The 115,343-nt window shown below is 69.0% G+C and carries 87 protein-coding genes and 11 pseudogenes (1 of these 98 running past the window's edge); 50 read left to right on the forward strand and 48 right to left on the reverse strand.

What is annotated here, in order from left to right; genetic code table 11:
- Nucleotides 1-127: 127 nt before the first annotated feature.
- The 6 genes from ACIP94_RS30355 to ACIP94_RS30380 form a co-directional block, all read right to left on the reverse strand.
- The gene (locus ACIP94_RS30355; RefSeq protein WP_402432659.1) at nucleotides 128-349 is read right to left on the reverse strand and encodes a hypothetical protein; all 222 of its coding nucleotides are present in this window, start codon (nucleotides 347-349) and stop codon (nucleotides 128-130) included.
- A 93-nt stretch (nucleotides 350-442) separates the two neighbouring features.
- Nucleotides 443-619, reverse strand: coding sequence for a hypothetical protein (locus ACIP94_RS30360; RefSeq protein WP_402432662.1), 177 nt, complete (start codon nucleotides 617-619; stop codon nucleotides 443-445).
- Between the two features lie 4 nt (nucleotides 620-623).
- Nucleotides 624-818, reverse strand: coding sequence for a hypothetical protein (locus ACIP94_RS30365; protein ID WP_402432665.1), 195 nt, complete (start codon nucleotides 816-818; stop codon nucleotides 624-626).
- Between the two features lie 471 nt (nucleotides 819-1,289).
- Nucleotides 1,290-1,412 (reverse strand): hypothetical protein, encoded by a 123-nt coding sequence (locus ACIP94_RS30370; RefSeq protein WP_402432668.1) that lies wholly within the window; start codon nucleotides 1,410-1,412, stop codon nucleotides 1,290-1,292.
- A 67-nt stretch (nucleotides 1,413-1,479) separates the two neighbouring features.
- Nucleotides 1,480-1,680, reverse strand: coding sequence for a hypothetical protein (locus ACIP94_RS30375; protein WP_402432671.1), 201 nt, complete (start codon nucleotides 1,678-1,680; stop codon nucleotides 1,480-1,482).
- Nucleotides 1,681-2,281: 601 nt separating this feature from the next.
- Nucleotides 2,282-3,520: a methyltransferase domain-containing protein gene (locus tag ACIP94_RS30380; RefSeq protein WP_402432674.1), complete on the reverse strand. Its 1,239-nt coding sequence runs from the start codon at nucleotides 3,518-3,520 to the stop codon at nucleotides 2,282-2,284.
- On the opposite strand from ACIP94_RS30380, the gene ACIP94_RS30385 reads away from it, so the two are divergent.
- On the forward strand, nucleotides 3,512-3,928 hold the full coding sequence (locus ACIP94_RS30385; RefSeq protein WP_402432677.1) for an ArsR/SmtB family transcription factor: 417 nt from the start codon (nucleotides 3,512-3,514) through the stop codon (nucleotides 3,926-3,928). The two genes, ACIP94_RS30380 and ACIP94_RS30385, sit on opposite strands and share 9 nt — an antisense overlap.
- Nucleotides 3,929-4,312: 384 nt before the next feature.
- Nucleotides 4,313-7,564, forward strand: coding sequence for a choice-of-anchor D domain-containing protein (locus ACIP94_RS30390; protein ID WP_402432680.1), 3,252 nt, complete (start codon nucleotides 4,313-4,315; stop codon nucleotides 7,562-7,564).
- Nucleotides 7,565-7,793: 229 nt separating this feature from the next.
- Here ACIP94_RS30390 and ACIP94_RS30395 read toward each other — a convergent pair whose 3' ends face one another.
- The 4 genes from ACIP94_RS30395 to ACIP94_RS30410 form a co-directional block, all read right to left on the reverse strand.
- Nucleotides 7,794-8,330, reverse strand: coding sequence for a hypothetical protein (locus ACIP94_RS30395; RefSeq protein ID WP_402432683.1), 537 nt, complete (start codon nucleotides 8,328-8,330; stop codon nucleotides 7,794-7,796).
- A 269-nt stretch (nucleotides 8,331-8,599) separates the two neighbouring features.
- Entirely contained in the window at nucleotides 8,600-9,445 is an 846-nt protein-coding gene (locus tag ACIP94_RS30400; protein ID WP_402432686.1) for a hypothetical protein, read from the reverse strand.
- Nucleotides 9,446-9,834: 389 nt separating this feature from the next.
- The gene (locus ACIP94_RS30405) at nucleotides 9,835-9,990 is read right to left on the reverse strand and encodes a hypothetical protein (RefSeq protein WP_402432689.1); all 156 of its coding nucleotides are present in this window, start codon (nucleotides 9,988-9,990) and stop codon (nucleotides 9,835-9,837) included.
- Between the two features lie 380 nt (nucleotides 9,991-10,370).
- Complete coding sequence (locus ACIP94_RS30410; protein ID WP_402432692.1) at nucleotides 10,371-10,844, reverse strand: TetR family transcriptional regulator; 474 nt, start codon at nucleotides 10,842-10,844, stop codon at nucleotides 10,371-10,373.
- A 422-nt stretch (nucleotides 10,845-11,266) separates the two neighbouring features.
- Here ACIP94_RS30410 and ACIP94_RS30415 point away from each other — a divergent pair, with 422 nt between their 5' ends.
- From ACIP94_RS30415 to ACIP94_RS30430, 4 genes and pseudogenes are all read left to right on the forward strand, one after another.
- Nucleotides 11,267-12,004, forward strand: coding sequence for a flavodoxin family protein (locus ACIP94_RS30415; RefSeq protein ID WP_402432695.1), 738 nt, complete (start codon nucleotides 11,267-11,269; stop codon nucleotides 12,002-12,004).
- 216 nt (nucleotides 12,005-12,220) lie between these two features.
- Nucleotides 12,221-13,657 carry a PLP-dependent aminotransferase family protein gene (locus ACIP94_RS30420; protein ID WP_402432698.1) on the forward strand — a complete coding sequence of 479 codons (1,437 nt, stop codon included), beginning with the start codon at nucleotides 12,221-12,223 and terminating at the stop codon, nucleotides 13,655-13,657.
- 61 nt (nucleotides 13,658-13,718) lie between these two features.
- A pseudogene (locus ACIP94_RS30425) lies at nucleotides 13,719-13,981 on the forward strand (IS630 family transposase); the annotation flags it as partial.
- Nucleotides 13,982-14,092: 111 nt separating this feature from the next.
- Complete coding sequence (locus ACIP94_RS30430) at nucleotides 14,093-14,362, forward strand: SpoIIE family protein phosphatase (protein WP_402432893.1); 270 nt, start codon at nucleotides 14,093-14,095, stop codon at nucleotides 14,360-14,362.
- A 405-nt stretch (nucleotides 14,363-14,767) separates the two neighbouring features.
- Here the strand turns inward: ACIP94_RS30430 and ACIP94_RS30435 are convergent, their stop codons facing one another.
- Nucleotides 14,768-16,153 carry a PLP-dependent aminotransferase family protein gene (locus ACIP94_RS30435; protein ID WP_402432896.1) on the reverse strand — a complete coding sequence of 462 codons (1,386 nt, stop codon included), beginning with the start codon at nucleotides 16,151-16,153 and terminating at the stop codon, nucleotides 14,768-14,770.
- A 325-nt stretch (nucleotides 16,154-16,478) separates the two neighbouring features.
- Between ACIP94_RS30435 and ACIP94_RS30440 the strand changes: the two genes are divergently transcribed.
- From ACIP94_RS30440 to ACIP94_RS30455, 4 genes and pseudogenes are all read left to right on the forward strand, one after another.
- Nucleotides 16,479-16,820, forward strand: a complete 342-nt coding sequence (locus ACIP94_RS30440) for a hypothetical protein (protein WP_402432701.1) — start codon at nucleotides 16,479-16,481, stop codon at nucleotides 16,818-16,820.
- Between the two features lie 60 nt (nucleotides 16,821-16,880).
- Nucleotides 16,881-17,006, forward strand: coding sequence for a hypothetical protein (locus ACIP94_RS30445; protein ID WP_402432703.1), 126 nt, complete (start codon nucleotides 16,881-16,883; stop codon nucleotides 17,004-17,006).
- A gap of 191 nt (nucleotides 17,007-17,197) precedes the next feature.
- Nucleotides 17,198-19,162, forward strand: a complete 1,965-nt coding sequence (locus tag ACIP94_RS30450; RefSeq protein WP_402432706.1) for a SpoIIE family protein phosphatase — start codon at nucleotides 17,198-17,200, stop codon at nucleotides 19,160-19,162.
- Nucleotides 19,163-19,168: 6 nt separating this feature from the next.
- Nucleotides 19,169-19,666 (forward strand): annotated as a pseudogene (locus ACIP94_RS30455) (TetR family transcriptional regulator C-terminal domain-containing protein); the annotation flags it as partial.
- Between the two features lie 140 nt (nucleotides 19,667-19,806).
- Here ACIP94_RS30455 and ACIP94_RS30460 read toward each other — a convergent pair.
- Nucleotides 19,807-19,917, reverse strand: a pseudogene (locus tag ACIP94_RS30460) (IS5/IS1182 family transposase); the annotation flags it as partial.
- A gap of 472 nt (nucleotides 19,918-20,389) precedes the next feature.
- On the opposite strand from ACIP94_RS30460, the gene ACIP94_RS30465 reads away from it, so the two are divergent.
- The 3 genes from ACIP94_RS30465 (at nucleotide 20,390) to ACIP94_RS30475 (ending at nucleotide 25,178) form a co-directional block, all read left to right on the forward strand.
- A complete protein-coding gene (locus ACIP94_RS30465) occupies nucleotides 20,390-22,297 on the forward strand; it encodes a BTAD domain-containing putative transcriptional regulator (protein WP_402432709.1) in 1,908 nt (635 codons plus the stop codon).
- A gap of 934 nt (nucleotides 22,298-23,231) precedes the next feature.
- A complete protein-coding gene (locus ACIP94_RS30470) occupies nucleotides 23,232-23,813 on the forward strand; it encodes a sigma-70 family RNA polymerase sigma factor (protein WP_402432712.1) in 582 nt (193 codons plus the stop codon).
- 744 nt (nucleotides 23,814-24,557) lie between these two features.
- Nucleotides 24,558-25,178, forward strand: coding sequence for an RraA family protein (locus ACIP94_RS30475; protein WP_402432715.1), 621 nt, complete (start codon nucleotides 24,558-24,560; stop codon nucleotides 25,176-25,178).
- Between the two features lie 336 nt (nucleotides 25,179-25,514).
- Here ACIP94_RS30475 and ACIP94_RS30480 read toward each other — a convergent pair whose 3' ends face one another.
- Genes ACIP94_RS30480 through ACIP94_RS30490 form a run of 3 tightly spaced genes read right to left on the reverse strand, consistent with a single transcriptional unit; the run spans nucleotide 25,515 to nucleotide 27,152 of the window.
- Complete coding sequence (locus tag ACIP94_RS30480; protein ID WP_402432718.1) at nucleotides 25,515-25,826, reverse strand: DUF6510 family protein; 312 nt, start codon at nucleotides 25,824-25,826, stop codon at nucleotides 25,515-25,517.
- Between the two features lie 13 nt (nucleotides 25,827-25,839).
- A complete protein-coding gene (locus ACIP94_RS30485) occupies nucleotides 25,840-26,583 on the reverse strand; it encodes a ferredoxin reductase (protein ID WP_402432721.1) in 744 nt (247 codons plus the stop codon).
- The gene (locus ACIP94_RS30490) at nucleotides 26,553-27,152 is read right to left on the reverse strand and encodes a sulfite oxidase-like oxidoreductase (RefSeq protein WP_402432724.1); all 600 of its coding nucleotides are present in this window, start codon (nucleotides 27,150-27,152) and stop codon (nucleotides 26,553-26,555) included. The genes ACIP94_RS30485 and ACIP94_RS30490 overlap by 31 nt, the downstream gene beginning before the upstream one ends.
- A gap of 576 nt (nucleotides 27,153-27,728) precedes the next feature.
- On the opposite strand from ACIP94_RS30490, the pseudogene ACIP94_RS30495 reads away from it, so the two are divergent.
- Nucleotides 27,729-27,871, forward strand: a pseudogene (locus tag ACIP94_RS30495) (IS481 family transposase); the annotation flags it as partial.
- A 17-nt stretch (nucleotides 27,872-27,888) separates the two neighbouring features.
- Here the strand turns inward: ACIP94_RS30495 and ACIP94_RS30500 are convergent.
- Nucleotides 27,889-28,566, reverse strand: a complete 678-nt coding sequence (locus ACIP94_RS30500) for a TetR/AcrR family transcriptional regulator (protein ID WP_402432727.1) — start codon at nucleotides 28,564-28,566, stop codon at nucleotides 27,889-27,891.
- 1,132 nt (nucleotides 28,567-29,698) lie between these two features.
- Between ACIP94_RS30500 and ACIP94_RS30505 the strand changes: the two genes are divergently transcribed.
- The 3 genes from ACIP94_RS30505 to ACIP94_RS30515 all read left to right on the forward strand — a co-directional run bounded on the left by ACIP94_RS30505 (nucleotide 29,699) and on the right by ACIP94_RS30515 (nucleotide 32,111).
- Entirely contained in the window at nucleotides 29,699-30,346 is a 648-nt protein-coding gene (locus ACIP94_RS30505) for a nitroreductase family protein (RefSeq protein ID WP_402432730.1), read from the forward strand.
- A 163-nt stretch (nucleotides 30,347-30,509) separates the two neighbouring features.
- On the forward strand, nucleotides 30,510-30,893 hold the full coding sequence (locus ACIP94_RS30510; protein WP_402432733.1) for an MmcQ/YjbR family DNA-binding protein: 384 nt from the start codon (nucleotides 30,510-30,512) through the stop codon (nucleotides 30,891-30,893).
- Between the two features lie 300 nt (nucleotides 30,894-31,193).
- On the forward strand, nucleotides 31,194-32,111 hold the full coding sequence (locus ACIP94_RS30515) for an NADP-dependent oxidoreductase (RefSeq protein WP_402432736.1): 918 nt from the start codon (nucleotides 31,194-31,196) through the stop codon (nucleotides 32,109-32,111).
- Nucleotides 32,112-32,478: 367 nt separating this feature from the next.
- Here ACIP94_RS30515 and ACIP94_RS30520 read toward each other — a convergent pair whose 3' ends face one another.
- The gene (locus tag ACIP94_RS30520; protein WP_402432899.1) at nucleotides 32,479-32,715 is read right to left on the reverse strand and encodes a hypothetical protein; all 237 of its coding nucleotides are present in this window, start codon (nucleotides 32,713-32,715) and stop codon (nucleotides 32,479-32,481) included.
- On the opposite strand from ACIP94_RS30520, the gene ACIP94_RS30525 reads away from it, so the two are divergent.
- Entirely contained in the window at nucleotides 32,639-32,815 is a 177-nt protein-coding gene (locus ACIP94_RS30525) for a hypothetical protein (protein WP_402432921.1), read from the forward strand. The two genes, ACIP94_RS30520 and ACIP94_RS30525, sit on opposite strands and share 77 nt — an antisense overlap.
- Nucleotides 32,816-33,176: 361 nt before the next feature.
- Here ACIP94_RS30525 and ACIP94_RS30530 read toward each other — a convergent pair whose 3' ends face one another.
- From ACIP94_RS30530 to ACIP94_RS30540, 3 genes are all read right to left on the reverse strand, one after another.
- Nucleotides 33,177-33,755: a hypothetical protein gene (locus ACIP94_RS30530; protein WP_402432738.1), complete on the reverse strand. Its 579-nt coding sequence runs from the start codon at nucleotides 33,753-33,755 to the stop codon at nucleotides 33,177-33,179.
- A gap of 50 nt (nucleotides 33,756-33,805) precedes the next feature.
- Nucleotides 33,806-34,054, reverse strand: coding sequence for a hypothetical protein (locus ACIP94_RS30535; RefSeq protein WP_402432741.1), 249 nt, complete (start codon nucleotides 34,052-34,054; stop codon nucleotides 33,806-33,808).
- 395 nt (nucleotides 34,055-34,449) lie between these two features.
- Nucleotides 34,450-35,724, reverse strand: a complete 1,275-nt coding sequence (locus tag ACIP94_RS30540; protein ID WP_402432744.1) for an MFS transporter — start codon at nucleotides 35,722-35,724, stop codon at nucleotides 34,450-34,452.
- Between the two features lie 1,067 nt (nucleotides 35,725-36,791).
- Between ACIP94_RS30540 and ACIP94_RS30545 the strand changes: the two genes are divergently transcribed.
- The 3 genes and pseudogenes from ACIP94_RS30545 (at nucleotide 36,792) to ACIP94_RS30555 (ending at nucleotide 39,936) form a co-directional block, all read left to right on the forward strand.
- Complete coding sequence (locus ACIP94_RS30545) at nucleotides 36,792-37,268, forward strand: GNAT family N-acetyltransferase (protein ID WP_402432746.1); 477 nt, start codon at nucleotides 36,792-36,794, stop codon at nucleotides 37,266-37,268.
- Between the two features lie 238 nt (nucleotides 37,269-37,506).
- Entirely contained in the window at nucleotides 37,507-38,451 is a 945-nt protein-coding gene (locus ACIP94_RS30550) for an NADP-dependent oxidoreductase (protein ID WP_402432749.1), read from the forward strand.
- Nucleotides 38,452-39,098: 647 nt separating this feature from the next.
- Nucleotides 39,099-39,936: pseudogene (locus ACIP94_RS30555) on the forward strand (IS5 family transposase).
- 24 nt (nucleotides 39,937-39,960) lie between these two features.
- Here ACIP94_RS30555 and ACIP94_RS30560 read toward each other — a convergent pair.
- The 3 genes from ACIP94_RS30560 to ACIP94_RS30570 form a co-directional block, all read right to left on the reverse strand.
- A complete protein-coding gene (locus ACIP94_RS30560; RefSeq protein WP_402432752.1) occupies nucleotides 39,961-42,426 on the reverse strand; it encodes a SpoIIE family protein phosphatase in 2,466 nt (821 codons plus the stop codon).
- A 321-nt stretch (nucleotides 42,427-42,747) separates the two neighbouring features.
- Complete coding sequence (locus ACIP94_RS30565) at nucleotides 42,748-42,951, reverse strand: hypothetical protein (RefSeq protein ID WP_402432755.1); 204 nt, start codon at nucleotides 42,949-42,951, stop codon at nucleotides 42,748-42,750.
- Between the two features lie 83 nt (nucleotides 42,952-43,034).
- Entirely contained in the window at nucleotides 43,035-43,688 is a 654-nt protein-coding gene (locus tag ACIP94_RS30570) for a TetR/AcrR family transcriptional regulator (protein ID WP_402432758.1), read from the reverse strand.
- Between the two features lie 143 nt (nucleotides 43,689-43,831).
- On the opposite strand from ACIP94_RS30570, the gene ACIP94_RS30575 reads away from it, so the two are divergent.
- The 6 genes and pseudogenes from ACIP94_RS30575 to ACIP94_RS30600 all read left to right on the forward strand — a co-directional run.
- Entirely contained in the window at nucleotides 43,832-44,380 is a 549-nt protein-coding gene (locus tag ACIP94_RS30575; protein WP_402432761.1) for a carboxymuconolactone decarboxylase family protein, read from the forward strand.
- Between the two features lie 24 nt (nucleotides 44,381-44,404).
- Nucleotides 44,405-45,364 (forward strand): NADP-dependent oxidoreductase, encoded by a 960-nt coding sequence (locus ACIP94_RS30580; RefSeq protein ID WP_402432764.1) that lies wholly within the window; start codon nucleotides 44,405-44,407, stop codon nucleotides 45,362-45,364.
- A gap of 413 nt (nucleotides 45,365-45,777) precedes the next feature.
- Nucleotides 45,778-46,221: a pyridoxamine 5'-phosphate oxidase family protein gene (locus tag ACIP94_RS30585; protein WP_402432767.1), complete on the forward strand. Its 444-nt coding sequence runs from the start codon at nucleotides 45,778-45,780 to the stop codon at nucleotides 46,219-46,221.
- Nucleotides 46,222-46,472: 251 nt separating this feature from the next.
- Complete coding sequence (locus tag ACIP94_RS30590; RefSeq protein ID WP_402432770.1) at nucleotides 46,473-46,643, forward strand: hypothetical protein; 171 nt, start codon at nucleotides 46,473-46,475, stop codon at nucleotides 46,641-46,643.
- Complete coding sequence (locus ACIP94_RS30595) at nucleotides 46,643-46,843, forward strand: hypothetical protein (RefSeq protein ID WP_402432773.1); 201 nt, start codon at nucleotides 46,643-46,645, stop codon at nucleotides 46,841-46,843. Before ACIP94_RS30590 ends, ACIP94_RS30595 begins: the two co-directional genes overlap by 1 nt.
- A gap of 261 nt (nucleotides 46,844-47,104) precedes the next feature.
- Nucleotides 47,105-47,476: pseudogene (locus ACIP94_RS30600) on the forward strand (pyridine nucleotide-disulfide oxidoreductase); the annotation flags it as partial.
- 69 nt (nucleotides 47,477-47,545) lie between these two features.
- Here ACIP94_RS30600 and ACIP94_RS30605 read toward each other — a convergent pair.
- On the reverse strand, nucleotides 47,546-48,367 hold the full coding sequence (locus ACIP94_RS30605; RefSeq protein WP_402432775.1) for a hypothetical protein: 822 nt from the start codon (nucleotides 48,365-48,367) through the stop codon (nucleotides 47,546-47,548).
- Nucleotides 48,368-49,748: 1,381 nt separating this feature from the next.
- Between ACIP94_RS30605 and ACIP94_RS30610 the strand changes: the two genes are divergently transcribed.
- The 4 genes from ACIP94_RS30610 to ACIP94_RS30625 all read left to right on the forward strand — a co-directional run bounded on the left by ACIP94_RS30610 (nucleotide 49,749) and on the right by ACIP94_RS30625 (nucleotide 52,041).
- Nucleotides 49,749-50,288, forward strand: a complete 540-nt coding sequence (locus tag ACIP94_RS30610) for a hypothetical protein (protein WP_402432778.1) — start codon at nucleotides 49,749-49,751, stop codon at nucleotides 50,286-50,288.
- A 318-nt stretch (nucleotides 50,289-50,606) separates the two neighbouring features.
- Nucleotides 50,607-51,089: a hypothetical protein gene (locus tag ACIP94_RS30615; protein ID WP_402432781.1), complete on the forward strand. Its 483-nt coding sequence runs from the start codon at nucleotides 50,607-50,609 to the stop codon at nucleotides 51,087-51,089.
- Between the two features lie 26 nt (nucleotides 51,090-51,115).
- Nucleotides 51,116-51,763: a hypothetical protein gene (locus ACIP94_RS30620; RefSeq protein WP_402432784.1), complete on the forward strand. Its 648-nt coding sequence runs from the start codon at nucleotides 51,116-51,118 to the stop codon at nucleotides 51,761-51,763.
- A 38-nt stretch (nucleotides 51,764-51,801) separates the two neighbouring features.
- Nucleotides 51,802-52,041 (forward strand): hypothetical protein, encoded by a 240-nt coding sequence (locus tag ACIP94_RS30625; protein WP_402432787.1) that lies wholly within the window; start codon nucleotides 51,802-51,804, stop codon nucleotides 52,039-52,041.
- Between the two features lie 170 nt (nucleotides 52,042-52,211).
- On the opposite strand, the gene ACIP94_RS30630 is transcribed toward ACIP94_RS30625, so the two are convergent.
- Nucleotides 52,212-52,970, reverse strand: a complete 759-nt coding sequence (locus ACIP94_RS30630; RefSeq protein WP_402432902.1) for a response regulator — start codon at nucleotides 52,968-52,970, stop codon at nucleotides 52,212-52,214.
- 41 nt (nucleotides 52,971-53,011) lie between these two features.
- Nucleotides 53,012-53,893: a sensor histidine kinase gene (locus tag ACIP94_RS30635; protein ID WP_402432789.1), complete on the reverse strand. Its 882-nt coding sequence runs from the start codon at nucleotides 53,891-53,893 to the stop codon at nucleotides 53,012-53,014.
- A 129-nt stretch (nucleotides 53,894-54,022) separates the two neighbouring features.
- Here ACIP94_RS30635 and ACIP94_RS30640 point away from each other — a divergent pair, with 129 nt between their 5' ends.
- Nucleotides 54,023-54,766 (forward strand): ABC transporter ATP-binding protein, encoded by a 744-nt coding sequence (locus ACIP94_RS30640; protein ID WP_402432792.1) that lies wholly within the window; start codon nucleotides 54,023-54,025, stop codon nucleotides 54,764-54,766.
- On the forward strand, nucleotides 54,763-57,108 hold the full coding sequence (locus ACIP94_RS30645; RefSeq protein ID WP_402432794.1) for an FtsX-like permease family protein: 2,346 nt from the start codon (nucleotides 54,763-54,765) through the stop codon (nucleotides 57,106-57,108). The genes ACIP94_RS30640 and ACIP94_RS30645 overlap by 4 nt, the downstream gene beginning before the upstream one ends.
- Nucleotides 57,109-57,735: 627 nt before the next feature.
- On the opposite strand, the gene ACIP94_RS30650 is transcribed toward ACIP94_RS30645, so the two are convergent.
- Both ACIP94_RS30650 and ACIP94_RS30655 read right to left on the reverse strand, forming a co-directional pair.
- Nucleotides 57,736-58,392, reverse strand: coding sequence for a hypothetical protein (locus ACIP94_RS30650; RefSeq protein WP_402432797.1), 657 nt, complete (start codon nucleotides 58,390-58,392; stop codon nucleotides 57,736-57,738).
- On the reverse strand, nucleotides 58,389-58,586 hold the full coding sequence (locus ACIP94_RS30655) for a hypothetical protein (RefSeq protein ID WP_402432800.1): 198 nt from the start codon (nucleotides 58,584-58,586) through the stop codon (nucleotides 58,389-58,391). The genes ACIP94_RS30650 and ACIP94_RS30655 overlap by 4 nt, the downstream gene beginning before the upstream one ends.
- Before the next feature lie 74 nt (nucleotides 58,587-58,660).
- Between ACIP94_RS30655 and ACIP94_RS30660 the strand changes: the two genes are divergently transcribed.
- The 4 genes from ACIP94_RS30660 to ACIP94_RS30675 all read left to right on the forward strand — a co-directional run bounded on the left by ACIP94_RS30660 (nucleotide 58,661) and on the right by ACIP94_RS30675 (nucleotide 64,381).
- Nucleotides 58,661-62,848: a tetratricopeptide repeat protein gene (locus tag ACIP94_RS30660; RefSeq protein WP_402432803.1), complete on the forward strand. Its 4,188-nt coding sequence runs from the start codon at nucleotides 58,661-58,663 to the stop codon at nucleotides 62,846-62,848.
- Nucleotides 62,849-63,223: 375 nt separating this feature from the next.
- Nucleotides 63,224-63,400 (forward strand): hypothetical protein, encoded by a 177-nt coding sequence (locus ACIP94_RS30665; RefSeq protein ID WP_402432806.1) that lies wholly within the window; start codon nucleotides 63,224-63,226, stop codon nucleotides 63,398-63,400.
- Entirely contained in the window at nucleotides 63,397-64,056 is a 660-nt protein-coding gene (locus tag ACIP94_RS30670; protein WP_402432808.1) for a hypothetical protein, read from the forward strand. Before ACIP94_RS30665 ends, ACIP94_RS30670 begins: the two co-directional genes overlap by 4 nt.
- Nucleotides 64,057-64,210: 154 nt before the next feature.
- Nucleotides 64,211-64,381, forward strand: coding sequence for a hypothetical protein (locus tag ACIP94_RS30675; protein ID WP_055705189.1), 171 nt, complete (start codon nucleotides 64,211-64,213; stop codon nucleotides 64,379-64,381).
- Between the two features lie 104 nt (nucleotides 64,382-64,485).
- Here the strand turns inward: ACIP94_RS30675 and ACIP94_RS30680 are convergent, their stop codons facing one another.
- The 3 genes and pseudogenes from ACIP94_RS30680 to ACIP94_RS30690 all read right to left on the reverse strand — a co-directional run bounded on the left by ACIP94_RS30680 (nucleotide 64,486) and on the right by ACIP94_RS30690 (nucleotide 66,966).
- Nucleotides 64,486-65,646, reverse strand: a complete 1,161-nt coding sequence (locus ACIP94_RS30680) for a transposase (RefSeq protein WP_402432905.1) — start codon at nucleotides 65,644-65,646, stop codon at nucleotides 64,486-64,488.
- A gap of 441 nt (nucleotides 65,647-66,087) precedes the next feature.
- Nucleotides 66,088-66,721, reverse strand: a pseudogene (locus tag ACIP94_RS30685) (GAF and ANTAR domain-containing protein).
- The gene (locus ACIP94_RS30690; protein ID WP_402432924.1) at nucleotides 66,700-66,966 is read right to left on the reverse strand and encodes a hypothetical protein; all 267 of its coding nucleotides are present in this window, start codon (nucleotides 66,964-66,966) and stop codon (nucleotides 66,700-66,702) included. The pseudogene ACIP94_RS30685 and the gene ACIP94_RS30690 overlap by 22 nt, the downstream one beginning before the upstream one ends.
- Between ACIP94_RS30690 and ACIP94_RS30695 the strand changes: the two genes are divergently transcribed.
- The 5 genes and pseudogenes from ACIP94_RS30695 to ACIP94_RS30715 all read left to right on the forward strand — a co-directional run bounded on the left by ACIP94_RS30695 (nucleotide 66,869) and on the right by ACIP94_RS30715 (nucleotide 69,659).
- Nucleotides 66,869-67,204, forward strand: a complete 336-nt coding sequence (locus ACIP94_RS30695; RefSeq protein ID WP_402432908.1) for a DDE-type integrase/transposase/recombinase — start codon at nucleotides 66,869-66,871, stop codon at nucleotides 67,202-67,204. The two genes, ACIP94_RS30690 and ACIP94_RS30695, sit on opposite strands and share 98 nt — an antisense overlap.
- Nucleotides 67,195-67,491, forward strand: coding sequence for an RRQRL motif-containing zinc-binding protein (locus ACIP94_RS30700; RefSeq protein ID WP_402432813.1), 297 nt, complete (start codon nucleotides 67,195-67,197; stop codon nucleotides 67,489-67,491). Before ACIP94_RS30695 ends, ACIP94_RS30700 begins: the two co-directional genes overlap by 10 nt.
- Nucleotides 67,488-67,583, forward strand: a pseudogene (locus ACIP94_RS30705) (IS5/IS1182 family transposase); the annotation flags it as partial. The gene ACIP94_RS30700 and the pseudogene ACIP94_RS30705, both read left to right, overlap by 4 nt.
- Before the next feature lie 432 nt (nucleotides 67,584-68,015).
- Nucleotides 68,016-68,681, forward strand: coding sequence for a DUF4097 family beta strand repeat-containing protein (locus ACIP94_RS30710; protein WP_402432816.1), 666 nt, complete (start codon nucleotides 68,016-68,018; stop codon nucleotides 68,679-68,681).
- A gap of 159 nt (nucleotides 68,682-68,840) precedes the next feature.
- The gene (locus ACIP94_RS30715) at nucleotides 68,841-69,659 is read left to right on the forward strand and encodes an alpha/beta fold hydrolase (protein ID WP_402432819.1); all 819 of its coding nucleotides are present in this window, start codon (nucleotides 68,841-68,843) and stop codon (nucleotides 69,657-69,659) included.
- A gap of 300 nt (nucleotides 69,660-69,959) precedes the next feature.
- Here ACIP94_RS30715 and ACIP94_RS30720 read toward each other — a convergent pair whose 3' ends face one another.
- A complete protein-coding gene (locus tag ACIP94_RS30720; RefSeq protein ID WP_402432821.1) occupies nucleotides 69,960-70,580 on the reverse strand; it encodes a LysE family translocator in 621 nt (206 codons plus the stop codon).
- A 67-nt stretch (nucleotides 70,581-70,647) separates the two neighbouring features.
- Nucleotides 70,648-71,097 carry a serine/threonine-protein kinase gene (locus ACIP94_RS30725; protein ID WP_402432824.1) on the reverse strand — a complete coding sequence of 150 codons (450 nt, stop codon included), beginning with the start codon at nucleotides 71,095-71,097 and terminating at the stop codon, nucleotides 70,648-70,650.
- Nucleotides 71,098-71,258: 161 nt separating this feature from the next.
- Here ACIP94_RS30725 and ACIP94_RS30730 point away from each other — a divergent pair, with 161 nt between their 5' ends.
- The 3 genes from ACIP94_RS30730 to ACIP94_RS30740 all read left to right on the forward strand — a co-directional run bounded on the left by ACIP94_RS30730 (nucleotide 71,259) and on the right by ACIP94_RS30740 (nucleotide 73,474).
- Nucleotides 71,259-71,612 carry a hypothetical protein gene (locus ACIP94_RS30730; RefSeq protein WP_402432827.1) on the forward strand — a complete coding sequence of 118 codons (354 nt, stop codon included), beginning with the start codon at nucleotides 71,259-71,261 and terminating at the stop codon, nucleotides 71,610-71,612.
- A 613-nt stretch (nucleotides 71,613-72,225) separates the two neighbouring features.
- A complete protein-coding gene (locus ACIP94_RS30735) occupies nucleotides 72,226-72,843 on the forward strand; it encodes a hypothetical protein (protein ID WP_402432830.1) in 618 nt (205 codons plus the stop codon).
- A 109-nt stretch (nucleotides 72,844-72,952) separates the two neighbouring features.
- Nucleotides 72,953-73,474, forward strand: a complete 522-nt coding sequence (locus ACIP94_RS30740) for a hypothetical protein (RefSeq protein WP_402432833.1) — start codon at nucleotides 72,953-72,955, stop codon at nucleotides 73,472-73,474.
- 397 nt (nucleotides 73,475-73,871) lie between these two features.
- Here ACIP94_RS30740 and ACIP94_RS30745 read toward each other — a convergent pair whose 3' ends face one another.
- The 6 genes from ACIP94_RS30745 to ACIP94_RS30770 all read right to left on the reverse strand — a co-directional run bounded on the left by ACIP94_RS30745 (nucleotide 73,872) and on the right by ACIP94_RS30770 (nucleotide 80,862).
- The gene (locus ACIP94_RS30745; protein WP_402432836.1) at nucleotides 73,872-74,351 is read right to left on the reverse strand and encodes an ATP-binding protein; all 480 of its coding nucleotides are present in this window, start codon (nucleotides 74,349-74,351) and stop codon (nucleotides 73,872-73,874) included.
- 334 nt (nucleotides 74,352-74,685) lie between these two features.
- Nucleotides 74,686-75,576, reverse strand: coding sequence for a carbohydrate ABC transporter permease (locus tag ACIP94_RS30750; RefSeq protein ID WP_402432839.1), 891 nt, complete (start codon nucleotides 75,574-75,576; stop codon nucleotides 74,686-74,688).
- Complete coding sequence (locus ACIP94_RS30755; protein ID WP_402432842.1) at nucleotides 75,573-76,445, reverse strand: carbohydrate ABC transporter permease; 873 nt, start codon at nucleotides 76,443-76,445, stop codon at nucleotides 75,573-75,575. The genes ACIP94_RS30750 and ACIP94_RS30755 overlap by 4 nt, the downstream gene beginning before the upstream one ends.
- Before the next feature lie 78 nt (nucleotides 76,446-76,523).
- Entirely contained in the window at nucleotides 76,524-77,795 is a 1,272-nt protein-coding gene (locus ACIP94_RS30760) for an ABC transporter substrate-binding protein (RefSeq protein WP_402432845.1), read from the reverse strand.
- Between the two features lie 76 nt (nucleotides 77,796-77,871).
- Nucleotides 77,872-79,743: a glycoside hydrolase family 2 protein gene (locus ACIP94_RS30765; protein WP_402432910.1), complete on the reverse strand. Its 1,872-nt coding sequence runs from the start codon at nucleotides 79,741-79,743 to the stop codon at nucleotides 77,872-77,874.
- A gap of 84 nt (nucleotides 79,744-79,827) precedes the next feature.
- Nucleotides 79,828-80,862, reverse strand: a complete 1,035-nt coding sequence (locus ACIP94_RS30770) for a LacI family DNA-binding transcriptional regulator (RefSeq protein ID WP_402432848.1) — start codon at nucleotides 80,860-80,862, stop codon at nucleotides 79,828-79,830.
- Between the two features lie 301 nt (nucleotides 80,863-81,163).
- Here ACIP94_RS30770 and ACIP94_RS30775 point away from each other — a divergent pair, with 301 nt between their 5' ends.
- A complete protein-coding gene (locus ACIP94_RS30775; RefSeq protein WP_402432851.1) occupies nucleotides 81,164-83,323 on the forward strand; it encodes a ricin-type beta-trefoil lectin domain protein in 2,160 nt (719 codons plus the stop codon).
- On the opposite strand, the pseudogene ACIP94_RS30780 reads toward ACIP94_RS30775, so the two are convergent.
- From ACIP94_RS30780 to ACIP94_RS30805, 6 genes and pseudogenes are all read right to left on the reverse strand, one after another.
- Nucleotides 83,278-83,730 (reverse strand): annotated as a pseudogene (locus ACIP94_RS30780) (MBL fold metallo-hydrolase); the annotation flags it as partial. The gene ACIP94_RS30775 and the pseudogene ACIP94_RS30780 sit on opposite strands and share 46 nt — an antisense overlap.
- 188 nt (nucleotides 83,731-83,918) lie before the next feature.
- Nucleotides 83,919-84,806 carry a 4Fe-4S domain-containing protein gene (locus ACIP94_RS30785; RefSeq protein ID WP_402432913.1) on the reverse strand — a complete coding sequence of 296 codons (888 nt, stop codon included), beginning with the start codon at nucleotides 84,804-84,806 and terminating at the stop codon, nucleotides 83,919-83,921.
- A 314-nt stretch (nucleotides 84,807-85,120) separates the two neighbouring features.
- Nucleotides 85,121-85,609: pseudogene (locus tag ACIP94_RS30790) on the reverse strand (IS5 family transposase); the annotation flags it as partial.
- Entirely contained in the window at nucleotides 85,579-86,844 is a 1,266-nt protein-coding gene (locus ACIP94_RS30795) for an IS110 family transposase (RefSeq protein ID WP_402432916.1), read from the reverse strand. The gene ACIP94_RS30795 and the pseudogene ACIP94_RS30790, both read right to left, overlap by 31 nt.
- A 486-nt stretch (nucleotides 86,845-87,330) precedes the next feature.
- Nucleotides 87,331-87,689, reverse strand: a pseudogene (locus ACIP94_RS30800) (transposase); the annotation flags it as partial.
- 274 nt (nucleotides 87,690-87,963) lie between these two features.
- Entirely contained in the window at nucleotides 87,964-91,533 is a 3,570-nt protein-coding gene (locus ACIP94_RS30805; protein WP_402432854.1) for a BTAD domain-containing putative transcriptional regulator, read from the reverse strand.
- Nucleotides 91,534-92,835: 1,302 nt separating this feature from the next.
- Here ACIP94_RS30805 and ACIP94_RS30810 point away from each other — a divergent pair.
- Together ACIP94_RS30810 and ACIP94_RS30815 are read left to right on the forward strand one after the other, a co-directional pair.
- Complete coding sequence (locus tag ACIP94_RS30810; RefSeq protein ID WP_402432858.1) at nucleotides 92,836-94,488, forward strand: GMC oxidoreductase; 1,653 nt, start codon at nucleotides 92,836-92,838, stop codon at nucleotides 94,486-94,488.
- Complete coding sequence (locus tag ACIP94_RS30815) at nucleotides 94,481-95,173, forward strand: PAS domain S-box protein (protein WP_402432861.1); 693 nt, start codon at nucleotides 94,481-94,483, stop codon at nucleotides 95,171-95,173. Before ACIP94_RS30810 ends, ACIP94_RS30815 begins: the two co-directional genes overlap by 8 nt.
- Nucleotides 95,174-95,254: 81 nt before the next feature.
- Here the strand turns inward: ACIP94_RS30815 and ACIP94_RS30820 are convergent, their stop codons facing one another.
- Nucleotides 95,255-95,962: a LuxR C-terminal-related transcriptional regulator gene (locus tag ACIP94_RS30820; RefSeq protein ID WP_402432863.1), complete on the reverse strand. Its 708-nt coding sequence runs from the start codon at nucleotides 95,960-95,962 to the stop codon at nucleotides 95,255-95,257.
- Nucleotides 95,963-96,289: 327 nt separating this feature from the next.
- Between ACIP94_RS30820 and ACIP94_RS30825 the strand changes: the two genes are divergently transcribed.
- Nucleotides 96,290-97,450, forward strand: coding sequence for a cytochrome P450 (locus ACIP94_RS30825; RefSeq protein WP_402432866.1), 1,161 nt, complete (start codon nucleotides 96,290-96,292; stop codon nucleotides 97,448-97,450).
- Here ACIP94_RS30825 and ACIP94_RS30830 read toward each other — a convergent pair.
- Together ACIP94_RS30830 and ACIP94_RS30835 are read right to left on the reverse strand one after the other, a co-directional pair.
- Nucleotides 97,440-99,362 carry an ABC transporter ATP-binding protein gene (locus ACIP94_RS30830; RefSeq protein WP_402432869.1) on the reverse strand — a complete coding sequence of 641 codons (1,923 nt, stop codon included), beginning with the start codon at nucleotides 99,360-99,362 and terminating at the stop codon, nucleotides 97,440-97,442. The two genes, ACIP94_RS30825 and ACIP94_RS30830, sit on opposite strands and share 11 nt — an antisense overlap.
- Nucleotides 99,359-101,095: an ABC transporter ATP-binding protein gene (locus ACIP94_RS30835; protein ID WP_402432872.1), complete on the reverse strand. Its 1,737-nt coding sequence runs from the start codon at nucleotides 101,093-101,095 to the stop codon at nucleotides 99,359-99,361. The genes ACIP94_RS30830 and ACIP94_RS30835 overlap by 4 nt, the downstream gene beginning before the upstream one ends.
- 184 nt (nucleotides 101,096-101,279) lie before the next feature.
- Here ACIP94_RS30835 and ACIP94_RS30840 point away from each other — a divergent pair, with 184 nt between their 5' ends.
- A protein-coding gene (locus ACIP94_RS30840) for a type I polyketide synthase (protein ID WP_402432875.1) crosses the window boundary here: on the forward strand, nucleotides 101,280-115,343 show its 5' portion. Its footprint extends 13,635 nt past the window's final position; only the first 14,064 of its 27,699 coding nucleotides appear in the window; the start codon lies at nucleotides 101,280-101,282; its stop codon lies beyond the right edge, outside the window.

Genomic DNA, 115,343 nt, shown 5'->3' on the forward strand with positions numbered 1-115,343 from the left:
GGCTGTGGGCCCCACCGAGGGAATCGGTGGGGCCCACAGCCGCGGGTAACGACTGCCCGGGCCGTGCGGGCCGCCGCTTCCGCCGAGCCGCGCCGACGCGCCACACGCTCCACTCCCCCCGACTTTCTCAACCAACCATCAACACCCCAGGCCAGACACCACTACCCACACCGGCCTCGAAGCCCTGCACCACATCGTTGAGGACGGTGGTCCGGTCGGAGGGGGTGTGCGCACCCCACAACAGGCGTGCGGGCAGCGACTCGTCGGCGGGCCACTCCTGCCCGGCCTGGTGCAGGCGCTGCACCATGCGCAGCAGCAGCTGGTACTTGTGGTCGCGGGCCAGCCGCATCGAGCCGACGAGGGAGTCGAGCGGGCGCAGCGACTGCAGCGAGTACCCGTTCGGCAGCTTGGCCGGGTCGAGGGTGCCGAGACCGGGCCGCCGTCAGACGCGTGTTGGAGGCGGTGTGCCGGTGGTCGCCGAGGCGGACGCGCTGTCGGTGTCGGTGGCGGCCAGCTCGTCCAGCAGCTGCAGTACCGTCGCCAGCGTGGACTTGCCCCAGTGCTCGCCTACGTCCGGGATCGTGTTGGGGATGTGCACGACCGGTATGAAGTCAACCATGAGGTCAAACCGGTCGAGGACCTGCCCCGTCGGATCGCACCCAGTAGGCGGCCTTGTCGGCGGGCAGGCTGAACACGTCGTGCGCGCCGCCGAGGTCTTCCAGCAGCCATTCGGCGTCGGTGAGGTAGCAGATCGTGGCCGAGGGCCTGCCCGGTGCCCACGGGTAGGTGCGCGTCACGGTGCCGGTGACCGCGTCCATGGTGTCGCCGACGTAAGCACCGGCTCGCCGTCGGCGCCGGCCACCTGCTCACGGACTGCCCGCCCGGGTCGGCGGCGAGTTTGCGGCCGACGGTCAGCCAGTCGACGCCGGCCAGGCGTAGGTCGATGGCGTCGGCTCGCCGCTGTGCGATGGCGGCGCGCGCGGCCTTGCCGGGGCGTCCCACCAACAGGGTCCTCTCGCTGTTGCGCGCCCCCACGCCGAGAAACATGATGGCACTGCAAGATCCGAGGGGGATGTAGCGGGCAGGCGCTACCGGATCGCATGCGGCACCGGGAAGGGGCGTGGCGCGCCGGTTGGTGTGCGCTGTGGGCCAGGCCGCGACCCGTAGGCCGTCCTGCGGCCACTGGAACATGCAGCGGATCTCCCCGGCAGTGTCGCTCAGGGAGAAGACTCGGCCGTCTGTCCAGTCCTGCCGGGCTACGACGGGCGCCGTCGCCATGCACCCTGAGATCACATCTTGAGCGCCGGGCGGCTGGCCCGCGGATACGTCGTGACCTTCGGCTCAGGCCTGTCCTTCTCGCGGCGCCACAGGCGGGCCGGTACGGGCTCGGGGATGTCGCTGGTGTCGTTCACGCTACTCTCTCCGGACGTCCCATTTCGCCTGCACACCGTCGAGCGGTCGCACTGGACCAGGGGTGTGTCACGCCTGTTCCAGGGAATCCCCGAACTCGCGCAGCGTTTTGCCGCGGTGGCTGCGGGCCAGTTCGTGCCCGACGGCTATGGCGAGCGCAACCGGCCATTCGATGAGGTCGAATGCTGTGAGGAGACCGAGGCCCGCGAGGTAGGCGAGCTGATCCTTCGGCGGCAGTTTGAGCCGAAGGCCACCCAGGGAGACGGTCACTGAATCACCCGAGACAACTCGTTCGGCCGCGGCGCGGGCACCGCGGGAATTCGTGATCGGAACGGGTGCGCCGCCAGGCGCGGTATCGGGGTCTGTCCTGCTCGCTCGCACGGTCATGTCGCATCCCATTTCCACGGCCGCTTCCGGGCATCGGCTCGATACCCCTCCTCCACGCTAGATCAGTTCCGGGCGGTCTTCCTCTTGTGGACCCGGGTCTTGCGGCGCTGCGGCCCGGCGACGTGGAGTGGCCGCCGGGCCGCCTGGGCTACGGGAAGGTCAGCTGCCGCGGGGCGTTTGGATCTTTCGGCGGCTGCCAGGCGGAGGGCGGTGCGCCGGGTGCGTCCCGGTTCGTTCGCAGCCACCACGCAAACTGCCAGTTGCGGCAGGTCCGGTACCTCCACAGATCCCGCTTGTGGGCGGTGGCGGGTATCGAGTGCTCGCCCCATCCGGTGATGGGGGGCGTTGTCGAGGGTGACGTGCAGGTCGCGCACGAAGGCGTTGCCTTCCCAGTGGTGGCTCTCGGCGTACTCGAAGGCCAGGTGTGCGTTCTTCGTCCGGTCCCAGGGGTGGGGGCATTTCCCCTCCGAATAAGGGCCGTGGGTTAGTCGGCTCGACTGTTCCTTTCTTTAACCAATTTTACCAGAATTTCCACGAGTTGCTTATGGCGGTCATGCAGGGAGTTATTCGGATAAGGCATGTTGAATTCCTCATCCAGGGCTTTCGAATAGTCGAGGTCGGAAAGCGGCAGCGGGTTGCGGCAGATGGCCCGGAGCGTGGCGTTGGACCGGCCGGTGACCTTGACCTCCCCGAAGTACGCCTTCAGCAGCTCGGCCAGCGACTCGGGCGTGTGGTAGCGGATCTTCATCCACTTCCCGGCCATGAACCGTATGTCGACGTTCTCGGAGTCGAGGAATGGCAGCCGGGTGGAGTCGTTGCGGCTGGTGGCGTGCTGCTTGTTCTCGAAGGCCTGCTCGACCAGCAGGTTGCGGGTGCCGATGCACACCGTCCCGTCGGCGGCGCACAGCGCATTCACGGCGGTCAGCACCCAGTGCTGGTAATCCAGGGACGTAGTGGCGTTGATGACGGAGTCCACCACCACCATTTCGTACAGGCCGTGCTCGGCGAGCCGCTTCTCGATGGTGCGGATCATCGACACGACGCTCTTGATTTCGACGGCGTATTTGCGGGGCGTGGTGCGGTACGGCTCGTAGTCGTCGATGCTGTAGCCCTCGGGGCGCAGCTTCTTGGCGTAGTCGCCGTGCCCGGCGCCAAAGTCCACGACCCGCGTCTCGGGCCGCTTCCGCGGCCGGGGCAGGGCCAGCTTCTCCCACACCTCGCTCTTGTAGGCCAGCTGTCCCTGCTTGCGCAGCGAGGTGCACTGGCGCAGCCGCTTTGGCGGCACGATGTGCTGGTTGTAGACGGGGGCCTGGTCCTCAAGGCAGCCGGTCCAGTCGTACACCGCGTACTCGCCGGTGAGGTCCGCGACCATCTGCGCGGCGTCCAGGGACGGGCAGGTCCAGGCGAGGACGTCGAAGTGGTTCGCGGCGGCGACGACCGCGTAGTCGGCGTTCAGCGCGATCTGGCCCTGGTCATCGATGACGACGCTGCCCCACGCGCCGTGCCCGCCCGTCATGTAGCTGATGGCCTGCTTGAACGGCTTGTTGCGGGACTGGGCGACGTTGATGGTCTGCCAGGGGATCCACGACCACTCGCCGATGGGGCCGGGCTGCGCGTACACGATCGACGCTTCAGTCTCGGCCCTGTTGTGCAGGAGGTTGAACTGGATCTCGTCGGTGGGGCCCACCTTCGTGCCGAGCATCACCGCCGGCGTGTGCGTCATGCCGAGCGCCGTCATCGCCTTGATTCTCTGGTGGCCTGCGACCAGAGTCCCGTCGGCGTTGAGAGTGACCGGCTTGACGATGCCGTGCCGACCGATGGACTCCTGCAGCCTGACGAATACCAGCAGCTCGCTGTCGGGGGCGATCCGGTGCGGCTGCGACTGCTGAAGGTCTACTCGACCGGCCGCCAGGCCAGCTGTGCGCCCGTCGCGCTCTGGTTTCCGTATCTGCAGAAGCCGACCATCTCTCACCATCTGACGATCATGCGTGAGGCCGGGCTCGTCTCGATCCGGGCCGCAGGCCGCAACCGCTACGTGAGGCTGCGCCGCGACGACCCGGACACGAGATTTCCCGGCCTCCTGGATGCCGTGCCCAAGTCGCTGCCCTTCCAGGCGGTGTCCGGCAAATGATCAACGGGAGAGAGAGTCGTCGGCGGCCTTTTCCTGAAACCCCTCAAGCAGCAACCGCGTTGCCCCGGTGACCGTCCGGTACCCCCGCAGGCGGTGGGGTGACACATCGACTGTGCGTGGGCATGCGGCGGGACCGCATGCATCAAACCTTCACAACCGTAGGCACGGACGCCGGTTTGTGATTGGATGCGCGGGTTGCGGCCCGTGTGGCGCAGCCTCCCCGCGATCGTGGAGGCCGCCGTGGCACGGGGGAGGGCGTAGGGGCCTTCGGGGATGGGGACTCAGGGGGTTTCCTTGGCGATGTCACAAGGCGATGCGGTGGTGGGTGCCACCCGACACGCACACAGACGCAGACACATCCGGCGGCGCGGTCTGGCGCTCGCTGTGACCGCCGCGGTGACCGCGTGCCTGGTCGGGCTGGGCGTCTCTCAAGCGCAGGCGAGTGAGACGACCGGCTCGGTGGACATCCTGCGGACCGGCTGGGACGGGAGTGAACCGGATCTCGGCCCGTCCGACGTGCGCTCCTCTTCCTTCGGGCAGCTCTGGAGGGCTCCCGCGCAGCTCGACGGGCAGATATACGCCCAGCCGATCGTCGTCGGCGGCACGGTGGTGGCGGTCACCGAGAACAACAGGGCCTACGGCCTCGATCGCGCCACAGGAGCCGTACTGTGGCAGCGCAGCTTCGGGCCTGCATGGCCCGCGTCCACCCTCAACTGCGGCGACCTGGTGCCGAACGTGGGCAGCACCGCCACCCCGGTATACGACCCCGCCGGCGGCGCGGTCTATCTGACGACCAAGGTCGACGACGGCCCCACCCCCCTGAGCCCGCACTGGTACATGCACGCGCTCGACCCGGTCACCGGGGCGGAGAAGTCCGGCTTCCCCGTGACGATCCAGGGCACCCCGTCCAACGACCCCACCCAGTCCTTCCTGCCCGCGTACCAGATGCAGCGTCCCGGCCTGCTGCTGCTCGACGGGGTGGTGTACGCGGCGTTCGGCGGACACTGCGACGCCGAGCCCTATCGCGGCTACGTGGTCGGCGTCAGCACCACCAACCCCTCGGTGACCTCGATGTGGGCGACGGAGACCGGCGCCAGCAACAGCGGGGCCGGCATCTGGCAGTCCGGCGGAGGACTCGTCTCGGACGGTCCCGGCCGGATCTTCCTCACCACCGGCAACGGCGTCAGCCCGGCGCCCGGCCCCGGCAGCGCGCCGCCCGGCACGCTCGCGGAGTCCGTGGTCCGGCTGCAGGTGCAGGCCGACCGGAGTCTGAAGGCCGCCGACTTCTTCAGCCCGTCCAACGCGCCGACCCTGGACCAGCAGGACAGGGACCTGGCCTCCGGCGGGCCGGTCGGCCTGCCGGTCAGCTTCGGTACCGCCTCCCACCCGCATCTGATGGTGCAGCAGGGCAAGGACGGCCGGGTCTTCCTGCTGGACCGCGACGACCTCGGCGGCAGGTCGCAGGGCACCGGCGGGACCGACGAGGTGGTGGGGACCACCGGGCCGCTCAAGGGCCAGTGGGGCCACCCCGCGGTCTGGGGCGGTGACGGCGGTTATGTCTACTGCGTCGGCAACGGTGGCTCACTGGTGGCGCTGCACCGCGGCGTGACGGGCTCGGGCGACCCCGCGCTGACCGTCGCCGGATCCAGCCAGGACTCCTTCCCGTACACCAGCGGATCGCCCGTGGTGACCTCCGACGGAACGCGCTCGGGCAGCGCTCTGGTGTGGGTGGTCTGGTCGGGCGGGTCCAGCGGCGTCAACGCCCAGCTGCGCGCGTACGAGCCAGTTCCCGACGCGAACGGCGTCCTGCCGCTGATCTGGTCCGCGCCGATCGGCACCGCGTCGAAGTTCGCCACCCCGGCCACTGACGGCGGGCAGGTTTTCGTCGGCACTCGGGAGGGGAAGGTCTACGCCTTCGGTAATCCGGTGGGCAGCCCGCTCAAGGGCGGCCCGGTCGAATTCGGGCTCGTGCCGGTGGGCGGGTCCGCGAGCACCGACGTCGTCCTGACGGAGAACCAGAGTCCGTCCCATTCCCTCGGCATCAGGGGCGTCACGGTCGACGGTCCGTTCACCGCGGACACATCGTCGCTGCCGCCGACGATCCCGGCGGGCGGGCAGTTGTCGATACCCGTCTCCTTCACACCCGCCGCGGTCCTGGGCGCGAGTGGAACGCTCACCGTGGCCACCGACGCCGGCAGTTTCGCACTGAGTCTGCACGGCGTCGGCACCAAGCCCGGTCTGGCTGCGTTCCCGGGCACGGTGTCCTTCGGCAACCAGCCGACGGGGACCACGGCCACCGCGAACGTCCAGCTGACGAACACGGGCACTGACCCGGAGACCATCATCTCCGTGACCCCGCCCGAGGGACCGTTCACGGCCGCCGACCTGCCGAGCGCCGACCCGGCGAACCCGACGGTGATCCCGGCCCAGAGCTCGATCGTCCTGCAGGTCGGGTACGCGCCCACGGTCACCGGCCAGAACTCCTCGTCGATCACACTGAGCAGCACCAGCGGTGCGCTCACCATCCCGGTCGAGGGCGACGCGATCAGCGGCGAGGGCCACCTGGTGTTCAGTCCGACGAGCCTCTCGTTCGGCGCGGTGGTCCGCGGCACGTCGAGCACGCGGAGCTTCACCATCACCAACACGGGGAACATCCCGGTCACCGTAACCAAGGCGAAGGCTCCGGCAGGTGTGTTCAGCAGCGCCGACCAGCTTGCCGAGGGCCTGGTCATCGGTCCCGAGCAGAGTGTCCGCCAGACGGTCACCTTCGCCCCGACCGTGAGCGGCAGCCAGTCGGCCACGTACGAGGTCACCGGCGACGCCGGGCAGGGCGCACAACTGGAGTCGCTCACCGGCATCGGTGTGCCCCCGGCGTCGCAGCTGGGCACCGTGCTGGCACGGGACAACTCCGGCACCCTGTGGCTCTACCGCGGCACCGGTGTGCCCTCCGGGGCACTGGCCGCCCGGGCCGCCATCGGAACCGGCTGGAACACCTACAACATCGTCACCAGCGTCAGCGGTGAGATGGCGGACGGCACCGGAACCGTCGTCGGCCGTGACAGCAAGGGAACGCTGTGGTTCTACCAGGGCACCGGCAACCCGAAGGCACCCTTCGCACCCCGGAAACAGGTCGGCCCCGGCTGGAACATCTACAACTCCATCGTCGGCGCCCGCGACGTGACCGGGGACGGCAAGGCGGACCTCGTCGCCCGCGACAGTAAGGGTGGCCTGTGGCTGTACCGGGGCACCGGCAAGGCCTCGGCGCCCTTCCTGGCCCGCATCTCCATTGGCTACGGCTGGAACATCTACAACTCCATCGTCGGCATCGCTGACCTGACCGGGGACGGCAAGGCGGACCTCGTCGCCCGCGACAGCAAGGGTGGCCTGTGGCTGTACCGGGGCACCGGCAAGGCCTCGGCGCCCTTCCTGGCCCGCATCTCCATTGGCTACGGCTGGAACATCTACAACTCCATCGTCGGCATCGCTGACCTGACCGGGGACGGCAAGGCGGACCTCGTCGCCCGCGACAGCAAGGGTGGCCTGTGGCTGTACCGGGGCACCGGCAACGCCTCGGCGCCCTTCCTGGCCCGGGCCTCGATCGGGTACGGCTGGAACATCTACAACTCGCTCATCTGACCGAGGGCGAAGGCGCGGCCCCGCATGAGGGATCGCGCCTGTGATGGTGGCGACAGCTGGTTCCGTTCTTCGCGGATAGCTCGCTCAGGTCTGCGGCCAGCGGGGGTGTGTTGGTTCCAGGCCCCGGGGAGGTCGAGGAGATGGAGCTGGACGCCGCGGCTGAGGACGATGGTGGGCAGGTCGGTGGCATGACCGACTCGAAGTCGTAGGCCGCAGAGGTGGTAGAGGATCATCCGGCCGGTGGGGCGGACATCTGGGTGCCGGAATACAGCCCGCGCATCTTCTGGTCGCCCCCGAGGGCCCGGCGGACCTGGCGCTCGATCAGACCGAATATGAGCAGATCCAGGCAGATCACCGCTACCAGTGCGGCGACTGGCTTGTCGGTCCTGCACGAAGACGGGGAGTGACGGCCAGGGGGCCCCTTGGCGTCACCGTAGCGGCGCTCGACCGTGCCCTGCTGGCCCTTGTGGCGCCGCAGCACCTCGGCGGCGCCGGCCTGCTTGGGGGTGAGGGTGGTCAGCAGCGCGTACCAGCCGTCGACGGCCGCCTCGGCCTGGAGCACGTCCCGGTCGCAGTCCAGTCCAGGGGTCCGGGTCCGTCGGGCCCTTCGGCCCGAGCGGCGGTACCTGCGCGGCGAGTTGAAGGAATCGGTTCCCGTTGCAGCGCATGCCGGGGCGAGCCGGTAGGGGTTCCCGCCCGACTCGCGGCGCGGCACGTAGAGGCTGCCGGCCGAGTCGCTGCCGAGACAGCTGCGCAGGCCCTGCATCCGCGCGGCGAGGGTGATCGGCGACCACGGCCTGAACGGGATCCATGTCGGCAGTGGCGCGCCCGGCCGCCCGTGTCCAACGGGGCTGTCCCGTCTTGTTAGATCTGGTTCGTAGTCAGGGCTGGGCCTGCGGGGATCAGATCGCTTGAGAGGGTGAGCTTCCATGAATCTCATGTGATCTGGTCCGTCACCGGCGGATGGTGTCCGTCGTCTCATCCGCCGGTGGCGTTTCGAAGTGACTGCAGGGCTGCATGTTGAGCCAGGCCTGGCTATCCGCCTGCGAAACGTGCCGCCAGGTCCATGGCCTCCTGGGTGAGTTTGATGTGCAGGCCGGTGTTGTCCTGCGTGGCGAGCTGGGTGAAGCTGCCTTCGTGCCACCAGAACACCGAGGGGCTCAGCGCGCCCGGTGACTGCTCGAAGCCCACGGCGGCGAACCGGGCCATGGTGCGCAGCGAGGGCGCCACGCTCCTGTCGCGGATGACGTGGAAGGCCAGTTGGTGGCGGTGCGGCAGCACGACCAGGATGCCGTCCGGCGCCGGTGCGTCCTTGGTGTAGCGGCGTACGACCTCGTCCAGGACCAGGGCGAGGCTCGCGATGAAGTACGAGCCGCCCATCAGCACGTCGAAGTGGGAGCTGTCCTTGCCCCTGACCACCTTGTGCTTGTCAACGCGCACGGCCCGTAGGTTCTGGAACGCGCGGTCCCGAAGGGCCGTCATTTCGCCCAGATCGGCGAGGGAGTCCGCGGTGAGCATGTCGACGGTTTCCGGGAGGTCGAGCGCGAGTACCTCCAGCAGCCCCGGGACCGATGGGGGACCGTACCCGAGAGCTTTCAGGAGCGTGGGGTCGCTGGGAATGAAGCGGGGATAGAGCTGGGCCAGGAGCCGTTCGTGCGGCAGGGCCCTGAGAGCCTGCGGTCCATCCATCGAACGGATGACCCTGTCAACATGGTCGTCGACCAGCGTCCGCCAGGTCCGGGGGCCACGGCTGTCGTTGTGGCACACCGCCGCAAGATTGGAGAGGCCGAAGTGCCAACCCGAGTCTGTGGTCACGCGTCCTGGTTCGGCCGTTACCTCGATGCCGCGCTCCGCGAAGGCCTCGCGGACGAACGTACGCAACCGGGCAGCCTCCGCCTCGGACAGGAACGTGAACTCCCCATCGCGCGGCAGGTCCGCACCCTCACGACGCTCTCCGCGCCGAAATATCCCCACCAGGTCCCCATTCGCTCGAAGATGCGGATCATAGCCGCGACCTGTCCAGACGTTTTCTTCAGGTGTTCACTCCCGGTGGGGGTCGGACGCCGACGGGCCCTCGGCTCCCCCCAGTGGCCTGCTCCCACACCAGGAACCAGATCACCTGACGCGACGAGCGAACCGGAGTAGATCATTGAGATTCGGACCAGGTCAACTGAGACGGGACAGAGGCGGCGAGTGAACTGCTTGCCTATCCGGCTCGGGGCGTTGGCCCCAGCCCGTAGCGCGCACCGCGCGCCCCTGCGTACGAGCGACTACAGGGCCTTGCCTACCGCCGTGCCCGAGCCGTTGAGGAGCTCGTTGATGAGCTGTCTGGTCTTCATCTCGAGGGAGCAGTCGAGCGCCTGGTTGATTTGTTGGATGCGTGAGATGCGCGACGCCATCGGGCAGGTGATGGCAGACCGTGCCACGGCGGTGACCTCGCCGCTGCCGGCTCCATCTGCGACGGTTCGGCACACCCGGCTACCGTCGCCTCGGGAACCCCGGAAGGAACGCCCGGGGCGCCGACGGCGCATCCGCCGGCCACTCCAGGCGACGGCAGGGCTGCTGGCGGCCGCCGTGGGCACCTACGTCATCACCGGATCCCACGCCCCTGCTCGTCCCCGGGTCACGGCACCCTCACTGATCGGCGAGACGACGGCCGAAGCCCGGTCGAGCGCCCACGCAGTCGGCGTACCCGTCCAGCCCGTCCGACACCGAGTGTGCCCTCACCCCGGCACGCCTGTCGGCCGAGTATGTGAGCAGACCCCCTCGTGCGGCAGCCAGGTGCCACGTCACGCCCTCCTGCGGGTCACCCTGCCTCCCGGCACACCTCATCAGAGGTAGAGCTTCCCTTGCGCACCACGACCGTATCGTCAGCCGTAAACTCGCCCTTCGGCGCGAAGTGGTGCACGACCAAGCCGGGCGACACACTCGCGGCGGAGGCGATCTGCCGCACGGTGACCGACTCCGGTCCATGGGCGGCGAACAGGCACAGGGCCTCGTCGCGGATGACGGCCCGGGTGGTTCGGTCGTCCTGGGATTGAACGCATGTGCAGCAGACTGAAGGATTGTTCAATCCGTGCCCATGGCGGGCGGACGGCAATCCGGCTACGGCGCGTCTCGCCTGGCGCGGCTGCGGATTCGGACATGCCCGGAATGGCAGCTGAGGTGAGGGGACTGGTCGGGCGGACAGTGCTCGCGTTGGAAGGGGCGCACGGCCAGTTGGTGGGGGCCTGTCGACGGCTGGCTTGTGCCCTCCCGCGATGCGGCCTTCACTCCCCATGGGCGCGGGTCAACCCCGACCGCCGACTGGGCCCCGAGCGTATTTTTTTGCGTAGCGCAACAACTATCAGCACTTCGCTCGAGTGCCCGGCCGGGGCGCGAGCCGTAACCGGTGTCCTGGTTCGGAACGACTGCCGGAGTTCAGCGTACGGAGGAAACGACCCTCCCCGCTTCCCGAACCCGGCCGCGCTGCCGCTCCAACGGCAGCCCCTTGTGCGCGCACAGGCGCAGCACCGTCCGGAACCTCGTACCGTCATTCCTCAGTCAGCCGGTCGGGCACAGGCCGACTGACCGCGCGGACCGAATGGCAGTCAGGGCCATTCGGAGGCTCTTCAGTAGCGTCTGCCGCGGACTCCGCGCAGTCTGAAGCGGATGCGCACGCTTCGCCGCGGATCGAGCGGCAACACGGCTCTGGGAGGACCTGTGACCGCTCCGTCGCGCACCACGGACGTCCCGCCCGCGCGGTACGACGACCTGCGGGCGCTCGTGATCAACTGCACCCTCAAGCGCTCCCCGGAGACGAGCAACACCCAGGGACTGATCCAACGCAGCTACGACATCATGGACGCGCAGGGCGTGCACGTCGATGTCGTACGAGCGGTGGACCACGACATCGCCACGGGCGTGTGGCCCGACATGAGACAGCACGGCTGGGAGACGGACGCCTGGCCGGACCTGTACCGGCAGGTGCTGGCGGCCGACATCCTCGTGCTGGCCGGCCCCATCTGGCTGGGCGACAACAGTTCCGTGATGAAGCAGGTGATCGAACGCCTCTACGCCTGCTCCAGCCTGCTCAACGAGAATGGTCAGTACGCGTATTACGGCCGCGTCGGAGGCTGCCTGATCACGGGCAACGAGGACGGTGCCAAGCACTGCGCCATGAACGTCCTCTACAGCCTGCAGCACCTGGGTTACACCATCCCTCCCCAGGCGGACGCCGGATGGATCGGTGAGGCGGGCCCCGGTCCCTCCTACCTCGATCCCGGCTCGGGCGGCCCGGAGAACGACTTCACCAACCGCAATACCACGTTCATGACCTGGAATCTGCTCCACCTGGCCCGTGCACTGAAGGACCTCGGCGGCATTCCCGCCTACGGCAACCAGCGCACCGCATGGGATGCCGGTTGCCGACTCGACTACGAAAACCCCGAGCACCGGTAGGGAATACCGATGGCGAGGGGCGGACCGCCGTCGACGGGTGCGGCGGCGGGGGTCGGGCTCGAGTGTTGTGGATGCGCTGGCTGGCGGCGGCCACGCTGGCCAGCGCGCCCTTGCGGTGGACACGGCGCGCTCTCGCCGCCGCGACGAGGCTGCGGTGGCGCGCAGCCCCAATGGGACGACTGGCCAGTCGATGGTATGGGAGTATGCTTTATTTGCATGGCAGATTCTCGGACCAATTCCGCGGCCAGCCCGTCCGCGTTTGGTGCCGACCTGTATCTGGAGCTGCACGGGCCCGGGTTGCGCGCAGGGCTTACAGACGCCTTGAGGGAGGTCGTGCGCACGGGGCGTCTGGCGCCCGGCAGCCGGTTGCCGTCCTCCCGCTCACTCGCCGCGGATCTCGGCGTATCGCGTAGCACGGTGGTCGAGGCTTACGCCGAGCTGGTCGCTGAGGGCTGGCTCACCGCCCAGCAGGGCTCAGGGACCCGGGTGGCCATCCGGGTCGCGCCGCACAGGGCCGCGCCCCGCGCTCCTCGCGCGACGCCGGACGAGCCCCGTCGCCGGTATGGCCTGTGGACCGGTGCACCGGACCTGGCTACCTTTCCGCGCACGAAGTGGCTCACCGTAGCCCGGCGGGCTTTGGCCGCCGCGCCGCACGACGCCTTCGGCTACGGGGACGCCGGAGGCCGGATGGAGTTGCGTACCGCACTCGCGGACTACCTGGCGCGGGTCCGCGGGGTGTACGCCGAGCCGGATCGGATCGTCATCTGTTCCGGTTTCCACCACGGTCTGGCGCTGACGGGGCAGGCGCTCAGGGCGCGGCGGGTGCGAGGGGTGGCAGTCGAGGCCTACGGACTCGATGTGTTTCGCGACCTGCTGGCGAGCGCCGGTCTGCACACCCCGCCCCTCTACGTCGATGACCATGGCGCACGGGTAGACGACCTCGCGCGACTGCGCGACGTGGGGGCGGTGCTGATGACGCCGGGGCACCAGTACCCGACGGGGGTCGCGCTCTGCCCGGACCGGCGCATGGCTGTCGTCGAGTGGGCACGTGCCACGGGCGGTCTGATCCTGGAGGACGACTATGACGGGGAGTTCCGATACGACCGTCAGCCGGTGGGTGCCCTGCAAGGCCTCGATCCGGAGCGGGTGGTGTACTTCGGTTCCGTGAGCAAGTCCCTGGCGCCGGGGGTACGGCTCGGATGGATGGTGCTGCCGGAGGAACTCATTCCGGAGATCGTGGCGGCCAAAGGGCACGGCGACTACATGACGAGCGCCTTGGAGCAGCTGACACTGGCGGAGTTCATCGCCTCGGGTGTGTACGACCGTCATGTGCGCTCGATGCGGCTGCGCTACCGCCGTCGCCGCGATCAGCTGGTCGAGGTCCTGCGCCAGAGGGCTCCCGGCATTCGCGTGACCGGGATGGCTGCAGGCCTGCAGACGGTGCTCGAACTCCCGCGTGGAACCGAAGGCTCGGTGGTCCAGGCCGCGGCCCGGCAGGGTCTGGCGGTCAGGGGGTTGACGCAGTTCCGCTACGAAGTGGCGGACGGCGGATGGCAGTTGCCCGAACTGGACGCCCTGGTGTTCAACTACGCGGCGCCCTCGGACAGTGCGTGGGCAGGCGCACTGGACGCACTGTGCAGGGTGCTGCCCTAGCTAGTGCCGCATCAGGCAACGTGTGCTGTCCTGGGCGGCGCGCGGCCGTCAGTCTGTGTGGGTGGCAGAACGAGTACGCGTCCGTGAGATGGACGATGACGAGGGCAAGCGGCTTCTGCGGATCATCCGCAGAGGCACCCGGTCGGTGGTGACCTGGCGACGGGCTCAGATGGTGCTGTTGTCCGCGCAGGGCATGGACGTGGTGAAGAACGCCGAGGTGACGTTCACCAGCGCGGACCGGGTCGGGACGTGATCCACAACTTCAACGCCGACGGCTTCGACTCCTTCTACCCGAAGTACACGGGCGGCCGGCCCAAGACCTTTCGGTCATATTCCGCCGCTCCTGCTGGACTGGGGGCACGTCACGCCCCTGGAAGTCAGCGTCCCCGCTCCAACGCTGGGGCTTGGCGCCCTGACGGAGACCTAGTAGGACCCATTGGCCTTCCGTTCGCCCCGGGCGAGCGACTGGTGCTGCACACCGGCGGAGTCACCGAGGCCCGGGACTGCATGGGCAGCTTCTACCCCCTCGTGGAGCGGGTGACGGCTTGGGCCGATCAGCGTCCGGATGCGCTCGTGCGCAGGAGCGGCGCAGACCTGCGGACGCATACGGGCGGCCCGCTCGCCTTCGACACGGCCCTGATCGTGCTGCAGCGCGAGAGTGCGCGCGTCCGGGCCCGGAACTGCGAGAACCGGTGGGACTCGTGACGAAAGCGCTGCCCGCTTGAGGAAAAGTGGTGACGGCGCCGGGTGCCCCGGGCCCGGTGGGCCGTTGCCTGCCGGGCCCGGCGAGGTGCGGGCGCCGGGCGTGCGACTGAGTCGCGTTCGCGCTGGTAGGCGGCGAGGAGGAAGAGCCAGATACCGCCCCATGCCTGAACCAGCGGATCACAGAAGGAGGTTCGAATGCAGATCGGGTGACAAGCTCAGGGCCGCCACCCGGTTCAAATATGAGAGGAAGAGGCTCGGGCGAGTGCCGAGATGGCTTGGGAGCCGCCGAATATTCACGTCATGAATCCGCGCCTACCTTCTTGACGGCGCGGCCCAGGCAGGCATGAGGTGACGCCGTAACCACAACGAGATCAGTTCGGGACCTGGCTGCTTGTTGGGGGCGCGTCAGGAAAGGATCCGCACGAGCGCGGAGAGCGCCTGAGGCCATGCAGCGTCGGAGGGCACCCCGTATCCTACGACGAGGGCATCGGCCATGGCGTTCAGTGACCGTTCATGACGGTAACGAGACAGGCTGGCCACCTTGAGGCCCTGCCCGGTTGCCGACTGAAGGACCCGCTGCTCGGCCCCGGTCGGCAATCCGAGCACGGTGTGCAGGCCAGCCGCTGTCCCGATGACGCGCACCTTCGGGGCGTGCTGGGCCAGGGCTGTGACGAGAGCGTCTCGTCGATCGCGGTAGCGACGACGGGCAGCACGTACGTGACGGTCGTAGGCGCCGGAGGTGATGAATTCCGCCATCGTCAGCTGGCTGAGTACCTCGCACGAGTCGATCTGCCCCTTGACCGCCACGGCTTCCTCAGTGAGCGTGGAAGGCAACGCCATCCAGGCCAGCCGCAGGCCAGGAGCAAGGGTCTTGCTGGCGGTACCCAGGTAGACCACGCAGTCGGGGTCGAGTCCCTGGAGCGCCCCGACAGACTGGCGGGCGAAGCGGAACTCACCGTCGTAGTCATCCTCCAGAATCAGCCCGCCGGTACGTCTGGCCCAGTCCACGACGGCCGTCCGGCGATCGCGCTGCAGCGCCGTGCCCACAGGGAACTGGTGAGCAGGTGTGAGTAGGACCGCATCGGTGCCGATGGGCGGCACCGGGTCGGTCCCCTGGGTATCCAAGGGAAGAGGGAGGGTCTTCAGCCCAGCAGCCGCCAGCAGGTCCCAGTGCCTGTCCAGCCCGTAGGACTCGACGGCGACGTTCTTCGCCCCCCGCCTGGCCAGGACTCCGCTCAGGATCCGCAGGCCGTGGGAGACGCCGGCGCAGATCAATATGTGCTCCGGACTGGCGTACACGCCCCGGGCTCGAGCGAGATGGGCTGCAAGTGCGGCCCGTAGTTCCGGCCGACCGCGGGGGTCGCCGTAGCCGAGCGCATCGTCAGGGGCCGCCGCCAGTGCGCGGCGTGTGGCCTTCAGCCAGGCTGCACGAGGAAAAGCGGCGAGATCCGGGTTACCTGGGATCAGGTCGCGGTGAGGGGCGCCGCGCGGCTCGGCTGCCGAGGGCGCCAAGAACGGCCGAGTGATCATCCTGTCTGCCACGAGTGTGCCGGAGCCTCTGCGAGCGGTAAGCCACCCCTCGGAGACGAGGTCGGCATAGGCGTCAGCCACGGTGTTGCGGGCAAGGCCGAAGTCGGCGGCGAGCTGGCGGGAGGAGGGCAGCCGTGTCCCCGGGGCCAGGTGGCCGGTGCGGACAGCCTCGCGCACGGCTTCGGCCAGCGCCCGGCGCGTACCTCGTCCAGCGCGTATCAAATCATGCTCAAAGGCCTGCCGTAGCTGCGCTGGACTGATTCTGGTGCGGGCGCTGAGGGGCTCGACACCGGCCGCGTTGTTGATCGGAACATCGACCGGGTCGCTGGACAGCAGGTCGTCGATGGCCGTGATGCGCTGGTTGTCGTTGTTCAGATAGGTAGTCACGAGGCGAACCTCAGCACTCGACGCAGTCGCGCTGATGGCGTTGGCGGCTTCGTCGAGTTGGTCGGGGGCGCGGGCGAGAAGGACCAGAGCCGATGATCAGACCGGTCTTGCCAACGAGCCCGGCTGTCATGCATGAGGGACGTTCCTTTCGACGCGGTGTGTGGGACTCCCACGTCCCGTGGCGCACTACGCGACTCCGATGAGCGAGAAGGTCTACCGGATCGTCTGCAGCTATCTGATGAGCGTCGATCCTTCGCGCCGCCTTACCAAGATTTCGCTGCTGCGTTTGTTCCTCGACGCCTCGCGCCCCACCCTTATCGATCAGAGGCGCCGGATGAAGGCGATTGTGGTGATGGACCAGGCCGAGGGAACGGCCGGGATGACGCTCGTGGCGCGGCCCGAGCCGCAGGCAGCGCTGAACGATGTCGTTGTTCAGGTTCATGCGCCGGGATATACGCCGGGTGAGCTGACGTGGTTCTCGACCTGGACCGATCGCTTCGGCCACGACCGGACGCCGTCGATTCCCACCGGTCGATGGTGACGCAGCTCGCACGAGGGGCGGCGCCTAGTCATCGGCACCGGACGTACCGTCGATAGACAGATGGCGCTCCACTTCGACACGAGGGAGTTTGTCGACTTCGAGAACGACGCCCTGGAAGACATCGGCGGAACCGATCTGGGTTCGATGTCACCAGTGGAGACATCGGCAGGCGGTCCGCAGGCGTGATCATGCCGGAGGAACGTTGGTGTCCATCGCCGGCCCAGTAGGCCCACGCCCCGCACATCATCCTGGCCCTATTCGCCTCGCCGACGCAGGTGTCGTGCTGAGCCGCGAGGTCCTCGCCGGCGCGGCGGGCCAGATAATGTTGTTGCAGGACGACGAGGTCATATCGCTCGACGATGGTCGGGGAGCGGCACATGGACACCTCGGACGAACTTCTTCAGAAAGCTACACCGTCGGCTCTTTTGACCCTGGACGGTGTCATCCGCTCCCTCAATGCCGCGATGGCCACCGCACTGGGCAGGCCGTTGGAACAGTGCGTGGGTCATGACTTTGTAGATCTGCTCTCCGAGGAGCAGCGCATCTCGGCTGAGAGCCTGCTGGCGCACGGGGCCACGACGAAGAGGCTTGCGATGCGTGTGCTGGAATTTCCCGGCACGAGCACCGCGTCCGTGGTCTGCCTCGTCGAGGCGCGACCGGTGACGGATACCTCGAGTGGCGAGCGGCTTGTGTGGATACATTCGCGGGACGCGAGGCACGACCTCGGTGGTCTGCTGATCCCGTTCCAGCTTGCGGCGAAGGATGCCGGCCTCGGCCTGTGGATGTGTTCCCCCCATGAGCACCAGGTGGAGTCACTGGGCGGCGCGCCCGCCCTGGCCGCGCTCTTCCCGCAGGCGTCGGTCCCCCTGTCCGAGGTGATCAGGCGAGTGCACCCTGACGACCGGAGGGACGTGCAGCGGCTTGTGCGCTCGTCCAGCGCCCAGTCCCCGTGGATCAGGTCGCGGTTCCTCACCGAGCACGATGGCTGGCGTGTTCTCGCAGGCCAGACCCGCCGGATTCAGTTGGGATACGGCGGCCCCGAACGCGTCTTCGCGGTGATCCGCGACGACACCCAGTCCGAGACACACCGCCAGGAGATGCGGGCCGAGGTGAGCGCGGAGCGGGAGCGCGCCGATGGCATAACCGCGTTCTCCTCCGCCCTGTTCACCGCCGCCACCGAGCAGGAACTGCAGCAGGTTGTCCTGGCCCGGCTCGCTGCGGCCGTCGGAGGTTGCGGCGCGCTCTTCGCCGTCGTCGACGAGGGGCGCTTGCGGGTCTCCTCGGATGCCGGAATTCCCACGTGGGAGGCTGATGCTCTGCACGGCATGTCGCTGGATGAGGACCGGCCGTTGCCCTGCGTGATCCGTACCGGTCAGGCGCAGTTCTTCCCCAACCACGAGGAGCTTGTTCGCCGTTGGCTGCATGATGACGGTCTGCCCCTGCCGCGTCCCGTCCACGGCACCGCCTTGTCGATCACCCCCCTCAGCCCGGTGGGCGACCGGCCGCTCGGGGCCTGGGTGGTGACGTACGAGAGTAAGCACCCCCCGTCCTCCGAGAAGCTCGCCTTCATGACGGCGCTGGCCGAATTGGCAGGCCAGGCGCTGAGGCGCATCAGGCTGCAACAAGCCCACGTCGAGCTGTCCACGGCGCTCCAGCAGAGCATGCTCCCGACGCTGCCGGAGCACCTCCCAGGCCTGGAGATTGCTGCCCGCTATCAGCCCAGCCGGGACGGGCTGGATATCGGCGGAGACTGGTATGACGCGTTCTTCCTGCCCGACGGTGCGGTCGGACTGGAAATCGGCGACGCCCAAGGGCACGACGTGGATGCCGCGGTTTTCATGGGCCAGGTACGCTCGAGCATGCGCGCGATCGCCGCCCAGGAGCCTGAGCCGGGAACGGTGGTGACGCGTACCAACGATTTGCTCGTCGCGATGGACGCGCCACGCTTCGCAAGCTGCATCATGCTGCACCTCGATCCGCATGACGGACAGGTCATCGCCACCAGCGCAGGCCATGTGCCACTGCTCCACGCACGCGACGACGGCAGCCACGCCATCCGCACACTTCCCGCCGGGCCGGTCCTGGGAATCGTGCCTGGCGCCGTGTACCCCGAGGAGACCTTCATCTTGGAAAAGGGCACCGCGCTGGTCATGGTCACCGATGGTGTAGTCGAAGGGCCGTGCCTGACCCTGGAAGCCGGACTGGAGCGAGCGGGAGCGCTGGCCGGTCGAGCCCTTCAGGATCGGCTCGGCGTCGAGGCGACTGCAGACCGGATACTCGACGCGGCGGCCGCGGTGGACCACCTCGACGACGTGGCTGTGCTGGTCATCAGACGCGCATGAGAGTCGATGCGCCTCCGTGGGTGGGAAGCTGCCCTCCGGCCCGAAACGTCAGGTGCCCAAGCCTGTCTCACCCTCCAGGGCGAAGCTGGCGAGAGCTCGGTGGGTTGCCGGGATGCTTCGATCGGCCCGCCCGGCCCCGAGGTCCGAGAACCGGAGGCCGACGATCCTGTCCTCTTGCACAACGAGCAGAAGCGGCCAGGCTGCGTAATTGCTGGAACGCCAGCTCCAGAAACTGCAGCGGCTCGACTCTCTCCGCGGCTGGAGCGCTGGCGGGACGCACTGATCGAACGCAACGCGCTCCGAAACGGAGCGTACGGCTGCCCGCTCGGCTCCCTTGCAAGCGAGCTGGCCGATCGGGACGAAGAGGCGCGTAAGGCGATCGCCCGGCACGTCCATACCTGGGAGGGTCTGCTTGAGGCCGGTCTCGAGCGGATGAAGGACTCTGGAGTCCTCCGCGCAGACGCGGACGCCGGAGAGCTCGCCGCCAGCCTCATGGCCGCCCTTCAAGGCGGCTACTTCCTTGCCCGGACGGCCCAGGACGTCAAACCCATGAGGATCGCCCTGGACATGGCGATCGGCCACGTCAAGGCCTATGCCGTCCTCGCCGAGGACGGCGATCCGCCGGCCGGGGCACGGGAGGACGCTTACAACGGCCAACACCGTGACTCAAGTTGCCGGCGGGTGATCAGCCAGCAGGCTGGTCTGAGGAACGCTTCGTGGATGTCTGCGCGTCGTTCCCAGTGCACACGCAGCCGACTCGGCCACCTCATTGTGCTTGCCGTTGTAAGCCGTCTGGGGCGCGGCGGCGCCGAGAAGCCCTGGTCTGGCGCCACAGGCGATTGCGTCGCGGTACCCGGGCCGAACTGGACTTTGCCGTCCTCCTGGTCGGCGGAGGCAGCCCGGCTGGGGACGAGACGACGGGAAGATGCCTCTGTCCACGCGCTCTGTGTCCGCATGTAATCCAGCCGCCGGCCGAGATTGGCGGCCCTCTGTGCAAGAGGCAGGTCTCCTCCATGCTAGACGGGACCATTTAGTCCTTAAAATTCGCCGATCTGCTGTACGTTTGGGGAGAGCGGTCCCTTGCGGACAGCCAAGCAGCCAAGTCTCACAAGGATCTCCAGGGCGGTAGGCACTATGCATGCAGGTGTCCAGTTCTCAGTGCTCGGCCCGGTCCGGCTCCACAGGCAGGGGAGTGAGGCCGCAGCTGGTCAGCCGAGGCAGTGCGCCGTGCTCGCTTCGCTGCTGCTCAGGGCGGGCAAGCCTGTAAGTCTCTCGAAACTGGTGGATGACGTGTGGGGCGACGAGGCCCCACCGTCGGCCGTAGGCTCCGTGCGCACGTACGTTTACAGGCTCAGGCAGGCACTGGGGGAGCAGAGTGACAGCTCCGTGAGCCTGGTCGACGGGGGCTACGTGCTGCACATCCAACCGGACGCTCTGGACCTGAACAGATTCAAGGAGACGACGGCAAGGGCGAGGGAGGCGCGTAGCACCGGCGACCTGGAGTCTGCGGCGAGCCTGCTGACCGAGGGCCTCGAGATGTGGAAAGGAGTGGCCCTCGCTGGGGTCCCGGGGCCGTTCGCGGACCGGCAGCGCAGCGTCCTCGGCGAGATGCGCCTCGCCTGTGCGGAGGAGCAGCTCGCCTGCGAAGTGGAGAGAGGGCACTACGCCGAGGCCGCCGCGGAACTGTCCGCTCTGCTTGTCGAGCACCCGCTTCGGGAGCGCGTATGCGGCCTCCTCATGACCGCGCTCTACGGCGCTGGCCGGCAGTCGGAGGCGCTGACGATCTACCACACGACCAGTCACCTGCTGCGTCAACGCCTCGGCGTCAGCCCGTCGCCGGAACTGCAGCAAGTCCACGAGCGCATCCTCTCCGGGCGATTCCAGCTCCCGCAAAGCGCCGACCGCCCGAAGGGCGCGCCGGCGACGCCCCCGCCGCACGCCCCGGCTCAGCTCCCGGCCGCCCTGCCTGGCCTCGTCGGCCGTGAGAGGGAGCAGGAGCAGGTCGAGCGCTTGGCCGCCGATGCAGAGGCGTCGTCCTCTGTGGCCATCTGCACGGTCGGCGGACTGGCCGGCGTCGGCAAGACGGCTTTCGCCACCACCGTCGCGCACCATCTGGCTGACCGCTTCCCGGACGGCCAGCTCTTTGCAGACCTTCAGGGAGCAGGACCGGAGGCCGAGCCGCGGGACCCTGCGCACGTGCTCGAGGACTTCCTGCAGTCATTGGGGGTCCGCGTCGCGGACATGCCCGAGACCGCGCAGGCACGGGGGCTCATGTTCCGCGGCTTGCTGGCCAACCGCCGAGTGCTCGTCCTGCTCGACAACGCATGGAACACGGACCAGATAAAGCATCTCCTCCCCGGAGGCCCCGGCTCCATGGTCCTTGTCACCAGCCGCATGCAACTGCACGCGCTCGTCGCTGCGTATCAGGCACTTCCCCTGACGCTCATGCCCCTGAACCAGACGGACGCGCGCAGCCTCCTCGCGCGCCGACTCGGCGCAGCGAGGACAGCAGCTGAACCAGAGGCCGTCGACCGCATCATCCGTCTGGCTGGGCAGCTCCCCTTGGCCCTGGCCAACGTCGCCGCCCGCGCGGCGTATCGACCCCAGCTGCGTCTGGCGAGCCTGGCCGACGAGTACGAGGCACCGGAGCACAGCACCCTGGACGCCTTCGCGAGCGACGAGGACCAGACGCTCGACGTCCGGGAGTCCATTACCCGCTCGTACCGCCTGCTCGACACCGAAACAGCCGCGCTCTTCCGCGACCTGAGCGTCTGCCCAGACCCCATGTTCGCGGCATCGCAGGTTGCGGACCTGGCCGGACGGCCCGAGCGCCGCGTCCGCCAGGCCTTGTCGCGCCTCACCCGAGCGCACCTCGTCGCGGAGATCGGTCCGGGTCGATACAGCTGGAACCGGCTTGTGGCCGCCTACGCAGTGGAGCAGGCGGGGCAGAGATTCCCCGACCAGGGCAAGCCGGCCCGTTCCTGTGGCGAGCAGGGGCCGGCATCCATGTCGTTGTCACAGGCGCCCTGCGGAGACGTTGCCATGGCCAGTAGCCGTGACCGAGCAGTTCCCGAAGGGGGGCATGCCCTACCGGGCGGCACCGTTCTACGAGAAAGAACTGACCAAAGAGTGTAAGCGCCGCGACCCCTTTGTGTGGTGCGACGACGGGCGGACCGGGTCCAGCCTGTTCGCCGATGTACCGCGCATAGTCGGCCGGAGAGTCTCCACTACGGCTGCATTCACCGTCTGCGACGGGATCGCGGAGGCCCTCCGGGAGGTTCCGACGCCAGGGAGCATCTCGTCCGTGGGAGTGCAACGCTCCGCTCGGGCCCGTTGGCGGCGAAGGCGGAACAGCCCAAACCGAAGGGTCGATGAGCCAGGGACGACTTCCTGTCCCTCCGTAGCGGGTCCGGAGGGCTCTATGTTGGCCCGCCCAGGGCAGGCGCATCCACGGAGGACCCGGCGTCGCCGGGACGGTATACGCGCTTCCTGCACTTTCGGCCCGGCAGCGGCTGCCAGGTCGGACGCGTCAAGCAGCCTCGGTAGGCGTTGAGGCCGGTCGGACCCACCCGCTCACCCGGACCAGTCGCCGGGCCCGCTGCGGAGGAGCCGGGCCGGGTGCCAAGCCCCTGGACTGTCCGGAGCGGGCTGACGCCGCACGCCGGCTTCCGCCCGGGCTGCACACAGCGTGACCGCCCGCCACCGGGGTGGAGGTCGCGGTCCCGCGTGGGCCGGCCTGCTCACCAGCCAGTCGAGACAGTACGGGAAGGCGCGCCCCGCGACGCGCGCGACTTGCTCATCGAATACGCCGAAAACCCCCCGTCCGTGAAATCTCGGGATGCGCGCACGGCGAAATAAAACAGCGACTTCGCGTAGACGGCCTGTAGATGAGTCTCGTGATTGGCTTGTCGGTACGGGATTGACCTGAGGATTGAAGGCCATGCGCTCTGCGGATGTCAAAAGAATGTGCCACTCGGCTCCAGACGGACGTGCCGGAAGCAGCGGTAGCGCCCCGGCAGCACGGCCCGCCGAGGGCCGAGGGCAACTCGACCCGGAATCCGCTGCCTGGGTGGACGCGCTCGAGGACGGCCGTGGGCCGCAGTACGAGCAGGCGTGCACGCGGCTGCACGAAATGTTGGTGCGCATTGCCATGGATGAAGTGTTTCGCCGGGGTCCTCGTTACCGGATTACCGGGCCCGAGCTGAACGATCTCGCCCACCAGGCGGCCGCCGACGCACTGATGAGGATCACACGCAAAATCCGGGAATTTCGAGGCGACGCCAGGTTCACCACATGGGCGTTCCGATTCGTCGTGCTTGAGGTGTCCAGCAAGCTGGGCCGCCATTTCTGGCGTGTTTCAAATGCCCGGATCGACTTGGACGAATGGGCGCAAGTGCCCGACCGCTCCGGTATCGACCCCGTCAGCCACTGGCAGGCGCGAGAGCTGGTCGAAGCCGTGCGTGACGCAATCGAGACACTGAGCGCCCGCCAGCGGCAGGTGTTCACCGCCGTCGTCAACGGAGTCCCCCTGGAAGCGCTGGCCAGTGAGTTGGAGACGAACCGCAACGCGCTCTACAAGGCGATGTTCGACGCCCGTAAGAAACTGCGAGCTCAGCTGATAGCCAGCGGACATCTCAGTGCCGCGGGCTGATGCAGCGGTGACTACGTCGGCACGGGCAGCGCTGACCAGGCGGTTTGCAGCGCGGCCCCACACGTCCCGGGCGCTCGGCTGCTGGTCCTGCACCTGCACCTGTGGTAGCCCGCGCCGTGGCGAGAACAGTGGTAGCAGGAAGACTAGGCGACCGGCTCCGATGGCGGACCGCCGAGGTAACGGGTCGGCGCGTGGAGTCGGCGACGGCCGTCACCCTGACACTGGACCTGCCGGGCTGGCCCATCCCGATGCCCGCGCCTACTTCAGCGACGCAAGGAAGCGGGCAACACCAGCACCGAAGCCATACGCGCACTGCGACGGCGACTCTCCGACGTCGTCTACCGCGCCCTCCTCAACGACGCCCACATCGGCACTCACCAGGACTTCCTTCGGCAAGCAGCCTGATCGGCATAGGAGCATGAGGACGCAACGCGGCCGTGACAGGGCACCGGGGCGAGCACGGTGGCCAAGGTGCCCAGCACGCCTGTGCACGTGACACTGAAAGGGCGAGTGACAGTAAGAACCCTCACCTGCTGGGCGCAGTTCTCTGGCATACCTATTCGTCAGTGGCCACCGCGGAGGAGTGCCGGCGGTTCGGGTCCCGGCTCGGCGGACGGAGGCTCTGGCACACAGCATGCAGAAAGCCGGGCACGCGCAGCCCTCACGCTGCTCTGGCCGGCCGAGGACCTGACGGCGCCCCGGCGGTACGCCGGACAGCCCATGGCTCTTTGAGAGAGGAAGCTGATGGGGGACGAGACACCGGCTCAGAAGGCAGCCCGCCTGGGGTGCGCCACGCTCGTCGACGCCATGAACCGGGTCCACGGCCACCGAGCGCATATACCCGCCATGTCGAGCCCCGACCCTCTCCGCTGTCTCTTCGGGCCTGCAGCCACCATCTCCTATCTCCCCTACCGCGAGGACCTGGTAGCAGAGGGCCATGACTTCCGGTACTACTTCTACGAAGCACTCGGCAACCCGCCCGTGGCGGGCCAGGTGCTCGTGCTCTCCAGCGGAGGGCACGCCGACGTGTCCCACGGCGGGGGCACAAAGCTTGCCAGAGCAGACAGCACAGGGCTGGCCGGCGTCCTCGCCGACGGCCGACTACGTGACTTCGGCCAGTTGCGTGGCTACAGCTTCGCCACCTGGTGCAGGGGGGAGGCGGTCCGATGGGGCGGTGACACGGTGATGCCCTACGCCTGCGCTGTGGCTGTTGAGATTTCCGGTGTCTGCGTGAGTCCCGGTGACTACATCTACATGGACAGCGCCGGTGGCGTCGTGATTCCCTCCACCAGCCTGCGGCGGGTGCTTTCCATCGCCGAGGACATCTCAGCCGAGGAAGCGGAGGCCGCGAAGGGCATGAGGTGAACAGGCGCAGCCAGGCGAGTAACGGCGCAGGCCCGCGGGAAGTGGCGGCTGCTGGAGGCCCCGGGTGCTTCTGCTCCTTCTGGCCGCCCTCCTACCAAGCGTCCTACGATCTGCGCTGGGTGGTGGAAGGGGAAGCAGTCGTCGCCCTTCGGTTCTCCGACCTGAGGAGCGGTACCTTGCTTCGACGGCCGTTTCCAGTAGCCCCAGGTTCCGCTTGAGGTGACAAATCCGAGCGGTGGCCCACCAGCTACCAGCGGCCCCGCTTTCCGTCGTGGCGGGCACCACCGAGCTTGCCGCGCCGACGGCGTGCCATCCGCAGGGGAGGCCATGGGTGGCTCAGTCGGCGCCGACGGGGATCGACAGTACTGTGATGCCGCTCATGTCTAGCCAGACGGTCTCCGGTGCGCGCACCAGACGTAGCATGACCTGTCCGCACTGCTGGCAGCGGGCTACCAGTCCCGGTGCCTGGCGGTATAGGTGCAGGAGCGCAACGGCCCCTGTGTTGCTGCAGTGCGCGCACTGGCTGGTCGCTGCCGTCAGGTCGACCGCGAAGAGTTCGGCCAGAGGGCCGGCCAGCGCGTTGCCGTCGATGTAGCCGCCCTCTGCGTCGCGTGGGATACCAGTGGCTGCCGGTGTGCCTGCCGTCATCTCAGTCCTCTCCTCAGCCGAAGCGCTCTGTGCGGACTCGCTCGGGGTCGTGTCCGAGGAGCACCAGGTAGGCAGCTGCCTTCTCGACGAATGCCGTGGGTCCGCAGACGTAGCAGGTGGGCGCGAAGTCCGGTGGCCATCCGTGGCGTACCAGGTCGTCGGGTGTGATGCGGCCCGGGGGGCGCGCGGACTCCTGTGGCGCTTCCCGGGTGTAGATGCGTGTGACGTCGACCCCTGGTGTTCCTTGGCGGATTTCTGGCCCGTACAGCAGCTCGGCCGGCGATCGCAGGGAATACAGCGCCCGGAAGGGAACCCGGCTGCCGGCTGCACGCCGCGATCGGATCATGCACATCAGCGGCACCAGCCCGGAGCCTCCGGCCACGAGCAGGATCGGTTCTTGCTGCTCCGGCTGCCAGACGAACCAGCCTCCGACCGGTCCCCGCAGTTCCAGCTGGTCGCCGGGCCTGAGCTCGTCGACCAGGTAGGGAGAGACCTCGCCCTCAACGACGCGCTGCACTGTCAGTTCCAGGCGCGTTCCGTCCGGGGCCGAAGCGATGGAGTAACTGCGTTGTGTGCTGTAGCCGTCTTCCGCGGTCAGCCGGATGTCCACATGCTGGCCTGCCAGATGGCCGGGCCATTCCGGCACCTCCAGCACCAGCGTGACGGCCGTCGCGGACTCAGCGCGACGTTCTATCACCTCGGCGACCCTCCATCGGAGCCGGTCGCCTAGTCTCCTCGATACCGCTGTTCTTGCCACGGGTCTCCGTAATTGTGGTATCCGGCGCTCTCCCAGAACCCCGGGATGTCGTTCTCCCGCAACTCCAGTCCGTGCACCCACTTCGCGGATTTCCAGAGGTAGAGGTGCGGGACGAGCAGTCGGGCCGGACCGCCATGCTCGGGAGCGAGCGGCCGGCCGTCGTAGCCGTACGCGATCCAGGCCTTGCCGTCCAGAAGATCCTCCAGCGGGAGGTTCGTGGTGTAGCCCCCGTAGGAGGAGACGAGGACGTACTCGGCAGCCGTCTCGACATCGGCGAGCAGGACGTCCAAAGACACCCCCTGCCACCGGGTGCCGAATTTCGACCACTTGGTCACGCAGTGGAGGTCTGCCGTCGGGGTTTCCGACGGCAGCTTCGTGAGGGCGGCCCAGTCCCAGTCGTGCCGCATCCCGGTCTCCGTGGTGACGGACAGCTCCCACTTGTCTGTGCCTATCCGCGGCGTGGGCCCGGCCGAGAGGACCGGAAAGCCCGTGGTCTCGTACTGTCCGGGTGGCAGCTTCCTGTCGGCGGGCGGCCGACGGCCGTGAAAACCGCGCGAGATGATCGCCATGCTGGCCGTCCAATCGGCTCGTCGTAAGCAGGGCTAGCGCCCCTAAAAAGTATCAGCGACGAGGAACACGCGCCTCTTGTCTTCCTTCTCTCCCACAGCCCTCAGCCGCACCTCTGGCCTTCGGCGCGACGTCGGTCCAGAGATTGCGCAGTCAGTCGAAGTGCCCGGCGGCCGCCAATTGAGCGCGCAACTTCCTGCGCGCGTCGAAGATGGCCTTGTACAGCGCGTTCGGACTGGGTTCGAGCTCGGCGGCCAACGCTCCCGCAGGAACGCCGTGTATGACACCGCCGCGGCTTCGCCCGCCGCCGACGCACTAGCTGTATTGATCACGAGCGTTGTCAACGCCGGTCAGGCTTGACCATGGCGAAGACCTCCGTTGTGGTGGAGCTGACTCGGAACGCATGGCATGGAGGTCTTCGTGTCCGCCGTAATGCCGCCTGCGGCAGGAGCGCGAGCTGGGCGCGGGTCGGATCGGGCCGATCCTGGGCCTGCCCGTCTCGACCGCCCACGGGACTCTCGCCCGGCACGGCCTGAACCGCCTGGCCCTCCTGGATCGGACCAGGGGCAGGGCACCGCCGCTACGAACGCAGCCGGCCCGGCGAGCTGGTTCACGTGGCCGTGAAGAAGCTCGGTCGCATCTCCGGCGGCGGAGGGGGGCGGGTCCACGACCGTGCCGCCTGCCCGGCCGCCGCCGCACCACCGGCTACGACTACATCCACGTTTCAGGTCAAGACACCTAGCGGGCCGACTCCCCATCTTCGAGGCTTCGGCCGCTGCGGTCCTCGGGAGCTGCCGCGAATGTCCTGACGTGGGCGATCGCCATGTCGAGTGCGACTCGCATCGGGTGTACGTCCCGAGCGGTCTGGGACAGGAGGTACCCGCCCTGCAGGGCGGCCATGAGGCCTGTGGCGAGCGCCTGAGTGTCTGCGTCCGGCCGTAGCACCCCGGAGTCCCTCATCCTGACCAGCCCCGCCTCGATGAGGCCCTGCCAGACGGTGAAGTGCCGGTCGATCGCCTTGCGGGCCTCCTCGTCCTGGTCGGCCAGCTCGCTCGCCAGGGATCCAAGCGGGCAGCCGTAGGCCCCGTTGTGCAGGGCATTCCGTTCGACGACTGCGTCCCTCCAGCGCTCCAGCCCACGGATGGAGTTGAGGCGCTGCAGGTGTCGTTGATGCCGTTCCAGCACTTCGGCGGCCTGCAGCGCGACGACGTCACGCATCAACGCTTCCTTGTCGCGGTAGTGGCGGTATAGCTGCGACTTACTCGTTCCGCTGGCCGCCCTGACGTCGTCGAGGGTGGTCATGGCGACTCCTCTGACGTGCATCATGTCGGCAGCGGCCCTCAGAATGCGCTCGCGGGTTGCCCGCCCTCGCTCAGTCAGCCGGGAGCCACTCTTCTCGCGCGCCTGTTCCGCCACGTCGGTCAGGTTACCTGCCCGGACGGTAGCAGGACCAGAGAAAGGACCTCAAGGTCCTTTTTCCTGGCTCCCTCGGTCCGGTGCCCTCGCCGCCGAAGGGCCAGGGCTGTCGAGGGTCGGATAGGCGACGTCCAGGATGCCCGCGTCGTCCGCGTCCGGGGCCACTCGCGTGTGCAGCCCCTTCATGAGCGGACCGCTGGGGGCCGTCGAAGTATGCGATGTGCTCACTCCGATGGAGCACGAGGGTGCGCTCGGCCTCTCACGCGATGACTGCCAGGACGAAACTGCGTCGCCTAGCCCTTGCAAGTGAGCTTGCGAGGCATCCGAGCTCCCGTAGTGCGTACCACGCTTCTCTCAAACTGGGCTTGACAGCCCAGAGTCGAGTAGCGTTAACTGCAGAAGTAAGTGGGCTGGCAAGCCCAAAAAGGCGGCAGTGTTCACGGCCGCGACGAAGACCGGGCTCTGGAGCAGTAAGAACCGACTTGGGCTCGACGCTGACCACTACACACTCACCGGAGGTTGCTGCGCCATGTCACGACTGAACGTTCTCTCATGACGACGTCCCCGACGGAACGAAGCGCATCCTCGACAACGTGGGCGCACGGTTCGGCTTCGTCCCCAACATTTTCGCGACTCTCGCGTCGAACCCGACCGCTCTCGAGGTCGTCACGACCCTGCAAAGCTGGCGATACACAGGTACGTATCGTCCGAGTTCGGTGGCATGTCGAGCGATGACATCGACTTGCCCCGGGCCGGGAGCTCGATCGACCCCAAGCGCGCCGCGGTCGCTCGTTTCGCTCAACAGGTGGTGGCGAGCCGCGGTCAGGTGAGCGACGCAAGCCTCGCGGCTGTGCGAGGCGCCGGGTACACCGATTCGCAGGTCCTGGCGATCGTCACGGTGGCGGTGCAGGTCCGGGGTCAAGCGCATCAGTGTGGGTCCAGCGCTCTACACCCACGCAATGGAGGCACTCGAACAGGCCACCAAGGCTCTCGTCGCGGGTGACCTCACCGCCGCGACGACAGGAATCAGCTTCGAGCGCATCAGCGACCTGCTTGCCCGCCGCGCGAACTAGCCCAAACCCCGCGAACCACCGCTCCTCACCCACTCATTGCAAGAAGAAGGCACATTCGCATGAATCTCGACAAGCTCATGAACAAGCACCTCACCAGGTATTTCGACCCCAGCAAGACCATTCCGGAGGAGACCCTTCAGCAGCTGCTGAGGTTCCTGCGCTCCACGCCGACATCGGTGAACGTACAGCCCAACCACTTCTACGTTCTCACCACGCCCGAAGGGAAAGAGCGGCTCGCCGACAACCTGGGCGAACGATTCCAGGACAACGCCGAGAAGATCCTGAACGCGTCGCACACCATCATCCTCACCACCCGGGCCGATCTGCCCGACAGCCACCTCGAGGCGGTGTTCACGAAGGAGAGGGCCGACGGCCGGTTCCCTGACCCGTCGAAGCAGGAGCTGTGGGAATCCATGACCCGAGACTTCCTCAACCTGCGCAACTACGGCTACAAGGACCTGAACCACTGGATGGAGAAGCAGACCTACATGGCGGTGGGCCTGACCATGATGGCGGCCGCTGAGCTCGGCGTCGAGGCCACACCGCTGGAGGGGTTCGACCCGACAAGTGTCGACAAGGCGTTCAAGATCCGCGAGACCGGACACAGCACGACGGTGCTGCTGGCCCTCGGTTACCCCGACCCGGAGAGGGTGTACACCACGCCGATCTCGCGATTCGACGCCGACCAGCTGTTCACCTTCCTCTAAACATCCACCCGGGAACCAGAACCCACAACACATGGAGCTCGTAACACGATCTGACCTTGCCGGCGTGCGGGCGCCGTCGCTCGTAGCGGCCAAACGGGAGACGCCACCTTGGGCCCTGGCCGTACGGGTCAGGGCATTGGGATCGATAGAGGAGTTGATCACCTTGGACGGACAGGAGCTGCAGAAGATCGCGGGCGACTGCGCTGTGGGACTGCCCGGCGTCGACCTGGAGCATCGTTTCGGCCCCGACTGGAAGGTCTACAAGGTGCACGGCAAGGTCTTCATGCTCATGACTAACATGCCGGGGCGCCCCGTCGTGATCCTGAAAGCTGATCCGGACGACGCCGCAGCGCTGCGTCAGCAGCATGCAGACATTACCCTCGGCTATCACATGAACAAGAAGCACTGGATCACGGCGGAAGGCGGGGGCACCATCGACGAGAAGCTGGTGAAGGAGCTCGTGATCGACTCCTACCGTCTCGTGGTCGGCGGGCTTCCCAAGGTGGAGCAGTCTGTGGATCCGCGCACCTACGGCCGCCGCGCCTGACCTTCGTCATACCCATCAGCGGCGAGAAGCTCCAGGACAGCGAGAAGCTCTAGGACAGCGAGAAGCTCCAGGACAGAGCGCGCGACACGGCGCTGGCGATTCGACAGAGCGCGCGACAGGGCGCTGGCGATCCGCCCCCGCCGGGCGCAAGTACCCGAACCGCCACGCATACCAGACCCATGACCTGCGAGTTCACGATGCACGCGGCTCATTGGCCTGCAGCATCATCTCCTGGACTCGACTGGGGAAGCACCGCTCATGACCGTGTTACGAGCTCATACGAGGAAGGGGACAATCTTAATGAAAGCCATTGTGGTGACCGACCAAGCAGCGGGAACGGCAGGGATGACGCTCACGGAGCGACCTGAGCCGTCCGCAGCGATCAACGACGTCATCGTTCAGGTTTATGCATCGGGCTTCGTTCCGACTGAGATGGAGTGGCCATCGACCTGGACCGATCGCGCCGGCCGTGACAGGACACCGTCGATCCCCGGCCACGAGCTGGCCGGAGTGGTCACCGCCCTCGGCTACGGCACGACAGGGCTGTCGGTCGGGCAGCGGGTGTTCGGCCTCGCCGACTGGCACCGCGACGGCACCCTTGCGGAGTACGTGGCGATCGAAGCACGCAACCTCGCACCGTTGCCCGGCGACGTCGACTTCACGGTAGGCGCGTCCCTGCCGATCTCAGGTCTGACCGCGTGGCAGGGGCTGTTCCAGCACGGCCGCCTTCAGGCCGGCCAGACCGTCCTCGCCCATGGCGCGGCCGGGGCAGTCGGGACGATGGTGACCCAGCTCGCGCGTGAGGCCGGCGCTTACGTCATCGGCACCGGACGCGCCGCCGACCGTGAGAAGGCACTCGACTTCGGCGCGCATGAGTTCGTCGACCTCGAGAACGACGCGCTGAAAGACGTCGGGGGCGTTCATCTGGTCTTCGATGTCATCGGTGGCGACGTTCAGAGGCGGTCCGCTGCCCTGATCAAGGCAGGAGGAACGCTGGTGTCCGTCGTCGGCCCAGTCGAGGCGCGGCCCACGGACGGCCTGGCGGTGGACTTCGTTGTCGAGGCCGATCGCACCGAACTGGGTGAGATCGTGCGGCGGGTGCGGGACGGACGGCTGCGGACACACATCGGTGACGTCGCGAGCTTCGATGATGCGATTGGTGCCCTTAACCCGAGCACGCGACGCAGCGGGAAGACAGTCATCCGCGTACGCCCGTAGGGAGTGGATGGCCACAGTCCGACTGGCGGGTCTTCCTCACGGTGCACGAGGTGAAGCGGCTCGGCCGCGACGCCGCCGAACTCACCGCGCGCGCCGACCATCTGGCCTACGGCCTGGTGCTGGAGATGCTCGCCGGTCCCCCCGCTGGAATGTAGAACCCAGCGGGCACGGCAAGCTGCTGTTCGCAGGCTTCTCGACGCTGGCGGAGACCGAGCGGGGAAACATCCGCGAGTCGGCCCTGACAGGGGCTCGACGCCGCCGCCCCCGAAGGGGTCCGTGTGCGTCTACGACGACGATCACCTGGTATGCGCCCCGATCCAGTCCGAGCAACTTCTCGGCGTCGTCGGGGAGGCCGCAAGCCGCGAACTCAGGGAACTGCTTGAGCAGCTGCGCGCACGGAGGAGAACTCCCGGTAGGCTGTGTCCCGTTCGGCGCCGGGGCGGAACGCGGTGCTGCGGTGGCAGTTCATGAAGGCGAGCTGACGCCCAAGTGTCACTCCAGGCTGCCAGGTCATCCGCGGCGCACTGTTGGGGATCGAAGTCGTCGTCAGGCGCAACCCCGAGGGCAAGGGGAAAGGGTTCGCGTCTTTCGCGGTGGTCCGCATCGACCAGATCCTCCTCCGCGGCGTGGACCCGCACCGCTCCTGGGTCCTCTCGGCCGACGGCAGAGACCACCTCCCGGCCGCGGCGGGTATCAGCTGGTGAGGTACCGGAGCCGGGACCTCTTCGGTGCAGGGGGCCTGCACGCGGTGCCCGGGCGCGCGGCGGGGGGCCGAGCGGGGAGTGAGTTCGATCAGGCGGAAGACCCGGTAGCGGTGCGGGCGGAAGGGCTCGTAGAAAGCCTCGATCTCGCTGTCGTCCAAGCGACGGCCGAGCAGGGCGGCACCCGTCATCCGGCCGAGGTGGTGGTCCCCGAGGGGGAGAGCGTCGGCGCCCCCGAGCGTGCGGTGGCCGACCTGGGCGGCGGTCCAAGGCCCTATACCCGTCAGCTTGGCCAGGAGCGCGTGGGCACGCCCGGGATCGCCCGAGGACCGGTCGATGCGAGCAGCGTGCTGGGCTGCCTGGATCACGGTGCGGGAGCGGTGTAGGTCGACGCCAGCCTGGCGCCACCCCCAACCGGCAACCGACTACCACCCCTTTGGGGTCGGTGGCAGGCGCATGCCCTGCGGGGCGGGGCGGGGCCGGGGGGTTCGGTGCCGTGCGCCCGCACGAGGCGTGCGAAGGCGGCGTGGGCGTCCAGACCGACGACGCGCTGCTCGATGATCGCCGGGACCAGCGCTTCGAACAGCCGCCCGGTGCACGGCACGCGCAGGCCGGGCATCCGGCGCAGCGCGCGCTTGAGAAAGGGGTGGTCGGGCCGGAACAGCTCAGGGTGATCCCCAGCGCCGAGTTCGGTCGGGACGGTCTCCACCAGCTCCCGGGCCGCGGGGCCCCAGGCGTCGATGGTCAGGTCATCGAGCCGCTGTTGCCGGATTCGATAGCTGACCGGCCCTGTGGAAGTGAGCGCGGTGCGCCAGAGGGCCCGGTCGGGCGTGACGCGGTGGGTGGGATCGTGGTTGCCGCGGCGCAGAGCGGCCGGCGTCCGTCGTGCGTCGACGGGAAAGCCGGGCTGCCAGTGGAGCGACTCGGCCGGTGGCTGGAGCATCTGGCTGCTTTCAGGAAGGCCGAACTCTCTCGGGGGTCGTGCCCATCGGATCAAACGGGCGCAGCCGCCATGCTGGGCACACGTCGAAGGTCGCCCGCAGCATGCACGGTGGGAAGCAGGGCGCACGTGGGAAGAGCCGGGATTCCGGCGGGCGTCGAGTCGTGTCGGCGCTGCCGGAGCGGGCCCATGCAGAGTTCGAGCTGGATCTCCGGCGGGGACAGGTGCTGGTGTTCGGTGCCGGCGTCGATCTGGTGGCTGGAGCGCTCCTGGCGCAGCTGCTCGTTCTTGTCGGCTTGCACATAGATCTGACGCGTGATCAGGTCCTCGCTGTTGAGGCGGGAAGTCGCGGGGAATCGGTTCGGAAGTGGCTGGAGTGGACCTCCGCCCCGTTGATGCAGTGGTACTGCGTCGCTCGAATCGGCCTCGGTACAGCCGCCCACGGTGGCGGCTGTACCGATGTTGTCCGCGCACCAGTAGGCAAGTCCGTGATTCTCTCGCACGCGAGGCCTCAGTTCCGACGGAACGGCTCCCGAGGACTCGGTGAGGAAGCGCGGCGGCATGGCGGTCGCCACTCGATGAGGCCTGTGCTTCCATGACCGACATCACCCCAGTACGGATCTGGCCGGGCGACATCTCGAGGGTGCGCGTACGGGGCGGCACGTCGGCAATCCTCTGACCGTGAGGCTCGTCATGATTACTCATCATGCTGGCTGGTCCCGGTCGGGTCTGTATGCGGGTTGCGTGCAGCGAGGACAGTGATCACGGTGGCAACGAAGGCGAGTGACCCGTACCCGAGGGCGATCTGCGGTAGCGAGAAGGTGTTCGAGAGTTGCCCGGAGATGAAGCTGAGGAGGGCGGCGCCAACGTAGCAGAGGAGGTAGATTGCGCTGAAGATGGGTGCCCGGTCGGCGAGGGTGCTGCCGTACAGCAGGCCGCGGGTGGCGGCACTGATGGCGATGCCCTGACCGGCGCCTGCCACGATGGTTGCGGCGATGAACAACGCCAGCGTGCCTGCGTCGATCGCTGTGATGATGCCGATCCATCCGGCGAGGAAGATGATCATGCCCACGCGTTGGGCCGCCGCCGATGTGAACCGGCCGCCGAGGGGAGCGCCGAGAACGCTGGGGGCCATATAAGCGGCGAACACCAGTCCGAGCACGAGCGAGCTGCGCGTATGGAGTTGATCTTCGACGAGCGCAGGCATGAAGGCCTGGTAGAAAGCCCCGGTCGTCCAGGTGGCCACGAACACCGCGGCCGCGACGGGAAGCAGATGACTGACCCGAGCCGGTACCCGGACGCGGGGTACCAGTGATCGCCAAGTGCCGGGCGTCGGCTCTGCGGTCTCCGGGCTGATGAGGATGAGTACGGCAGACAGGACGAGGAGACCGGCGGAAACCAGGTAGATGAGGTGGCGTGGCCAAGGGCCGAACTGGACCAGGGCGCCAGAAGCGATCGCGCCGAGGGAGAGGCCGAGCATTGGTCCTTGGCTGGACGCGACAGAGGCCAACCAGGTCGGCCTGCTAGGTGCGGCGTCGACGATGTAGGAGGTAAGGCTGCTGCTGGCCAACCCCGTACCGACGCCCATCAGTAGCCGAGCGGCCAGCAGAATGCCGATGTCGTGCACGTTCAGCAGCAGCAGACAGCCCAGCATGAGCAGGCCGAGGCTGGCGATCGCGGTGAGCCGCCGGCCCAGATGATTGGACAGGCGTCCCAGCACCAACAGTGCAGCGATAGTGCCCACGGAGTTGGCGACGACGGCCAGCGCGATATCGGCGTTGGTGAACCCATCCTCAGCCCGATAGGTGTTGAACAAGGGAATCGGCGTGACCAGCGCGGCGAAGGAGGCCACCAGGGAGACCACCGCAGATGAGAATGCCAGCCGGAGCGTTCTGCCCCCGCGAGCCAGGTTGATCACTGGTGCCACGTCTTGCATCGAGCCGTGCCTTTCCATCGTTGCGTCATCGTCCATCTCGTTTACGTCGATCCACGGCGCCGTCTTACCGGCCAATGTTGCGATCTCGCCCGCTCCTCAACTGCCTGCAGGCGCAGTCGGCTGCGCCTGCGTGAGCCGCTGCTGCCCGAGGCCACTCCCGCCTGGCCTGCAGAGAAATCCACACCGACGAGAAGAAACAGACCGCCACCGGCTTCTGGTGCAGGTCTGTTTCCAGTCGACCAACGCTCGATCTACAGGGGGTCTATGTCCGATGCAGACGCCGTGGCGTCGGTTGGTCGAGCACCACCCAACTCCTCCCGGCGCGCCTGGAGGCTCCCACGGGCGAGAGGGCCGCTCTGCCTCGCCGGTCGGGTGCGCGCACCGGTGCTGGTGGCCCTGACTCTCCTGCGGTCGGCCCGCCCTACCACGTACCTGTCGGTAGCAGGGCTCCCGTACCGGGCTCGGGCGGGTGTCCACCAGTGGGCGCATGTCGGGCACACAGTTCGGGCCGTCTCCCACGGGGCGCGACGTGGACCCAAGGCCTGACGAGGTCCGACTGCGCGGACAGGTGCAACGTCGACGACGTCAGGCCCAGGCGGGCTTCGCGCTGCTCGCGCTGTCGAACCCTGCCGACCAGCGCCGCAACACGGGACCATCCGCTGGTGTTTGTCGAACGGTGCTCCGCCGTCCTAATGTGGACCCGATCGTCCAGTCCAGTCGGCTCCAAGCAGTGGCGCACCCATCGGGCCCCAGGGTGGAGCGCGCGGCAGCGGGCGGCGGTTCGCAGGACGAGAGTGGCAATCGAGAAACCCAAGCGTGCGCAGGCCCTTCCCGTCGTGAGCGGGGTGCGGTCGGCGTCGCGCGGAGATGCATCGGGCTGTGGCCGGGCAAGTCTCTAACGACGATCAAGCCTGTCGGCCTGATCTGCAAGGCGACATAGCTCCGTACTAAAATGGACTTGAAAGTCCAGTTACGATCGAGGCCGTGCAAGCCGCGCAGGCAAAGTATGCGGACCTCATCGACCTTCAGCGCCCGGGGGCGACCACAGGGTCGCACCAGTCCTGAACCAACCCGCTGGCTCCGCCGACAGAAGGTGTTCGACAGTGACGACCAACATCGAGGCCGAGGCGGCCTTTCGTGTACAGAACAACGCGGCCCTCATCGCTGCTCTGGACGAGACCGGTCTCCGTGAGGCCGAGTCCGCTTGGGAGCTCGATATCGCCAACGACGCGGAGCGCGGTCGCTGGACCGCTTCCCTCGGTCCCGAAGCGATCGCAGAACTCCGATATCGGTTCGTCGGCGGCCGCGTCGTACTGTTGACGACCTGGGTCGACCCCGCCTACCGCCACAAGCGGGTAGCCGCGGAGCTCATCGCTCTCGTGCTGAACGAGATCCGCGAGAGCGGAAAGAAGATCACCATCATCTGCCCGGTTGTGGGCGAGTTTATTGCCCGCCACCCGCAGTACCTCGATCTCATCGACAAGGCTCATCCGGGCTCCGGCGCCCACCCAGAGCACGAACCCGCAGACGGGCCGGACGACGAGAGGCAGATCGCCGCGCTCGAGCACGACTGGATGTAGCCGTCCGTCTTTCAAACGCGCTTCGAGTCGTCCGGCGAGTCGGGAGATGGCCGACGCGGACGAGCATCGTCAGCGCCCCGACCCCCACCGATGCCGTCGGCGCCGTCAACCCGACTGAACGGGATAAGGGCAAAGACAACCATCGGGGTTCTTCCACCACTGGACGTGGAGAGAACAGAGATTCCCCGTTATCTCGTGCATGAGGTGAACGAGGGCTGTTACGGAGAGAGGTATTCAGATGAAAGCGATCGTGGTGACCGACCGTGCCGCGGGAACGGCAGGGATGAAGCTGGTGGAGCGACCCGATCCGGACACGGCGGGGCTCGCTAGTCTTGATGGGGCGAACTACGGCGATGTCGTCGTTGAAGTTCATGCGTCGGGATTCACCGGGGATGAGCTGGAGTGGCCCTCGACCTGGATCGATCGCCTCGGCCGTGACCGCACGCCGTCAATCCCGGGCCACGAGGTGGCCGGTGTAGTCACCGCCCTCAGCTACGGAACGGCGGGGCTGTCGGTCGGACAGCGGGTTTTCGGCCTCACCGACTGGACCCGCGACGGGACCCTGGCAGAATTTGTCGTCGTCGAGGCGCGCAACCTTGCGCCGTTGCCTGGTGACGTCGACTTCACGGTAGGGGCAGGCGTCGCGATGACTGGCCTGACCGCGTGGCAGGGGCTGTTCGAGCACGGCCGCCTCGACGTGGGGCAGAGTGTCCTTGTGCACGGTGCGGCCGGCGCGGTCGGCTCGATGGCGACACAGCTCGCACGTGAGGTCGGCGCCTACGTCATCGGTACCGGACGCGCTGCCCATCGTCAGATGGCGCTCGACTTCGGCGCACAGGAGTTCGTCGACCTTGAGAACGACGTGCTGGAAGATGTCGGCGGCGTCGATCTGGTATTCGATGTCTTCGGTGGTGCCATCGGGAAGCGGTCCGCGGGTCTGGTTCGAGCCGGGGGAACGCTGGTGACCGTCGCCGGGCCGCCCGAGGCGCGGCCGACCAACGGTCGGGCGATCGACTTCGTTGTCGTATCCGATCGCGCGCAACTGAATGAGATCGCGCGGCGCGTGAAGGACGGACAGCTACGGACGAACATCGGCCAAGTCGCGACCCTCGACGATGCTGTGGCCGCCTTCAACCCTACCGAGCGGATCAATGGGAAGACGATCATCCGCGTTCGTCGGTAAGGAGGGCCCAGAGGCAGCGACCGTCCTTCCTCAGGCATGCCGCTTCGGCGATCTCCCCGACGGGCCCGCTCGTAGGGGAGATCGCGCACGCACTGACCTCGGGGCGTGGCGGAGGACGTGAGTGCGCGGCAGCGCCGCAGGGCCGACCACCTCGGCTACGAGGCCGGCGATAGGTGTTGTCTTGGGTCCTGGGGTCGAAGATCACCGATGCGGTGACCGATGATGACTGGCTGGCAGAACCAGCCCGTTGACGAGGTCCTCCAAGAGAAACCGACACGCCGAGCGGTTCGTGTGCTCGGTACGCAGCACCAAGGCTTGTGCCCCTCGACGAGTTTCACGGCACCGGCCTAGGGGCGGGATCTCGGCGGCGGCATTGGTGTGTCGGCGTGGGGATCGAGAGGGAAGCCCTCATCGGTCCCCGCTTTGGAGAGCGTTTATGCAGGTCAAGCCCTATATACGGCACTCACTCCTGCCGTATTTTGAGGGCTTTCATCCCATAGGTGGTGAATGGCGCTCTCCAGGCGGAGGCTCGGCCATCCGCCTCGTTCGCTTCTGTATCTGGAAGTCCGTCTGGTTTGAAGTTGCTGCGGAATCGCCCCATGAACGGCGGAACTGAGCCCTCCGCCTCGCCCGTGATCACCTACGCCGTGAGCGAGCGCAAGCCGTACCCCAGCGACCTGTCCGACGCCCGATGGGCGCTGATCGAGTTGACGTTGACGGCCTGGAGAAAGGCCCGACTCGACCGCAGACCAACCGGACAGCCGGCCAAGGTCCATTACGGGACGTCTTCAACGCGATTCTCTACGTGAACCGGACCGGAATCCCCTGGAAACACCTCCCGCACGACTTCCCGAAACACGGCACCGTCTACGCCTACTACGCCGCCTGGCGCGACGAGGGAATCTTCGCCCACCTCAACTACCAGCTGACCGGACCGGCGCGCGTGATGGAGGGGCGCAAGCTCCAGCCGACCGCATCCGTGATCGGCACCCAGAGGGTGAAGACTTCCACCAACGTGCCCGTGACCAGTCAGGGAACGGACGCCGCGAAGAAGATCGTCGGCCGGAAGCGCGGCATCCTCACCGACACGATCGGCCTCATCCTCGCCGTGACCGTCACCGCCGCCGGGCTGTCGGAGAACGCCCTGGGAATCTGCCTCCTCGACCAGGCGAAGGAACGTACCCGACCCTCTCCAAGAGTTGGGTCGACACCGGCTTCAAAAATGCCGTCGTCGAGCACGGCGCCACCCTCGGAATCGACGTCGAAGTCGTCAACCGGAGTCCGGAGACCCGCGGCTTTCAGGTCGTGAAAAGACGCTGGGTGGTGGAGCGGAGTATCGGTTGGATCATGATGCACCGCCGCCTCGCCCGAGACTACGAGACCCTCACCGCCGGCTCCGAGGCCATGATCCACATAGCCTCGATCGACAACGTCGCCAGGCGCATCACGGACGAGACGACACCCACCTGGCGAGGGACGTACTAGGACGCAAACGGCAATCTGCTCACTTCAAACGCCCTCTTGCAGCGTGGACGGGAGTTCTTGGTCGGCCCAGACGAGCTTGCCGCCCGTTGCGGAGCGGAAGCCCCACCTGCTGGACAACTGGGCAATCATGAACAGTCCCCGGCCGTTTTCGTCGACGATGCGGGCGTGGCGCAGGCGCGGGTAACACTTTCCGCTGTCAAAGACTTCGCAGGTCAGGACTTGGTGCTTGATGAGCCGTAGCCGGATCGGGCCGGCGCCGTGGTGGATGGCGTTGGTGACCAGTTCGCTGATGATCAGCTCCGTGGTGGGCACGAGATGCTCCAGTCCCCATTCGCTGAGCTGATGGGCGGCCAGGTGCCGGGCGGCGCTGACTACGGTCGGCTCGGTTGGCAGATCCCAGGAGGCTATGTGGGCCGGCTTGAGTGTCTGGATCCGGGCAAGGAGCAAGGCGACGTCGTCAGATGCTGCCTGAGTGGGCACGGTTTCCATCACTGAGGAGCACAAGTCCTCCAAGGACTGTTCGGGTTGTGCCAGGGCGGTGCTGAGGCGGTGCATGCCGACCTCGATGTCGCCGTCACGGGATTCGACCAGCCCATCGGTGTAGAACGCGAGCAGGCTCCCTTCGGGCAGTTCCACCTCCACAGCGTCGAAGGGGACGAGTCCGAGGCCGAGGCCGAGTGGGGCTCCGGTGGGCAGGTCGGGGAAGGTGACCTGGCCTTGTGCGTCGACTATCGCGGGCGGGGGGTGTCCGGCCCGTGCCATCGTGCACTGCCGGGTGGCCGGGTCGTAGATGGCGTACACACAGGTCGCGCCCATGATCGCGGCGATCTGATCCGGGGCGTCGTCCTCTTCCCCGGTAAGCTGCCGGACGCTGTCATCGAGGTGGTTCAGCAGCTCGTCGGGGGGCAGGTCCAGGTCCGCGAGCGTGCGGACGGCGGTGCGGAGCCTGCCCATGGTCACCGCGGCGTTAATGCCGTGTCCGACCACATCACCGACGACGAGGGCCACCCGGGCACAAGGCAGCGGGATCACATCGAACCAGTCGCCTCCGACACCGGCGTCCGTGTCGGCCGGCAGGTAGCGCCCGGCCGCCTCGACGGCGACGCCGCCCCTCAAGCGGTGGGGGAGCAGGTTGCGCTGGAGGGTGAGGGCCGTGCTGCGTTCGCGAGTGTACTGGCGGGCGTTGTCCAAGGAGAGCGCGGCCCGGGTGACCAGTTCCTCAGCCAGGAGCACGTCGTCCTGCTGGAATGGCGTCGGGTCCTCGGTGCGTGCGAACAAGGCCACGCCCAACACGGAGTGCCGGGCACGGATGGGCACGATCATCAGGGAGTGAATCCCGTTCTCACGGATCTTTTGCGCCCGTGCCGGGTCGTGGTTGACCCATGTCCCAGGGGAGGTGTCCAGTACCGGTTCCAGGTGGGATTTTCCCGTGCGCAGTGCGCTGGCGAGTGGCGAGCTTGGGGGGACGGAAATTGTCTCGCCTCGCGCAGACGTCGACTCTGGGATCCCTGGGTGGATCGAGGCCAAACCGGCGCGTCGGAACACGCGGGAGTGATCGGGCATCGTGTCGATTCGGGCAGAGGGCTCTTTGCCGAGTGGAACCGACTCTGCCAGGTCGACGGTGACGTAGTCGGCCAACAGGGGCACGGCGAGGCTGGCCAGTTCCTGTGCGGTCTGCATGACGTCCAGGCTGCTCCCGATGCGTGTGCCGGCGTGGCTGAGGATCGCAAGGCGCTCGCGCACCCGCTGGTTGCTGGTGACATCCACGGTCAAGGAGCAGACCCCCAGTGCTTGGCCCTCCGCGTCCTGGAGGCAGAAGAACGAGGCCGAGAATGCGCGCTCCCGGCGCGGATCTTGCGGCGGCCATGCCCGGTACTCGTGGACCGCGGAAGTGCCGCTCGCCAGCACCTGCCGCATCACCGCTTCAAGGGCCTCGGCCTCGAAGCCGGGCAGTGCATCCTTCAGGCGGCGTCCGAACCTCCGGTCACGGGAAATGCCGTCATGCTCCATCGTGTCGTTCATCCAGGTACAGCGCAGCTGCGGGTCACGAATGGCGATGCCGACCGGCGCGCGGGCCAACATCGACTCCCGCACCGATCCGTTCACCATTCCAGGGGAGGGCGCGCCTATGTCGGTCAGGGATACCAGCCACCGGTGGGTTGCGCCCTGTCCCCACAGCAGCGAGAGGCGCACGCTCAGGTTAAGCGTGCGGCCGTCGCGGTGGCGGACCGCCGCGGTGCCGGACCAGCCACCTTGGGCACGGCACTGCTCGGCGAACGCTGATACCCCAAGCGCCTCCTCGGATGACGCCAGCACGAGTGCGGCGGATCGGCCGACCACGTCCTCAGCGCGGTACCCAACAAGGTGCTGAGCGGCTTGCGTCCACGCGACCACCATCCCTTGCTCGTCGATCACTGCTATCGCGGCGTCGGATATCTCGCGGAGCCCCAGCGGCTCCAGTAGCGCGGTCTGGTCAGTGCTCATCATCATGGTTCCCCTCAGATGCGTCGCGACCCGACCGTATGCGCGCGTCTGCCCACACGTGCGGACCATTCTCTGAGCAAAAGACCGGACCACTTCGCGCCGAACGGCCAGGCGGGGCCCCTGGGCGTCGCCTGTCGGTCCGGTTGTCACCGCGCAGCGCCACGTCGCATGTTCGGGACGCCACGCTCGGGAGCGGGTCAGCCGCGATTCTCGGTGCGGGACTTGATTGAGGTCTGCTCTGCCCGGTTCAGCGTGGGGAAGCGGAAGCACAGGGTTCGGTCGTTCCGCGAGGGGACGGGGATCTCCAGGTCGGAGAAGCCTGCTCGATCAGAGCGGGTGGTGGCCGCGCAGGTTGAGAGCGCAGGTCACGATGCGCTCGCCGGCGTGCTGGGTTCCGGTGGCGTCGAGGAAGTGTCGCCAGATCTTGTCGGGTGTGGCCGTCTCGTAGCAGGGCAGTTTACGGGCGACCATCCGGTAGAGGTTCCCGGAGAGATCTGCACGCGCCACGACGGTCTCGCGCGCCCGCCTCATGAGTCGGATGCTCGACTGCCGCATGGGCCCGCCCTCGCGGATACGACCCTTCTCACGTTCGATGGGCCGTCTACGGTCGCCAGCTAGGGAACCTGCAGTACGTCGACTTCGGGAGACCTCACGAAGGTCTGCACGTAGTCGATGGCTGCCTGCAACGCGTCCTTCAGCGGGGTGATGTCCCGAGCGACTTGAGCGAGGAGGCTGCCGCCTTGGAATGCGGAGAGAAGCAGATTGGCCAGCTGCGTCGGATCCGCGTCAGTGCTGATGCGGCCGAGTTGCTGCATGTGCCGGAGTCCGTCGCGAAAGATGTCCCGCCACTGATCGAACGCACTCGCGAGCTCGTCGTGTACGTCGAGGTCGGTCTTGATGATCTCGCTCGCGAGGGAGCCGAGGCTGCAGCCTTCCTGGTAGGCGCGCTCGTAGCCGACGTAGAAATCCGCCCACTCCCGAAAAGCGCCGATGTCGTCGAAGGAGGCGAATCGATCACTGCGATGGAACGCGAGGACGCGATCGGCCTGCCAGGCGATGACTGCCAGGACGAGACTCTCCTTGGTCGGGAAGTAGTGGTTGAGCTGTGACCCGCTGACGCCGGCTGCGTGACGGAGCTGCTCGTTGTTCGTCGCGTGGACCCCCTTCGTGTAGATGAGTTCCGCGGCGTGCTCCAGGATCCGGGTGCGCGTCGCCTGGCCCTTGTCTGTGAGCTTGCGAGGCGCCCGAGCTCGCGTCATGGCTTCCATGCGTAGCACGATACCGCAAGGTGGGCTTGACAGCCCAGTCTCGGGCAGTGTTAGCTCTGAGGAGTGGGCTGATAAGCCCAAAAAATGCTCGGCCTGACCTGGGCTCGGCGACTACTCGCACGCCTCACGGAGGTTGATTTGCTATGGCACGACTGAACGTTCCGTCTTCCGACGACGTCCCGGCGGGAGCGCAAGGCGTCCTCGACAACATCGGTGCACAGCTCGGCTTCGTCCCGAACATGTTCAAGACCATCGCGTCGAACCCGACCGTTCTTGACGCCGTCGTGACGCTGCAGAGCACCATGAGTCGCGTTCTGGACGCGAAGACGCGGCACACCATCGCGCTCGCGGTCTCGGAGGCCAACGGTTGCGCTTACTGCCTGGCGATTCACACGTACGTGTCGTCCGAACTCAGCGGAATGTCGAGCGACGACATCGACCTGGCTCGCGCCGGGAGCTCGGTGGACCCCAAGCGCGCCGCAGCGGCTCGCTTCGCTCAACGGGTGGTCGAGAGCCGCGGGCGAGTCAGCGACGCAGACCTCGCGGCTGTGCGCGGCGCCGGTTACAGCGACCCGCAGATCTTGGCGATCGTCACGGTCGCAGTGCAGGCCCTGCTGACCAATTTTCTCAACAACGTCAACCAGACCGACATCGACATCCCCTCCGCTGGCTCGGTCGGTACGCCCGGTTGAGCGCCGAAACCCCAGACTGAAGATATGGCGGCCGACCTGTACCTACCGCCGGCCGGACCGAGTGAAGGGAAAACCATGAAGGCAAGCGGAGTGTCCGGACCCGACGCGGACGTCGTCCTCCTGGAGGTGCCTGAGCCGCCGGCTCCTGGCGCTGGTCAGCTTCTGCTGGAGGTGGAGGCGGCCGGTGTCGGTCCATGGGATCGGTTGCTCAACGGTGCGGGCTGGGATGTGGGGCTGCGTCCGCCGGCGGCGCTGGGTGTGGAGGGCGTGGGCCGGGTTGTGGCTGTGGGTTCTGATGTCGAGGGCTTTGCTGTCGGTGACCGGGTGCTTGCGCATGAGGCCCCGTTGCCTGGTGGCAGCGGCTTCTGGGCTGAGCGGGTGCTGATCACTGCGGCGAATGCGGCGATGTGCCCGGCGGGGCTGGATCCGGTGCAGGCGGGGGCGCTGCCGGTTGCCGGGCTGACGGCGTACCAGTCGCTGGAGGCACTGGGGCTGGGCCGGGGGGAGCGGCTTCTGATCACCAATGGTGGTGGGGCGACCGGTGTGCTGGCGTTGCAGATTGCCGCTGCTCGGGGGATCGAGGTAACGGTGACGGCGTCCGCTTCGGCTGCTGAACGCCTGCGTGGTCTGGGTGCTTCAGCGGTCGTCGACTACCACGACTCGGATTGGGCGGGTCGGGTTCGTGGTGGGTTCGATGGTGTGCTGATCGCTGCTGGTGGTACGGCGCGGGCCGCGCTGTCACTGGTACGGGACGGCGGGCGTCTGGTGTCGTTGACCTCGGACGCGCCGACGGGGGAGCGCGGTATCACTAGTACGGATCTCTACGTCCGGCCTGATGCTGCTCAGCTTGCCCAACTGGCGGAGGCGGTCGTGGAGGGAAAGCTGAAGCAGAACGTGGAAGCGCTCCCTCTGAACGAGGGGCCGGCCGCTTTCGCCCGGGTGTCCGCTGGGCAGGCCGGTGGCAAGAAGTTCGTGCTGACCTGAGCACGTCCACGGCGGGGTGTCGCCCGGTCCTGACACCGACTCATGGCACCCACCGGACAGGGTACGGCAGCGTCCGCGGCCGTACCCACCAGGCGTGGCGCACATCGGGCGGTCGGCCGGCTCACGGTGGCACCGTGGGTGGGGGACCGACCGCCGGTCGGGCTCCGGGACACGGTCGCCGGAACGGCCGTCGGCGCGGATGTCATCACTGACCGGGGTGTCGGCGGACAAGGGGTGTCCAACGTGATCGGGAAGCCCGCGCAACAGCCCAGAGCGAGCGCCGGGGCATCGGCGGACCCGGCCATCGGCCCGTTGTGGTACTCGAAGAAGGCTGCGTCGTGACGGCCCAGCAGGGCGGAGAACGCAGACGTGGCAGGAAAGGTTGAAGAGCGATGGGAATAATCACTGAGGACATGCGGCAGATCGTCACCAGCGCCAAGCTGGCGTTCGTTGCGACGGTCTGCGAGGACGGCTCTCCGAACCTCTCCCCGAAGGGGTCCGTGCGCGTCTACGACGACGATCACCTGGTATTCATGAACATGGCCTCGCCCAACACGGTGGAGAACCTCCGGCACGATCCGCGGGTTGAGGTCAACGTGATCGACTTCCTGCTCCGGCGGGGGTACCGCTTCAAGGGAACAGCCGAGATCCGCGGGAAAGACGACCCGGTGTACGACTGGTCCCGCCAGTGGGTGCTGAACACCCACGGCGATCCCGTTTACCCGTGCCACGAGGCCGTACTGATCAGGGTGGACCGGGCGTTGCCGGTGGACTCTCCCGCGTACATGTTCGGGCACGCGAACGAGGATGACCTGAAGCATGAGTGGGCCGCCAACTACGGTGTGACATACCTTTGATGCGACATCGGACCACCTGTCCCGCAGGGCCGGCCGCCGAAGTACGAGCGGACAGGCGTGTTTGCCGCTGGACCCGGTGCCCCGGACGACGTATCGGCCGGGCCAGCCGGCCCAGTGTGACCTGTGGTTCCCCGAGGCGGACATCCCGCTCGGCCATGGGCAGACGGGCCGGCCGCCGGTCTGGGTGCGGGTGTCCGGCTGCTCGGGGGTGATCGCCGCGAGGATGCTGCCCTCGCGACGGACCGGGGACCATGATCCCGGCCCCTGTCGGGGAACGGCTGGCGATCGTCACCGCGGAGTACGACAATTGCACCTACTGCCTCTCCGCCCACGCCTACATAGGGGCGCGCGTCGCCAAGGTCGGCGCCAGGGGACTGGAGCGTGCCCGCCACGCGGGGTCCGCCGACCGCACGCCGCCGTAATGCCGGACCCGTCCCACGCCATTGCCCGCGGCCACATCGGTGAGACGCAGCTCAAGGCTGCCCGGGCCGTGGGCGTCACCGACACCGAGATCGCCGAGGTCGCGGGCAATCTGGCGTTGAACATCCTCACGAACTGCTTCAACGTCCTCGCTGATACCGACGCCGAACGACCGGTCGTCACCCCGCACACCCATGCCTGACCGACGCGCCCTGGCCTGGTCGGGAGCCCCGCCCAGGCCCGACCAACCAGGCCCGAAGGGCAGCATCACCACCGCCTCGACCGTCGTCAGGCACTCCCAGGAATGCGAGGAAGAACATAAGCGAATCGCACGAAACCCAGACGGGGAGTGCCTTACGACGTGGTCATGCTGGGCGCAGGCCCGGCCGGTGCGAACGTCGCCGACCGCGCCCGTGCCGCCGGCCTCTCCGTAGCGGTCGTGGAACGGGAACTGGTCGGCGGTGACTGCTGCCTCGTCCAGGGGGCCGACGGCGACTGGCTGTACGCCCTCGGCGACGTCAACCACCGAGCTCTGCTCGCCCACCAGGGCAAATACCAAGCCCGGACCGCCGGCGACGCCATCGGCGCCGGCGCTGCCGGCCGCCCGCTGGACGACCCGCCCTGGGGCGACCACGCCACCACCACCGACCAGCACGCCGTACCCCAGGTCTTCCTCAGCGACCCCGAGGCGGCGGCGGTGGGCCTGAGTGCCGAGCAGGCGGAGCGCTCCGGGTACCGCATCAAGACTGACGACCTCGACTTCAATGCCGCCCAGGGTGCCAACCTCTACACCGACGGCTACCAGGGCCACGCCAGGCTGGTCGTCGACCTAGACCCGTAATGGGGTCGCCGGCACCGTCAGGAGATCCAGGAAACAGAACCTTGAGGCCTGGGCGCCGGCGCATCAGGTGGAGGCGGCCTCTATGCCATTGAGGGTGTCCCGTTCCTCCTGGTGTAGCCGGTTCCGCTCCCGGACCTGGGCACAGAAGGTGCGCAGCGTTTCGGGGTCGGCGGCGGTCTCGCTGTCCACGACGGTGCGGGAGCCGTCGCCGACCTCGACTATTTGCTGGTCCATGCGGCCGCTGCTGAGGATGCCCATGATGGTCAGCCACTCATCGTGGACGGCCGGAGTCAGGTTGATGTCCAGGTGGCGCTTGGAGGGGGGATCGTCCGGGCTGATGGGCTCGGTCATTGCCGCGAGCAAGGTGAAAGTAAGGACGCGTAGGTCGGTGTACTCCTTGGGCTCCATGAGGTCTTCGAGTGTCTCGAGATAGAACCGGGCCAGTTCGTGGGCCTTGGGATCTGGTCTGGCGTCGGTGTTCTCGTGGTCGCGCAAGAGCTCCCTCTCGTCTCTTCTGTCATCCAGCGCTGGGCCGCCGGCCGACGCGCCAACCCACGCGACGGCGGGGACACCAGCTCGCGCCTCTTGCCGCGGGGAGGGTTCCGCTACGTCTTGTGCAGCGCCTCCGGCCGACACCCAACTACTGGATGGTGAACGGTACCTGGCAGCGTTCACGTCCGTCCCGGAGGTGGTTCGGTCGGCTCCGCGCGCTACGCGTTCGTGGTGGTCCGGACGGGCCGGGAGGGTATTCGGGGCGTCGGGTTTGTTGGCGGCTGTGGCCAGCAGGAATCGGACCTTGCGCGCGAAGTCGGATCCGGGCAGCGGCAGTTCCATGTCGGGCTGATGGAGGTAGCCAGCGGCGACTGCTGTGGGGAGGTAGGCCATGGGTTCGGTGACCGCGCCCGTACGAGGTCTGGCGGTGTGCTTCGCGAGGTGGCGCAGGACACGCAGGATCGTAGTGGTGGTGCTGGTGACGTGGTGCTCTGCCGCCTACCAGGAGTCAGGTGACTGTGGTCTCGACTCGTGTTCAGCGAGGGGGAGTTCGGGTCGCGGCCGGACGTCGTCGGTTTGGCGGTGCCACCATTCGGCTTTGTTGCTCTCGCCCAGGGCCAGGTGATGCAGGCAGAGGCAGTACGCGGCGGCAGGCTGTCCAGCGCCGGCGGCGTGCTGCCACCAGTAACGAGGTCCGTCGTCGGTGTCTGTCAGCTGCAGGACACACGCGAGGACCAGAGTGCTGCGGGGTTCAGGTACCTGGTCGGTGACGAACTCAGCGACGGCTGAGGCGGGCGTGTGGGTGACGAGGGTTTCGCACAGTGCCCCCAGGTCTCAGCGGCCTCCATGGACGAGCTGTCCTTGGGCGGGGGCATGCTGACTGGGCCCGCATCACGGCGGGTGGTCCGCGCGGAGGGCGGGACGATGTCCCGGGGCACCGTACGTTCGCGGACCAGCAGGGCTCGGGAGAGGATTTCTTCGATGCGGGTCATGCAGTGTTCCCTTCGGTCTCGGGCGGCGGGCAGAGAATGCTCTCGAGGAAGTGGACGGCGTGGCGCTCGTCGGATTGCACTGCGGCCAGCGGGACGCCAAGCAGGGCAGAGGCGCTGTCGGGTGTGAACCCGCACAGGCGGGGCAGTACCTGCGTCCGGCGCGTATGCGGTCGGGGGTCCGGGTCACTGCTTCACCGCCGGTCGGCTGTCCGCGAACCGGCTCGGCGGGATCCGTGCGCGGTCACCGAACTGGCAGCGGAGCACGCTGCACCGGACAGATCCCCTGAACGACGCCGCCCTGCCCCCACGACAAGGTCACCCCAACACCCTCGTGCCCGTAGGTGTGCATCACTGGAACGCCGCCTGTCCGGTGACACCCGTTGTGGTCGCCCACTGGAGCACCCGGCTCGGTCACCGCGTGAAGCGCATCGACGATCGCCGGCAGGCGTGGCAGCCGCGCGCGGGAGGCCACCTCGAGTCCCGCGCCACCCGCGATCTGCGCGCGCGAGTCGTCCATGCCCTCTGTGGCAGGACGAAAGAGTGTCCTTTTGCGAGCAGACTGACTCGATGGCACCCGGGCGCGGATCCTACAGACACGCAGAAGGCGCGCGAGGGTTACCGCCCCGATGAAGGTTGCGTGCGCGCGGCTATCAGTTCGCCTCCCGCCCATGGCGCCAAAAAAAGCAATCATCACGCTTTCATCACGCAACTCGCACAAAGTGTGTGGTGCCTGCAATGATCACCGCTGCACACCTGCAGCACCACCCGGGAGTCCCTGCTCCATGCCTCGCTTCGCCCTGCCCACGCTCACCCTCGCCGTCGCGGTCTCGCTCACCGCCTGTGCGGGCAGCACCAAGATCGCCAGCGCCGTCGGTCCTTCCAGCGCCCCTACCCGTGAGACCGCCGTCGCTCAGACCAGCGCCCCTGCCGCCATCACGGCCGGGCAGGCCCTGAACGCCCTCCGCAAGGGTGTCCCCACCGCCCGCCTCACCGGGACGGTCACCGCTGCCGATGATCCCAACCATCTGCTGGGCCGGCCGGGGCAGTACACCTCGAAGGTCACCTTCTCCGACAGCCGGATCGCCGCGTCCGACACCGAAGGATTGGATCAGGGGGATGTCGAACGGGGCGGGGCCGTGGAGGTCTTCACCAGCGCCGACGACGCGGCCCGCAGGATGACGTATATCCAGAGCGTGACCAAGAGCATGCCGGCCTTCGCCGAGTACGACTACCGGCACGACACCGTACGGGTACGTATTTCGAGGTTTCTGACTCCCAGCCAGGCCGAGGCGTACAAGAAGGCGGCCGACCCCCTCGGCTGAACCAGAGGTTCGCCAACGCGCCGGCGCGAGACGAGGCCGGCGGCCGTCCGCGAACCGGTGTTCACGCCCGCCGGGATGCCGTCGGACGGGCAGATCACCGACCTGCTTGCAACACGATGGAGGCGAGCCAACTGCAGCGGCCTGCGCGTGCAGCGCGGGCTTGCGTAGGCCAGAAGATCGCCCAAGAACGCCGACAACACCTCTCAGACGGCAGGAACACGGCGTCCGCGCCTCGCGGACACAGCGGCGGCAACTCGGGGCGACACATGGTGGCGTGGACCGCGACCTACATACACCTACTCGGAAAGTTCGACACACGTGAAGGATGAGGAAGTCAAGGGCTGTGCAGGCTGCCTGGCCGTCTGCCTGGTGGTCTTCGTCCTGTGGCTCGTATGGCAAGCCATCAAATGGGTCATCAGCGACTGGAACTGGGCGTGGGGACTTGGATCAGTTGCTGTTCTACCCATCCTGAGCCACTTGGTGGTTGCTGCATGGCGCGAGCCGCAGCCGCTGGTTCCCACGCAGTCCCGGGAGATCTGGCTCACCGCCGTATGCACCAGCGCCGTCATCCTGCTGGCCGTGCTCGTGCTCCTCAGGGGGTGGGGCACCGCGCTGTTCGCCATAGTGCTGGCCGTATCCGGCGCTGCAACCCTGGCTTTCGCCCCGAGCCGACTGCGTCTGCCCTCGCTGTGGCCGCCGCAAGCCGAAGCGGAAGCAACACAGCCCAAGCCCCCCGTGTCCGCTCCCGGAAACCAGCCGACTGACACAAGCGACACCACGTCTACGGAGGGGACCTCATGACGTCGCATGATGGAGTGCCACCCGACATGGACACCGACGCCGCCGATGAAGACGACGCCACCCCCGCACCCGAGCAGACCTGGCAGGAGGACGGCCGCAGCGGCAGACGAAAGCGCCTTTTGACGCTCGGTGCCACGCTCGCGCTCAGCGTGCTGATGATCCAGTTCGCTCAGAGCGGCCCGACGAAGACACACCCGGCCGCACAAGCCGAAAACATCACCCACTCCGCAGCACCGACCGTCGCCGATACGCCCGCACTGCGTCCGTCTGCCTCCACGACTTTGTCCGCGACGCGCAAGGCCATGCCGAGCCGCAAGGCTGCCAAGGCGTCACCATCGCCGTCAGCTTCGGCGAGCGACGCGGACTTTTCGGGCGACTGGCCCTACGACTACCAGGTTGGCCGTGTCCAAACCGAGTGCGACTCCATCGTGGGTTGCATGAGCACCTCCACGATCACGTTCACCAACATGGACAGCGTGTCGCACACCTTCTACTACGAGTACCAAGGAATCGACGCCTCCGGCACGATCGTCTACGAAGGTGCCTCCTCAACGGCTGAGCTCGATCCGGGGCGCTCTCAGAAGGATCAGATGGTGGCCAGCGACGACACCGATTCCGCGAACAAGGTGGAGAGGATCGAGGTGTCGAGCGTCACCGTGGACTCACCGTTCTGACGCGCCACCGCCTCCCGACAGCAACAGCGCCGCATGCCGTGAGGCAGCGGCAGGCGGCCGGGCTGCTGGTGCACCGGTTGACGGCTTGCAGCCGGGCGTTCTCCGGGACCTCCTCGGTGTGGTCGATCTGGGCAGGCAGCGGCCGCGGCGGTGCCCGGCATGCCGCCACCGGCGGGCACACGGGCCCGTTCGACGCCGAGCCGGCCCGCAAGCTGAAGCTCGGCGAGTGGGCCAAGGGCCACGGCCTGTCGGCGACGACGGGGCGCCGCTGCAGATGATGCTGACCCGGATGAAGAGGACGGTCGAAGCCCGTACGGCCAGCAGGTCGGCGGGCACCTGCCTTCCGCACGGCTGACCAACACGGCGCAGACCTCCTTCGCCCACTACCTGCGGGCGGATCCGGAGGATTGGCAGGTGTCGATGCTGCCTGCGTACCGGGGAAGGGGTGTCATTCGGCGGTGGAGCTGCCGGGGGTGACCAGGCCCGTCTCGTAGGCGAGGATGACGGCTTGGGCGCGGTCGCGGAGGGCGAGCTTGGCGAAGATCCGGGCGACGTGGGTCTTCACGGTGGCCTCGCTGAGGGTGAGGGTGTCGGCGAGTTCGGCGTTCGACAGGCCCCGGCCCATGAGGGCCAGTACCTGGCGTTCGCGGGGTGTGAGCGGAGCGAGGTCGCGGTGCAGCGGGGATGTGCGGTCCGCGGTCGCCGCGGTGGCGGGGCGGTGGGCCGCCTCGGCTCGGCCGGCCTCGTGTGTGGTCGCGTAGCGTTCGACCAGACGGCGGGTGATGGAGGGGGCGAGCAGCGCGTCGCCCGTGTTCACCAGCCGCACCGCCGCGGCGAGATGGGCGGCGGTGACGTCCTTGAGTAGGAAGCCGCTCGCCCCGGCGGCGAGCGCCGCGTAGACGTAGCGGTCGAGGTCGAACGTGGTGAGCATGAGGACCCGGCAGCGCGGGAGTAGCCGCAGGACGCGCTTGGCGGCTTCCAGGCCGTCCAGTTTGGGCATGCGGATGTCCATCAGGAGGACGTCCGGGCGTAGCCGTTCGGCCTCTGCGATGGCTTCGACGCCATCTGCGGCCTCGCCAATGACCTTGATGCCGCGCGAGGTGAGGATGAGGCGGAAGCCGGTTCGGATGAGTTCCTCGTCGTCGGCGATGAGGACGCGCGGGGCGAGGGTTTCCCTGCTCGGGCTCGGCTCCTGGGCGTTGGGGATACGGTTCGGGGCCTGGTGGATGCGGTCGGCGGGGGGCTGGGTCACGGGCGCTCCAGGGGGATGCGGGCGCGGACACGGTACCCGCCACCGACGCGGCGTCGGGCGTCGAAGTGGCCTCCGTAGAGGGCGACGCGCTCGCGCAGACCGATCAGGCCGTGTCCCGCTCCGTCGTTCCGGCGCTGGTGGCCACCGGATCGGGCTCCCGTGCTCGCGCAGTCGGCGGACAGCACGCTCGGCCCGCTGTTGAGCACCTCGACCCGCAGACCGTGGTCCGCATAGCGCACCGTCACGGTCGCGGTGGCGCCGTCGCCGTACTTGAGCGCGTTGGTCAGCGCCTCCTGCACGATCCGGTAGGCGGTGACGTCGATGCCGGGCGGCAAGGGGCGCGGTTCCCCGGAGATGCGCACCTCGACCGGGAGGCCGGCGAAGGCGATCCGGTCGACCAGGGTGCCCAGTTGACTCAGGCTCGGCTGGGGTGCGAGTCCGGAGAGGTCTCCTTCGCCCTCGCGCTCGGTCCGGTCGTCCTCGCCGTCCGGGGACGGCGCCAGCAGGCCCAGCAGGTGGCGCAGTTCGGTCATCGCGTCGCGTCCGGCACCCTCCACGGCCTGCAGCGCGCTCTCCGCCGCGTCCGGCAGGGCGGTGAGCACCTCGCGGGCTGCGGTCGCCTGTACGACCATCAGGCTGACCTTGTGGCTGACGATGTCGTGCAACTCCCGTGCGATGCGGGCACGTTCGGCTGCCACCGCCGTGCGGGCGGCAGCCTCCCGCTCGCGCTCCAGCAGCCAGCGGCGGTCCTCCAGGATCTTGCGGTAGCGGCGGCGGGCGCGCGCCAGCAGCAGGGCGGTGCCCCCGGTCACCGCCAGGCTCACGGTCGTGAGAGCGATGAGCAGCCAGCCCGTCTCCGATCTCCACACATCGCCCATCGTGCCAGCTGGCCGACGAGCGGGCGTCCCTCTCCGGGTCCACCCCGTACATCGCCGGGATGACCACCGCCGCGGGATACCTCCGGGGGCTGACGCTCGGAGCTGCCCACGCCGCCTACCGTCCCTGTCATGACCACCGAAGACATCAGCGGCACGACTGCGGAGGCCGGCCCGGCCGCCGTGCACGGGCAGGACATCGTCCGGGTGAGCGGCCTGCGCAAGGAGTACGGCGACACCGTCGCCCTGAACGGGGTGTCGCTGAGGATCGGCGCCGGGGAGGCGGTCGCGGTGATGGGACCGTCCGGCTGCGGCAAGTCCACACTGCTCAACATGATCGCCGGCCTTGACCGGCCGAGCGCCGGCCGGGTGTACGTGCACGGCGAGGACCTGGGCGCGATGAACGAGACCGGGCTGGCGCTCTTCCGGCGCCGCCGGATCGGCATGATCTTCCAGTTCTTCAACCTCATCGACGACCTGCCCACGATCGACAACGTCGCCCTGGCCGCCCAGCTCACCGGGACGCCCACCCGTCAGGCCCGGCGCCGGGCGCTGGAACTGCTGGACGAACTCGGCATCGCCGACCGCAGGAACGTCTACCCCGCCGCGCTCAGTGGCGGCGAGCGCCAGCGCGCGGCGGTGGCCCGCGCGCTGATGAACCGGCCCGCGCTGCTGCTGGCGGACGAGCCGACCGGCGCGCTGGACAGCCACGCGGGCGAACAGGTGATGGACCTGCTCATCGACCTCAACGAACTGGGCCAGACTCTGCTGTTGGTAACGCACGACCAGACACTGGCCACCCGCTGTGCCGGCCGCCTGGTGATGATGGCGGACGGCCGGGTCACCGGCGAGCGGGCTTTGGAGCGGTCGGCGTGAGCGCGGTGTGGAGGGCCTCCCACGCGGCCGTGCGTCGGCGCCGGTTGCAGACGTCCGTGGTCGCGGCAGTGGTCCTCGTTTCCAGTACGGCCCTGGTGGTCGCCCTCGGCCTGCTCGACGTCGCGTCGGGCCCCTTCGACCGGCTATTCGGTCAGGTACGCGGCGCGCACGTCGTCGCCACCTTCGACGCGGCGAGGGTCTCCGGCGCGGAAGTGGAGCGGACTGCGCAACGTCCGGGCGTACGGGCCTCGGCCGGGCCGTTTTCGCAAGCCGTGATCGACATGCCGCAAAGCGCGGCGTCCCAGATGCCCGGAATGGCGCCCGGCCCCCTGACAGTCGTCGGGCGGGCGGACCCCGGTGGCGACGTCGACCGACTGGACCTGTTCGCCGGGCACTGGGCCACCGGTCCGGGCCAGATCGTGCTGGCGTTGCCGGACGCGCCCGGGATGGGCCACGGTCCGCATTCGCCGATCGGCAAGAGGATCCAACTGCCCGGGCAGCGGCCCCTGACCGTGGTGGGCCTCGCCTCCAGCGTGAGCGGCACCGCGCAGGCATGGGTCTCCCCGCAGCAGATCCCGGCCCTGCACCCCACGACGTACCAGATGCTCTACCGGTTCGACCGGGCCGCGACAGCCCGTCAGATCAGTGCGGACACCTCGGCGGTCAGCGCCGGCCTGCCATCCGGATCGCTCGTCGCGCATCAGTCGTACCTGACGTTGAAGGCGCAGGTCGCGGCCAACCCCAACGGCTATGTGCCGTTCCTCATAGCCTTCGGGATCCTCGGCCTGCTGGTGGCCGTCCTGATCGTGGGCAACGTGGTGAGCGGCGCCGTCGTCTCCGGCTTCCGCCACATCGGTGTGCTCAAGTCCCTGGGCTTCACGCCCCGACAGGTCGTCGCCGTCTACCTGGTGATGGTCTGCGTCCCCGCCACGGCGGGCTCGCTGGCCGGCACAGCCCTGGGCGGGGTGGTCGCGCCGCCGCTGCTGCACCAGGTCTTCCAGGGCGCGAACCTCGGCACCGCGACCGTACACCCGACGATCAGCTCCTGGGCGTACGCGACCACCGCACTCGGCATGCCCCTGATGGTACTGCTGGCCGCGCTGATCCCGGCCCTGCGCGCCCACCGGCTCTCCGCGGCACGCGCCATCAGCGCGGGCAGCGCACCACACGCCGGACGGGGACCGGCGGTGCAGCGGTGGTTGAGCGGGGTGCGGCTGCCACGCTCGGTGACTCTGGGCCTGGGCCTGCCCTTCGCTCGGCCCGGACGGGCGCTGCTCACCATCGCCTCGGTCCTGCTCGGCGTGGCCACGGTGACCTTCGCCACCGGCCTGTCGGCCACCATGGTCTCCTACGGCCACGCGGAACAGGACTACGGCAAGGCACAGTCGACCGTCTGGCGAGGACAGGCCAAGTTCGATCAGACCGCCCCGCGTCACAACGACGCCGCAACACAGAAACTCCTGCGCTCTGTGCCGGATGTCGCAGACGTGGCCGCAGTGGGCTTCATCAACGTACGGATCCTCGGCCAAAGCGAAGGAGTGGCGGTCGAGGGCGTGCGCGGGGGACAGTCGACGCTCCCGGACAGCCTGGCGCGGGGCCGCTGGATGAGCAGACCCGGCGAAGTGGTGGCCTCCGGCAGATTCCTCGCCAAACAGGGGCTACGGCTCGGCGACTCCTTCACCCTGGCCGCGGCGGACGGCCGCCAGGAGCGCGTGACCCTGGTCGGCGAGATCCTGGCCGGCCCGGAGGACTGGATGCGCGCGGACTGGTCGACGGTGACCGCTCTGGCGCCGGACGCGCAGGCCAACCAGTACTGGGTGCACCTCACCCGCGATGCCGACTTCAACACCTACACGAAGGCCGTACAAGCCGCCGACCCGGGGCTCTACCCGGCCGAAAACACAATGCTGAACACGGACGCCGTGACTGTCATCAGCTCCGCCTCCGCACTGACCCTGATGCTGACGCTGGTCGCAGCGATGGGCGTGTTCAACACCGTCGTACTCAACGCACGGGAACGCCGGCGCGACCTCGGGATGCTCAAGTCCATCGGCATGACGCCACGCCAGGTCACGGTGATGATGGTTGTGTCCATGGCCGGACTCGGGCTCGTGGGCGGGATCCTGGGCCTGCCGCTCGGAGTCGCCGCGTACCATGTGGTGATCCCGATCACCGAGCACGCGGCCCAACTCACCTTCCCTGCCCGGATGCTGGACGTGTGGCACCCAGGGTTGATGACGTTGCTGGTGCTGGCCGGGGTGGTGATCGCCGCAATGGGTGCGCTGCTGCCGGCGCGCGCGGCGGCCCGGCAGACCATCGCCGGCGTACTGCACACCGAGTGACGGCCGGCGGTCGCTGCTGCTGCGGCGTCGACGCGTAAGAGGCCCCAGCCGCACTGTGTCGGAAGCCAAGACCGCGTCGGCGTGCGCGTGCCAGAGCTGAACGCATGTCCGGGGGTCGGGTCCCTCATGGTGAGGGGCCCGACCCCGTTTTCGTCGCGGACAACGGACAATCTCAAACCCTGTCCATAACGTGGGCTCCGCCGCCCAGCCCGGCCGTGGCTCGGGCCCGGAAACGGGGGCGCTCGGCATGGGGTCCGGCGGCGTCCAGATCACACCGGATTCCTTTCCACCGGGCGCTCCGGTGCTGTCGTTCTGCTGCTGAGTACCGTTAAGGGGTGCGGTGATCACTTCATGCCCCACCACGACCACCGGATCGAGGTCTACCACGCCACCACCGGCCGTTACCCGGGTTCCGCTGACCTGGCCGACCAGGCCACCGAGGAACAGGTCAGCGCCGTGCGGCGGGCACGGGCGGCCCGCGCCCGCCGAGCTGGGGCAAATCGGCGCCGGCGGCCGGGCGATGTACGCCCCGCGCCCCGGCGCCCCGCGCCGCTTCGACCGGAGCGGGGACATCCCGTGACGGCTGCCAACCGGTTCCCCTCACCCGCCTGAACCCGGACCACCACGTCAGTGCCGTACGGCTGTCGCGCTGAGGAAGGTGACGGCCCCCGCGATGACGAGCACGCCCCCCAGGAAGGTGTGACGACGGGCCCTGTGCAGGGTCTCCCGTACCTGCCACGCGTGGGCCGTGGCGAGCACCCAGCGCAGGTAGGGGTCGGTCTTGGCGACGTTGCGATGGGCCGTCAACAGACTGCGTCGAAGGGCGTCGCGGTCTCCGGGCTCTGCCGACCGGAGCAGGGCGGCGATGTTGGCCGCGATCTGGCGGTGCCGCAGCAGGTCGTCGAGGCTGGTGGCCACCGAACCGAAGTAGTACCAGGGCGCGGCGTCGAACTGCTCGCGCAGACCGCGCAGTGCCGGGCTGTCCAGTTGGGCCGGGGTCATCACGGCCGGTACGAGGACATCACTGGTCCGCCACAGCGCCCAGGCGACGCCGGACAGGGCCAGCAGCAGTCCGGCGCCTGCCCAAAGCCCGTGCTCCCAGTCCCCGACCCTGCCGACGGCCAGGAGGGGACCGCCGCCCAGCAACAGCGCGCCCACCGCTCCGGTCGAGGCGATGATCCACCGCGCCGTTGCCCGGCTTCCGTCGACCGAGGCCAGGGGCGAGGGCAGGGCGTCCAGTGTCGCAGGGCCCGGTTGCGACGCCGTCGCCTCTTCGTCGCTCACTGCCCGTCCTCGCGGAACACGATCCCCAAAGGGCCGGGGTCGTCCTCGGGCAGGTCGGTGTAGGGCACCCAGCGTTCCCCGTCGTAAAACTCGATGTCACCGGATTCGTTGAGGCGGACCACGTTCGTCTCCGTCGCGGCCTGCGGCGGCTGCACGCCGCCCGCCTCCCCGGTTCCCCCCGCTTCCCCGGACATGTTCCTTCCCTGCCCCTCTCACCCGTGCCCTGGCCCGACGCATCCACCATCATGTCAGTGAAGGGGGCGAAACGATGCAGTTGGTGATCGGGCACTCACAGGTCGCGGGACTGTTCCGGGGGCAGCAGGTCACCCAGACCGCTGGAACGGTGGATCAGCGAACGGCCCACGCGGTCTGGCGCCTGCGCAGGAAGCCGACGCCGGAAGTGCTGCGTGAAGTGGGCACGGCACTGGGACGCTGTTTCCTGACCGGTCCCGTGGGCGAGGCTTTGGCCGAGGAACTGGTCGGACCCGGCCGTCACCGTCTCGGTATCCGTGTGGCCGACGCGGAGTTGGCCGAACTCCCGTGGGAGACCCTCGTCGTCCCCGGGCAGCAGACCCCGTTGATCCTGGACGAACGGGTCGATGTGTACCGATCCGCACCTGGCACCAGGGTCGGTGCCTCCTTGCGTGGCGGCCCGCCCCGTATCCTCGCGGTCTTCGCCAGCCCCGACGACAGTAGCGGTCAACTGCTCGACTACGAAAAGGAGCTCGGGCGGATCCTGGACGCGGTCGAGCCCAGCCACCACCACGGTGGACGGGTGCGCCTCCTGGAATGGGGCGGTGTCGCGGCGCTGAGGACGGCACTCGCCGAAGAACCGGTGGACATCCTCCACGTCTCCTGCCATGCCCGCCCCGGTGCCCTGCTGCTGGAAACCGAGGACGGAGCGGAAGACCCCGTGAGCGGCGTCCGCTTTCTCGCCGAGGTGCTGCCACCCGGTCACATCGTTCCCCTGATCGTGCTGGCGGGCTGCTCGACCGCCCGCGATGACCACGTCGAGCAGGCAGGCACGGCCAGAAGCCTGCTGGAGCACGGAGCCCCTGCGGTACTGGCGATGAACGGGCCGGTCAGCGACGAGTACGCCACCGAACTGTGCACACGCCTGTACGAAGGTCTTGCCCGTCGCCCGGAAGCGGATCTGCTCACCGTGTTCTGCGAGGCGAGGCGCGACATCGAACGCGTGCCACGGCACCTGCCGGAGTGGGCGACCCCCGTACTCTTCCTCGCGGATCCGGAGTTCCCGCTCGCGGCCCCGGACCACGAGGCCCCCCGGCGACCTGTGGCTTCGACGGCCGCTTCCCCGGACTCGACGACCACGTCAGTCTCGGTGTCCGCATCGGGTGCCGTGGCCTCGAGCATGTCCGGGACCCTCCAGGACGCTGTCGCGCGGCGGCCCGGGGATTTCGTCGGCCGCAGGCCCATGCTCCGCCAACTGTCACAGACCGTGCCCCGGATCATGCTGCACGGCATCGGTGGGGTCGGGAAGACCAGCCTGGCCACCGAACTGGCCCGGCGCTTCGAGGCCGCCGGCGGCCTGGTGGTGGCGATCAGCGGCGAGACGGGCGTCGACACGATCCTCGACCGCCTGCGTCGGCGACTGGCGCTCTGCTGCGGCTCCGAGGAGTCGCCCGGCACACACCCGCTGCGGCAGGCCGTCATGACGCTGGCCGAGCCCACTCTGCACTGGGTGGAGAGGCTCAAGGCCCTCCGGGACTCGGGTGCACGCCCCCTCCTCCTTGTCGTCGACAACGCCGAGGACAACCTGGACGCGGAGCACCTCCCCGCCGACCGCGAACTCGCGGAGTTCCTCGCGGCCTGGGCGAGGGACCACGCTCTGATCGTCACCAGCAGGCACCCCTTCGACGTTCCCGGTGTGGACGCCCACCATCTCGGTCCGCTCTCCTGGCAGGAGACGCGGAAGCTGATGTGGCGGCTGCCCGGGGTGGACGTGCTCGCGTCTCAGCAGAAGCGGGAGGTGTGGAACCGGCTCGGCGGTCATCCGCGTTCCCTGGAGTACCTCGATGCCCTGCTGCGTGACGGTCACGGGCGGTTCGACGACGTGACCGCCCGGCTGCGTGCCGCCACCGCCGGCAGACGGCCCCCCGGCGACAGCCTCGGCGAACTGCTGGCCGAGACAGGGGCACTGATCGCCGAGGACGTACTGCTTCCGCAGTTGATCGAGCGAGTGGACGCCCTTCCTCTGGGAAAGGACCTGTTGCTCGGTGCGTCGGTGTACCGGTTGCCGGTGGACACCGACGGGCTCGCCTCGGTCCTGGCCGCCGCGCCCGGGGCCGAGGAACATCCGCCCGTCCCGGAAGGGATGGCAGGCGCGCTCGCCGCCCTGCTGCGCCTCGGGCTCGTAGCGCCTGACGGCCCGGGATACTCGGTGCACCGCTGGACCGCCGGGACACTGGCCGGACTGGCCGGCCAGGAGCGGTTACGCACGCTGCACGAGAGAGCCGCGGAATACTGGGCCCGTCGCAGTCGTGCCGTATCGGAGCCGACGGAGTACATCCAGCAGGTGATCGAGGCCCGGTACCACTGGCTGGCGGCGGGTGACGTGGAGGGTGCCATCGAGTGCACCAGGCGCGTCTGTCACGAACTCAACGCCGCTGGCCAGTGGTCCTGGCAGGAGCAGCTCATCCGCCAGTCGCTGGCGCTGACCCCCCAGAGCTCCAAGACGCGGGCCACCATTGTCGGAGATCTCGCCGGCGTGAGGCTGAGCCGGGGGGACACTGCCCAGGCGGAGACGCTGTACCGTACGGCTCTCGCCGCCTTCCGCGCTTTCGGCGCGGACCACGATGTCGCGGTGGTGCTCCATCAGCTCGGCCTGATCGCCGACGACCGGGACGATCTACAGGAAGCCGAACGGCTGTACTGGGAGTCACTTTCCATCAAGGAACGTCTCGGCGACCGGCATTCGATGTCCCTCACGATGCACCAGCTTGCCGGGATCGCCATGCGTAGGGGGGATCACGCTCTGGCCGAGCGGCAGTACCTTGAGGTTCTGGCCGTCTCCGAGGAAACGGGCGACCTGGAGGGAATCGCCGCAAGCCATCACCAGATCGCCTCGCTCGCTTTCCTCTCCCAGGACTACGCGAAGGCGGAACAGTGTGTCCTCAATGCGTTGTCGGGATTCACCAGGCTGAACGACCGAGTCAGGACAGGGCAAGGCAGGCTGCTGCTCTCCAGAATCGCGGCCGCGCTCTTCGACTACGAGTCGGCCGACCTCCACCTCAGGGCCGCACTGGAAGTATTCGAGGACATCGGAAGCACCCGCGACATCGCCGAATGCCACCTCGAACTCGGCGGCACCGCGCGGGAACGGTGCGACCTCACCTGGGCAGAGACCTGCTTCACCCGCGCCCGGGCCATGTACACGGTTCTGGGCGAGCAACAATTCCTGGCAAGTGCGAACCGCCAACTGGGCGCCGTCCGTACAGTTCTCGGCCGCGCCGCTGACGGAATCACCTGCACCGCGGACGCGTGGCTGCACTGGATGGAACACCCCTTCAGGGACCGCAAGGACATCGACTGGTTGGCCATCCAGTACCTCGAACTGGGAGAAGAGGACTTCAACGCTGCCCTCGTGGGTCATCTGCCCCCGGAGGAAGCCGCGTTGGCCCTCGACCGTGCCACCTCGTATCTCGCTTTCCGTCGCTTGCACTCCCACCCCAGCCCGCTCGGCAGCGCCTACGTGTTCCTTGCCATCGACCTGCAGAAAGCGGGCCACTACGGCACTGCCCGGATGTGTCTCGAGAGGGCACTGCCGATCTGCGAAGCGGCGGGCGATGTGCGGGCTGTCGCCAAGTGCCATGAGGACCTGGGCAGCATCGCTTCCGAGACAAAGCACTTCGACGAAGCCGAGACCCGGTACCGGATGGCACTGGGCCTCTACGAGCAGACGCACCGCGAGACAGAAGCCGCCATCGTCCACCACCAACTGGGATGCATGTACGAAAAACGCGGTGACTATGAGCGGGCCGAGTCAAGCCTGCGTTCGTCCATCGCCATCAAGACACGTCTGGGAAACCAGGCAGGAATCTGCAACAGTACCTTCCACCTGGGAAAAATCGCCCAGCGCCAAGGCGACTACGATCTCGCGGAGCAGTGTTTTCGCCGCTGCCTTTCCATGGACAAGGAACTCGGAGACCAGCAGGGGATCGCCCTCGACTACGCCGAACTCGGGAACCTGCGGGCGGAGCAGGAAATCCATGATGAGGCCGTCTACGCCATGGCGTACGCGCTGCGCATCAACGAGCAGATCGGATCGGAGAACGCAACCCGCAACATCAACGCCCTGCGTGGTCAGCGCGCGAAACTCGGCGATTCCGCCTTCACCCGCATTCTGAAGGCCTACCTCGGCGAGAACCAGGCCGTGCACATCCTGAAGGTCACCGCACTGCTGCCTGACGCCGAAGGGGATTCCGGGCCCTCCTGAGCATGTTCACCGGCCGGTGGGCGATGGCCGTCGCGCCACGCGCACCACGGCTGTCGCCACTGGCCCACCCTTCCGTCGACGCACCCACCCGGCCGGGCGATCCGCCAGCGGTGCCCGGCAGAGAGCACGTGGATGCACGACGCGGCCGGTCAGGCACCAAGGGCTGCGGAGAGCCCGCCCAATGCCGTCCTGGCTGGCACGAGGGACGGTTCAGCGAAGCGCCGGTGACGGCGGCCGCACGACACCGTCCGCCTCCGCGGCGACGCGTCCGCAGTGCGGACCCCGGCGCAAAGAAGCGCGGCCACCGCTCCGGCCGTGGGGGACGACCGAGGGAAAGGCGTCCCGGCGTCCCTCCCTGGCCGATGGCATGTCTGCATGACGTCACAGCGCTGTGGCTGCCAGGCGGCCGAGTACAGCGGGAAGTCCGCGCTCGACTTCCTCGCGCGGACGTGGCCTGGCCTGTACGAGCGTGACGCTACGGCCAGCGCCTACCAGGATCCTTCCTGGCTGCTGGGGTGGGCCGACAACTGCCCTGTGGATGCCAGCCCTTGATCCTGGCAGTGCTGGACAGGGACCGCCCCGTCGCCGCCCTCGCCCTGGTCCGCGAGACCGCCCGCGACGGCAGCACCCGCATAACCCCGCTGGCCTGGGCCGCTTCCGAGCAGGTCCGGCCGGTTGGCGAGAGCGGGGAGGCGGTGGGCTCTCTCATCCGACATCTACCGCACCTCGCCGACCGTGTGCTGATCGCCGAGCTGCCACACGGCTCACCCCTGGACCGGCAGGCAGAAGACACGTGGGGCCGCCGGGACATCCAGACCCTCTACGCCACCATTCCGCTGCCCGTGGACCTGGCGGCCCTGTCCCGGTCGACGCGGCGGGACCACGTGCGGCGCCGGCGTGATGTCCAGGCCCTGGGTGACCGCATCGGCTACCGCCGCACCCGCACGAGAGCGGAGCTCCTGAGCGCCTACGACGCGCTGGAGGCGTTGTACCGCCGCCGCAACGCCTCACTCGGATGGCGGGTGGGGGCTCACCGGAGAAACGAACCTCCAATGGGCCTGCCGATGGCGCACTGTTCGGCTGAGCTCGGCCTTCTGGAGCACGGTCGTGCGGCTGAGTTCCCTCGATTGCCAGACTCGGGTGTCGGCTGTACGCGCGATCCCGTCATGGTCCCGGCAGGTACAAGGCCACGGCATCGCTTTGAGTGATACATGCTGTGCGTCTGCGGTGCGCTAGGCGTGAGTGAGGGGAACCGTCACGGCATGCGGCGCGCTTATGCCCCTCATGCCTTGGAAGTAACTCATGTTTTGGGTGCTTGTAGGGCTGAAGTAAGGGCATCCGGTGGTCAGGAGGTTGATAACGATGGTTCCCCTGCTTCTGGTTCTTCTGCTGGCTCTGATCCTCTTCGGCGCGGGCTTCGCACTGAAGGCGCTGTGGTGGATCGCGGTGATCGTGCTCATCGTGTGGCTGCTCGGCTTCGTGGTCCGGTCCGCGGACAGCGGGGGCCGGAGGGGCCGCTGGTACCGCTGGTAGGCAATGGCGGACGGCGCGCGGAGCGCGCCACGTGCGAGCAATGAGTGGGCCCGGCCGGCATGGACACTGTTGGTAATGGTGGCTCCCACTGCGTCCCGCTGCCGTCAGGCAGCGGGACGCAGTCGTTCGAGGCGGGAGATACGGATTGCGGCTCGGGGTGTCCCGGTGATCCAGGCATCGAGCCGGGCGAGGTTCATCGCAGTGGCGGTGAAGAGGTGCTGCAGTCGGGTTTTGGGGTGGCCCCGATAGCGGGACCGCCGAAGGCCGAAGGCCCGGACGCCTTGGGAGATGGTGGCCTCGATGCCCTGTCGGTGCTGGTAGATCTCCCACCACTCAGGGCTCCGTTGGGCGGCACGGTTCGTCCTCATGGCCTCGTGTGCGGCCTTCTCCCGCAGCATGATCTCCCGGCCCCTGCCGGCCTTGGACGGCGTGCAGTCATGCACGTCCGGGCAGGACCGGCAGTCAGCTGCGCGAAACCGGACCTGGACCACCGGGATTCCGTGCGAGGAGACACGCGGATACCAGTGGTCGGCGACCTTCCCGTTGGGGCAGGTGACTCGCTTGTTCTCCCAGTCCACGGTGAAGGCGTCGGTGGCGAAGGTGCCGGATGACTGGGCGGTGGTGTTTCGCTGGATCGGTCCCACCAACTCGATGCCCGCTTCTTCAGCGTCGACCGGGCCCTGGGCATCGACATAGTTCGCGTCCGCCAGATGCACGGCGGGGAGCCTGCCATGAGCGCGCAGGTCAGCGTGGATGGCATCGATCATCTTCACGTCGCTCACGGACGCGTCGGTGGTGGCGACATGAGTGATCAAGTTGGGCGCGTCCGGCTCACACGTCTCGGTCAGCTGCACCAGGTAGCCGGTCCAGCCGGTGCCTCGCTTGGCACCGGCGCGAGCGTCGGTGCCATAGGGCGAGAAGGGCCGTAACCGGCCCGGAGGTACGTTCTTCGCGTCCCGTCGGCAGACGGCCCCGTCGACGATCCGGACGTTCTGCACCCAGATCTGCCGCAGCAGTTCGACCGCCTTCAACGACCGTGCCCAGCAAGGAGCTTGTGGCGAGAAGACCGCTTCCAACAGGTGCATCCCGTCGGCCCCGGCCTGCTCGATCCACGCCTGGCGCCTCTCCTTGCCCCGGGGCAGCCTCGCTTCCTCCACTCGGTGCCCGTAACGGTCGAACCACTCGGCATCCACCTGCGCGGCCGGCCACCGCGGGCACGCTGCGGCAAGCGCGTTCAAGACTGCCCGTAGAGTCTCCCCGATCATCTCTGGCACGGCCGGGCCCACTGTCGTGAAAGGCCCTCTCCTGAGGCGGCCGGGAGGGATCGGGCTTATCGGGCGCACCGCCGGGTACGTGAGTCATGCACCGGCCCCGCAGACTCAGCAGTGGAACCCTGCTCCTCCTGTCCGCGGGGCCGCTGCGTGGTCTCGGAGACATCGAGTTTGCCTCGCGCGCCCTGGCGCCGCCACTGCGACCCACAGGCGCCTCGGCGCGCGGGATCACCGCCAGGTTCTCGAGGGCCTCGAGGAAGAGGCCCCACTTCCTGCTGGACGGTCCCTGCCACCGCGATCGTCCTCGGCACCTACGCCCTGCCCCGCCTCGCCCGCGCCCTGGCCCTGCGCCGGACGGTACGCCGGCTGCTGCGCTGAGGACGCCCGTCGCGCCACTGTCCTGGACCCCCGCGCTCAGGAACCCTGCACCGCGGTCTACAGGCGCCCGTGTGCACACACCTGGCGGGCGACGTCGCGGAGTTTGATGTTCTTCTGCTGGGAGCAGCGGCGCAGGCCGTCGGATGCCTGGGTCTCGGTGAGGTGGCGGGAGCCCATGAGGATGCTCATGGCTTCGCCGACGGTGTGGCGGGTGGCGACGGCCTGTTCCCTCTGGGCGTGGGTGTGGGCGCCGGAGAAGGCGACGGCGGCGTGGGAGGCGAGCAGCCAGCCGGCCGTCTCGCTGGCCTCAGTGAACGCGCCGGGCCGGCGGGAGTTGAGGTTGAGGGCGCCGAGGTCCTCCTCGTCGGTGTAGAGGAGGAAGCCTCTCATGCTGCCCGGCCCCAGGCCCCTGGGGGCGCGTAGGCGGGCCAGCGCTGGATGTGGGCGGTGAAGTCGGCGATGCGGAACACCCGCTCGCCGAGGTGGTTGTGGGCGGCGTCGAAGCAGGGGCCTTCCTGCAGTCGTTCTTGGAGCTGGTCGCTGCCGATGACGACATGGTCGGTCGGGGCGAGGGATTCGACCTGCTTGCCTTGAAGGTGAGCACGCCGGCGGCTTGGCAGCCCTCGACGAGCTCGGTGGCGGAGGTGCTGATCCTTTCAAGCGTGGCGCCTACGGAGTCCTGGGCCAGCAGATCGCGTGCGTGGGGGCCGGGGCGGCGGTGTCGTACAAGGGGTTCAGGTCCCCGGCGGAGGGCACCTTGACGAGGTGTTCATAGATCAACAGGGTGCGGCAGCAACTGTGGAGGGCGGTGGACCAAGCGAGGTACCTACTGGACACTCTGGTCCAGTCCAGGCCGGACGCGAAGGCCGCGAAGCGGTTCATGGCCCAGCTCATGAAGAAGCAGCGCCGGGTGCCCAGGGTGCTGATCACGGACAAGATGCGCTCCTGCCCCGTGGCCCATGGCGAGCTCATGCGCTCGGCCGAGCACCGTGCCCACAAGGGCCTCAACAACAGGCCGAGAACAGCCACCAGACGGCGAGGCAGCGTGAACGCGCCACGAAGGACTTTCGCACGGCCCGATCAGCCCAGAAGTTCCTGTCCGTCTTCAGCGCGATCTCACCGCACTTCCGACCTCGCCATGCTCACCGCCGCCAGTGACGCGCGATGGGCCTGAGCCCCGGCGGCCACGAGCCTGTCGCCCGGCTCATCTGGCGCAAGGGCGGGCGCTCGGCGTGGCTGTACCGCGTCGACCTCGCCAAGCCGAAGCGGAAACCGACGCTGGCCCAGGAACTCGCGCTCGACAAGGCCATGGCCGCCCGCCAGACCTATCTGCTCTGCATGCGCCGGTATTTCGCGTGCCTGCCGCTCAAGACCCTTGGCAGCCGCCTCGAATGCCACGACGGAACGCCGGCGGACCCCAGCAGCTACATCGCGCCCCCGGCCACGCACCAGCTGGCGTGATCCACCTCGCCATGACCGACCTGATGGCCCGCCGCCTTACCGGCGAGGCCACCATCTCCTGGCGCGACCCGAACCACGGGATCAAACAGTAATAGCGGGATGAAACATCGGGAGAAAACGACCTCTGACGTGGTGTAGGTCGGGAGCGTGCCAGCGGCGCCTACGCCGTAAGCACCCTGCCGCCGGGCTGCGTCACAGCAGGCCCTGGAGCGGGCTGCGGGGCCGCGGTGAATGGGACGGCGTGTGCCGGAGAGGGAGGTGATCTGGCAGCAGGTCACCGCTCGCGATCGAGCGCGCAAACGTGTGGCCACATTCGTGGTGGGTGACGGTTCCTCTATAGCGTTCACTCTCATTCTATTGCAACGATCGACATTGAAGCTGTTGCGTTAGCTGCAGAATCATTGCAACAATATTCCTCTTCTACCTGCATCGATACCGTCGATACGCAACGAACTCGTTGCCGATTCCTGGAATGCAACGTAGCGTTTCCGATATCAGAAACAACGAGTCGACAGGAGAGCGCCATGCAGAAGTTCGACACCCCCGCCCCGGTCTCCGCCGTCCTGGACATCCCCGCGGGGCGCATCCAGTTCATCGCCGCCGACCGGGCGGACACCACGGTCCAGGTCCTGCCCGTCAACGCCGCCAAGAGCAGCGATGTGAGGGCGGCGGAGCGGATCGAGGTCGGCTACGGCGCCGGCGTCCTGCGGATCGCGGCCCCGGAGGCTAAGAACCAGCTCTTCGGCCCCTCCGGATCGGTCGAGGTGACCATCCAGCTGCCCGCGGGCTCCCACGTCGAGGCGAAGACGGCCGGCGCCGAACTCCGGGTCGTCGGCCGCCTCGGCGACGTCGCCTTCGAGGGCGCGTACCGCCAGATCAAGATCGACGAGGCCGCGAGCGTCCGCCTCACCGCGGTCGACGGCGACGTCGAGGTCGGCCGGCTGGGCGGTTCCGCGGAGATCAGCACCGCACGGGGCGACATCCGGATCGCCGAGGCCGGGCGCGGCACGGTCGTGCTGCGCACCGAGTCCGGCGACATCTCGATCGGCGCCGCCGCCGGCGTCTCGGCCACCCTGGACGCCGGCACCGGCCACGGCCGCATCAGCAACGCCCTCAAGAACGACGGCACCGCCGAACTCGACATCCGCGCCACCACCTCCCACGGCGACATCACCGCCCGCAGCCTGTAGATCCGCGGCCTGCGACGAGCAGAGGCCGGGACCGTCCGGCCGCGACCGCGATCCTCTGCGTCACCGCCGGTGACCCGGCCGCCGTTTCCAGGGGATCGCGCTCCACGTGCAGCGCCCGGAGAAGTCGAACAAGATGCTTCACGCGACCAGGGGGAACCTATGAGGAAGAACAGCACCTTCTCGACCGATGCACAGTGGACCGGCATGGTGCCGGTCGACGACACGGCGCTGGCCGTGACCGACAGCGGCGGCCCCGGGATCCCCGTGGTCTATCTCAACGGCCAGTTCGCCACGCAGGGATACTGGCGGCGGGTCATCGCGGAACTGGGAACTCAGTGGCGGCATATCACCTACGACGAGCGGGCCCGCGGCAGGAAGTCGAAGTGTTCGGCGGACTACTCCTTCGAGGCCGCCGTCCGTGATGTCGACGCCGTTCTCGCGGCCAGGGCCGTGGGCCGGGTGCTGCTGGTGGGCTGGTCCTACGGAGCGGTCGTCGCGGCGCACTGGGCCGACCGTAACCCGGCCCGTACCGTGGGCGCGGTCCTGGTCGACGGCGCGTTCCCGCACGACTGGCTGGATGAGGCCATGGAGCAGCGAATCCGGAAGCTGTTTCGGCGGATGGGCTGGTTCACGCCGCTGCTGCGCCCGACTGGCCTGACCCCGCGGATGACCGCCGAAGAACAGGCGAACAGCAACATCGAGCTCGGCAGGCTCTCCCGAGAGCGCGAGCTGGGCCCCGTGCTGGACAACATCGCCGTCCCGGTGCGCTACGTGGTCGCTTCGGGCACGTCGTTTGGAAGCCGCGGTGATGAGCAGGAACGGATACGCGCCGGCCTCGATGCAGTGACCGCCCGCAACGCCAACCTCCGCGTCAGCGCGAAGGTCCCCAGCAACCACGGTGCGATCCTGAGGAAGGACTACCAGGCCATAGCCGGGGCCGTACGCGAGGTCGCCGCCCTCAACCGCGGCGGGCGCTGAAGACAGAGACCGGCGGACTGACGGTCGGCCAGGCGACGCTGTAAGTGGTCAGGTGATCCGCCGGACAGAAGCCATGGGCCGTCGTATGACGCGGGTCAGCTGCCGGAGCGGGCGATGTCGCCGGGGGAGAGGCCGGGGCGGCTGCGGTGTCCGGCGTGTGGGGCCGCGCCACGGGCCGGCGCTGTACCGTAGGAAGTCGCGACACAAGAAGCCGGAGAACGTCCGCCGCTTCAGCCCTGCCCCGAGGCCATCGCCGAGCTGACCAGCCTGCTTGCCCCCGGCGATCGGCGGCGCTGATGGTCAGGGCTGGGTCGTGGCGACTTTGAGGCCGAACCCGATCAGTACGACGCCTGTGGTCCGGTCCATGGCCCGGCGCACGCGGGGCTTCTGGAAGAAGGCACGGGCCTTGGCCAGGAGCATCACGTAGCTACCGAGCCATACCGCGGTCAGCATCGCGTGAATGAGGACCAGCAGCGTCATACCGGCGTGCGGGGACAGCCCGGACGGGGCCAGCGCCGGCAGCAGGCCGGTGTAGAAGACGGCGATCTTGGGGTTGAAGACGTTGCTGATCAGGCCGGTCCGCCAGGGGCTGCCGGCGGGGGTGGCGGGGAGGGTGTCCGCGGTCTGTGCCTGGCCGCGTCGGCTGTGGACCAGCGCCTGGACGCCGAGGAGGATCAGGTAGGCGGCGCCGGCCAGCTTGACCAGGGTGTACGTGGTGGCGGAAGCGGCCAGAACCGCAGCAAGACCCACGACCGTGAGAACACCCCAGACCAGCAGCCCTGTGGTAATCCCGCCGACCGTCCGCAGACCGTCCCGCCATCCGGCGGAGACGGCCCGCTTCGTCACGACGGCCATGTCCGGCCTGGGCACCACGGTCAGCACGGCGAGCACACCGGCGGCGGTGAGGAACTGTATGAGCATGCCTTCAGTCTCACATTCACCAGGCCGGAGGCCGAGGCCCCGGCCCGCAGACCGTCCGGGCAGACCTTCATACCGGTTCGTACAGGACGCAGCCGAGGGAGTAGACGTCGGATGCGGGCTGCGCGGGACGGCCCAGGGCGCGTTCGGGAGCCAGGTGGTCGGCGGTTCCGATGATCTTGCCTGTGGCGGTCAGGGTGCCGGCGGCCTCCTCGGCGAAGCGTGCGATGCCGAAGTCGGTGGTCTTCACCGTGTGGTCGGTGGTCAGCATCACGTTGGCGGGTTTGACGTCCCGGTGGACCACTCCCTGCTGGTGTGCCGCGCAGAGGCCGGCGGCCGCCTGTGCCGTGATGGCTGCCGCCTCTTCCGGGGGCAGGACGCGGCGCAGGGAGCGTTCCTGGGCCAAGTTCCAGCCGTTGACGAGTTCCATGACCAGGTAGGGCTGGTCGTGGTGTGAACCGAAGTCGTACATGCCGACGACGTTGGGGTGGTTGAGCCGGGCCGCGATCTGCGCCTCCAAGTGCCTGTATAGGCAGCCATATTTTGGGCATTGTAGACGCCGGTGTAACGCTGCAGTGCATGCGGAACGCAGAAGGAGGAAGAAGCGGGGTACCGACCGGCGGAATCCGGTGCCCTGGCGCGAGCGCGCAGACATGGCACTACGTCAGATCGGATATCCCCATGAGAAACATCGACCCGGTTCCCGGATACCAGGTATACAACGAGCCGCCAGACCCGGGCCGCGCTCTGCACCGTCAGGCCACCACCCGGCGTACGGCCATCACCATCTGCACCATCGCCGACATCGCGGCGGGCCTGCTGGGCCTGTGGATCCTGCTGTTCCTGCTCGACGCGAACCGCGGGAACGTGTTCGTCGAATTCGTACAGGGCACAGCGGGCTGGCTGTCCTGGTGGGCACAGGACATTTTCACGATGGACACAGAGTGGCTGCGCGTTGTCCTCAACTACGGCCTACCGGCCGTCATCTATTTGCTGATCGGCCACGGGATCGCTGCCCGGCTCAACCGAGCCTGACAGTGAACCAGCCTCTTTATTGATCGCCATGAAAGTGGGCCGACCATGACACACAGCTCCACTGGAAACGATCGCATGCCGATCTATGAGGACCTGATACGCGAACGGGGTGACGTCGTCGGCGAAGCTCAACGCGCCGCGGCACACACGCGGCACCAGGCAGCGCAATTGCTGACCGGACGGGATACGGGTCAACAAGCCCGTCAATGGGACCAGAGCACGGGAGCCACTGCGGCCGGTCAGCCGGAGTGGCGCGGGTCGCCGCAATAGGGATGGGCCTCAGCACGGGTACGTCCGCGTGTCCCGTCCTGGCCCAAGGACCAAGCCGTGCCCCCCAGAGGGGGCCAGCGGCACGTCGAATCAGGAAGAACAGAAAGCACAGATGGATTACTGCTCTTCATGCCGTCGGCACCTCAACGGCGCACTGGTGTGCCCCGGGTGCGGCGCCTACGCCCCGGACATCGCCCCACCCGCCGCCGACGGCCACAGCGGCTCGGCCCCGGCAATGACGAGTGCCAGACCTGCTACAACGACCCACCGGGACCCCGCGGCCTCCGTCACGGGGCACGACAGCCTCCCGGACGGCGTGGCGGAGTCCAGCACTGCCAGGAGCGTGGCCCCGCACGTCGCCGCCGACGTCGAGGTCCTGCCGCCCGCACGCCAGGGGCGCGCGGCGCGCCGTCGCCGACTGGCCCGCTGGAGGAAGAACAAGCGCCGGGCAGCGGTCGCGAGCGCTGTCGCACTCGTCGGAGGCGGCCTGAGCATCGCCATGATGGACCGGCACGCCACTGACCGGGCCCAGGCAGCCACAACGCCGGACGACCCGAGGCCGGGCGCCGGGCAGGAGCAGACGCCCCAGCAGAATCCTCCAGCCGCCGCACCAGCCGCTCAACACTCCCACCGGCCGTCACACTCCCCTTCGCAGCCACAGACACCGACGACCGACGCACCGCAGCAACAGACCCTCCGGGCACCGTCCCGCACGACGTCACCGATCGCCCGGCCGGACACCACAGTTCCTGCCCGCCCGGCCGCGACAGCGACGCCGCAGCCGCAGAGCACCACCCCGGCCGCCGGCAACACGACTCCCGACCGCTCCGGTACGGCGGCACAACAGCAGTCGGCGTCCGCGACAGGCGACGGCCCGAAGCCGAACGCGTCCCAGACCAGCCCCTCACGGGCGTCGACCTCGCCGACGGAGGTCTGCCTGCTCGGGCTGTGCCTCGGCTGACCACGCCTGCACCCGGCCGTTCCCGGCGGGGCGAGGGAGCGGAGTTCGCGAGGCGCGTGTCAGCCCGTGAGCAACGGCACGGCTGACGGAAGAGAGAGGACGCAGGCCCGTGGGTCCCCACTACGAATTCCAAGTCCTGCTGCACCGTATCGGCCGATGGTGGGCCGTCGACATCCCTCGCCTTGACCTCCACAGCCAGTGCCGCACCCTTGACAGGGTGGAGGACCTGGCGCGTGGCCTCGTGGCCGAAGCCGTCGGGGCCCCTCCGGAGATGATCACGCTGGACATTCTGGTGCCCGAACTCGTGCCCCTGCTGGACTCGGTGGTCGAAGCCCGGCGCCGCCGGGCGGCCGCGGTCGCCGCCGAGAATCAGGCGATTGTCGCCGCTGTTCACGAGCTCCACATGAGCCAGGGTGATGTCGAGCGTCTGCTCGGCATGCCCCCGAGCGAGGTCGTCCGCTTCATGCCACCACGCGGCTCGTCACCCGTCGGCCCAGGGCAGCTCACGCCCCTGCCCGCATCCGGGTCCGCCGCAGCCGGCCGCCACTCCTGCTCTCCGCTCGCGGCCCGGCCTCGCACGGCGACCACGTCAGGCGAACTCTCCGTCCCGGCCCTCCTGGGCCATCCCTGACGACGACACGGAACGCCGAAGCTGACGGCGCCAGGTTGTCGGTCTACTGGGCGCGGCCGCAGCCACCGTGCTGCTCGCACTCGGCTGAGCTTCCTACCGCCGAATCAACGCGTGACTGATCCGAACGAACGCCGGCCGATCTCCGCGCTCCGCCCCCTCGTTGACCCTCTGACCCGCCCGCTGGCGCTGTCCGTCACGAGGTTGCTGCCCGGCCCCACCCACACGGCAATCGGCCCATGGCTGCGAGGCGCGGGTCAGCCAGTCCTCGAAACGGTCCATCCCGCACAGCACCCACGCCACCATGGGCAGCAGCAGACAGGCAACGATGACCACGATATCGGGCCCCCTCCCGAAAGACGGCCGCAGACGGGTGCCCGCACCCGTTGGCCGGCTCTGCCTACAAGGGGCGGCGTCCGGTGACCGCTCCGCCGGGGTCGTCCAGCAAGGCAATGCGGGCGGTGATGCGCTTGCCGACAGGTTCCCGCTGCAATTCGAAGCCCTGGCAGACGGCCATGACGATCTCCAGGCCGTGCTGCCCCACACGGCCGACGTCCGCAGCCTTGGCGATCGGCAGCACCGGGTCGGAGTCCCACACCGCGACCTCGACCGTGTCATCGGCGATCCGAAAATCCAGCAGCACCGGCCCCGGAGCGTACTTGTGGGCGTTGGTGACCAGCTCGCTGACCACCAGCTGGGTCAGATCCATAGCACGCTGAGAGACCGGCAGCCCGTGGTCAGCCTGCACGCGAGCGAGGAACTCAGCAGCCAGATGACGGGCCCGGGGAATGACAGTGCCGTCACCGTCCAAGGCCACCGTGGTCTGAATGGCCTGCTCGCCCTGCGTGACGCCGCTCTCGCCCACGGGCACTGATTCCATCGCAGCCGCCTCTACCCGTTCACACCACGCGCGTATACCCCTGCTAAGACAGGTGACGCCCACTGCCTCAGTGTCGGCATCAAGCGGCGGAGCCGCTCGGGGAGTTCGGTGTCCGGGTCTGCCGGGAGGCCGAAGCACAGGTGGAGGATCTGTCGGCCCATGGTGATCACCCGGCGCTTCCCTGGCTTCGGTGGCCGAGCCGGCGCAGGTCCGCCGGAGCCGGCGGCGGCGCCGACGCCTGGTCGAGCCGGACGGGCTGGAACCAACCGTCGGTCACCTTCACCACCGGCCGTGGCCGAGCCATCGGTGGGTTCCACGGCCGCTCCGGTATGCCTCACCCCTTGCTGACGCCGGCGGTGATACCGGCGACGATGTGCCGTTGCAGCACGAGGAAGACGGCGAGCAGCGGGACGGTGCCCAGGACTACCGTGGGCAGGAGCTGGGACGTGCTGTAGGCGTGGGTGCCGATCGTGGAGTACACGTCCAGCGTCATCGTCTGCTTGCTGTCGGAGGTCAGCAGGACCAGGGGAATGACCAGGTCGTTCCAGATGGCCAGGGTGAGGGTGATGACGAGGGTCGCGGTGGCCGGGCGCAGGACGGGCAGGATGACGTGCCAGTACGTGCGCAGCGGACCCGCCCCGTCGATGGCGGCGGCCTCCTCCAGTTCGACGGGTACGGACCTCAGGAAGCTGGTGAAGAAGAGCACGGCGAAGGGGAGGCTGATCGCGGCCTCCGCGAGGATCACCGAGATGTAGGAGTCCAGCAGTTTGAGGTCTCGCATGAACATGTACAACGGAGTGATCATGACGAAGACGGGGACCGTGAGGCCGGCCACGAAGAGCTGGTAGACCGTCTTGGTCCAGCGGCGGGAGATGCGGGACATCGGCCAGGCCGCGAGTGAGCCGGTCAGGATGACCAGAACGGCGGCGCCGCCGGTGATCAGGACGGTGTTGTAGAGGCTGCGCCCGTAGTTCATGGCCTGCACCGCGGCCACGTAGTTGTGCAGGCTCCAGTGGCTGGGCCAGGAGAGCGGGTGGGCGGCGACGTCGGCGTCGGACTGCAGCGAGACCTTCACCATGAGCAGGATCGGGGCGACGACGACCAGGGTGACCAGGAGCAGGCCGACGTGCGAGGCGGCACTGTGCAGCCTGCGCCGGCGCAGGGGGGCGGTGTCCGCCGGAGCGGGGCTGGCGGCTCTTGTGGTGCTGGGGGCGGTGAGAGTCATGCGGCAACCTCCCGGCGGCGCAGGACGGTCGTGAGGAGCACGCCGACGATGACGGTGATGACGAGCAGGACGACGGCCACCGCGGTGCCGTAGGCGAAGCGGAAGTCCTTGAAGCTGTCCTCGAAGATGACATAGCTCAGGGTCTGGGTCGAGTTGGCGGGGCCGCCGTCGGTCATGATGAAGGGCAGGTCGAACACGCGCAGTGAACCGATCGTCGACAGGGTCATGTTCACGGTGAGGGACGGGGCGAGCAGCGGCCAGTCGATGCGGCGGAACCGGGTCCACCCGCGGGCACCGTCCAGGGCCGCCGCCTCCATCAGGTCGGCAGGGATGGACAGGTAGTTGGACAGGTAGATGGTGGCGGTGTAGCCGAGGTACATCCACATGTAGGACACGGCGATCGCCATCAGGGCGGTGTGGGTGTCGCCCAGCCAGGAGGTCTCCAGGCTGTGCAGGCCGAAGGTGTCCATGACCGCGTCGAGCGGGCCGCCGACCGGGGAGTAGAGGAACGACCACAGGTAGGAGACGGCCACCAGGGCCATCATCGCGGGCATCAGCAGCCCGGTGCGGGCGATGGTGCGGACGGCCGGCGAGTTGTACAGCCAGTAGGCGATACCCAGGCCGAGCGCGTTCTGTACGACGACCACCACGACCGTGTAGACCAGGGTGTTCTTGAGCGCGGCGAGCACCTGCGGGTCCTGGAAGGCCTCGCGGTAGTTGTCCAGGCCGACGAACGATCCGCCGATGACGCCGTGGGCGTCGGTGAGGCTGAGCAGAACGGATCTGATGGTGGGATAGATGACGAAGAGGGCGTACAGGGCGGTGGCCGGAAGCATGAGCAGCGCGGCGGATCGGGTGGTGAGTCTCACGGCGACCTCATCGGGGGCGCGGACCGCGGGGCCTGTCGTAGGGCAGGCCCCGCACGGGTTCGGTGGCGGGTGGGGTGACTACTTCTTCGACGGGGTCTTCGGGATGTCCTTGTCGAGTTGCTTCAGCAGCGCTTCGGTGTCCATCGACGGGTTGTTGAAGAGCGCGTTGAGCTGAGCGGTGAACTTGTCCTCGGAGTTCGGGTAGTTGGGCACCTCGACCTGGGAGGGGCTGGTGTTCCCGGCGGCGAAGGCGGCGGCGACCGGGGCGGACTGGGTGACCTTGGGGCTCGGCACGTCGGTCAGTGTCGTGAAGCAGCTCTCGGCCTTGAGGTAGGCGCTGTCCTGCTGCGGCTGCGACATGAAGTCGATGTACTGCTCGGCCGCGGTCTTGTGGGCGGAGGCACCGTTGACCGACCAGCCTGAGCCGATGAAGGTGAAGGTCTTGGGCTTGCTGCCCGCCGCGCCACCGGGGAAGGGGTTGAGCGTGAAGTCGAACTTGGCGCTCTGCTGGTAGTGGCTCAGGTCCCAGGCGCCGTCGACGTAGAAGGCCCACTTGCCCGCGGCGAACTGCGAGACGCCCTGGCTGAACGGGTCCAGGCCGTTCATGGTCTTGCCGTCTACGAGGCCACTGGTCAGCAGCTGCTTGAGATGGTCGATCACCGGGCTCCAGCCGGCGGCCCAGGTGGAGGTGCCCTTGTCGTAGCCACTGCCCCAGGAAGGGTCGATGAGGTTGGCGGCCAGGGCGAGGGAGACCTGTTCGGCGTCCCAGCCCTTGAGGTTGGGTATCTCCAGGCCGCCGACGTTCTTCGACTTCAGCGTCTTGAGGTCGCTGATCAGTTCGGGCCAGGTCCGCGGCACCTGCTTGATGCCCGCCTTCTTCAGCAGGTCCAGGTTGGCGTAGAGGCCGATCGGGATGTTCTGCTGGACGAAGTCGTACGTCTTGCCGTCGACCTGTGTGTACGGGGCCAGGTTGGGCAGCATCCGCTTGACCCACGGCTGGTCGCTGAGGTCGGTGAGGAAGCCCTGCTGCTGCCAGGTGATCAGGCGGTTCTTGTTCACCATGAGGACGTCCGCGGCGGTCCCCGCGGCGAGCCGGGTGTTGTTGTAGGCGTCGTACTCGGTGTTGGCGACGTACTTGTAGTCGACCTTGATGTCGGGGTGGGCCTTCTCGAAGGCCGCGTTGATGGCCGGGATGTCGGCGATCTCGTTGCCGCCCCCCTCGAAGCCGACCACGGTGAGGGTGGTCTTTCCGTCGGAGGTGCCGGACGAGGAGGACGAGCAGGCGGCCAGGACGAGGGCGAAGGCCGAGGCGGCTGCGGCCGTGGTCAGCCGGCGAAGGCGAGTTCTCAATGCGGGCTCCTTGGATGGTGGGTGGGGCGGGCGAGACAGTTGCTCCGGCGCAGGGGCCCGCATGCGCTGTCGCCCGTCAGGGCTGGTCGAGTTCGTAGGCCGCGGTCCGGGTCTGGATCTTCCGGATACGTGCGACGTCGAGTTTCTCGGTCCGGTCGAACCGGTAGATGCCGTTCTGTTCCTGGAAGACGTCGGTGAGCTGCGTGTAGCAGTATCCGAACATCAGTGGGTCGTCGATCAGTGCGCCCACCAGGCCGGCGAAGCGCTCGTACCAGGCCTCCTCGCTCGCGGGCGTGCTGCCGTAGCCCCACGAGCCGGTGTCGGGGAGCCCCGCCTGGTCGGTCGGCCAGTGGATGCCGCCGAACTCGCTGCAGAAGTAGGGCTGTCCGGCGTACGGCAGGGACCAGGCGCTGCCGTCCGGTGCCGCGTTGACGAACGGTTTGCCGTCGGCGAGGCCCGCCATGTCCTGGGCGAAGCGCTCCGGGTCCTGCTCGTAGTTGTGGGAGTCGTAGACGTCGGTCTCGGGCACGCGGTGGGAGTACCCCGAGCTGTCGATCACCGGCCGGGTCCGGTCGGCGGCCTTGGTGGCGAGGAACATGCCCCGGGTGACGTCGTCGAGCACGGTGAGATGGTCCGTGATCTCCTGGAAGGTCTCGTTGAGCGGGCACCAGCCGATGATCGAGGGGTGCGAGTAGTCCCGTTCGAGGGCTTCGAGCCACTGGGTGATGAACGAGGCGGTCGGAGCCTGGCGTTCGGGCCGTGCTCCGGCCCGGGCACCCCAGTCGCCGAACTCCCCCCACACGAGATAGCCGAGACGGTCGGCGTGGTGCAGGAAGCGCTCCTCGAAGACCTTCTGGTGCAGGCGTGCGCCGTTGAAGCCGGCGGCCATCGATATTTCGATGTCGCGCACGAGGGACTCGTCGTCCGGCGCCGTCATCAGGCCGTCGGGGTACCAGCCCTGATCCAGAACGAGACGCTGGAAGACGCGCCGTCCGTTGAGCAGGACGGCGTGGCCGTCGATCGTCACGGACCGCAGGCCCGCGTAGCTCGCGACCGAGTCGACCAGTTCGCCCTCGGACGTGCGTATGTCGAGCGTGAGTGTGTACAGGTGCGGGTCGCCAGGCTGCCACAGCCGTCGCCGTTCGGCGGGGATGTCCAGGACGAGGTGTGCCGTACGGTCCGCATCGAGCGGAGCCGTCGCCTCTGTGATCGTTCCGTCGTCGTCGGCGAGGACGGCGCGGCAGTGGTGGCCGGGGGCGTTGGCGGAGACCGGGAGGTCGAGAAGGAACCGGCCGCCGGCCGTGTCCGGGGTGATGCGCGGCCGGAGCAGGTGGACCCGGGGGACGGGCTCCAGCCAGACGGTCTGCCAGATGCCCGTGGTCCGCGGGTAGAACGCCTCGTAGGTGTCGTACCGGGTGGACTGCTTGCCGCGGGCCTGGACGCCGGCTCGGCTGTCCCGCGCCCGCACCACGAGATCCGGCGCGCTGCCCGGGGCGGCGAACTCGGTGATGTCGAGGGTGAAGCCGCTGAAGCCGCCCCGGTGGCGGCCCACCTCGTGCCCGTCGATCCACACCGTCGTGTCGTGGTCGACGGCCTGGAAGTGCAGCAGGATTCGCTGCCCGGCCCACTCGTGCGGGATCCGAAGCGTCCGGCGGTACCAGACGGCCTCCAGGAAGTCCTGGCAGCCGATGCCCGACAGCGGGGCCTCGGGCGCGAAGGGGACGGTGATGGCGGAGGCGAGTTCCCGGTGCAGCAGGCCGCGCTCCAGACCGGTGTCGGCCTGGTCGATCTCGAACTGCCAGGTGCCGTTGAGGCAAAGCCAGTCCCGGCGCACGAACTGCGGCCGGGGGTACTGCGGCCGGGGCGGGGCCGCGGGGGCCGCCGCGGTGGGACCGCCGGCGTCCCGGGCACCGGGCCCGTGTTCCGACGGGGAGCCACCGCTTTGCATCGATGCAAAATCGTTCACGCCCGGAGTATGAGACGACTCTTTTCAACGATGCAATCCGCCGTCCATAACGAAACGGCATCGAGGTCACACGGGTCGGCCGACTCCGCCGCCGACTGTGCTCTCCCTGACCACCAGTTGATGGGAAGCCGTGATCTCCACCGGTGCCTCGTGCACGCCGGACTCGATCCTGGCCAGGATCCCCTCCACCGCGGCACGCGCCAACTGCTGTTTGTCGGGGGCGATGGTGGTCAGGGTGGGGCTGCTGTAGCGACCGTCCTCGATGTCGTCGAAGCCGGCCAGCGCCAGGTCCTCAGGGATGCGCAACCCCCGGGAGAAGGCCACGCGCATGGCGCCCAGGGCCAGTAGATCGCTGAAGCAGAACACCGCGTCCGGCGGTTCGGGACGGTCCAGGAGCCGCGCCATCGCCGCCGCTCCGTGCCGGCGTTCGTAGTGCGGCGTGGGCACCATGAGCGACTCGTCCACAGTGAGGCCGGCCTGCGCGAACGCCTCCCGGTAACCGCGGGTGCGCAGGACGGCGGTGCCGTCCGTGGGGTCCTGGTGGACGCCGATGGCGGCGATTCGACGGCGCCCCAGGCCGATGAGATGGGCTGTCATCTCCCGTGCGGCGGTGACGTTGTCGATCGCGACGTGGTCGGCGCTGGAGTCGAAGATCTTCTCACCGAGCAGGAGGATGGGCGCCGAGCCGTGCCGGGATTCGAGATCGGCGGCGGTCAGGGCGAGCGGGCTGGCGATCACGCCGTCGAAACTGACCGCGCGCGACGCCTCCATGATCAGTTCCCGCTCCCGTTCGACGTCGCCGTCGGTCTGGTCGATGAGGACGGCGTATCCGCGGGCGCGCGCCTCGCCGATGATCAGGCGCACGAGTTCGGCGAAGTAGGGCACGTCGAGAGCCGGCACCACCAGCGCGATGATGCGCGTACGTCCCTGCTTCAGGTTGCGGGCCATCAGGTTGGGGCGGTATCCGAGCTCGTCGATCGCCGCCTGGACCCGCACCTTGGTGGCGTCGGTCACCCGGGCGTAGCCGTTGACCACATTGGACACCGTGCGAATCGAGACGCCGGCACGCTCGGCGACGTCTCGGAGCGTGGGGGCCGTCATGACGTGTTGACCTCTCTGGCCGAGCGGTGCGCGGTGGGGATGCCGCGACAACGGATACTGCCGTGCCGGTACCGCGGCGTCGCCGCTGGGGCTCAGGAGGTGGACGGTGCCGCGCGCAGTACATCCAGTCTAAGTGATTGCATCGATGCAAAAACCTGCTGCCGAAGCATTGCGAAGGGGCGCTCCACGGCTCCATACTCCCCGACTGCGGGCTTTGCCATCGTTGCAAACGGCGCCCGTCGCACCCGGCGTCTCCATATGCACGGGCCGCGCCCCCCTCCTCACGGCACAAGGAGCCGCCATGGCCACGTCGCCACCGCACGACTGTCGCAGACGTCGTGCGCGCCTCCTGCTCAGCCTGCTCGCCTCGGTCCTTCTCTGTCTGCTCGCCCTGCCGACCAGCGCCTTCGCCAACACCCCGGGCAGCGTCCTGTACAGCCCCGCCTCCAGTACGGAGGGCATGGCCTACACCCGCATCATCCGCCTGCAGTACAGCGGATCGGCCAACGGAACACTGCTCGCGAGCTTCGAGCACTGGACCACCGACGGCAGCTCCAGCTCGTATGTGATCCGCCGCAGCACCGACGACGGTGCCTCGTGGGCCACCCTGTCGACGGTCCCGGGTGACACCTTCTCCTACCAGCCCTTCCTCTTCGAATATCCACGGACCCTCGGGGCCTACCCGGCCGGAACCCTGCTGCTGGTGGGCGCCACACTGCCCGCCGACCGATCCGGCGTGACGTTTCGCGAATGGCGCAGCACCGACCACGGCGCCACGTGGACCTACGTGGGTGCCCCGCAGACCGCGCACGGAGCCGACGGCAGCGGAATCTGGGAGCCCTTCATCGCCCTGGACTCCGCGGGCAAGATGCTCATGTACTTCTCCGACGAGCGCCAGAACACCGCCTACAGCCAGTTCCTGGGGCACATCGTCTCCACGGACGGCGGCGACACCTGGAGCGCCAACCCCGACGGCAGCACGCGGGTGGCTCCCGGCGAGGCCAAGGACGTCGCCAGCACCACACAGGCCGACCGACCCGGCATGATCACCCTGGCCCGCATACCGTCCACCGGAACGTACGTGGCCAGTTACGAAGTGTGCGGTCCGCAGAACTGCCTGGTGCACACCAAGACGTCCTCCGACGGCGACACCTGGGGCAGCGGCCCCTCCGACCTGGGCACCGTCCCCAAGACCGACGACGGCCGGGAGCTGTACGGCACCCCCGTCATCGCCTGGAGCCCGGCAGGCGGCTCCAAGGGCGAGCTCATGCTCACCGGCCACACCGAGTCACGCCTCGCCGGCGGGTCCCCCGAGAACCAGCAGGTGGTCCTCCTCAACACCGCCGGCGGCAGTGGGTCCTGGTCCTGGATGCCTTCCCCCATCGCGGTGCCCACCAGCGGAGCGCCGTCCGGTTGCGGCACCAACTACAGCCCTGACCTGCTGCCCTCGGCCGACGGTACGAGCGTGCGTTACAGCGCGGCGGGCGCCGCCGGTCCCTTCAACTGCGAGGAGCTCACGGGCTCGGGCAACGCCGGCGTCCTGCCGTACACCGCCGACTTCTCCTCCAACGACGGCGGCTGGACGCAGTACGGCGGCACCTGGTCGGCTTCCGGCGGCACCTACACCGAGTCCGCCGCGGGCACCGGCGGCAACAAAGCCGTCACGGGCTCCACCGGCTGGACCGACTACACCCTCCAGGGCGACGTCCGCCTCGGCGACACAAGCGGCAACGGCAACGCCGGCTTCCTGGTCCGCGCCACCGACCCGACCACCGGCACGGACAACGTCGACGGCTACTACGTGGGCGTCACCGGCTCCGACCTCGTGATCGGACGCGAGAACTACGGCTGGACCCAGTTGGGCAGCACGCCGGTACCCGGCGGCCTGTCCCCCGGCACCTGGTACCACCTGACCGTCCAGGTCAGCGGCTGCGTCGTCTCCGTCCAGGGAGTGCCGTCCGGTTCCTGGAGCAACCCCGCCTACCTCAGCCTGAGCGACTGCGCCTTCTCCCACGGCTCCGTCGGTGTCCGCGACTACGGCACCACCGCGTCCTGGCGCAACATCACCGTCCGCACAGCGGGCGCCGTCACGGGCCCCGGCACCACCGGCAAGTGCCTCGACGTCAACACCAACACGAACACCAACCAGAACGCGGCCCAGCTCTGGGACTGCAACCAGGTGCCCGGCCAGCGGTGGACGGCCGCCGCCGACGGCACCCTGCGCGCCTTCGGCAAGTGCCTCGACATCGACAAGAACGCCACGGCCAACTTCAGCAAGGTCCAGCTCTACGACTGCAACGGCGTGGGCGGCCAACAGTGGGTCCCCCGAGCCGACGGCAGCCTGTTCAACCCCCAGTCCGGACGTTGCCTGGACGACCCCCAGGGCAACACGGCGAGCGGAACACAGCTGCAGATCTACGACTGCAACGGGCTCTCCACCCAGGTGTGGCACCTGCCCTGAGCCCACAGACGTGGATGAGCGCAGGGGCGGGCCCTGCACCACGCCCGCCCCTGCGCATCACACGACAGGAGGTGATTGCAGCGAGTACCTGTTCGTGCAGCAGCGAGATGTGGCCGGGGGAATGGCCCGGCGTGTGAATTACGCGCAACCCGCCCGGAACCAGCGATGAGTTCGCCGTCTTCAACCGTCGCATCCGGTTTGAACGGGGTCCAATGCGAGGCCGGAAGCTGGTCGAATCGCCGGGCTGCCGGGCTGGACCGGCCGTCCGCCGGCACCCGTCCGTCGGCCGGCCAAGCGGCGTCGGCGGCATGGATCAGGACGCGGGCACCGGTGTGCTCGCGCAGTGCGGGCGCGCCCTGCACGTGGTCGGGGTGCGCATGGGTGAGCACGATCCGGTTCAGGTCGGCAAGGGTCTCGGCCCGACTCGGTCATCGTACGCAGCAGCAGGTCGACGGCTTTGCCGCTGCCGACGTCGATGAGGGTCAGGCCGTCATCACCCTCGATCAGGTAGGCGTTGTTGGTCTTGGATGTGGCGATGTGGATGACGCCAGGAGCAAGGAGTGGCACGGGTTCTCCGTGGTGCGGAGCCGGTGAGCTACCAGCGCAGTGCGGTGAAGTCGATAGGTCGGGGTGAGAGGTCTGCGGTGCGGGTGGCCAGGCCGTGCATCCGGCAGGCGAACTCGTCGGCAGGTAGCTGCTTGCGGTCGCCGTGGCCGGGCAGCAGCCATTCGAATCGCACCCGCGGTGCTGTACGGGCCAGCGATGCGGCCAGTTCGGTGATGGAGTACCAGGTGACCGACTCGGCGACGGCGACGTCGCCGTCAGTCCGGGACCAGTAGAAACTGTCACCGCTGAAGCAGTAGGTGGCGTCGGCGAGGTACAGCACGCTGCCCTCGGTGTGCCCGGGCAGCGGGTGCGCGGTCACGCCGTCGGCGATCTCGATCGGCTCGGTGCCCCGGAGAATGCCGCCGGCGTCTGGCGCGGCGGCCAGGTCTCCTTCGTGGATCCACAGGCGGGCGCCGAACCGGTCGGCGTATTGGCCGCCGTGCGCGGCGTGGTCGCGATGGGTGAGCAGCACGTCGGTGATCGGTCCGAGGGTCGCGTATTTCGTGGCCAGGGCGGGACTCCAGCGCGGCGTGTCGATCATCATCAGGGTTCCAGCCGGCCGGCGCAGCAGGTAGGAGTTCGCGCCGGCGGTGTGCGGCGAGTTGTGCCCGCACAGGTACACGTGCTCGGCAAGGCGTAGGGGAAAGGGATCAAGTGCCGGGTGCGGTGCGCGCATGCCGTGCCGGATCGATCGGGTGTGGCACGCGAATGCCGCGGCGTACAACGTCTTTTCCTCCGCGTCCGTGCGCGGCTGGCGGACGATCGAGGAGCGGCCGGCGACCTCGGCGACCAGTTCCGGCGCGAGTTGCCGGGCGACGTCGCAGTTGGTGCAGCGACGATCGACGCGCCAAGCGGCGCCGGCCGAGTGCTCGTTCATGGCGTGATCCCTCCGCGCAGGGTGGTGAAGATTGGCGCCCAATTGAATATCACGTGCCAGGCGAGATAACCAATCGCGGAATGTTGTTGACTTTCCCGGAAATTGCTGTTCTCGGACGCCTTCTCTCATATGCGGTTCACAATTTTGGAAGGAGTGCTCTGTCTACTAATCCAGCTGTAGATCGTGATCTTGCTGGTTGGGGCAGCCAGGCCACGGGGTACTCGTCCATCTGCTTCGGCTGATCGCGAACGTAGGTGTTGCACTGCCGGGTCGGTTGGCAGGGTGAAGGCCATGAGGATCACTAAGACGTCGTCTCATTTGGTGAGTCTGCGGTAGCAGATGAGGCTGCAGGCGATGGCGGTGAACGCGAGGAAGTGTTCGGCCTTGCGTGCGTAGCGGCGGTGTAGGCGGCGGCTTCCGGCGAGCCGGGACGTCGTGCGCTCGATCGTCCGGCGGTGCGAGCCCAGTCGGGTGGAGGACTCGATGCCTCTGCGGGCGATGCGATGCCGGATGCCTCGTCCCCGGAGCCATCGACGCAGGTCGTCATAGTCGTACCCCTTGTCCGCATGCAGCTTGGCGGGCCTTCGTCGGCGTGGCCCGCGGCGGGGGCGGATCGGCGGGATGCCCCGGACGAGCGGTTTGAGTGCCTGGCTGTCGTGCAGGCTCGCGCCGGAGATACCGACGGACAGGGGTAAACCGGTCCGCTCGGTGACCAGGTGGATCTTCGACCCCTTCTTGCCTCGATCGACAGACATCCCACGCAGGTAACGCGTCAAGCGGCTTGTGCCGGGAGGTCTCCTCCAGGCTGGTTGGGAAAGGCCTTCTCCTCGTCGTAGTACTCGCCGTGTTGGAGGCAGTGGAAGAGCATCCCCATGAAGCGGTTGAAGAGGTTGCGTTGGGCGGCGATGTGGCGATCACCTGCTTCTTTGCGGCGGTCGTAGTGGGCTCTGGCGCCCGGGGAGGCGGTCAGGGAGGCGAAGGCCCAGACATAGCCGACGGCGGCCAGCCGCTGGTTCTTGACCCGGCGGGCCATCACCGTGCAGCTTTTGCCGCTCGCCCGGGTGACCGGTGCACTGCCGGCGTATGCCTTCATCGCTCCGGCGGTCGTAAAACGAGCCCGGTCATCGCCGATCTCGGCCAGGACCCGGGCCCCGGTGAGGGACCCGAGGCCCGGAAAGCTGGAGACGATCGGGGCGTCCGGATGCTGCTCGAAGGTCTCTCTTGTGGCGGCTTCGAGCTGGTCGGCATTGGTGCAGGCTGCTTCCAGCTGACGAAGCAATGCAGTGGTCTGCTGGCCGAAGGCCTCCTCAACCTGAGGTGGTTGGTGGAGGTACTCGCGGTGGAGGACCTCGTGGAGCCGGTCGGCCTCGGCTTCGATGCCGCGCAGGCGTCCAGCCTGTTTGAGCAGGGACTGCAGACGTCGGCGTGCGAGGTGGGCCGCCGCTGTGGGCGTCGGCGCCGCGGCCAGGATGGTCCGGGCCTCGGGCGAGCAGATGCCGTCCCGTTTGTCAGCGAAGGCTGCAAGGATCGCAGGGTAGAACTCACGCAGTTGAGAGCGGAGTTTGTTGTGGGCCTGGACCCGGTCCCAGACGGCGTCCTGCTGGGCTCGGGCCAGCACCGCAATCGCCTGGGCCAGTTCGGAATCCTTCGGCAGAGGCCGGTGGGCGGCCATGTCAGTGCGCAGGATGTTCGCCAGGGCAGCAGCGTCGATGGCGTCCGACTTCTTCCTCGCGACCGAGTGCCGGTCTCGATAGCGGGCCACAGCCAGAGGATTGATCGCGAACACTGGACGTCCCGTCGCCCGCAAACAGGCGACCAGTAGTCCCCGGGACGTCTCGATCGCGACCGGAATCGGGTGATCCTTGCTGTCTCCATGCTCGGTCAGCAGAGCCGTGAGCTGGGTGAATCCAGCAGCGTCGTCGCTGATTCGCAGCTTGGCGAGCCTTATTCCGCCAGCGTTGACAAGCGCGACATCGTGGTGGTCTTCTGCCCAGTCCACCCCGCAGAACACCGGCACTGGTAACCCTGCGATTTCCATCATGTTCTCCCTGGTGATCCACCATCTCTGCAGGTCAGAGCCTATGCGGGGTGCGCGTGCTCCCTAATGGAAGTGCTCAAGGCACAACATCCCACCAGCCGTTCGCAACCCCAGCGAACTGCACGGTTCTTCGTCTTCGTGAGAGCTCTCGGGCTCGCGACGCGATGAAAGGTGCTCCGTGCGGTTGGCTCAGGCCACGACCATCGAAGCGTTCGCTGCGTACCGTCTGGTGACGTGATCTGAACTGGGTCTGCTGAGACCCACTTGGAGAGTTTTTGTCCTCGCGAGGTGCTGCCGTGCTCGCGAAGGTGGGAGGCTGCAAACGGTTCCGGCCGGAACCTGATCGCTCTCAGCAGAGGACTTCCTGCCCAGGTGGCGGATGAGATCTTCGTCCTGACCGGAACCGCTGCTGAAGCGAGCCTCGCGGTCTGTCGAAAGAGCTCTCACTCCGGATTCGGAAAGCGATGACTCGCTTCGCAGCCCATTAGGATTCGGACCTGTCAGCTCCCCCCTTTCAAGGCCCTCATGTTCACCGAGTCGATCGCGCAGCGCGACCAGTCAAGGTCCCCGCGCGACCCCAGTTCGTCGAGGATGACCCGGTGGAGCTTGGCCCAGACCCGGGCGGCGGTCCACTCGGTGAAGCGTCGGTGTGCGATCGGTCCCGACGGCCCGAAGACCGGCGGCAACTGCCGCCAGGTACAGCCTGTGGTGGCCACATAGATGATCGCCGCGAGGACCTCACGGTCACCGTAGCGTCGTCTGCCCCCACCTTGTTGTCGGGTCGAAGCAGGAGGTACCACCCGCTGGAAGAGCTCGTACAACTCGTCCGGCACCAAGCGTTCCAACGATCAGCACGCGCTCAGGCTACCGATCCCGCCAAATGAGACGACATTTAATTCCGGCTTCTCGCAGGATCCACCAATGGTTGGACAGCGTCGATCTGGGCATGTCCAGGCCGTTCGGGCTGCAGGCACTCTCGCCGTCGGTTCACCTATCGCGGCCTGGACCTCGCGACCGTTGGCGCAGCGTCGTGCGGCGAGGCCTGCGACCGCGCGGGCGGTGGCTCTCCGGGAGCCGGACGGCCGGGGCCACCGCTCGCCGGGGTCCCGCGGTGGTGACTCACGGGGACAGGGAACCGGTCGGGTCGAGCCACTCGTCGGCACCCCGGCCCAGCAGTTCGTGCAGCAGCGGGGTCGCGGGCAGTGCCGGGTGGAGGTACACACGCTCACGGCGTTGTCCGACCGCGGCCAGCATCGTCCGGAAGGTGGTCCTGGCCGCCTCGGTACGCCCACTGTCCACCTGCGCCTGCCCCAGCAGGCCCAGGTGGAGGGGGTAGCGTAGGTATGTCCCGGACCGGCCCAGGTCGGTCAGCGAGGTGTGCATGAGGGCCAGGCCGTCGTCGGGGTCTCCCGCCTGCGCCAGGCCCCACCCCTTGACGACGCCCAGCATCGCCTTCCAGTAGAGCAGTCCGTACTCGCCCGCGACCCGGACACCCTCGTCGCTCGAGGTGAGCGCGGTGTGGATGTCACCCTCCCAGGCCGCCACGACCCCGTCCACGTACAGTGCGAAGGAGCGATCGGAGGGCCTGCTCCCGTACTCGGTGATGCTCAGCAGTTCCCGCCGGCGCGCATCGGCGGTCTCCCGGTTCCCGAGGAGCCAGTGGGTGAAGGTGTCGTAGGAGCGGCAGGAGACGCGCGGGTCGTGCTGGAAGGTACGCGCCAGCACATGGGCCTCGTCGGCCACACGGTCCGCCGTGTCGACGCTGTGCTCCAGTTCGGCGAGCGCCTGCGGCAGCATTCCGCGCACATGCAGCACGATGCCTTCGCCGTAGGCCGCGCCGAGCGCCGCCAAGGGCTCCGAGGTCCGGCGCGAGATGTCCCGCAGCAGGCCGGACAGCTGTCGCGAGGTGTCGTAGCGGCCGGTGACCAGATGCGCCGCGCACAGCGCCCAGAGCACCGACGGGTCCTCGGGAGCCTGCGTGGCCGCGTTCAGGGCGCGACCGCGTGTCAGGGCCGTCTCGGCCTCGCGGTCTCCGTAGCCGCGCGTGGTGGCGAGTACCTGGCCGAGCTGGATGTGCAGCTTCTGCTCCAGCCGCACCGTGGCGGGATCGTCCGGCGGCAGGAATTCGATCAGGTGCTGTGCGCGGCGCAGCCAGATCTCCACCTGCTCGTACGCCATGGACAGCTCGGCGTGTTCCGCGGCGAGCAGCAGCCGGGGCAGCACCTGGGCGGCGGGCAGCACGCTCTTGGCGTGCCAGCTGTGATGCGCCACCCGTTCGATCTCCTCGTCGCCCATCTGCCCGCCCCGGCGTGCGCCCAGCGCCTCGGCGATCCTGGCGTGCAGGCGGTGGCGGTCCGCACGGGGCAGTTCGTCGATGAGCGTCTCCTGGACCAGGGCGTGAGCGAAGTGCAGCCGCCCTGGATCATGCGGCTCCTCCCCGAGCAGACCGGCGCGCAGGGCCGATTCGAGACCGGTGGCGACCGGTTCGCCGGGCGTGGCGGTCCGGTGCAGCAGGTCGGTGTCCACCTCGGTGCCCATGACGGCGCACAACCGGAGCAACCGCAGCACCGGCTCGGGCAGCGCGGCGAACCGCTGATGCAGCGCCTCGCGAATGCCGGTGGGGATGTGCACCAGGAGCGCGTCGGCCGCGTCCGGGCGACGGAGTCTGCGCGCGTCGCCCACGAGGGAGAGCAGCTGCATCACGAAGTACGGATTGCCTTCACTGCGCCGGTGCAGCACCTCGACGACCTTCGGGTCCACACCGGACCCCGCATGTGCCTCGACAAGGTCGGCGACGCCGTGCAGGGAGAGCCCGCCCAGCCGCAGCGTCTCGGTTCTGGGCCCGCGTAACACGTCGGAGATGATCCGGCGCAGCGTCCCGTCCGACTCGGCCTCGAACTCCCGGGCCGTGAACACGATCCCGAGCGGATGGCCCTGGCTCCGGGTGCGCAGCAGCCTGAGGAGGTCGAGGGAGGCGGTGTCCGCCCATTGCAGATCCTCGAGGAGCAGCACGAGCGGGTTTCGCCCGGCGAGGTCGAGCAGCACCTCGCAGACGGCGTCATGGGCGAGGAAGCGGTCCTGGGGCCCGTTGGCGGACACTCCGGGGTCTCCGGTCCGGGCCGCCGACCGTTCGGGTATGAGCGGGGCGAGCAGGGCGTCGTACGGCCGCGCCGCCTCGCGGAAGGCGTCCGGCCGGGTGGCGGACAGCCGCCGCAGGACCTGGGTCCACAGCCAGTAGGCGGGGACGCCCTCATCGGGGAAGCAGTGGCTCCAGACAACCTCCAGCCCGGTGTCCTGCTGCTGCGCCTCCATGCTTTCCAGACGTGCGGCGAGTTCGAGCAGCAGGCGGGTCTTTCCGACGCCCGGGGGGCCGAGGACGCCGGCCACGTGGCCGTGGCCCACGGCGGCGCTCGCGGCGGCGGCCGTCAGACGATCGAGTTCCTGGCCGCGGCCGGTGAACGGTGAAGGGGCAGCCGTCCGCCCCGACTCGGGCTCCGGGGAGGCGTCGGCTCCCGGGGCAGTTGCCGGCTCGTGCGCCGGCCAGGGTAAGCCCCGCCACCGTGCTCTCCCGTCCTGCGCGCCGTCGGCGTCCGCCCCTGCCCCGGGCGGCAGATCGACCCGCGCCTTCGGGCGCGCGTCGATGCCCGTGATCCCGTCGCGTCCGGCGGATGATGGCGAGCCGGCCGCCGCGCGGGCGTCGTCGGTCGCCATCGCCCTGCCGTGCCCGCCATCCGTGACGGCCGTGCTGCCGTCCTCGGAGCCGTCGGAGTGTGCCGGGCCCGGTGGCGCGCCGGCTGCGGTCTCGTTCCCCACTGGCGGCACGGGGGAGGGGCCGGTGGACGCAAGCGGTGCGGGAGGGAGCTCCTCGGACGGAGCGCTCGCTCCCGGCTCCTGGCGCACTATCAGGTCCCTGACCCGGCGCAGTTCGGCCGCGATGTCGACACCGAACTCCTCGGCCAGATGGCTGCGCGTCCGCTCGTACACCTCCAGCGCCTCGGCCTGTCGGCCGAGTCGGGACAGTGCTGTCATGAGGTGGCCGACCAGTCGCTCGCGTGTGGGATGACGGCGCGCTTCGCCGTCCAGATCGGCGGCGACCTCCTCGGCCGCGCCGAGAGCCAGCCGCGCCTCCGCGCGGGACTCCACGGCGGTGAGCCGGATCAGTTCGAGTCGGGCACACTCGTCGCTGAGCGGCGGATGGCTGTCGAACTCCGCGTACGGCGAACCGTGCCACAGCCCGAGGGCCTCGGTGAGCCGGGCCTGCGCGGTACGCGGATCGCTCTGCCTGAGCAGTCGCCGTCCGTCGGTGACCAGACGCTCGAAGCGGCAGGCATCGACGTGCTCGGGATCGAGGTCGAGGACGTAGCCGGGTGTCCTGTGACGCAGCACCGAGGGACCACCCGGTCCCGCCGCCGCGTGCAGTGATCGGCGCAGATGGGAGATATGGCTCTGCAGGGTGGCGACGGCGTGGCGGGGTGCTCCGTCACCCCAGAGTTCCTCCACAAGCAGTTCGGTAGGCACTACGCGGCCGAGACGGATGAGCAGCAGCGCCAACAGCGTCCGTCGTCGCGGCGGGCCGAGCGGGAGGTCGTGTCCGTTGAGGTGCGCCGACATGGGTCCCAGAACGCTCAGGAAGGGCTCAGACTGGCTGGTGTTCGTGGGTGTCCCGTTCGCGGTCGGGGGTATGGGCATGACGGTCCCCCTCGTTCAGCCGTGGCCGGAGTTGATGCCGACGGCCGACAGCGGTGAAGTGCCATCGGCGATTTCGGCTCCATCACGGAGGAGCGGGTACTGGGCAGTACTGATCACGAAGAAACCGTAATGGTGTTACCCGCGGTCGTGACAGGTGGCCCTTGCGCGTGCATGGACCCTGATGGCCGATACCGCTGGGTAGGCACGCCCGGGGAATCGTCGACCGCGGAGCTGCGGCGGAGCCACGGGAGGCCGCGGTCCGGGTGACGCGCGACACGGTGTCCCAGGCAGTGGCGGACGCGCAGGGCTGCTTCGGGCCCAGCGGACCGTGCCGCGAACTCCGGCCTCGTGATGACGAAGTCGATGAGTCTCGGGCCACCACCTTGCTCCGATCGGCAAGAAATCGGCAGCCCTTGGGCAAGTATTCCGTCCAGGGGGCGGAAGAAGGGCAGCGGCCGACGGCAAGGGGCCGTCAGTGGCTCGACCAGGACCCCGCAAGGGCGGTGACGCACGATTCCGGTGTCCGGAGACACTGCTGGTCCAGGGCCGACGACGCCCCTGCGGGCGGTCCGACGACCGCACACCGGCCTCCGGATTGATTCGTGCTCAAGTTTCGGACAGGGGGGCCTTTTCTTGCTGAGTACAGCACTTGCAGCTCCGGGCCTGCGCGTGGCAAGCCTCGATACCGCACTGACCGTTCAGCAGGTGAACCAGGAATCTCCGGCAGTTCACCGGCTGGTTCAATGACCCGTCCGAGGGCCTGTTCTCGGAATTGCTGCCGTCACCGTGCCTTTGGCGGAAAGCCGCTGCTTCGGCCGCCGGAGCGTCGGACGCCACACGACCTGCCTGCCGGCGCTCGGCTGTCCGAGGTCGTCGATGACATCGTGAGGTGAACGGGCGCGGGCACGCGTCGCCGGGCACGCGTCGCCGGTCACCCGTCGGCGAGAGGGCAGGACGGCTGGAGCGAGTCCGCGCGCCGTGGTGAGGCGTCTCACCGGTGCCCGCCGCGGTCCCTGGTACGGGACGGCCCGGACCGGCCGCGTTCCACCGGCTGCCGCTCGGCCCGGCGCACGCCCGATGACGCACGTGTGAGCGTGGGTCCGCCCGTGAGCGAACCATGCCTCACGGCCTCTTCCGCACGTTGAGTGGCCGCCCGCCCATGGCCCGGCCTCCGCAACGTCCGCGCACCCGATCCGGATGTCGGCGACCGCCTTCGCACTTCACCGGACACACACCAGGCCGCGCAGGTCCGGTCGGCCTTCCGATTCCTCTTCCCTCTTTCCCCGCTCAGGAGCACAGCACATGAACGCACACCAGTCCCTGCCGCGCCGGCGCATGCTCGGTCTGGCGGCCTTGGGCGCCGCCGTACTCGCAGGGCAGAGCACGATCACCGCGGCCCCCCGGGCCGCCGCCGCGACCGCGGCCGGTGTCTCCGACGGCACGTTCGTCCCCGCTGTCGTGGTCGGCACCGGATACGGCGCGGCCGTCTCCGCCCTGCGTCTGGGCGAGGCAGGAGTATCCACCCTGATGCTGGAGATGGGCCGGCTGTGGAACCGGCCGGGTCCCGACGGCGACGTCTTCTGCGGGATGCTCGAGCCTGACAAGCGCTCCAGCTGGTTCAAGACCCGCACCGAGGCCCCGCTCGGCTCCTTCCTGTGGCTCGACGTCGTCGACCGGGACATCGAGCCATACGCCGGTGTACTGGACCGGGTCAACTTCGACCAGATGTCCGTGTACGTGGGACGCGGTGTCGGCGGCGGTTCGCTCGTCAACGGCGGCATGGCGGTCACGCCCCGGCGCTCGTACTTCGAGGAGGTGCTGCCCCAGGTCGACGCCGACGAGATGTACAGCACGTACTTCCCGCGCGCGAACTCCGGCCTTCGCGTGAAGAACATCGACAAGGCCTGGTTCGAGCAGACGGAGTGGTACACGTACGCGCGCGTCGGGCGCGAGCAGGCTTCGAAGGCGGGCGTCGGCAGCACCTTCGTGCCCAACGTGTACGACTGGGACTACATGCGCCGTGAGGCGGACGGCACGGTGCCCAAGTCCGCGCTGGCCGCCGAGGTCATCTACGGCAACAACCACGGCAAGGTCTCTCTCGACAAGAGCTATCTGGCCGCCGCCCTCGGTACCGGCAACGTCGTCATCGAGACCCTGCACCAGGTCAAGACGATCCGGCAGTGCAACGACGGCACCTACCTGCTGACTGTCGAGCAGAAGGACGCCGGCGGCAAGCTGCTGGCGACCAAGGAGATCTCCTGTCGCCACCTCTTCCTCGGCGCAGGCAGCCTCGGCTCGACCGAACTGCTGCTGCGTGCCCGGGAGACCGGCACGCTCGTGAACCTCAACTCGGAGATCGGCAGCGGCTGGGGCCCCAACGGCAACGTCATGACCGCCCGAGCCAATCACGTGTGGAACCCCACGGGCGCCAGGCAGTCGTCGATCCCCGCCCTCGGCATCGACGACTGGGACAACCCCGACAACCCTGTCTTCGCCGAGATCGCCCCCATGCCCGCCGGCCTGGAGACCTGGGTCAGCCTGTACCTGGCCATCACCAAGAACCCGGAGCGCGGCACCTTCGTCTACGACGCCGCCAAGGACCGGGCGGACCTGCGCTGGACCCGGGAGCAGAACGCGCCCGCGGTCGCGGCCGCGAAGTCGCTGTTCGACCGCATCAACAAGGCCAACACCACGATGTACCGCTACGACCTCTTCGGCAAGCAGCTCAAGGCCTTCGCCGACGACTTCTGCTACCACCCGCTCGGCGGCTGCGTCCTCGGCAAGGCAACCGACAACTACGGCCGCGTCACCGGATACAAGAACCTCTATGTGACCGACGGCTCGCTCATACCCGGCAGCATCGGCGTCAATCCGTTCGTGACCATCACGGCGTTGGCGGAGCGGAACGTCGAGCGCATCATCCGGGAGGACGTCAAGGATTCACACCGTGATTGACGAAACGCGTGCCACGACGGTGGCCCATTTTTCGTCCACTGCGACGAAACAAAGATCGGAGTACGGTGAGATATTCCGGTTGATGTTCGAGCAGTCCGGGCTGTGTATGGCCACGCTGGATCGTTCTTTGTGCCTTCGTGAAGCCAACGCCGACTTCCTCGCACAGTTCGGCGGCAATCCCCAGGACAGTTACGGTCGTCCGTTCTCGGCTCTCCTGCATCCGACGGTACGACGATCCATAGGCCGCGATCTGGAACTGCTCAGCGCCGGTGAGCGTGACCGTATCGGGGGAAAGTTCATCGCGGTCAGGCAGGACGGCGCGCTGCTGTTCGGTGAGCTGATCGCCGTATCGGTGGTCAGGTCACTCGGTGAGGTCGATTCCATTCTGGTGTTGGTGGGCCGGACTTCCCGGGTCGGCAAGGCGCAGGCAATGGTTCAGCGTGGAATGCTGCTCGCCCCGATGGACGCCAAGATCCTGGAAGGCGTCGCCGCAGGGATGTCCACGGACAAGCTGGCGACCGTTCTGCACATGAGCCGGGGCGGGGTGGAGTACCGGATCACGGCTCTGTTGCGCAGGTTCAAGGCCATCAACCGAACCGAACTGAGCTCGAAGGCCTACTCCATGGGCGTGCTGACCACCGAGAGTTGGCCGCCCACCGTGCAGTCGGCCTACGTGCAGGCCTGAGGACACGACAGAAGGCGGAGCCGCCCGATGGTCTGCCGGGCGGCTCCGCCTTCTGTCGGATCAGGGTTTCAACCGGACTCGTCAAGGGCTTTTGACGTACTCCTGCTGCACCCGGGGTGGCCAACTGCCGCTGCTCAGGATGCCCAGCGTGTAGGCACGGGAGACAAGCGCCGGCCGGTTGGGCACGTCCAGCTTTCGGAGCATGGCGCTGACGTGGTACTCGATGCCTTTACAGCTCAGGTGCAGCTGACCGGCCAACTGCACGGTGGAGGCACCGGCGGCGACCTTCTCGAGGATGCTGGCCTCCATCTCGCTCAACAGAGTCGACCGGGCACCGCCTGGGGGGCATTCGGCGGTCGGAGGGTCGACCTGGATCAGCACGAGAAGCGGGCTGTCGGCGCGGGCATCGGCCCGCATCCGCAACGCCGTGAGATTGCCCCCCACCGCGTTCTCCGGACGCGCTGCCTTGACATACTCGGTGAAACGGCCGGTGCGGCCGAGGCGGAGCTGATCGAAACCGACCTGCAGCCGGAAGCGGCTGTCAGGGTGGAGAAGGTCGGCGAACGCGATGTCACGGACCTCGGAGGTGCTGCGGTCCAGCAGGGCGAGCATGGCATCGTTGGCCCGCCGGATCCGGCTGTGCGAGTCCAGGGCCGCCATTCCGACTCCGGAACGCTCGAAAAGGGAACGGAACATGGCGGCCGACCGGGACGGTGTGCGTTGGTGCGGCAGAGAGGGATAAATATCATCCCGGGGGCGTTCCGTCGGGCAATCTAATGCATCTGGCATGAAGTTCCTCGTAGGAAGTTGTCAGGCGACTGCGCCAGTGGCTTCTGCTGGTCCGGTCAACATTACCCAGAGCCCCGATGTCCGAGGTCTCAGACGAAGCGTCAGTGTCGGACGGAGGTCGTCGGAAAATCGGTTCCAGCCCAGATACTTCTTGTATCAAAGGCTAGTTGCCCGTTTATCCACGACGCAACTCGACGTGATTAGCGTCACGGTTCCCGCCCGGTGTCATCGCGTCGGGTGTGTCAGCCGGCTGTCTAGGGATTTCCGGCCGACGGCCTCGTGAGACTGTCCGGTGCTACCGGCCTTCATGCGGAGAGGACGCGAGCCATGACCATGGCCGAAAACAACATTCCTTCGATGGCGTCCCTGACCGCGCCGCTCCTCGGCATCAACGAGGAACTGCGGGCGATGCAGGCGGAACGGCCCATCTGGAAGGTCAGGACCTACACCGGTGACGAGGCCTGGCTGGTCATGGGCGCTTCCGAGATCAAGCGGCTGCTTGTCGACAGAAGGCTGGGCCGCTCACATCCCGACCCGGTCAACGCACCGAAATACGCGCCGAGTCCGGTCTTCGAGCAGATCATGGCCGAGTTCGAACGTCATGCCGAGATCCGGACGTTGCTCACGCCGTACTTCTCCCGCACGTCCATGCGGGCGATGCAGCCCAAGGTCGAAGCGGCTGTGGCGGAACTGGTCGAGACGATGCTGGCCGGCGAACCCCCGGCGGAACTGCAGAAGATGCTGGCGCGGCCGTTGGCCATGCGAGTGCTGTGCGAGCTCGCCGGCATCCCCGTGGCCGACCAGGAACTGGTCGGCCGACTTCTGCACCGGATGGCCGGCCTCGGCGCGGGCGGCGGCGACGCCACCCTCGACGCCTACCTGGCCGGGATCGCGGCGCAGAGGCGGGCCGAACCGCGCGAGGACATGATTTCCGGACTGGTCGCCGCGGGACAGACCGACGAGCGGGTGGCGACGCTGGTCGCGATGCTGCTGTTCGCCGGCGGCGAGAGCGTCGCCACGCACATCGGGTTCGGCGTGGCTCGGCTGGCCATCGATGACGCGCTGCGAGAGGCGTTGAGCCACGACCCCGCGCTGGTCGAGCCGGTGGTCGAGGAGATGCTGCGCACCGCGAGTCACGGTGGCGGGGCGCAACCCCATTACGCCAACGCGGACATCGAGATCGCAGGGGTGACCATCCGGGCCGGAGACCTCGTGCTGCCGGACTTCGCGCTGGCCAACTTCGACCCACGGGCCTTCGAGAACCCGGAGGTCGTCGACCTCACGCGCAGCCCGAACCAGCACCTGGCGTTCGCGCACGGAATCTGGCGCTGTCTCGGTGCGCCCCTGGCCCGGATGGAGCTGCGGACCGTCTACACGACCCTGTTCGAGCGAGCGCCCTCCATCCGTCTCGCGGTGCCGCTCGACGAGCTGAACCGCGAGACGGACCGGCTCTTCTCGACCATGCCCGAGCTGAGCATCACCTGGTGAGACCGCTCTGTCGGGAGGCACCCCTTTGTGTGTCTCCCGACACCGCTTCGAACTGCGCCGTGTACAGGCGGGCGTAGGCGCCGTCGGCGACGAGGAGTTCGTCGTGCGTGCCCTGCTCGACGACCCGGCCCCGGTGCATGACGAGGATCAGGTCGGCGTCACGGATGGTGGACAGCCGGTGCGCGATCACGAAACTGGTGCGGCCCCGGCGCAGCCTTGCCATGGCCTGCTGCACCAGCAGTTCGCTGCGTGTGTCCACCGAGCTGGTCGCTTCGTCGAGGATCAGCACGGACGGCGAGGCGAGGAACGCCCGCGCCACCGTGATGAGCTGTCTCTCGCCGGCGCTCATGCCCGTTGCCTCGTCGAGCACCGTGTCGTAACCCTTCGGAAGCGTCCTCAAGAAGTGGTCCACCCGCATGGCCCTGGCCGCGGTGACGACCTCCTCGCGCGTCGCCCCCGGGCGCCCGTACGCGATGTTCTCCGCCACCGTCCCCTCGAACAGCCAGGTGTCCTGGAGCACCAGCCCCATGCGCGAGCGGAGATCCTCGCGGCTCATCGCCGCGATGTCCACGCCGTCGAGCAGGACCCGCCCGGCATCGGGTTCGTAGAAGCGCATCAGCAGGTTGCCGAGTGTCGTCTTGCCCGCGCCGGTCGGTCCCACGATCGCGACCGTGGTCCCCGGCGGCACCGACAAGGAAAAGTTCTCGATCAGCGGACGGTCCCGTCTGTAGCGGAAGCTGACGTCCTGGAACTCGACGTGACCGGACACGGTGGCGAGCGAGGCCGGTTCGGCGGGTTCGGCCGATTGCTCGTCGGCGTCGAGGAAGGCGAAGACGCGTTCGGCCGAGGTCAGGCCGGACTGGAGCTTGCCGACCACCGCGCCGATCTGGCCGGCCTGGTTGCTGAACTGGTTGGTGTACTGGAGGAAGGCCTGCACCTCGCCGAGGGACAGGGCGCCCGAGGCGACCCGCAGCACACCGATGACGGACACGGCGACGTAGTTCAGGTTCGACACGAAGCCCAGCGCGGGTTCGACGGTCGCCGCGAGGAACTGCGCGGCCGAGCCCGCCCGGTACGCCTTCTCGTTGTGCTCGTCGAACTCCGCCTCGCTGTGGGCCTGCCGTCCGAACACCCGTACAAGCGCGTGTCCGGTGTACATGTCCTCGACGTGCGTGGCCAGGGCGCCGGTCGCGGCCCACTGCTCGGCGAACCGCGGCCGTGCCCGGGCACTCAGCTTCGTCGCGATCACGGCGCACACCGGGAGGCTCGCCAGCAGCAGAGCTGCCAGCAGCGGCGAGATCACGAACATCACCGTGGTGAGGCCGCTTGCGTACATTACGGCGGTGCCCAGCTGACTGAGCGTCTGCTGGAGCACCTGTTGCAGATTGTCGACGTCGTTGGTGACGCGGTTCAGCAGCTCGCCGCGCGGCTGCCCGTCGAAGTAGCCGAGGGGCAGCCGGGCCAGTTTGGCCTCCGCTCGGGTCCTGACGTCCCGGGCGATCGCCTGCACGACGTTGGCCGCCATGCGCTCCTGTACGAAGTTGGCGGCCGCCCCGGCCGCGTACAGAGCCAGCGCCGTCAACAACACCGACGCCACCGCCGCGAAGTCGATGCCGTGACCGGGTGTGAAGTCGACCGTGTCGTACACGGATGCGAGGGTGCCGTGCCCCTCCGCGCGGAGCCGGGCCAGTGCCTGCCCCTTCGTGAGCCCGGCCGGCAGTGCCTCACCGGCCACGCCGGCGACGATCAGATTGGTGGCGTGCCCGAGGCGGAGCGGGGCGATGATGTTCACCACGACACCGGCGAGGCTCACCAGAACGGTGACGGCGAGGACCGTCCGGTGCGGGCGCATCAGCCGCGCGATCGCCCGCAGGGTTCCCCCCGGGTCGGCGGCCTGCTTCTTCTCGGTCACGCCGCTTCCTCCACGTTGTCGAGCTGGGACCGCACGATCTCCCTGTACGTCCCGTTCTCCGTCAGCAGTTGCTCGTGAGAGCCCCGGCCCACCACGCGGCCGTCCTCCAGCACGAGGACCAGGTCGGCGTTCTTGATGGCGCCCACCCGCTGCGCGACGATCACCACCGTCGCGTCGGCGAGTTCCGGGGCCAGTGCGTTGCGCACGGCCAGGTCCGTCGCGGCGTCCAGGCCGGAGAAACAGTCGTCGAACAGGTAGATCCCGGGCCGTCGCAGCAGGGTTCTCGCGAGGGCGAGCCGCTGCCGCTGCCCGCCCGAGACGTTCGTGCCGCCCTGGGTGATCTCCGCTTGCAGCCCACCCGGCATCGCCGCCACGAACTCGCGGGCCTGGGCGGTCTCGAGCGCGTGCCAGAGATCCGCGTCGGTGGCGTTCTCGTTGCCCCAGCGCAGGTTGGAGGCGACTGTTCCCGCGAAGAGGTAAGGCTGCTGCGCGACCAGACCCACGGCCCGACTCCGGGTGCCGGCGTCCAGATCACGCACGTCGGCCCCGTCCACCAGCACCGACCCGGACGTGGCGTCGAACAGCCGCACCACCAGGTTCAACAGGGTGGTCTTGCCGCTCCCGGTGCCGCCGATCACCGCCACGGTCTGGCCGGGCCCGGCGCTCAGGTCGATGCCGTGCAGGAACGGCTCCTCCGCGCCGGGATAACGGAACCCGACGCCGCGCAGTTCCAGGTGCCCCGGCCGCGGCCCGGACACGACCGGCTGGGAGGACGTGGCCATCCCCGGGCCGGTGTCGAGTACCTCACGGATGCGCCGCGCGGCAGCGGCGGCCCTCGGAACCGTGAGCATGACGTACATGGCGATGACCATCGAGGTCAGCACCAGCACGATGTAGCCGAGGAACGCGCTCAGCGCTCCGACCTGCAGTGCGCCCGAGGCGATCCGCTTCGCGCCGATCCACGCCACCACCACGGTGAACCCGTTGCCCAGCAGCCACACCAGCGGGAACATGCCGGCCGCGAGCCGACGCACCCTGCGGGTCAGCACGAACATCTCGGTGTTCGCCGTGCCGAACCGCTCCTGCTCGTGCGTGTCCCGGACGAAGGCACGTACCACGCGCACGCCGGTGATCTGCTCACGGAACAGCCGGCTGATGGTGTCCATGCCGCCCTGGATGCGGTCGTAGAGCCGGCCCATCCGGGTCAGGATCACCGCCACCACGACCGTCGTCACCGGGATCAGCACGATCACGACCAGCGCCAACGGCACGTCCTGGCGCAGCGCGAGCACCACGCTCACCACACATATGATCGGCGCGGTGATGATGCTGCTCAGCCCGTCGGCCGCGAGGGTCTGGACCTGCTGCACGTCGTTGAGCGTCCTGGTGGCCAGGGAGGACGTGCCGAAGCGCCCCACGTCATGTGCGGAGAACCGCTGCACGTGGCGGAACATCGCCGACCTCAGATCGCGGCCGACCGCGGTGGCAGCACGCGCGGCGAAGTACTCGGCTCCCAGCCGCGCGGCGAGTTGGACCACGACGACGAGCAGCATCCCCGTGCCCAGCCAGATGATCCCCGGCAGCGACCCCACCAGCAGTCCCCGGTCGATGACCTGTGCGCTCAACGTGGGGAGCATGAGGAGCGCCAGCGTCTGCGCGATCTGGAGGGTGACGGTCAGCGCGACCCAGGTTCGGTAAGGGCGTAGGTACGCCCCGAGCAATCGCAAGGGCACGCGGTACTCCGGAAGTCGATGGCGGTTGGCCGCCGGGCGCGTGCGTCCGGCGCGGGCAGCGTCACCCGGGCCGGGTCGGTGATTCCCTAGTGTCCCCGCACGTCTTTCGCTCCCGACACTAGGAAATTCCGGCTGCCCGGAGATCGAGACTGCACGAGGGTGTCCGCGAGTGAATGGAAGCGACATGGATCGTGCGATGGGCAACGAGCAGCGCCTTCGGGACTACCTGAAGCGTGCCACCGTCGACCTTCGGCGCACCCGGCAGAAGGTGCAGGAACTGGAGGAGGCGGCGGCCGAGCCCATTGCCATCGTCGGCATGGGCTGCCGTTACCCCGGTGACGTGCGCGGCCCCGAGGATCTGTGGGTGATGCTGGAGCAGGGTGGCCACGGCGTGACCGACTTCCCGGCCGACCGGGGCTGGGACCCGGAGGCGCTGGGCACGTCCTCGACGCTGTCGGGTGGATTCCTGCACGACGCCACCACGTTCGACGCCGACTTCTTCGGCATCTCACCGCGTGAGGCGCTGTCCATGGAGCCCCAGCAGCGGGTGCTGCTGGAGACGACGTGGGACGCCCTGGAGCGCGCGGGCATCGACCCTACGGGCCTGAAAGGCACTCAGACCGGGGTCTTCGTGGGCGCCATGCCCCAGGAGTACCGGGTCGGTCCGGCCGACGACATCGACGGGTACCGGCTGACCGGCAACACGTCCAGCGTGATCTCGGGCCGTCTGTCGTACTCCTTCGGACTGGTCGGCCCGGCCGTCACCGTGGACACCGCGTGTTCCTCCTCGCTGGTCGCGCTGCATCTGGCGGCCCAGTCGCTCCGGGCTGGGGAGTGCGACCTCGCGCTGGCCGGCGGCGTCACCGTCATGTCGAGCCCGCTCACCTTCGTCGAGTTCTCCAAGCAGGGCGGTCTCGCCGCCGACGGGCACTGCCGTTCCTTCGCCGAGTCCGCGTCCGGCACCGGTTGGGCCGAGGGGGTGGGCGTGCTCGTGCTGGAGAAGCTGTCCGACGCACGCCGACGCGGGCACACGATCCTCGCCGTCGTACGCGGCTCGGCCGTCAACCAGGACGGCGCGTCCAACGGCCTGACCGCCCCCAACGGGCCCTCGCAGATCCGCGTCATCGAGCAGGCGCTGCTCAACGCGCGGCTGTCCGCCGACCAGGTCGACGTGGTGGAGGCGCATGGCACCGGCACGACGCTGGGGGATCCGGTCGAGGCGGAGGCGCTGCTCGCCACCTACGGGCGCAACCGCCCCACCGACCGTCCGCTGCTGCTCGGCTCGGTGAAGTCCAACATCAGCCACACGCAGGCCGCCGCCGGTGTGGCAGGCGTCATCAAGCTGGTACTGGCGATGCGCCACGGAATGCTGCCGAAGACGCTGCACGTCGACGCACCGACATCCCATGTGGACTGGTCCGGCGGGTCGCTGACGCTCGCGACCGAGAACACGCCGTGGCCCGGGGGGGCGGACCGTCCGCGCCGTGCCGCCGTCTCCTCGTTCGGGCTGAGCGGCACCAACGCGCACGCCATCATCGAGCAGGCACCTGCCGACGAGGACCAGGCGTCCGACGAGGACGAGCCGTCCGTCCGTGACGTCGCCGCCGGCGCGGTGCCGCTGCTGGTGTCCGCGCGTACCCGTGAGGCTCTCCGGGAACAGGCGGCGCGCCTGCTGCCCGCGGTCGACTCCGGCACCCTGGCCGACACCGCCTTCTCGCTCGCGACCACTCGCGCCGCGTTCGAGCACCGCGCCGCCGTCGTGGCGACCGATCACGAGCATGCCCGGGCCGCGCTGGCGGCGCTGGCCGCCGGCGGGACGCCAGCCGGGCTCGTCTCGGGTGTCACGCGCGGCAAACCCAAGCTGGCCGTGGTGTTCACCGGCCAGGGCGCGCAGCGCGCCGGCATGGGCCGCGGACTGTACGACCGCTTTCCGGTGTTCGCCGCGGCACTGGACGAGGCGTGCGCGGCGCTGGATGCCCACCTCGACCGCCCCCTGCGCGAGGTCATGTGGGCCAGGACGGCACGTACGCTCAATCGCACGGAATACGCCCAGCCGGCGCTGTTCGCCGTCGAAGTCGCGCTCTACCGGCTGGTGGAGTCGTGGGGCGTCAAGCCGGACTACCTCGCCGGCCACTCCATCGGCGAGTTGGCCGCCGCGCACGTGGCCGGTGTCCTCGACCTGACCGCGGCGGCGGCTCTCGTGGCGGCACGCGGGCGACTGATGCAGGCGCTGCCCGCCGGCGGCGTGATGACGTCCGTGCGAGCGTCCGAGGCCGAGGTCGCGCCGCTGGTGTCCGGGCATGCCGGCACCGCGTCGATCGCGGCCGTGAACGGCGTGCGGTCGGTGGTCGTCGCGGGCGAGGCCGACGCGGTCGCCGAGATCGAGGCGGCACTGGTCGAGCGGGGGCACAGGCCGAAGCGGCTGCGGGTGTCGCACGCGTTCCACTCGCCGCTGATGAACCCGATGCTGGACGAATTCCACGCGGTCGCCGAGGATCTGATGTTCCGCGAGCCGTTACTGCCGGTCGTGTCGACGGTGACCGGTGAGCAGGCCACTGTCGAGCAGCTGACCAGCGCGGACTACTGGACCGACCACGTGCGCCGTCCGGTCAGGTTCCACGACAGTGTCGGCTGGCTGCGCGAGCACGGAGTCGGCGCGTTCCTGGAGCTGGGCCCGGACGGGGTGCTCACCGCGATGGTGCGGGAGGACTTCCCGGACGCCGGCGTGGTCGCGACGCTGCGCGGGGCGCAGCCCGAGGACGCCGCCCTCGCGGCCGCCGCCGCGGGTCTGCACACGCTCGGTGTCCCGCTGCGCTGGGCCGACTACTTCGCAGGCACCGGCGCCCGCCGCGTCGACCTGCCGACGTACGCCTTCCAGCGCCGCCGCTACTGGCCGCGTGACGCTCATGCTTGGCCGGGAGACATGCGCGCCGCCGGACTCGGCTCGGCGAACCACCCCCTCCTCGCCGCTGCCGCGTCCCTGGCGGACTCGGACGGCGTGCTGCTCACAGGCCGGCTCTCCGTGGCCTCGCACGCATGGCTCACCGACCACGCCGTCCGCGGCACGTCCGTGCTACCCGGCACCGCGCTGCTCGAACTCGCGGTGCGAGCCGGAGACGAGGTCGGCTGCGGCAGGATCGAGGAGCTGACGCTCGCCGCGCCGCTGGTGCTGCCTGACCAGGGCGGCGTACAGGTACAGCTGTGGATCGGCAGCCCGGACGCCCGCGGCCACCACACCCTCACGGTGTACTCGCGGTCCGACGAGGGCGACGCCACCGACGCAGGCGGGGACCGCCCCTGGACCCGTCATGCCGACGGCGTCCTGGCCCCCGGCGAGCATGCCGGTTCCTTCGATGCCACCGTGTGGCCGCCGGCCGGGGCGGAGGCGGTCGGCCTCGACGGCTTCTACGAGCGCGCGGCCGAGGAGGGGCTGGAGTACGGACCGGCGTTTCGTGGCCTCGCCGCGGCCTGGCGGGTCGGCCCGGACGGCACGGTCGCCGCCGAGGTCGAGCTGCCCGAGAGCGTCGCGGCCGAGGCGCCGTCCTTCGGCATGCACCCAGCACTGCTGGACGCCGCCCTGCACGCGGTCGCCCTCACCGGTCTCGGCGACGGCGGCGCCATGCTGCCGTTCTCATGGGAGGGCGTGCGCCTGCACGCCACGGGTGCGACGGCGGCCCGCGTGCTGCTCGTGCCGGTCGGCGATTCCGCGGTGTCGATCGAGGTGACGGACGCCGCCGGCGCGCCGCTGCTGTCGGTGGCGTCCCTGGCGCTACGGCGTCTCGGGGACGAACGCCCGGCCGCCGAGCCGGGCAGGGACGCGCTCTTCCGCCTGGACTGGGCTCCGGTGTCCGGTGGAACGGCGCCCGAGACCGTTGCGGTCCTCGGGCCGGACGCCCCCATGCTGCCCGGAGTGGAGGTGCTGGTCGCCGCCGGTGTCGCCGACCTGCCCGGCGCGGTGCCGCCGGTGGTGCTGGCACCGGTGCCGGCGGGCACGGGTGACCCGGTGGCCGATGCGCACGCGAACGCCGTCTGGGCCACGGGGATCGCACAGGACTGGCTCGCGGACGAGCGCTGCGATGGCTCCCGTCTGCTGTTCCTCACGCACACCGGCGTGGCCGTGCGGCCGCAGGACACGGTCGACCCGGCTCAGGCGGCCGTGTGGGGTTTCGCGAGGGCGGCCGAGGCGGAGAATCCCGGACGGTTCGGTGCGATCGACGGCGTCTCGGTGCCGGCCCTCGGTACCGGCGAGCCGCAGACGGCGGTGCGGGACGGCGAGGTGCTCGCCGCCCGCCTCGCCCGCGTGCGGTCCGCCGACCACGGTGCCGTGGACTGGGGCGACGGTGCCGTCCTGGTCACCGGTGGTACGAGTGGTCTCGGCGCCCTGGTGGCGCGGCACCTCGCCGAACACCACGGTGTGCGGCGGCTGGTCCTGGCCGGCCGCCGCGGTGCTGCCGCCGAGGGGGCGGTGGAGGTGGCGGCCGAGATCGCAGCCCTGGGCGCGCAGGTGACGTTCGCCGCCGTCGACGCGGCCGACCGGGACGCGCTGGCCGCCGTGTTCGCCGCCGAGGGGCCTGTCACGGGCGTCGTGCACGCTGCCGGCGTCCTCGACGACGGCGTCCTGCCCTCGCTGACGGCCGACCGCATCGACGCCGTGCTGCGGCCGAAGACCGACGCGGCCTGGAACCTGCACGAACTGGCAGGGGACGTATCGGCGTTCGTGGTGTTCTCCTCGGTCGCCGGTGTGGTGGGCGCGGCGGCGCAGGCGGCTTACGCGGCCGGCAACGCCTTCCTCGACGCACTGGTCACCAAGCGACGCTCCGAGGGCCTGCCGGGAGTGTCGCTGGCATGGGGGCCATGGGCTCAGGAGACGGGCATGACCCGCTCCCTCGGCGCGTCCGGTATGCGCCGCATGGCCCGTGCGGGCACGTTGCCGCTGTCCGTCGAGGACGGTCTCGCGCTGTTCGACACGGCGGTTCCCGGTCCCGACGCCGTGGCGGTCCCGGTACGGCTCGACCTGCCCGCGCTGCGCGCCCGCGACGAGGTGCCGCCCGTGCTGCGCGCCCTGGTCCGGCCCCGGGCCCGCCGGGCCACCGCGGAGAGCGTCGCCGCGAGCGGCCTGGCGCAGCGGCTCGCGCGGCTGAGCGCCGTCGAGCGTGCCGATACCGTGCTGGAGCTGGTGCGGGCCCAGGTAACCTCCGTGCTCGGCCACACCGGCACCGATCGCATCGACCCCGACCGGACCTTCGCCGAACTCGGCTTCGACTCCCTGACGGCCGTCGAACTGCGCGGTCGGCTCGCCGCCGCCACCGGCCTGCGGATGCCGGCCACCCTCGTCTTCGACCACCCGACCGTCGGCGCGCTGTCCGCGTACGTGCAGGATGAACTGCTCGGCGCCGAGGAGCCGGCCGAGCCGGTCACCGGTTCGACGGCCGTCACCGACGACTCGATCGTCATCGTCGGCATGTCCTGCCGCTACCCGGGCGGCGTCTCCTCACCGGAGGACCTCTGGCGGCTGGTCAGTGAGGGCGCCGACGCGATATCGGGCTTCCCGACCAATCGCGGCTGGGACCTGGACACCCTGTTCGATCCGGATCCCGACCACATCGGCACGTCGTACACGCGTTCCGGCGGCTTCCTGCACGACGCGGGCGAGTTCGACCCGGCCTTCTTCGGCATGAGCCCCCGTGAGGCGCTCGCCACCGATGCCCAGCAGCGCCTGCTCCTGGAGGCGTCCTGGGAGGCCGTCGAGCGGGCCGGGATCCCTCCCGCCGCGCTGCGCGGCAGCCGCACGGGGGTGTTCACCGGCGTCATGTACAGCGACTACGTCCACGCGCTCGGCGGCGGCGAGTTCGAGGGCCATCAGGGCACCGGCACCTCCCCGAGCGTGGCCTCCGGCCGTGTGTCGTACACGCTCGGCCTGGAGGGCCCGGCGGTCAGTGTCGACACGGCCTGCTCGTCCTCGCTGGTGGCGTTGCACCTGGCCGCGCAGTCGCTGCGTGCGGGGGAATGCTCCCTCGCCCTCGCCGGCGGCGTGACGGTCATGTCGACCCCGACGTCGTTCCTCGAGTTCTCCCGGCAGCGTGGCCTCGCCGCCGACGGCCGGTGCAAGGCCTTCGCGGACGCCGCCGACGGCGTCGCTTGGTCCGAGGGCGTCGGCATCATCGTGCTGGAACGCATGTCCGACGCCCGCCGCAACGGGCACGAGATCCTTGCCGTGGTCCGCGGTTCCGCGGTGAACCAGGACGGCGCGTCGAACGGCCTGACCGCGCCGAACGGTCCGTCCCAGCAGCGGGTGATCCGGGCCGCGCTGGCGAACGCGGGGCTGTCGGCCTCCGACGTGGACGTCGTCGAGGGGCACGGCACCGGCACGGCGTTGGGCGATCCCATCGAGGCGCAGGCGTTGCTGGCCACGTACGGCCGTGACCGGGAGGCGCCGTTGCTGCTGGGCTCGGTGAAGTCCAATATCGGTCACACGCAGGCGGCGGCGGGTGTCGCCGGGATCATCAAGATGGTACTGGCGATGCGGCATGGTGTCGTGCCCCGCACCCTGCACGTGGACGCGCCGTCGACGCGGGTGGACTGGGCAGCCGGGGCGGTGAAGCTGGTCACCGACCAGACCCCGTGGCCGGCCTCCGGCCGGCCGAGGCGTGCGGCGGTGTCGTCGTTCGGCTTCAGCGGCACCAATGTGCACACGGTCCTGGAAGCCCCGCCCGCGGTGGCGGAGTCCGTCCCGGAGCCGGTGACCACCGCCGGTGTCGTACCGGTGCTGGTGTCCGGGCGCACCCGGGACGCGCTGAGGGCGCAGGCGGAGCGGTTGCTGGCGTACGTCGACTCGGCCGATCCGCTGGACCTGGCCCACTCGCTGGCGACCACCCGTTCGCGGTTCGAACAGCGGTCGGCGGTGATCGCACCGGACGCCGGGACACTGCGTCGGGCCCTTGCCGCGCTGGCAGCCGGCCGACCCGACCCGGCCCTGTCGGAGGGGGAGACGGTTCACGGCCGTACCGCCTTCGTGTTCGCGGGTCAGGGTGCCCAGCGGCTGGGCATGGGCCGTGAGCTGTACGCCAGGTTCCCGGTCTTCGCCGAGGCGTTCGACGCGGTGACAGCGGAGCTCGACGAGGGCGTTCGCGAGGTGATGTGGGGCGAGGACGCGGAGGCGCTGAGCGAGACGGGCCGGGCGCAGCCGGCGTTGTTCGCGCTGGAGGTGGCGCTGTACCGGCTGGTCGAGTCGTGGGGCGTGCGACCCGACTTCCTGGCCGGCCACTCGGTCGGTGAGATCGCGGCGGCGCACGTCGCCGGCGTCCTGTCGTTGAGCGACGCGGCGGCGTTGGTCTCGGCGCGCGGCCGGCTCATGCGGGCACTGCCGGCCGGCGGCGGCATGACGGCCATCGAGGCCGGTGCGGACGATGTCGCCGCCGAGCTGGTCGAGGGCGTGTCCATCGCCGCGGTCAACGGTCCGCAGGCCGTTGTCGTGGCCGGCGGGACCGACGCGCTCGCCCGGATCGAGACGGTGTTCCGCGAGCGGGGCTGCCGTACGAAGGTGCTGCGGGTCTCGCACGCGTTCCACTCGCCGCTGATGGATCCGATGCTGGACGCGTTCCGGTCCGTTGTCGAGGGCCTGTCCTTCGGCGAGGCGCGGATCCCGCTGGTGTCCACCGTGACCGGCGTTGTCGCCGGTGACGAGCTGGCCACGCCGGAGTACTGGGTCAGGCACGTCCGGGAGGCCGTGCGGTTCGCCGACGGCGTACGGACCCTCGTGGACCGTGGGGTGCGCGCGTTCGTCGAACTGGGGCCGGACGGCACCCTCTCCGCGATGGTCGAGGACAACGCCGCCGATGTCGCCGCCGTCGCCACGCTGCGGGGCGAGCGGGACGAGGAGCGCGCCGCCGTCACCGCCCTGGCGCGGCTCGACACATGGGGCGTGCCCGTCGACTGGGCCGCCTTCTTCGCCGGCACCGGCGCACGCCGCGTCGACCTGCCGACCTATGCGTTCTCCCGTGAGTTCTACTGGCCCGAGGCCCGCACGCGGCCGCCCGGCGACCCGGCGGGCGACCGGCTGTGGGCGGCCGTCGACGAGGGCGACGCCGCTGGGCTCGCCGAACTCCTCGGCCTCGGCGAGGACCAGCGCAGCTCGCTGGACGCGCTGCTGCCCGCGCTGTCGTCGTGGCACCGGGACCGTCACGAGCGTGCCATGCGCGACACGTGGCGCTACCGCGTCGAATGGGCCGCCTTGACGGAGCGCGCGGCGACGCTGTCGGGTGCCTGGCTGCTCATCGGCACGACCGAGCATCCCGATCTCGCAGAGGCGCTGCGGGCGCACGGCGCCGAGGTCCGCACCCTGGTGGTGACCGAACCCGACCGTGCCCGGCTCGCCGCCCGGCTCGCCGAGACCGGCGAGCACACGGGGGTGGTGTGGGTGCCGCCGTCCGAGGAGGAGTCGACGGCGTTCCCGCTCGGACTGGCCCTGACCGTCACGCTCGGACAGGCGCTCGGCGACGCCGGCATCACCACTCCGCTGTGGGTTCTCACGCGCGGAGCGGTGTCGGCGGCCCCCAGCGACCCGGCGCCCCGCCCGTCGCAGGCCGCAGTATGGGGTCTCGGCCGCAGCGTCGCGCTGGAGCATCCCGACCGCTGGGGCGGCCTGATCGATCTGCCCGCGGCGTGGAACGACCGAGCCGCCTCCCACCTCGCCGCCACCCTGGCCGGGACCGACGGCGAGGACCAGGTCGCGGTCCGGCCGGCCGGGCGCAGCGGTCGGCGTCTCGTCCGGTACACCGCTCCCTCGCCCTCCGGCGAGTTCACCGCTCGCGGGACCGTGCTCGTCACCGGGGGCACCGGTGGCCTCGGCAGCGAGGTCGCGCGCTGGCTCGCCCGTTCCGGCGCCACCGACCTCGTGCTGACCAGCAGACGTGGCCCGGACGCGCCCGGAGCCGTCGAGCTCCGCGCCGAACTGGAGGAACTGGGCGCGCGCGTCGAGATCACCGCCTGCGACGTGGCCGACCGGGCCGCGCTGGCCGCGGTGCTCGCCGAGCACCCGGTGACCGGTGTGGTGCACACGGCGGGTGTCAGTGACATGAAGGCGCTCGCGGACACCACCCTCGCCGAGTTCGACTCCGTGCTGTCCGCGAAGGTGGCCGGCGCGGTCAACCTCGACGCCCTGGTCGGGGACGTGGACTTCTTCGTGCTGTTCGGCTCCGTCGCCGGCACGATCGGCAGCGGCGGCCAGGCTTCCTACAGCGCTGCCAACGCCTGCCTGGACGCCATCGCCGAGACGCGTGCCGCACGCGGCCTCGTCGCCACGTCCGTGGCGTGGGGACCGTGGGCCGAGACCGGTATGGCGACCGACGACGCCATGACCGCGAACCTGCTGCGGCAGGGCCTGCGGTTCATCGCGCCGGCCGCCGGCATCGCCGAACTCCGCGACGCCATCGTGCGCGGTGACACCGCCGTCACCGTCGCCGACGTGGACTGGACGCGCTACGCGCCGGTCTTCACCGCCTCCCGTCCGAGCCCGCTGCTCGCGGCGCTGCCGGAGGCGGCGGCACAGGCCGGGGAACCGAACAGCCGCACGGAGTTCGTCGCCCGCCTGGCCGCACTGCCCGCCGAGGAGCGGGAACGGCAGCTCGTCGACCTGGTCCGCACCGAGGCGGCCGGCGTGCTCGGCCACGACTCCGTGGACGGCGTGCCGGAGCAACGGGCCTTCCGCGACGGCGGGTTCGACTCGCTGACCGCCGTCGAACTGCGCAAGCGCCTCAGCGGTATCACCGGACGTGCCCTGCCCAGCACCATGGTGTTCGACTACCCGACGCCGTCGGCGCTGGCGCGCTACCTGGCCGGGGAACTGCTCGACGCCGAAAGCGCCGCCGCGCGCGTGACCGCCGCGGCCAGCGCCCCCGACGACCCCATCGCGATCGTCGGCATGGCATGCCGGTTCCCGGGCGGCGCCGCCACACCCGAGGAGTTCTGGGCCCTCATCGAGGACGGCGTCGACGCCAGCAGTGAATGGCCCGTGGACCGCGGCTGGGACGCGACCGCGCTGTACGACGCCGACCCGGACAAGCCGTACACCACCTACACCACGCGGGGTGGCTTCCTGCACGACGCCGGCGACTTCGACCCGGCGTTCTTCGGCATCTCGCCGCGTGAGGCCCTGTCCATGGACCCGCAGCAGCGCCTGCTGCTGGAAACCTCGTGGGAGGCACTGGAGCGGGCCGGCATCGACCCGGCAGCACTGCGCTCCACCACGACCGGCACGTTCGTCGGCTCCAGCTTCCAGGAGTACGGCGCCCAGCACGTCGAGGACCTCGAGGCGCACGTCGTCACCAGCACCATCCCCAGCGTGCTGTCCGGCCGCCTCGCCTACGTGTTCGGGCTGGAGGGTCCGGCGGTCACCGTGGACACCGCCTGCTCGTCGTCGCTGGTGGCGATCCACCTCGCCGCGCAGTCGCTGCGCAACGGCGAGACCACGCTGGCGCTCGCCGGCGGCGCGACGGTCATGCCGAACCCCGGGCCGTTCACGGCGTTCAGCCGGCAGCGGGCGCTCGCCCACGACGGCCGGTCCAAGGCGTTCGCGGAGGGCGCTGACGGCATGGCGCTCGGCGAGGGCGTCGGCATGCTGCTCCTGGAGAAGCTGTCCGACGCGCAGGCCAACGGCCACCCGGTGCTCGCGGTGATCCGCGGCTCCGCCGTCAACCAGGACGGTGCGTCCAACGGTCTGAGCGCACCGAACGGGCCCGCGCAGCAGCGGGTCATCAGGCAGGCCCTGGCCAACGCTCGGCTGGCGCCGTCCGACGTGGACGCCGTGGAGGCGCACGGCACCGGCACCGCGCTGGGCGACCCGATCGAGGCCCAGGCGCTGCAGGCCACCTACGGCGTGGACCGGGACCCGGAGTGGCCGCTGCTGCTCGGCTCCGTGAAATCCAACATCGGTCACACGCAGTCCGCCGCGGGCGTCGCCGGCGTCATGAAGATGGTGCTGGCCCTGCGAAACCGCGTGCTGCCGCCCACGCTGCACGCCGGGACACCGTCCTCGCACATCGACTGGAGCCCGGGCACCGTGCAGCTGCTGCACGAGGCCCGGCCGTGGGAACCGGGGGAGCGGGTGCGCCGCGCCGCCGTGTCGTCGTTCGGCATCAGCGGCACCAACGTCCACCTCGTGCTGGAGGAATCGCCGGCCGTGCCGGCACCGGACGAGTGTGCGCCCATGCCGGTTCCGGCCGTGCTGCCGCTCGTGCTGTCGGCGCGGTCCGCCCCCGCGCTGCGTGACCAGGCCGCCCGCCTGGTCGGCTGGAACGCGGACCCGGTTGATGTCGGGTACTCGTTGGTGACCTCGCGGTCGCTGTTCGAGCACCGGGCCGTGGTCCTCAACCGCGACGCCCTGGACGGCTACGCCCGCGGCGGGGCCACGACCGAGGTGGTCGAGGGCGTGGCGGACATCGAGGGCCGAACCGTGTTCGTGTTCCCGGGCCAGGGCTCGCAGTGGGCCGGCATGGGAGCGCGGCTGCTCGACGAGTCGCCCGTGTTCGCGGAGCACATCCACGCGTGCGCCGCCGCGCTGTCGGAGTTCACGGACTGGTCCCTGCTGGACGTGCTGCGCCAGGCGGAGGGTGCGCCGGGCCTGGAGCGCGTCGACGTCGTACAGCCCGCGTCCTTCGCGGTGATGGTGGCGCTGGCGGCGCTGTGGCGGTCGCAGGGCGTGCACCCGGACGCCGTGGTCGGACACTCCCAGGGCGAGATCGCCGCGTCCGTGGTCGCTGGTGCGCTGTCCCTCGGGGACGGTGCCCGCGTGGTCGCCCTGCGCAGTCAGGCCATTGCGCGGCGGCTGGCGGGCAAGGGCGGCATGATGTCTGTGCCGCTGCCCGCGGACCGCGTCGAGCCGCTGCTGCCTTGCGACGGTACGGTGCAGATCGCGGCCGTCAACGGGCGGGGTTCCGTGGTCGTGGCCGGTGCTCCCGCCGCGCTGGGCACGCTGTTCGACACCCTGGCCGCCGACGGCGTCCGGGTGCGGAAGATCGCCGTGGACTACGCCTCGCACTCCGCCCAGGTCGAGGACATCCGGGACGAGCTGCTCGAACTCCTCGCCTCGATCCGGCCGCGGGCCGCTGAGGTCCCGTTGTACTCCACCGTGACGAGCGAGTGGCTCGACACCACGGTCATGGACGCCGGCTACTGGTACCGCAACCTGCGCGGCACCGTGCACTTCGGTCCGGCCGTCACCACCCTGCTCGGCGAGGGCCACCGCGCGTTCATCGAGTGCAGCGCGCACCCGGTGCTGCGGCCGGGCATCGCCGAGGCGGTCGACGCGGCCGGCGTGCGAGCCGTGGTGACCGGCACACTGCGCCGCGAAAGGGGCGGCCTGGACCGCGTCCTCACGTCCTTCGCCGAGGCGTTCGTCCGCGGCGTCGACGTGGACTGGGCCGCCGTGTACCAGGGCGGCCGCCGCACCGACCTGCCCACCTACGCGTTCCAGCACGAACGCCTGTGGATCCCGGTGCCGTCACCCGTGGTGCCCGGCGGTACGGACCCGGTCGAGGCCGACTTCTGGCAGGCCGTCGAGACCGGCGACCTGTGCTCGCTCACCACCGACCTCGCCGTGGACGAGGAGGCCCTCGCGGCCGTGCTGCCCGGCCTGTCGGCATGGCGTGGCCGCCGCCGCGAGGAGACCCTCGTGGACGCCTGGCGCTACCGCGTGGCGTGGACGCCGGTCCGCACGGGCACCGCCGCGCTGACCGGACGCTGGCTAGTGGTCTCCGCCGACGGCGTCGCCGACGAGGACGTGCTCTCCGCGCTGAGCGCGCACGGTGCCAGGCCGGAGCGGCTGGTCCTCGACGCCGCCTGTGCCGACCGGGCCGTGCTCGCCGCACGCCTCGACGGCATCGACGCGGTCACGGGTGTGGTGTCGCTGGTGGCGGGTGCCGAGCGCCCGCTCGCGGGCCGTTCCGCGATGAACGAGGGTCTCGCGCTGACCGTGGCGCTCGTGCAGGCCCTCGGCGACGCCGGAATCGACGCCCCGCTGTGGTTCCTCACCCGTGTCGCCGTGTCGACGGGCCGCGCCGACGAGGTGCTCAACCCCGGCCAGGCACAGGTGCTCGGCGTCGGCTGGACCGCCGCGCTCGAGGACCCGCGGCGGATCGGCGGAACGGTGGACCTGCCGGTCGAACTGGACACGCGCGCGGCGGGCCGGCTCGCCGCCGTGCTGTCCGGAACGACGGGCGAGGACCAGCTCGCGGTGCGTGCCGCCGGCACACTGGCGCGGCGGATCGTGCGTGCGCCGAAGACCGCCGACGGCTCGGGCTGGACCGCCCGCGGCACCGTCCTGGTCACCGGCGGTACCGGCACCCTGGCCCCGCATCTGGCCCGCTGGCTCGCCGGCCAGGGCGCGGAACGGATCGTGCTCACCAGCCGCCGCGGCCCGACCGCCCCGGGCGCGGCCGAGCTGGTCGCGGAGCTGACCGAGCGCGGTGCCGCCGCGGAGGTCGTGGCTTGCGACGTCACCGACCGCGACGCCGTAGCCGCACTGCTGGACCGGCTGCGTGCGGACGGGCCGCCGCTGCGGACCGTGGTGCACACGGCCGCCGTGATCGAGCTGTGCACCATCGCCGACACCACCCTCGACCAGTTCGAGCGGGTGCTGGACGCGAAGGTGACCGGCGCCGGCATCCTGGACGAGCTGCTCGCCGAGGACGAGCTGGACAACTTCGTGCTCTACTCGTCCACCGCGGGCATGTGGGCCTCCGGCGCTCACGCCGCATACGTCGCGGGCAACGCGTACCTGCACGCTTTGGCCGCGCGCCGCCGTGCCCGCGGGCTCCCGGCGATGTCCCTGTCATGGGGCATCTGGGCGGACGACATGAAGCTCGGCCGGGTCGACCCGGAACAGATCGTGCGCAGCGGCCTCGTGTTCATGGAGCCGCCGCTCGCGCTGACGGCCCTGCGCAACGCCCTCGAGGGGGACGACACCGCACTCGCGATCGCCGACATCGACTGGCACCGCTACCACGAGGTGTTCACCTCGACCCGGCCGACGACGCTGTTCGACGAGATCCCCGAGGTCAAGGCGCTCACCGAGGTCCGGGAGCAGAACACGGTGACCGGTGGTGCCAGAGGCGGTTTCGCCGCGACGCTGCGGGCGCTGCCCGCCGCTGAGCGGGAGCGCACGCTGCTGGACCTGGTGTGCGGCCAGGCCGCCACCGTGCTCGGCCACACCTCCGGCGATGCGCTCGGCGAGCAGCGGGCGTTCCGCGACGCC

It is taken from the genome of Streptomyces sp. NPDC093261, assembly GCF_044753645.1.
Taxonomy (GTDB): domain Bacteria; phylum Actinomycetota; class Actinomycetes; order Streptomycetales; family Streptomycetaceae; genus Streptomyces.

What these genes read in the sequence shown, in the direction of transcription:
- ACIP94_RS30805 (WP_402432854.1), bottom strand. Translation starts at nt 91,533, where the DNA reads ATGCCCATACCCCCGACCGCGAACGGGACACCCACGAACACCAGCCAG.
- ACIP94_RS30720 (WP_402432821.1), bottom strand. Translation starts at nt 70,580, where the DNA reads ATGCTCATACAGTTCCTCACCGCCGCCGGTGTGCTCGCCGTGCTGACC.
- ACIP94_RS30505 (WP_402432730.1), top strand. Translation starts at nt 29,699, where the DNA reads ATGAATCTCGACAAGCTCATGAACAAGCACCTCACCAGGTATTTCGAC.
- ACIP94_RS30450 (WP_402432706.1), top strand. Translation starts at nt 17,198, where the DNA reads ATGGACACCTCGGACGAACTTCTTCAGAAAGCTACACCGTCGGCTCTT.
- ACIP94_RS30610 (WP_402432778.1), top strand. Translation starts at nt 49,749, where the DNA reads ATGCCTCGCTTCGCCCTGCCCACGCTCACCCTCGCCGTCGCGGTCTCG.
- ACIP94_RS30550 (WP_402432749.1), top strand. Translation starts at nt 37,507, where the DNA reads ATGAAAGCGATCGTGGTGACCGACCGTGCCGCGGGAACGGCAGGGATG.
- ACIP94_RS30825 (WP_402432866.1), top strand. Translation starts at nt 96,290, where the DNA reads ATGACCATGGCCGAAAACAACATTCCTTCGATGGCGTCCCTGACCGCG.
- ACIP94_RS30795 (WP_402432916.1), bottom strand. Translation starts at nt 86,844, where the DNA reads ATGGAAATCGCAGGGTTACCAGTGCCGGTGTTCTGCGGGGTGGACTGG.
- ACIP94_RS30745 (WP_402432836.1), bottom strand. Translation starts at nt 74,351, where the DNA reads ATGGAATCAGTGCCCGTGGGCGAGAGCGGCGTCACGCAGGGCGAGCAG.
- ACIP94_RS30365 (WP_402432665.1), bottom strand. Translation starts at nt 818, where the DNA reads ATGGACGCGGTCACCGGCACCGTGACGCGCACCTACCCGTGGGCACCG.
- ACIP94_RS30575 (WP_402432761.1), top strand. Translation starts at nt 43,832, where the DNA reads ATGGCACGACTGAACGTTCCGTCTTCCGACGACGTCCCGGCGGGAGCG.
- ACIP94_RS30810 (WP_402432858.1), top strand. Translation starts at nt 92,836, where the DNA reads ATGAACGCACACCAGTCCCTGCCGCGCCGGCGCATGCTCGGTCTGGCG.
- ACIP94_RS30700 (WP_402432813.1), top strand. Translation starts at nt 67,195, where the DNA reads ATGGGCCTGAGCCCCGGCGGCCACGAGCCTGTCGCCCGGCTCATCTGG.
- ACIP94_RS30515 (WP_402432736.1), top strand. Translation starts at nt 31,194, where the DNA reads ATGAAAGCCATTGTGGTGACCGACCAAGCAGCGGGAACGGCAGGGATG.
- ACIP94_RS30520 (WP_402432899.1), bottom strand. Translation starts at nt 32,715, where the DNA reads ATGCGGACCACCGCGAAAGACGCGAACCCTTTCCCCTTGCCCTCGGGG.
- ACIP94_RS30680 (WP_402432905.1), bottom strand. Translation starts at nt 65,646, where the DNA reads ATGATCGGGGAGACTCTACGGGCAGTCTTGAACGCGCTTGCCGCAGCG.
- ACIP94_RS30635 (WP_402432789.1), bottom strand. Translation starts at nt 53,893, where the DNA reads ATGGGCGATGTGTGGAGATCGGAGACGGGCTGGCTGCTCATCGCTCTC.
- ACIP94_RS30380 (WP_402432674.1), bottom strand. Translation starts at nt 3,520, where the DNA reads ATGACGCACACGCCGGCGGTGATGCTCGGCACGAAGGTGGGCCCCACC.
- ACIP94_RS30395 (WP_402432683.1), bottom strand. Translation starts at nt 8,330, where the DNA reads ATGCAGGGCCTGCGCAGCTGTCTCGGCAGCGACTCGGCCGGCAGCCTC.
- ACIP94_RS30640 (WP_402432792.1), top strand. Translation starts at nt 54,023, where the DNA reads ATGACCACCGAAGACATCAGCGGCACGACTGCGGAGGCCGGCCCGGCC.
- ACIP94_RS30655 (WP_402432800.1), bottom strand. Translation starts at nt 58,586, where the DNA reads ATGTCCGGGGAAGCGGGGGGAACCGGGGAGGCGGGCGGCGTGCAGCCG.
- ACIP94_RS30480 (WP_402432718.1), bottom strand. Translation starts at nt 25,826, where the DNA reads ATGACGGCAGGCACACCGGCAGCCACTGGTATCCCACGCGACGCAGAG.
- ACIP94_RS30565 (WP_402432755.1), bottom strand. Translation starts at nt 42,951, where the DNA reads ATGAGGCGGGCGCGCGAGACCGTCGTGGCGCGTGCAGATCTCTCCGGG.
- ACIP94_RS30490 (WP_402432724.1), bottom strand. Translation starts at nt 27,152, where the DNA reads ATGGCGATCATCTCGCGCGGTTTTCACGGCCGTCGGCCGCCCGCCGAC.
- ACIP94_RS30715 (WP_402432819.1), top strand. Translation starts at nt 68,841, where the DNA reads ATGAGGAAGAACAGCACCTTCTCGACCGATGCACAGTGGACCGGCATG.
- ACIP94_RS30440 (WP_402432701.1), top strand. Translation starts at nt 16,479, where the DNA reads ATGAGCGAGAAGGTCTACCGGATCGTCTGCAGCTATCTGATGAGCGTC.
- ACIP94_RS30675 (WP_055705189.1), top strand. Translation starts at nt 64,211, where the DNA reads ATGGTTCCCCTGCTTCTGGTTCTTCTGCTGGCTCTGATCCTCTTCGGC.
- ACIP94_RS30710 (WP_402432816.1), top strand. Translation starts at nt 68,016, where the DNA reads ATGCAGAAGTTCGACACCCCCGCCCCGGTCTCCGCCGTCCTGGACATC.
- ACIP94_RS30665 (WP_402432806.1), top strand. Translation starts at nt 63,224, where the DNA reads ATGACGTCACAGCGCTGTGGCTGCCAGGCGGCCGAGTACAGCGGGAAG.
- ACIP94_RS30540 (WP_402432744.1), bottom strand. Translation starts at nt 35,724, where the DNA reads ATGGACGATGACGCAACGATGGAAAGGCACGGCTCGATGCAAGACGTG.
- ACIP94_RS30530 (WP_402432738.1), bottom strand. Translation starts at nt 33,755, where the DNA reads ATGCTCCAGCCACCGGCCGAGTCGCTCCACTGGCAGCCCGGCTTTCCC.
- ACIP94_RS30770 (WP_402432848.1), bottom strand. Translation starts at nt 80,862, where the DNA reads ATGACGGCCCCCACGCTCCGAGACGTCGCCGAGCGTGCCGGCGTCTCG.
- ACIP94_RS30820 (WP_402432863.1), bottom strand. Translation starts at nt 95,962, where the DNA reads ATGCCAGATGCATTAGATTGCCCGACGGAACGCCCCCGGGATGATATT.
- ACIP94_RS30445 (WP_402432703.1), top strand. Translation starts at nt 16,881, where the DNA reads ATGGCGCTCCACTTCGACACGAGGGAGTTTGTCGACTTCGAGAACGAC.
- ACIP94_RS30595 (WP_402432773.1), top strand. Translation starts at nt 46,643, where the DNA reads ATGCCGGACCCGTCCCACGCCATTGCCCGCGGCCACATCGGTGAGACG.
- ACIP94_RS30420 (WP_402432698.1), top strand. Translation starts at nt 12,221, where the DNA reads ATGGCAGATTCTCGGACCAATTCCGCGGCCAGCCCGTCCGCGTTTGGT.
- ACIP94_RS30765 (WP_402432910.1), bottom strand. Translation starts at nt 79,743, where the DNA reads ATGCAAAGCGGTGGCTCCCCGTCGGAACACGGGCCCGGTGCCCGGGAC.
- ACIP94_RS30775 (WP_402432851.1), top strand. Translation starts at nt 81,164, where the DNA reads ATGGCCACGTCGCCACCGCACGACTGTCGCAGACGTCGTGCGCGCCTC.
- ACIP94_RS30660 (WP_402432803.1), top strand. Translation starts at nt 58,661, where the DNA reads ATGCAGTTGGTGATCGGGCACTCACAGGTCGCGGGACTGTTCCGGGGG.
- ACIP94_RS30410 (WP_402432692.1), bottom strand. Translation starts at nt 10,844, where the DNA reads ATGGGGAGTGAAGGCCGCATCGCGGGAGGGCACAAGCCAGCCGTCGAC.
- ACIP94_RS30730 (WP_402432827.1), top strand. Translation starts at nt 71,259, where the DNA reads ATGAGAAACATCGACCCGGTTCCCGGATACCAGGTATACAACGAGCCG.
- ACIP94_RS30360 (WP_402432662.1), bottom strand. Translation starts at nt 619, where the DNA reads ATGGTTGACTTCATACCGGTCGTGCACATCCCCAACACGATCCCGGAC.
- ACIP94_RS30605 (WP_402432775.1), bottom strand. Translation starts at nt 48,367, where the DNA reads ATGGCCTACCTCCCCACAGCAGTCGCCGCTGGCTACCTCCATCAGCCC.
- ACIP94_RS30355 (WP_402432659.1), bottom strand. Translation starts at nt 349, where the DNA reads ATGCGGCTGGCCCGCGACCACAAGTACCAGCTGCTGCTGCGCATGGTG.
- ACIP94_RS30785 (WP_402432913.1), bottom strand. Translation starts at nt 84,806, where the DNA reads ATGAACGAGCACTCGGCCGGCGCCGCTTGGCGCGTCGATCGTCGCTGC.
- ACIP94_RS30750 (WP_402432839.1), bottom strand. Translation starts at nt 75,576, where the DNA reads ATGACTCTCACCGCCCCCAGCACCACAAGAGCCGCCAGCCCCGCTCCG.
- ACIP94_RS30570 (WP_402432758.1), bottom strand. Translation starts at nt 43,688, where the DNA reads ATGGAAGCCATGACGCGAGCTCGGGCGCCTCGCAAGCTCACAGACAAG.
- ACIP94_RS30560 (WP_402432752.1), bottom strand. Translation starts at nt 42,426, where the DNA reads ATGATGATGAGCACTGACCAGACCGCGCTACTGGAGCCGCTGGGGCTC.
- ACIP94_RS30580 (WP_402432764.1), top strand. Translation starts at nt 44,405, where the DNA reads ATGGCGGCCGACCTGTACCTACCGCCGGCCGGACCGAGTGAAGGGAAA.
- ACIP94_RS30475 (WP_402432715.1), top strand. Translation starts at nt 24,558, where the DNA reads ATGGGGGACGAGACACCGGCTCAGAAGGCAGCCCGCCTGGGGTGCGCC.
- ACIP94_RS30590 (WP_402432770.1), top strand. Translation starts at nt 46,473, where the DNA reads ATGATCCCGGCCCCTGTCGGGGAACGGCTGGCGATCGTCACCGCGGAG.
- ACIP94_RS30585 (WP_402432767.1), top strand. Translation starts at nt 45,778, where the DNA reads ATGCGGCAGATCGTCACCAGCGCCAAGCTGGCGTTCGTTGCGACGGTC.
- ACIP94_RS30620 (WP_402432784.1), top strand. Translation starts at nt 51,116, where the DNA reads ATGGACACCGACGCCGCCGATGAAGACGACGCCACCCCCGCACCCGAG.